The organism is Streptomyces scopuliridis, assembly GCF_042790125.1.
GTDB classification, from domain to species: Bacteria; Actinomycetota; Actinomycetes; order Streptomycetales; family Streptomycetaceae; genus Streptomyces; species Streptomyces scopuliridis_A.
Genome location: NZ_JBHTZS010000009.1, coordinates 1 through 115343 on the forward strand (window position 1 = coordinate 1; position 115343 = coordinate 115343).

A 115343-nucleotide genomic window follows, 5' to 3' on the forward strand; every position below is an offset into this window, starting at 1 on the left:
CGGCCTCTTCGAGACCGGTGCGGTACGGCGTACGCGCCAGCCGGCGGGCCGCGCGGTAGACGGTCAGCGGGACGAACAGCGAGGCGGGCGTGGGGGCGTCGGCCCAGGCGAGCGCGCTGACCGGGTGCAGCAGATGGCGTCTGCGCCGGTCGAGCAGCAGATCGGCCAGCCGCGCCGGATGCGCGTCGAGCACTTCGCGGGCGCCGGCGCCGGTGAAGTGGTCGGCGCTGCCCGCGGCGAGTCTGCGGCGGTGCCGCTCGGCGGTGACGAGGGACGGCCCCGGCTCGTCGGTGAGCGGGCCCTCCAACTCGGCGTAGGGCAGGGCCTCTTCACCGGCCGCGACGACGACATGGTGCAGCCGCGGGTTGGCGGCGATGGCGCGGGCCCGTTCCAGTTCGGCCTCGTCGCGCCCGCCGGTGGACAGATCGTTGAAGGTGACGGCGAGCAGCCGCTCCCCCGCGCCGGTGCCGTGCCCCAGGATCGTGCCCGGCGCCCCGGGCAGCCCGGCGGCGAGCAGCGCGAGGGTGCCGGAGGCGCTGCCGCCGGACAGATCGGCGCCGATGCCGGGGACGGGCCCGCCCCGGGCCGCGCGCCGGTCGGCCGGCCCCATGCCGGGGACCGGTCCGGGGTCGGGCGGCAGGGTCTCGGGGGCGTGGCGCGGCGCCAGCAGCCTGGCGCGTACGGCTTCGACGAGCGCGTCCCGTACGCCCTCGACGGCGCGGTCCGGATCGCGCTGGGGCCCGGCGACGGCGAGGGAGGCCACCGGCTCGTATCCGGTGATCTCGCGCGAGCCCTCGCGCAGGACGAGCGCGTGCCCCGGCGGGATGCGCTTGACGCCGTCGTACGGGGTGCTGTCGCGCAGCGCTTCCGGGGTCTCGGGGCAGGCGAGGAGCGCGGCCAGATGTCCGATGTCGAGCTGAGCCTCGATGAGGTCGGCGAGCGGCAGGGCGGCGGTGGCGTACGCCGTACCGTTCGCCCACGGCGTGTAGAAGACGGGCCGCGCCCCGGCCAGATCGCCGGCGATGGTGATGCGGCGGCCGATCTGGGCGACGGCCGTGTAACTGCCCGGCCAGGCGGTGAGATGGCGCAGGGCCCCGCCGCGCGCGGCGAACAGCCCGACCCGCAGCTCCTCGTCGGTGGCCCCGCAGCAGCCGAGTACGGCAAGCCGGGTGAAGGGATCGACGGTGACGACCCTGACCTCGTCAGGACGCCAGTCGCCCACCGCCCACAGCGGATCCGGGTCGCCCCACAGGAGTTGGGAGCCGACGGGATGCACGTTGCCGGTCTCGGAGCCGTCACCGACCGGGCCGACGGCCCCTGCCGTACCGAAACGCGCGGCGATACTGCTCCATCCCACCAACCAGCGCATCGCCGCCTCCACAGCCTGTGGACAAGTCCAGACCAAGCTGGAAACGCTTGAGCTGAAGCCGTTCGGGAACATGCTGCCATGACAACAGCGCACAGGAGGGCCTACGGAAGCGCGGGTGGGAATGCGAATGCGCCCCTGGCATTGGCCATTTGGCGGAGATGTGGCCTTCCGCGGACAGACAGCATTCAGCCAATCTCCGGGCCCGGCACGTGAGTTCAGCACCGGTATACGTTCAGTCCGGGAGGCGCATCCCGCCTCCCGGACTGATCCACCGCCCGCGGGGATTGGGGCGGCGGGATCCCCCAGCCCACTGGTTCCAGTACGCAGTGGGCCGACCCACGCAGGACTCATGGAAGCGCTCTCGCTCCACCGGGGCCAAGAGCGCACGGCCGGGCGCACGCTACACAGCCGGAGCACGGCGTGCCGCTCGGGGACCTGCGGCGCGATCACCGCACGGACAACAATCCCGCCATCCGGAACTCCGCCCCTTAACGGTCGGGATGTGGCGAACTACGCTGGGTTTACGAATGCCGCGCGCCTATGCCGCGAAGCGGCGGGCGTCTGTGTGCCGAGGGGTGACGCATGTCCAGGGAGCAACGCGGGCCGAACGAAAAGCTCGGAACCGTTCTCGCCCTCGCGGGAATCAGCAACGCCGGCCTGGCCCGGCGGGTCAACGACCTCGGGGCCCAACGCGGTCTGACACTCCGCTACGACAAGACCTCCGTGGCGCGATGGGTGTCCAAGGGGATGGTTCCGCAGGGTGCGGCGCCCCATCTCATCGCCGCCGCCATCGGAGCGAAGCTGGGACGTCCCGTCCCGCTCCATGAGATCGGTCTCGCGGACGCGGATCCGGCCCCCGAGGTCGGGCTCGCCTTCCCGCGCGATGTGGGCGAGGCGGTGCGCGCCGCCACGGAGCTGTACCGGCTGGACCTCGCGGGCCGCCGCGCGGGCAGCGGCGGCATCTGGCAGTCGCTGGCCGGATCCTTCGCAGTGAGCGCTTACGCCACACCCGCTTCGCGGTGGCTGATAACACCCGCCGACTCCTCGGTCGCCCGGGACGCGGCGGTCGCGGAGGCGGCGCAGGGAGCGCATGGCGGGAGCGGGGGGGCCGTCGATGCCCCAGGACCGGGCGAGGTCACGCCACTGCGGGTGGGCCACAGCGATGTGGCCAAGCTGCGGGAGGCGGCCTCGGACGCCCGGCGCTGGGACTCCAAATACGGTGGCGGGGACTGGCGTTCCTCGATGGTGCCCGAGTGTCTGCGGGCCGACGCGGCGCCGCTGCTGCTCGGCGCGTACAGCGACGAGGTGGGCCGGGGCCTCTTCGGCGCCACCGCCGAACTGACCAGGCTGGCCGGCTGGATGGCCTTCGACACCGGCCAGCAGGAGGCCGCGCAGCGCTACTACATCCAGGCGCTGCGGCTGGCCCGCGCCGCCGCCGACGTACCGCTCGGCGGTTATGTACTGGCCTCCATGTCGCTCCAGGCGACCTACCGCGGTTTCGCGGACGAGGGCGTGGATCTCGCCCAGGCGGCGCTGGAACGCAATCGCGGTCTCGCCACCGCCCGCACGATGAGCTTCTTCCGGCTGGTGGAGGCGCGCGCGCACGCGAAGGCGGGCGACGCGGTCGCGGCAGGAGCCGCGCTGAAGGCCGCCGAGGGCTGGCTGGAGCGCTCCCGGGAGGGCGACGCCGATCCCTCCTGGCTGGGTTTCTACTCGTACGACCGGTTCGCGGCCGACGCCGCCGAGTGCTACCGCGATCTGAAGGCACCGCGCCAGGTACGGCAGTTCACGGAGCAGGCGCTGTCCCGGCCGACGGAGGAGTTCGTACGCTCGCACGGACTGCGCCTGGTGGTGAGCGCCGTCGCGGAGCTGGAGTCGGGCAATCTGGACGCGGCCTGCGCGGCGGGCACCCGGGCCGTGGAGGTGGCGGGCCGGATCTCCTCCGCGCGTACGACGGAGTACGTACGGGATCTGCTGCACCGCCTGGAGCCGTACGGCGACGAGCCGCGGGTGGCGGAGCTGCGGGAGCGCGCGCGCCCCCTGCTGGTGGCGCCCGCCTGATCCCGGCGACACCGCGGGGCCGCGGACCACGGCCCCCGGCACCCGGCCCCGTGGCACCCTCCTGGCACCCGGCCGGCACCTGTCCGTGAGGCATGGCGCACATGTCCGCCGGTCAACGGTTCGAACGCGGTGGTTTAAGCGCGTCTCCGGCGGGCCAGTGCACTATCGGGGTGGGAGGTGGCGCGCATGAGCGGACGCGGACGCGTGGGATTCGACTGCGAGGTGCTGGTGATCGGCGGCGGGATCGTCGGTCTCTCGACGGCGTACGCGATCACGCGCGCCGCTCCGGGCACCAGGGTCGTGGTGCTGGAGAAGGAGCCGGGCCCCGCCCGCCATCAGACGGGCCACAACAGCGGGGTGATCCACAGCGGCGTCTACTACCGTCCGGGCTCGCTCAAGGCGCGGTACGCGGTGCGCGGCTCCGCCGAGCTGGTCAAGTTCTGCGCGGAGTACGGCATCGCCCACGAGGTCACGGGCAAGCTGATCGTCGCGACGCGGCGCGACGAGCTGCCCCGGCTGCACGCCCTGGTCCAGCGCGGCAGGGAGAACGGCATTCCGGTGCGCGAGCTGGGCCCGGCGCAGATCACGGAGTACGAGCCCCAGGTGCGCGGCCTCGCGGCGATCCAGGTCGGGACGACCGGGGTCTGCGACTTCGTGGCGGTCGCCGAGCAGCTCGCGGAGTCGGCCGGGGCGACGGGCGCGTCCGTACGGTACGGATCCGAGGTCACGGTCATCGACCGGCGCCCCTGGGGCGTCGCGGTCCGTACGGCCGCCGGCGCGGTGGTCAGGGCGCGGGCCCTGGTGAACTGCGCGGGGCTCCAGTGCGATCAGGTGGCGCGGCTGGCGGGCGACGACCCGGGGATGCGGATCGTGCCGTTCCGGGGCGAGTACTACGAGCTGGCCAGGCCGGAGCTCGTACGGGGGCTGGTCTATCCGGTGCCGGACCCGGCGTTCCCGTTCCTGGGCGTGCATCTGACCCGCTCCATCGACGGCGGGGTCCACGTCGGGCCGAACGCGGTCCCGGCGCTGGCCCGCGAGGGCTACACCTGGTCGGACGTACGCCCCGCCGAGCTGGCGTCCACCCTCAGCTGGCCCGGCTCCTGGCGCACGGCCCGCAGACACTGGCGGTACGGCGCCGGTGAGCTGCACCGTTCGCTCTCGAAGCGCGCCTTCGCGACGGCCGTACGGCGGCTGCTCCCGGCGGTCACGGACGCCGACCTGCGCCCGGCGGCGGCCGGGGTACGGGCCCAGGCGGTGCTGCGGGACGGCACGCTCGCGGACGACTTCCTGATCCAGGAGACCCCGCGCACGGTCCATGTCCTGAACGCCCCCTCCCCGGCGGCGACCGCCTCGCTGCCCATCGGCCGGGAGGTCGCGCGGCGGGCGCTGGCGGTGCTGGCGGAGGACTGAACCTCCGGGCCCCGGCGAGGGCCCGGAGGGATTCCCCGGCTTCCGTAGAATCGGAGGCACTGTGAGCGAGACGAACGAGATGGCCGAGAGCCGCACCATGAGCCGGATGTTTCCCGAGGGCACGGGCCCCTCGGCCGACCCCGCCGGGTCCCACTTCGAGCGGCGCATCCGCAGCTTCCAGCCACGCCGGAGCCGGGTCACCACCGGCCAGGCCGACGCGCTGCGGCGGATGTGGGCCGACTGGGGCATGGAGATCGACGGGCAGCGGATGCTCGACCCGGACGCGATGTTCGACGGGCTGCCGGTCGTCCTGGAGATCGGGTTCGGGATGGGCGAGGCCACGGCGCGCATGGCCGCGGACGACCCGGGCACCGGCATCCTCGCCGTCGATGTGCACACCCCCGGCCAGGGAAATCTGCTCCGGCTCGCGGAGGAGAAGGGGCTGACCAATATCCGGGTGGCCAACGGCGACGCGATCATCCTGCTCAGGGAGATGCTGCCGGCCGAGTCCCTCGCCGGGCTGCGGATCTACTTCCCCGACCCCTGGCCCAAGAAGCGGCATCACAAGCGGCGGCTGATCCAGCCGGAGTTCCTCACGCTGGCCGCGGGACGGCTGAAGCCGGGGGCCGTACTGCACTGCGCGACCGACTGGGAGCCGTACGCGGAGCAGATGCTGGCGGAGCTGACCGCGCACCCGGGCTTCGAGAACACCCAGTGGGACGGCGGTTACGCGGCACGGCCGGCCTTCCGTCCGCTGACCCGGTTCGAGGGCCAGGGGCTCGACAAGGGCCATGTCGTGCGCGACCTGCTGTTCCGCCGCGCGCCGGAGTTCAGCGCGCCAGAACACCACGTACCGGAACACCACGTACCGGAACACCGAGTACCGGAACACCACGCACCGGGACACCACGCACCGGAACGTCCTTCCGCCGCCGGACCCGCGTAGCCCGGCGCCCGTAAGCCCGGCCCCCGTAACCCGCGGTAGGGACTCGGGCACCGTGGCCGGCTGTCAGTGCCCCTCGTTAGGGTCATCGGGTGTCAGAACCGTCCCCGCAGCCACTCGCTCCGCGTCCGGCGATCCCCGTCTACGAGCATCAGCAGCAGCTCGGTGAGTTGTGGGCCGCCGTGCCGGAGCCCGCCCGCAGGCGCTACCGGCCGCGCCTCGCTTTCTGGCGCCGCCGTGCGGTGCGGGTGGCGGCCGTGATCACGGTGCTCGCCCTCTGCGCGCTGGTGATCCTCGCGCTCGTCCGGGACGAGACCGGCACGCAGGGCTTCCTGGTGGGCCTCGGGCTGGCCGTCCTGCCCGTACCGCTGCTCACCACGGCCTTCCGCTGGCTGGACCGGGTGGAGCCGGGCCCCTGGCGGAATCAGCTCTTCGCCCTGGCCTGGGGCGCCTTCGCCGCCGCCCTCGTCGCGATCATCGCGAACTCGTTCGCGACCGAGTGGATAGCCATCGCCACCGCCGACCCGGCGGGCGCGGAATCCCTCGGTGCCACGGTGATAGCCCCCGTCGTGGAGGAGAGTGCCAAGGCCGCGGCCATCCTGCTGATCTTCCTGTTCCGCGGAAGGGCCTTCACCGGGCTCGTCGACGGTGTCGTGATCGCGGGGTTCACCGCCACCGGCTTCGCCTTCACCGAGAACATCCTCTATCTCGGCAGCGCCTTCGGCGAGGACCAGCACCTGGGCAACTCCGGCCTGGCCTCCGTCACGGCCGCGACCTTCTTCGTACGGATCGTCATGTCGCCGTTCGCCCATCCGCTCTTCACCGTGCTCACCGGCATCGGCTTCGGACTGGCGGCGATGGCGGCCCGCCGGCAGCGAATCCGCCGGTTCGCCCTCCCCCTGCTCGGTCTGGCCCTGGCGATGGGCATGCACGCGCTGTGGAACGGATCGGGGGCGCTCTTCGGGCCGTACGGCTTCTATCTGGTGTACGGGGTGTTCATGGTTCCGGTCTTCGCCCTGCTGACCTGGCTGGTGATCTGGAGCCGCCAGCGCGAGCTGCGCACGGTCGGGTCCGAACTGCCCGCGTACGCCGCCGCCGGCTGGCTGTCCCCGTCCGCGCCCCCCGCGCTCTCCTCCATGCGGGCGCGCACCATGGCGCGTAACTTCGCGGGCCGTACGTACGGTCCGCAGGCGGCCCGCTCGGTCGCGGAGTACGAGGCGTTCGCCACGTCCCTGGCATTTCTGCGCCACCGGGCCCAGCGCGGCGCGGTGGGCCCGGACTTCATCGAGCGCGAGCAGGAGCTGCTGCACCATCTGTGGCAGCGCCGGGAGATAGCCGGGCCCGCGCTGACGTACGCGGCGCGGGCCACGGGCCGGGTACGGGTGCCGCCGCCGTATATCGACTACGACGGCTACAACCCGTACCGCCAATGATCAACGCGTCCGGCGACGGCCTCAGGCCGAGGCCGTCGTGAGTTCCGCCAGCTCCTCCGCCGACAGCCTCAGCTCGGCGCCCGCCAGCAGCGCGGGCAGCTGCTCGGTCGTACGCGCGGACGCGAGCGGCGCGACCACGGTCGGCTGCGCGGCCAGCCACGCCAGCGCGACGGACGCGATCTCGGCGCCCCGCGCCCCGGCGATCCGGTCCAGCGCGGTCAGGACCTTGATGCCCCGCTCGGACTCCAGATACGTGGTCGCGCGGCCGGCCCGCGCGCTGTCGACCGTGGTGCCAGGACGGTACTTGCCGGTCAGGAAGCCCGAGGCGAGCGCGGAGTACGGCACGGCCGAGAGCCCATGAGCGGCCACGGTGTCCTGGAGCGCGCCCTCGTAGGTGTCCCGGGAGACCAGGTTGTAGTGCGGCTGGAGCGCCGCGTAGCGGGCCAGCCCCTCGCGCTCCGAGAAGGCGAGCGAGTCGGCCAGCCGCTCCGCACTGATGTTGGAGGCGCCGATCGCGCGGACCTTGCCCGCCTTCACCAGCTGGTCGAGGGCGGTGATGATCTCCTCGACGGGGACCTCGGGGTCGTCGAAGTGCGTGTAGTAGAGGTCGATGTGGTCCGTACGGAGCCGGCGCAGCGACTCCTCGGCACCGGCCTTGATGGTGGCCGCCCGGAGCCCCTTGAACTGCGGGTGCCCGCCGACCTTGGTCGCGACCAGCACGTCGGAGCGATTGCCACGCGAGGCGAACCAGTTGCCGATGACGGTCTCGGATTCACCGCCCTGGTGGCCCGGCACCCACGCGGAGTACAGGTCGGCGGTGTCGATGAAGTTCCCGCCCACGGCGGCGTACGCGTCGAGGACGGCGAAGGAGGCCGTCTCGTCGGCGGTCCAGCCGAAGACATTGCCGCCGAGGGCGAGCGGGAAGACGTTCAGGTCGGAGGAGCCCAGTGGGCGCAGAGCGGTCATAGGCGGCTGCAACCCCGGGGAGGGGACGGCCTATTCCGGCTCCGCGCCCTCGATGGGCCGAACGGGCGAGGGCTACGGGTTGAGACCCTTGCCGCGCAGCCAGCTCATCGGGTCGACGCCCGAACCGCCCGGCGTGTGGACTTCGAGGTGCAGATGGGCGCCGGTGACATTGCCGGTCGCACCGACCCGGCCGATGACCTGGCCGGTGGTCACCTTCTCTCCGGCGCTCACGCTGAGCGAGGACTGGTGGGCGTACCAGATCTCCGTGCCGTCTTCGAGCTCAAGGACCGTGCGGTAGCCGTACGAGCCCGACCAGCCGGCCGACTTGACCGTGCCGCTGTGCACGGCCTTGAGCGGCGTGCCCGTCGGCGCGGCGAAGTCCAGACCGGTGTGGGAGCCGGAGGACCACAGGGAGCCGGACTGACCGTACGTCGAGGTGATCGTGTACGAGGAGGTGGGCATCGCGTAGCTGGCGGCCAGCTTGGCCAGCCGCTCCTTCTCCGCCTTGGCCCTGGCCTCCGCCTCGGCCTTCTTCTTCGCCTCTTCGATCTTCTTCTCGGCTTCGGTCTGCTGCTTCCTGGCCTCGGCCGCGGCCTTCTCGGCCGCCGCCGCCTCCGCGGCGGCCTTCTGCGCCGCGTCGGCCCCGGTCTGCTGCGCCTCGGCCTGCTGGAGGATACGGGCGCGCAGCGCCTCTCCCGCGTCGGTGGCGCCCTGTTCGGCGTCGGCGGTCGTGAGCCCGGCAGTGGTGAGCGGGGCGGCGAGCGTTTCGGTCTCGCTGTCGTCCGAGGCGAGGGAGCCCATTCCCGGCAGCGACTTGGCGTCCGGGAGATTGTCCGTGATCGCGTCGGGCAGGGATATGGAGACCGCGGGCTTGTCCTGCGCGGTGGCGATGCCGCCCGCGCCGACGGCGGCGATGACGCCCACGCCGAGGACGGTGGAGCTACGGGCCAGTCCGCGCTGCTTGGCGACGCGGTGCCGGCCGCGTACGGGCCGTATGGACTCCTCGGTGGGATTCCATTCCCCCCATGCCCTGTCCGGCTCGTTGCCGAGGGTGCGCGTTTCGAAGAGGGCTTCGGGGGCAGGCTTGTTGGACGCCACTGAGGCGTGCTCCTTTCCTTCCTTCTCGCCTACCGGGTTAGCTGACGGGTTCGGAGCAGGAAGGTCTCCTACGGGCGCTCCTGCCGCACAGGGCAGCAAAAGACACCCGATTCACCCCAATTGGTGGTTCCCCGGTTCCCTCGCGGGATTCGGCGCGTGCGCACGGTGCCATCTCTTACGACGGCTGGGACGACCGCGCTGCGTTATCGAACGTTAATAGAGACCCGGGCCTTATTCCAAGCTGTTCCGGATGATCGTTAACGACTTCGCATCGGACGTACCGGGACGCAAGGGAACACAACCGGGCGAGTTGAGGGCCCGTCAGGGCAGCTCGCCTTTCTGACGGTGTGTCAAATGTTATGCGGAGGGATACCTCTCGATTACACACGGTGGCGAGGGCTCCGTGCCGGGCGGTTCAGGTGACGACGGTCACGCCGACGAGGGCCGTCTCATGGCACGACGGGCATGGTCCTGCGCCGCTCCGGCTCGCCCTCCAGGGGCCGGCTGACCGCCAGCAGCGCCATGTCGTCCTGGCTCCCGCCGCCCGTATGCCGCCGTACGTCGTCGATGAGCGCCTGGAGCATCTCGTCGGGCCCCTGGAAGACCCGTCCGCTGAGCCGCTCGCGCGGGACGTAGAAGACCCCATGGGCATCACGCGCCTCGGTGAGCCCGTCCGTGTAGAAGAGCAGCGTCGCGCCGTCCGGATACAGGGCCTGCTCCGCGCGGTCCGGCCAGGCACCCAGTTCGCTCATCCCCAGCGGCAGCGCGTGATCGCCGGGGACGAGCATCCGCACCTCGCCGTCACCGCACATCAGCAGCGGCTCGGGGTGGCCGCGGTTGACCAGCCGCACCACACCGTCGTCGTGCGGGATCTCCGCCAGCACGGCCGTGGTGAACCCCTCGAAGACATCGAGCCCGTCCCGCCGCGTCCCCTCGCGTCTGAGCGCGCGCTCCAGCCGCTGCGCGACCCCCTCCAGCGAACTCTCCTGCTCGGCGGCCTCCCGGAAGGACCCGATGACCACCGCCACCGCTTCGACCGCGTCAAGACCCTTCCCCCGTACGTCCCCGACCACCAGTCGCACCCCGTACGGCGTGTCCTGTACGGCGAAGAGGTCCCCGCCGATGAACGCGCCCTCCTGCGCCGCCTCGTACCGCGCGGCGATCCGCAGCCCGCCGATCCGCTCGGCGGGTCTGGGCAGCACCGCGCGCTGGGCGGTCTCGGCGATGACGCGGGCGGAGGCGAGCCGCTCGCCGCTGCGCCGTACGACTCCGTTGATGTACAGCGCGAGCAGGGAGACGACCAGCACCGTCAGCACCTCGCTGATCGACTCCACCTCGTACTCCGTGCCCGTGCTGATATGCAGCCCCACCTCGGCGGCCAGCGAGGCGACGGCGATGACGAGCGTGCCGAGCATCGGGTAGAACGGGGCGGCGACCAGCGGGGCGGCGGCGAAGAGCGGGGACGCGGTGATGCGCGTCGGGGTCAGGATGTCGAAGATCACCCCGGCGATGATCACCAGCACGGGCAGTACCCGCACCAGCCTGCGGCCGGTACGGCCACGTCCGCCCGGGTACCGGCCGCCGCCGCGGACGTTGTCGCCGGCCGCCCAGAAACCCGTTCCGTCACCCGGCCAGATACCGGCGTCCTCAGCCGTCCGCCGGCCCCTGCCGCCGATGCTCTTTCCGAGCGTCCTCAGTTTCCACACCAGTGGTCTCCTGCCCGGTCCGCCGACTGCTGCGGACGGTGCCGCGCTCCACCAGGCTGGCCGCTGCCCTCCCGGGCGGCGACTCGCCGACGGCCGAGTGGGCTACGCCCGAGAGGACCCGTCGGCCGGCCGGAACTCCGGGGAGCCGGGGGCCGACGGACCCGGTCAGTCGGTCAGGTGGCGCTCGGCGTACACCTTCATGGCGTCCCGCACGAGCACAGCCGTACCTTCACCGTACTGGTCATACGTGGCGGTGAACCGCGCGTCATCGACATACATCGCCGTCACGCCGATGACGTAGGACCTGGTGGGCTCGACCGTGACGGACAGCCAGTCGCAGTGACGCCGGGCGACGGCCTGCGCCTCGTCGCTGTCCGGGGCGAGCCCCGCGGCGGCGAGGCGCCCCCAGTCCCGGGCGATGCTCTCGTGCCGGTCCTTGAAGCCCTGCCGCTCCTCCTCGCTCAGCGACCGCCACCAGCGGTCGCCCTTCTCGTAGGCGTCCCGGCCCCAGCGCTGGGTCACCTCTTCCTCGTACCGCGTGTGATCGAAGCCGTCGAGTACGTCCTCGGCCATGAGTTCCTCTCCCGTCGCCGTCTTGTGGAGAGTGGTCCGCACCGAGACGATCAGCCGCCCGATGCGCTCGCGCTCCTGCTCCAGCAGCTTCAGATGGCCGCGCAGTGCGGCGGCCGTGTCCTGCTGGCCGTCGAGGACCCGCGCGATGTCCGGCAGCCCGAGCCCCAGCTCCCGCAGCAGCAGAATCCGCTGGAGCCGGACCAGGGCGTCCTGCCCGTAGTAGCGATAGCCATTGCTGCCGGTTCGGCTGGGCTCAAGCAGCCCCAGCTCGCCGTAGTGCCTGAGCGTGCGGCTCGTCGTGCCCGCTTTCTTCGCGATTTCCTGGATCGACCACTCCATGACTTTGACGGTAGAACTTGACGTTACGTAAAGGTCAAGCCCTGCCGGGCCATGGGTCGGGCGGACACGACGAAGGCCCGGATTCACCAGGAATCCGGGCCTTCGTTTTCTTCCAGTAGCGGGGACAGGATTTGAACCTGCGACCTCTGGGTTATGAGCCCAGCGAGCTACCGAGCTGCTCCACCCCGCGCCGTTGACTGCAACTCTACGCCATCCGGAGCAAGATCATCACCACTCGGCGGCCGGACAGGGCCTACGCGGCCTCGACGACATCCGCGCGGACCGCGGCGGCCCACTCCACCAGAAGCCGCTGGTAGCGCTCCTGCTCGGCGGGCGGCAGCGCGCCACCGGCGCGCGCCCACAGGGCACGGATCTCCGCGTTGACGACAGCGGCGGACCTGACGGCGGCGGATCCGGCGGCGGCGGACTCGGGAGCGGCGGGCCCGGCGGCGTCTAACGAGTCGCCGTCACCGGAAGCGGGCGAAGAAGTGGACGAGGAAGCGAACATAGGAGCAAGGCTACGGCCAGCCACTGACAATCGGCAGAGCGTGTCCCCCTACGCTTACACCGGTGATCGAAACCATCGTGTTCGACGTCGGCGAGACCCTCGTCCGCGACGACCGCTACTGGGCGTCCTGGGCCGACTGGCTGGGCGTTCCCCGGCACACCATCTCGGCGCTCGTCGGCGCCGCCACCGTCCAGAACCGGTCCAGCGCCGACGCCCTCCGCCTCATCAGGCCCGGCATGGACGTCGGCGAGGCGTACCGCGCCAGGGAGGCCGCCGGCCGCGGCGACCATCTCGACGAGTCCGACCTCTATCCCGATGTACGGCCCGCCCTGGCCGGCATCCGGGCCCTCGGCGTCCGCGTCGTCCTCGCGGGCAACCAGACCGCCAGGACCGGGGAGCTGCTGCGCGGCCTCGATCTGCCCGTCGATCTCATCGCCACCTCGGACGAGTGGGGGGTGGAGAAGCCGTCGCCGGAGTTCTTCGCGCGCGTCGTCGAGGCGTCCGGGGCGGCGCCCGACAGGACGGTGTACGTGGGCGACCACCCCGCGTACGACCTGTTCCCTGCCCGGGAGGCAAGCCTGCGCGCCGCCCATCTGCGGCGCGGTCCGTGGGGCTATCTGTGGGCGGACGACCCGGAGGTGATCGAGGCGGCGGACTGGCGGATCGACAACCTGACACAGCTCGCCACGATCGCGGCGGAGCAGCGGGACCGGGCGGACCAGCAGGGCTGACGGGGCTCACCGGGCGGGCGGGCCGACCGGGCGCGGGGCGCGGGGCGGGCGCGGGGGCGGGCGCGGGGCGCGGGGGCGGGCGCGGGACGGGCCCGCGTACGCGCCTCATCGCGGCGGCTCACCTCACCGCGCCGGCTCACACCACGCTGTACTCGTGCGCGGGGCCGCCCTGCCACTCCACCCACGTCGGGTCGTCCAGCAGTTCCCAGGCGTCCGGCAGCCCCGCCAGCCGCAGGAATTCGATCAGATGGTCGTCGGAGTGGGCGAGCCCCATGATCCGCCCACGGACCGTGACCCGCCGCCCGCCTGTCCCTGACGCCCGGTGGACGACGATCGGTGCATCACTCATAGGCCCAAGAGTGCGTCGGTCTCGCCCCATCCGCAGCCTCTGGGACCCGGATCTTTTCCACACGGTCCGGCGGCCGTGGTGCGCGGGGGCGAGGCATTGCGGCATATGCCCGATTACACCTCGGCGAGCCGGATGGCGTACCGGATGCCCTGCAATTCCCTCCGCGCCCGCGCCGACAGGTCCCGGTCGTCCAGCAGCGCCGGCAGACACGCGCTCAGCGCGCTCCCCGCCCGGCCCCCGGACCGCAGCAGATTCGGCCGGGCGGCCAGCAGCGCCCACAGGGTGTGGACATTGAGGTCGAAGAACCCGTGACGCGGCGTCAGCCCCCGTACGAGGTGATGCATCAGCCTGTCGCCCGGCCAGCGGCCCGGGGTGCGGGCCGCGATGAAGTCGTCGGAGAGCTGGATGTGCGGTGCCTCGCCGATCCAGTACGCCCAGTAGTTCAGATTGGCGGCCTCGCCCGCGTCGTCGTCGACGAGGGCGCTGTCGATGAAGTGGCGCATCCGGTCCCGGTCGCCCTGCCGGGCGGCGACGGCCGCCACCGAACGGGAGTTGAGCCAGCCCGACAGCCAGTCGTCGGGCCGCTCGGTGCGCTGCTGGCGGGCCAGCCAGCCCGGAGTGTCGGCCCGGTCGTCGTAGCCGGCCAGATACAGGGCCTGGCGCCGCAGCAGAAAGCTCTCCGCCCCCCGGGCCCGCTCGGCCGTGTGCCGCATCTCCGTGAAGAAGCGGCGCCGGTCCGCGACCGCCAGCTCGGGCCCGTGCGGCACCGGCCCGCGCCGGGGACGCGGGCGCTCGGGCAGCGCGCTGAGACACGTCGGAGCGACCCCGCTGAGGGGCCAGGCGAGCACCTCGACCAGATCCCGCCGCATGACACACGCGCCCAGCGGGCTGGCCTCGTACCAGGAACCGCCGTCCAGCGCACCGGCGAGCAGGACATCCGCCTCCATGGCGCGCTCCAGGGACAGCAGCAGCGCGGGGACGGTGCCCAGCCGCATCAGCCGGTGGCTGTACACGAACAGCTGCCCGACGGGTACGGCGGTCAGCGCCCGCCGCCCCGACTCCCACCCGGCGACGGTGTCGGCCGACACCCGGAACTGCTCCGCCAGGGCCTCCTGGGTGAGCCCCAGCTGCTCACGGATGATCCGGAAGACATAGCCGGACACGATCCCCGCTCGGGCCCGCGGCCCGCTTTCCCGACCGCCGGTCAGGGTGAACCGCGGAACGTTCGGCACGGGGCCCCCAATCGCACGCGGACCGCGGCCGGCTACCCGTACCCGTGGTCACTTCAGGCGGTGATCTCCGCGTCCTTACTGTCATGAGCCCAGTAATGGACGGGCAACTCAGCGTAAGGGGAAGGGTGTCATGGTGATTGCCGTGGCATCGCCCCGGCCCCGTGGGCACGGCGCGGAAGCCACACCTACGGATGACGCGGCAGCCCGAGCGACGACGGACGGACACGAAGTGGAAGCGGCCCAGTGACGCCGAAGGCGCCCGCGTACACGGCACCGGCGTGCCGTATCGACGAGCACGCGGAGTGCCACGGCCCGTGCGAGACCCGGCTCCCCTGGCAGTCGCGCACGGGCCCGGCGATCGAAACGCTGCGCTGCGACTGCCCCTGCCACACCGCCCCCCAACCCCAGGCGCGCGCGGCCCCGGCCGGAGGACTCCTCACCTGGGCGACCAAGGACTGAACGACCGTCAGGGGCGCGGCGGGACGCCGACCGGGCTGTGCCCCGTTTCCGCTTCGGCGGCACGGAACCCTCACGGCGTGGAGAGATCATTCCACGCTGTGGCGAAGCGAGGGAGACCATCACGGAGGGCGGGGAGCGTGCGACAGAGTGTGACATGTCCATGCCGTCCGCTCACCGGAGGAGCTTTCCGTGAACAGATCCTCAGCCCGGCGCGCCAGTCGCCTGTGCGTCCTGGCCGTCACAGCCGCAGCCCTCTGCGCGGGGGCACTCGCGCCCACGGCCGCCGCCCAGGACACCGCGGCACGTGAACTCGGCGTGGCCGTCTCCCAGGAGACCTCCACCCGGGCGGAGCGACTCGCCTTCTGGACACCGGAGCGCATGCGGGAAGCGATCGACAACCCGCTGACCGGACCCGAGTCCGCGCCCGGTTCCGTCGCCTCCCCGACTCGCCCCACCGGCACGCCCGGTGAAGCCGAACAGAAGGTCGTCGCCTCAGCACCCGCGACGGCACCCGCCTCCGCGCCGCCGTCCACGTCCGGTAGCACCCCGCCGTCGGTGGCCGGCGCGGCCGCCGCGGACATCGCGATATCCCAGCGCGTTCCGCTCACCACCACGTATCCCATGAACCTGGTGGGCAAGCTGTTCTCCTACGACGACCAGGGCAACGAGGCCGGAACCTGTTCCGCGTCCGTCATCACCACCCAGACCAAGAGCACCATCTGGACCGCCGCACACTGTGTCCACCGGGGCGACAAGAGCGGCGACGCCGGGTTCTACAAGGACCTGATGTTCATCCCGGCCTACAGTAACGGCGCTTCGCCGTGGGGCATTTGGATGGCGACAACGAAGTACGCCCCCGTGGGATACACAGAGGAAAGCGACAACCTCGAATCGGACTTCGCCGCCGTGGAGCTCGCCCCGGAGCCGGACTACGGCAAGATCCAGGACGCCATGGGCGCCTTCGGATACTCCTTCGGCTCGGCCGACCACGCTGACGCGGTCACCGCCGGCTACCCCGGCGAGGGCTACCAGCGGACCGATCTGGACGGCGAGTACATGATGGCGTGCTACGGCAACGCCGAGGACTACGCGAACTTCAACCCGTTCGACAACCGCATCAAGATGGACTGCGACATGGGCAAGGGCGCGTCGGGCGGACCGATGCTCATCGCCTCCGAGGCAAGCGGCATCCAGATCATCGGCGCCAATTCGCACTACCTGGCCGACAGCTCCACGAAGGAGCGGATCAACGACGACCTCCTCTCCTCCGAACACGGAGTACGGGCCGCGAACGTGATCGACGCGGTGAACAGCGGATCCTGAACACCTCGCCCACACCCGGCTGTGGAGTTGAGAACATAGGCGCATGAGCCCGGAAACGCGCACATACGGATATCCGTAGGAGGTGACCGTGGTCCCCGCGCAGGCGGGGGTGTTCCGGTATCACACAGGAACGTTCCTAGGTGGTCACGGAGGTCCCCGCGCAGCGGAGGGCGTTCTCGTTGCGGCCGGCACCCGCCGCTCAGGGGTCAGAACCCTGACCGGGGCCTGGTTCAGGGACGCCAGCAACGCTGCCGCGTGGCTGGACCGTGGCCGGTCGGTGCTGGGTGGCGTGGAGAAGAAGGCGTCGGCCAGGGCGGCTTCAGAGTGACCCTCCATTCGGACGCCTCTTCGCACTTGTGGGCACAGAGCCCACCGTGCCGTGCTCCTGCGTCCTCCACCGTCCCGACCTCGAAGGTCCGTCCGCCCACGCATCACTCACGCACAGGCCCTGAAACGCCGGAACGCCCCGACCGGTCCGAACCGGGCGGGGCGCTCCGTAGCAGGTCAGAGGGAGGTATCCCCTGTCTGCGGGCGGTAGGCCGTGTGGGACTCGAACCCACAACCAACGGATTAAAAGTCCGCTGCTCTGCCAATTGAGCTAACGGCCCTCGGCACAACACACACGAGCATAGCCCGCCGTCGGCCCTGCGCCGATCGGGTATGCCGTCGTGGGTATGTCGCGCGTCGGCGCGGGTGTCTGCGCGGTTCGTGGGGGAGGTGTCGGCAGGGTGGCCCAGGGCGGTTTTCGCGGGCGGAGTCGGACGGGGTGTCCGTCCCCCTCGGGCCCTCGGAGCCTCGGACACGGGCAAGGCCACGGACGCGGGCAAGCCCGTGGTGCCCCTGGCCCGGAGCCCCGGACGCGGGCAGGGCCCGTGTCCCACCTCGGGGGTGGGGCACGGGCCCTGGTGACGCGTCAGGGACCGGGTCCGGTCCCGCCTCCGGTCAGCCGTTGCGCTTCCAGCGCGGCTTGTCGTCGCGGCGGCCGAAGGAGCCGGTGCCGGTGCCCGTCGTGCCGCCGCGGTGGTCGTCACGGCGGGTGGACGGACGGTCGTGGCCGCCGGAGCGGAAGCCGCTCGACGGGCGGTCGTCGCGGCGGTCGCGGTTGAACGGGCGGTCGCTGCCCCGGTGGTCACGGCGCTCGAAGGAACGGCCACCGCGGTCGTCACGGCGCTCGCCACCGCGGTCGTCACGACGGTCACGGCCGAAGCCGCCCCGCTCGCCACCACGGTCGTCCCTGCGCTGGAAACCGCCACGGTCCGAGCCCCGGTCGTCCCGGCGGAAGCCGCCACGGTCGTCACGACGGTCACGGCTGAAACCACCACGGTCACCACCACGGTCGTCACGGCGCTCGTCCCGGCGCTCGTCCCTGCGGAAGCCACCGCGGTCGTCACGGCGCTGGAACCCGCCGCGCTCACCGCCACGGTCACCGCCGCGCTCCGCGCCGCGCTCGGCACCGCGGTCGTCACGCGGCGTGTAGCCCCGCGCGCCGCCCCGGCCACTGCGCTCGCCGCGGTCGTCGCGGCGTCCGAAGTTGCCCCGGTCGTCCCTGCGCTCCTCGCGCTGCGCCGGAACGGCGGCGGCAGCGGCGGCCGCCTCCTCCACCGCGCGCTCGGCCTCGGCGGCCACCTCGGCCACCGCCGCCTCCGGGTCGTCGCCCCGCTCGCGCGCCGCACGGGCGACCAGGCGCTCGGCCTCCTCGCGCAGTTCGGCGGCGCGGCGCTGGACGCGCTCCAGCTGCTTGGCCAGCTCCGCGGCCTCGCGCTCGGCCTGCTTGGCCGCGTTGTTCGCCGAGTCGGCCTGGACCTCGGTGAGCGAACGCGCGCCGGTGATCTCGGCGACCTCCGGGTCGAACGCGCCGGCTCCGCCGACCATGTGGCGCGAGGCGTCCACGCCCGCGTCCTCCATCAGCCGGAAGATCTGACGGCGCTGGTGCGGCAGCGCCAGCGAGACGACGACACCGGACTTGCCGGCCCGCGCCGTACGGCCCGAGCGGTGCAGATAGTCCTTGTGGTCCCCGGCCGGGTCCACGTTCAGCACCAGGTCGATGCCGTCCACGTGGATACCGCGCGCGGCGACGTCGGTGGCGACCAGCGCGTTGACGTAACCGTCCTTGAAGTCGGCCAGCGTCCGGGTCCGCGCGCCCTGCGTCATACCGCCGTGCAGCGCGTCGGCCTTCACGCCCGAGTCGCGCAGCTGCTCGGCGATACGGTCGGCGCCCAGCTGCGTACGTACGAAGATGATCGTGCGGCCCTTGCGGGCGGCGATCGCCGCGGTGACCGGGGCCTTGTCCTTCGGCTTCACGACGAGCACGTGGTGCGTCATGGTGGAGACATTGCCCTGGGCGCTGTCGACCTCGTGGCTGACGGGGTTGGTGAGGTACCGCTTGACCAGCGTGCTGATCTCGTTCTCCATCGTGGCGGAGAAGAGCATCCGCTGACCGCCCGCGGGCACCAGGTCGAGCAGTTCGGTGACCTCGGGCAGGAAGCCCAGGTCCGACATCTGGTCGGCCTCGTCCAGGATCGCGATCTGGACCTGCTCCAGGGAGCAGGCACCGCGGTTGATGATGTCGCGCAGCCGGCCCGGGGTGGCCACGAGGATGTCGACGCCGCGCTCCAGCGCGTAGATCTGGTTGCCCATCGACGTACCGCCGCAGACGACCTTCATCTTCAGGCCGAGCACGTCGCCGTACGGCTGGAGGGCGTCCGCGACCTGCATCGCCAGCTCGCGGGTCGGGGTGAGGATGACGCCGCGGGGCTTCTTCTTCTCGGTGTGACCGCCGGCGAGCGTGGCCAGCAGCGGCAGACCGAAGGAGAGGGTCTTGCCGGAGCCGGTACGGCCACGGCCCAGGATGTCCTTGCCGGCCAGCGCGTCCGGGATGGTCGCGGCCTGGATCGGGAAGGGGGCGGTGACGCCGTTCTGGGTGAGCTTGCGGACGATGCCGTCCGGGAGGCCCAGGTCGGCGAAGGTGAGACCGGGAGCCTCGTCGGCGTCCGACGCCTCGTCACCCCGGGAGGTCTCGGCGGTCTCGGGGGCCGTCTCGGGGGCCACGACGGCCTCCGTGCTCTCGACGATCTCAACGATCTCGGCGGTCACATCGGTGACCGTCTCGGGGGACTCGTTCTCGGGCATGACGGCGCGGTCAGTACTGGAAATGGACATGCGAAATGCGAAACCTTCCGGAGTCTCGGCACGCGCCCAAACTCCGTGATTCGCAAATCGACCGCCTCAATGCGGTCAGCCACGGCAAGGGAGAGTACGCGCCACGCGGCGCTCTTCTGTGTCGGCGCCGGGCAATGATCAAACGATCTACTACCATACGCACCCTCCCCCCTCTTAGGCAAACCAGCGGGTAGACCGGCCGGCGGGCCCGACAAAGAACCGGCACAGACCCGGCACAGACCCGGCACAGGCCGGGCCCGGACCGGCGCGGATCGACTCCGCGACCGCCGCCGCGACCGCCTCCGCGGCCCGCCCCCGCGAACACCCTCGGCGACCGCCTCAGCCACCGCCTCAGCGAGCGCCTCCGCCGTGACTCCCGTCACACCGGCCCGAGCTGCGGCGACGCCGTCGGCTCCTTCCGCATCCCCATCCCGTCGGCGACCGGCATCGCGCTCGTACGGACGTCCGCCGCCGGTGACGCGGACGGCTGCTCCGGCGGCGGCGTCGGCTCCGGCTCGGGCTGCGGTTCCGGATCCTGAGGCCCCGGCGGCGGCGAGGCCGGCGGCGCGGGGCGCGTGGGCTCCTTGGGCGGTACGGGCCCGCCCCCCGGCGGGACCGGCTTCCCGGGCTGCGGACGCGTGCCGTTCGGGGGTTGGGGCGAGGGCGTGACGGCGGAACTCGCGCTCGGCGAAGCGCCGTTGCCGGCCGTGTCGCCCGTATCGCCCGTGTCACCCGCCTCGTCCGTGTCCTTGCCGCCGCTCTTCGCGCCCCGGCCCTCCTTCTCCCGGTCGTCCGTGGCGGGCCCCTCCGCGCCACCGTCTTCCGTACGGCCCTGCCAGGCATGGGGCTCACCGGCCCCGGCGCCCTCGCCCGTGACGCCGTCGGGCTCGGCCGCGGCGCCCCGGCCCTCCGCCGACCGCGAGGGCGCCGGCTTCCCTTCGTCCTCGCCGACGCTCATGCAGCCGGTGGAGGCCGCGACCGCCAGTGACGTGACGATCCAGACGGCGAAACGGCCAGAGGGGGACAACTGGCGCACGAGTGGCACCTCCGGGGGCGCGGTACGGGTCTCCCCGCCGGTGGCGAGGGGAGGGTTTCCCTGCTCAACTCCCTTTTCCCCGCTGGGGACACGCCCGGGACACATCCCGCACCCGCGCACGCGGAAGGCAGGGGCCGTTCCGCCGGACTCTGCTGGACAATGGCCATGTGCTGGAGATGACACGCGAGACCTTCGAAGAGCTGGTGAGCCAGGCCCTCGATCAGATCCCCCCGGAGCTGACCAAGGTCATGGACAACGTCGCCGTCTTCGTCGAGGACGAACCCGACGCGTCCGACCCCGAGCTGCTCGGGCTCTACGAAGGGACTCCGCTCACGGACCGCGGCGAGTGGTACGCCGGGGTGCTGCCCGACCGCATCTCCATCTACATGGGGCCGACCCTGCGCTACTGCGAGACCCCCGAGGACGTGGTCCACGAGGTCTCCGTGACCGTCGTCCATGAGATCGCCCACCACTTCGGCATCGCGGACGACCGGCTGCACGAACTGGGCTGGGGATGACGAACCGGGCTGGGGATCACGAGCCGGGCGGGCGCGACGAACCGGGCCGGCTCGACGAACCGGGCCGGCTCAACAAACCGGGCCCGGGGTAACCGGAACCCCCCGCCCATTACTCCTGATGGCGGCGTCCAGGCATGGCCGCCCGCCGTCGTGGGCATACGCGAGCAATGGCCCGTGATGTACCGCGCTTCCCGTTCCGTACCTCGCTCACCCGCATCCAGGGCCATCTCAGTTCCCGGCGCGATGCCCCCACCAGCGCCCTGGTCCACTCCCCGCACCCCTACAGCCGCGCTGTCGGGCTGCTCTCCGTCGTCCTGCTGGGCGCCTGGCTCGGGCTGCTGATCGTCGGCAGCGTACGGACCCCGGTCGGGCCGATGGACACGAAGATGACGCTGCGCCCGTCCCTGACCGGCGGCACCAAGATCAATGTCTCGCCGCTGGGCGCGCTGGAGCTGAGTACGCACACCGCCCCCATCCGCCTCGACGTCGATGTGGACCAGCTGGACCCGGTACGTTCCCAGGCGCTCGTCGAGCACCCCGAGCGGCTCTCCGGCCTCCAGGGCGAGGTCAGCCACGACGTCATGAACGGCACCACGGACCTGGCCGTACGGTCCGTCGTCGCCGTCGTCTCCGGAGCCACCGCCCTCGGGCTCGCCGTCTACCGCCGCCCGCGCCGCGCCCTCGCCGCCGGCGGGCTGGCGCTCGCGCTGCTGGCCGCCTCGGGCGTCGGCGCGTACGCCACCTGGAACCCGAAGTCGGTGCTGGAGCCGCGGTTCTCCGGACTGCTCTCCTCCGCTCCGCAGGTGGTGGGCAGCGCGCGCTCGATCGTGAACGATTTCGACGTCTACCAGAAGGAGTTGGCGCGGCTGGTCACCAACGTGACCAAGCTGTACGACGCCGCCTCGACGCTCCCCACCTACCAGCCGGACCCGGCCACCCTCCGGGTGCTGCATGTCTCGGACATCCATCTCAACCCGGCGGCCTGGCACATCATCGGCTCGCTCGTGGAGCAGTACGGGATCAACCTGATCATCGACTCCGGCGACACCATGGACCACGGCGCCTCCGCCGAGAACACCTTCCTCGACCCGATCGCCGATCTGGACGTCCCGTACATCTGGGTGCGCGGCAACCACGACTCCCGGGGCACCCAGGAGTATCTGGGGCGCATGAAGAACGTCCGGGTCCTGGACGAGGGCCGGGCCGTCACCGTCAGCGGACTACGGGTGGCGGGCAGCGGCGACCCGCAGTTCACCCCCGACCGCTCGGTGGAGGCCCAGGGCGACCCCGCCGAACGCATGACGGGCATCCGGCTCGCCTCGGCCCTCCGCGACCAGCAGCGGGCGGGCAGGCCCGTGGACATCGCGGTCGCCCACAACCCGGTGGCGGCGCGGGAGACCGACGGCCTCGTCCCGCTGGCCCTCTCGGGCCATATCCACCAGCGCGTGACCGAGACGCTGCCGCGCGGCACCCGGCTGAAGATCGAGGGCTCGACGGGCGGCGGCGGGCTGCGCGCCGTACAGAACGAGAGCCCGGAGAAGGTGCAGATGTCCGTGCTCTATCTGGACCGGACGACCAAGCGGCTCCAGGCCTGGGACGAGATCACGCTCGGCGGGCTGGGTCTGACGACGGCCGAGGTCAGCCGCCATCTTCCGCAGGAGGTGGTCACCCCGGGGGCCGGCGCCTCGCCCGGCGCGGATCCGTCGGGGACGGGCAGCCCGGGACCGTCGCCGGGCACCGGCTCCCCGTCCGCGCCCCCCGGATCGCCCTCGCGTACGCCCGGCGCCGCCGTACCCTCACGGACCTCGCCGGGCGTCCCCGTACCCGCTGACTAAACCGTTTTGGCGATAGCTCTGCCCATCCCATATGCTTCTCACGTCCCCGACGCGCTGCAAAGCGCCCAGGCGGGCCCTTAGCCCTCATCGTCTAGTGGCCCAGGACGCCGCCCTTTCAAGGCGGTAGCACGGGTTCGAATCCCGTTGGGGGCACCACGTTGATAGTCCCTCTGACCAGCAACAACATTGGTCAGGGGGACTCTTTGTGTCTATGAACGTCAGCACCTGGTGAACGGCCACGGCCAGCAGTGGCCGCCGGGGCGGGTACGCGGGCACGGCTTCGTCGTGGACGTATGCGAACCCGGCGAACTGTTCGAGCCCTTCGCGTCGTCGACGGCAACTCAGCCCGGCGCCGGGCGTCATCCACCGTCGAGCGGGCCTTGCCGTCAGGAGGCGTCTCGATCGCGACGAATCGGTGTCGTGCTGCGGTCCGGAGCGTGGGGCCCGCGTCTTTGCCGCCGCGTGCCGTGACTCATGCCGCCGTGGTGCGGAACGTGCTGGGGCTGAGGCCCTTGTGGCGTTTGAAGGCGGCGCTGAAGCCGAAGGCGTCGGCATAGCCGACGGTCTTGGCGATCTGGGCGATGCTGAGGTCGGTGTCGACCAGGAGTGCCTCGGCGTCGTCCATGCGGCACTCGGTCAGGTAGGTGAGGGGCGGACGGCCCATCAGCTCGGTGAAGCGCCGGGCGAACAGTGCCCGGGAGACGCCGGCTTGAGCGGCCAGCGATGCGACCGTCCAGCTCTCGGCGGGCCGCCCGTGGAAGGCGTGCAGGGCTGGGGCGAGGACCGGGTCGGCGAGGCCGCGGTACCAGCCGGGCGCGTCGGCGCCCGCTCGGTCGAACCAGGTGCGCAGCGTGCAGACCAGGGTCCAGTCGAGGAGCCGGTCCATCAGCGCCTGCGAACCGGCGGAGAGCCCGGCGGCGTCGGCGGCGGAGTTCTCCAGCCAGGCGCAGACCTCGGCGTCCTCGGCGATGACCAGGACGGGCGGCAGGGCGCGCAGGAGCCGTTCGTGGCGGTGCCCCGAGGCGCGGTAGGCGCCCACGATCAGCGCGGTCGCTCCCTCCGGGCCGGTGCCCCAGTGGATGCCGTCGAGTTCCTGGCCGGTGCGCGCGGCGTCCGCGGTGAAGCAGTTGATCTCGTACGCGGTGTGGGGGCGGTGGACAGTGGCAGGCTCGTCCGCGAGGCGGAACCGTGCGGGGCCCTGGACGATGGCCGTGTCGCCCGCGCCGATCGCCCGCTCGGTGCCGTCGGACAGCAGCAGCGTGCCGCCCCCGCGCAGCACGCTGACCATGGTGAGCGGAGCGGCGTCGGCGAAGGTGATACTCCAGGGCGCCGTCAGGACGGCATGGCTGACGACCGAGCCCTCGGCCCGGATGCCGTTCAGCAGTGAGCTCAGAGGATCCACAGGGCAATCGTAGACGATCTCCTATGTCCTGGAGAGTTTCTCCCATGGATCATCTACGGTGCCGCGGTTGTACTGGACTCACTGCACAGATCGAGCCCTCGGGAGACACCGTGCCGCAGCACAGCAGTGACACCAGGACAGCCCTCGTGGTCGTCGCGCACCACCGCAACGATTCCCTCACCGCCCACACCGCCCGCCGCGCGGCTGCCCAGCTTGAGGCCGCCGGATACCGCATCGACCTGCTCGACCTGCACGCCGAGGGGTTCGACCCGCGGATGAACGTGGAGGACCAGCCGGACTGGGGCAACCGGGAGAAGCCGTACTCGGACGAGACGCACGCCCACATGCGGCGGATCCTCGACGCCGATGTCGTCGTCGCCGTCTTCCCGGTGTACTGGCAGAGCGTGCCCGCCATCCTCAAGGGATGGATCGACCGCGTATGGAACTACGGGTTCGCCTACGGCCGCAGTAAGCCCCGCCTGGCGGGCAAGCGCATGCTGTGGCTGGCCCTGGCCGGCGCCACCGTCGACGACCCCGTCGCGGAGGCGATGCAGTCCGTCCTCGAAGCCAACCTGAGCGACGGCATCGCCTACTACTGCGGCTTCTCCCGCTCCACCGTAGGCCTGCTCCTGGACGCGGAGGAGCGACCGCAGCGCATCGACGCCGAGGGCAATCTGCTGGTCGGCGAAGCGGTCGCCGGCGCCAAGCGGGAGGCGCAGTACACCGATTTCGACCGTCGGGCACGGAAGTTCGTGGAGGAGTTCCTCGCGGACGGACTCGTCGCGGCCTGACGGCCTCCGGATCCCGTGGGCTGACACTGCGGTAGTAAATGCGTGACCTGGTGCCCGGCTCGCACCGGCGGACCCCTGGGCGCAATTCCGCCACCATCGCCCGACTCCGCGAAGACGATCGACGACACACACGCCTACTGCACCGACATCGCGCACTTCATGGCCAGGCCTGCCCCTACCCGGCCCCTCGCCAGCAAGGTGGCTCGATGGCGAAGATGGCGTGAGCCCCGCGCTCGTCCGCTCCCCGGCTCCGGCCGCAGGGCCCGGCCGGGCGGAAGTCCGTCCGCCCGGCCGGTACGTCGTCACTCGATGGGGGCTTTGCGGTCGAAGAAATACGACTCGACCAGATCGGCGGTCGGCGCAGTGCTCTTCCACTGCTCGGACCGGCTGTAAAAGCGCCCTCCCTGCGTCACGACCGCAGCGGTCACCCGCAGAACCTCGGCCACCGGCAACCGGAGATCAGCGGGAACGCCGCCTTCGCCGCCGTCCCAATCGGAATCCTTCAGCGTGCCGAACCTCCACAGGGCCTCAAGGCCCTCGATCGACAGACCTGTGTACGGCTCGACGCACGTCGTGCCGAGGCAGAGGCCACCTTTCGCCCCGGCCAGCACCCGACGAACTCGTGGTTCGAGAAGGCGAAGACGCGAGAGATGGCCGCAGCGAACACGCTGACCGCGCGCGATGCTGCGGTGAAGGCGGCTCAGGCGAAGGAGGAGGCCGACGTCACGGCGCGGGAAACAGCTGCTGTAGTCCTGCGGCTGTTCGACAACGACGCCAAGTTGGTCTCGGAACTGCTGGACGTCCCGGCGGAGGAGCTAGAACGCGAGGCGAAGCCTGTTACCGCCGCTCGGGCAAAGGAGGTCATCGAAGCGCTGCGGGCCTCATCCCGCTCACGGCGGTGAACGGGTCCGGGCCCGTTCCCGTTGACGAGCAACTTGCCCTCATGGGTGAGCCAACGCCCGTACGCATACGGGGGCATCTCCAGCACCGGGCACGCCAGTTTCCGGGCGACATCACGGCCCGGCCCGACGCGCCGCCGGCGCCCGTCGGCAGCCCAGGCTACCGCCGTGAGCTGCCGATGGAATGGGCGCCGCTTGCCGCACCTGAGCGTCAGGGAGGTGATCATCCGTTGGTGCGCGCCAGTGCACGGAGGAATTCGATGGTCTGCATCTCGCGGCTGACGCTCTCGCCAGGAGACGTGCCGTAGCGGCGATTTGCGGAGAGCTTCACGATGGTCGTGGAGGCCGCTGGGTCGACGTATACGAACTGGTTGTAGACCCCGATGGCCATGAACTCGCCGCGATCGCCTTCAGGAATCCACCACTGATAGCCGTAGCCGACGCCGACGGGGTGGCCGGCCACAAGGACACGTCCCGCCTCCAGGTGGGGTGCCGCGACGGTGACGGAGTCACGCACCCACTTCTCGGGCAGAACGCGGACGCCGTTGACGACACCATCGGCACGGTAGAGCTCGCCGAGCCTCGCGTAGTCGCGGGCAGTGAGATTGAGTCCGTTGAAGGACAGTTCGGTACCGGAGGAGTCGATCAGCCAGTGTCCGGGAGAGGTCATGCCGAGCGGTTCGACGAGCTTCTCGGTCATGTAGTCGGCGAGAGTGCGCCCCGTCGCTCGTGACACAAGGGCGCCGAGCACCTGCGTGTCGGCGGAGTTGTAGTGGGAGATGGTGCCGGGTTCGTGCTCCCGCTCCATCGACGCGACGAAGGCGTCGATGGACCCGCCTGGCGAAAGAGCCCGCCCCAGACGGTGGACCTCGGAGTTGGGGTCGCTGTAGTCCTCGTTCCAGCGCGCACCCGAGGACATGTGCAGGACATCGCGCACGGACACGCCGTCATAGGCGGAGCCGGAGTCCACGGGAATGATGTCGCTGACCGGCGTGTCGATCGAGGGGATGTGCCCTTCGTCCAAAGCGATGCCGACGAGCGCGGAGACGAAGCTCTTGGCCACGGACATCGAGAGCCAGGGAACTTCCGGTCCTCCCGTGAGCCAATACCCCTCGAACCGGATCTCACCGTCCTTGAGCACGAGCAGGGCGGCGGTATCCGTCTCGGTGAGAAGCGCCTCGACGGAGTGGTGCGCACCGTTGAAACCGAAGGTGTCAGGGAGCGTGAGGGGTGCTCCCGAGGGCCACTGGCGAGGGCTCGCAGACGCGGGCATGGCACGCGTGGGCACGAGCTCGGCCATGCGGGAGAAGTTTCCGTGCTGCGGGGTTCCGGTGAACAACTGGAGATCGCCCAGGTGCTTGTGCTCGATGGTCATGGCTGTCCTGTGTGATGAGTGATGACCACTGCGTGGGTTGGCAGGGTCCGGTCGCGGCCGGCAGAGACGGGGGATACGCAGACCGCGCGGAGACAGAAAGCCGTGTGGAACGCACCGCCGGCACCATCGGCACACTAGACACGCTAAGCCAACCTGGCAGTCAATGCCAAATAGCGTGCAGCTGCCAAACTGGCAGTGAGAGTAGAATGTGAGACATGACGCAAGCGGGAGAAAGCCCATCCGTGTGGCAGCGATCCAGGCGGCTGGCCACGCAAGAGATCATGGACACGGCGATTCGCCTTTTCGCTGCGCAGGGCTACGAAGAGACCACAACTGCTCAGATCGCCCAGGAAGCGGGGGTGTCCCAGCGGACCCTGTTCCGCTATTTCGGAACCAAGGAAGACCTTGTCTGCGGAGAGCAGGACGAATTGGGCGAGCGATTCCTTGAGACCGTTCACACCCAGCCGGCGAGCGTCGGCATCTGGGATGCCCTGCAACATGGCTTCGCGTCGCTGTTCACCGACACCACCAGCCATCGGGCGCTGGCACTCGTCACGCTGATCTTCCACACCCCAGCCCTGCGGGCGAGATACACGGAGAAGCGTCTGCGCTGGCAGTCCGAGTTGCTGCCCATCGTCGTCCGCCGCCTCACAGCCTCCGGGACAACGAAGGACAGAGCGGATCTGGAGGCCCGTGCGATCATCGCCGTCACCTTCGCCTGTGCCGACGCCGCTGTGGGGAACTGGGTTGCTCTGAACGGCAAGACGGACCTCTCCGACCTGTATGACCAGGCTCTCGCTCTTGCCCGCACCGCACCCTGCGAGTTCGCCGCCGGCGAGGCGTAGGCGTCCGCCGGGAACCGCGCCCGCCCCCGCGGACGCGGCACCCTCCCGGTCAGTGACCGACGCTTCCGGTGATCAGTACGGCCGGGCCCGCTTCGCGAAGGCCGGCGCCACCTGGTCCTGCAAGGCGCGCGGGAAAGCGACCGTGTTCGGGTCGCCGTCCGAGACGTACCAGTTCTTCGCGGCGGCGATCTTGTCGAGCCACCGCGAAGAACCGAACTCGGCGTCCGCGTCCTTGGGCCCCGCCGAACGGATCCGCGGGATCCCGCCGGGTGTGAAGGACTTGGCGAACGGCGAGACCGAGGGGTTGGCGCCCACGAGGTACACCCCGTCGTTGCGGTAACCCGTCCCCCGCGCGGCGACCTCGGCCGGCTTGGGCATGGCCCCGAAGGGCAGGGCGAGGGACGTGACCTGGGTCCCGGGGGCGGCCTTCACGATCGCCTGCACCCCGCCGGCGATGGCCTTCGCGGCGCCCGCCTGGTCCAGCGAACTCAGATTCTGGTGGCGGTCGGTGTGGTTGCCGACCTCGTTCCCGTGCTGCTTCAGCCAGGCCAGCGCCTTGGCGGAACCGGTGGTCGAGAAGGCGTCCGCGTTGACGAAGAAGGTCCCCACCGGCTTGAACGCGGGGTACTTCTTCGCCGTCTCCGCCATGATGGCGATGGCCGTGTCCCGCGCCGGGTTGCCGTCCGCGCCGAGGGCCACCTGGCTGTTGGTCGAGTCGTCGAACGTGAGGACCACCGGGTGCATTCCGGCCGGGATGTCGATGTGTCCCGTCTGGAAGTCCCGGGCGGTGACCGGCACGTACTTCTCCCGGGCGAGGCGCTCCAGCTCGGCCCGGAAATCGGCCGGGGTGCGGTCGTAGACGCTGGCCGGTTTCGCGGTGAGCTGGTGGTACATCAGCACCGGCACCTGGCCGAGCTCGTCGGCGCCGACCTCCGCCGGGTCTTTCGCGGCGACCTGGCCGGCCGCCGCCGCTGAGGCGGCCGCCTGCCCTTCCCCCGCGGCCGGTGACGACCCCGAGGAGCAGCCCGAGGCGAGCAGGGCGGCGCCCGCCAGGGCGCAGAGCGGGACGAGCGGGTGGCGCATGAGGGACCTCCAAGTCGAATGTGTCGCGCCATCCCTACCGGCGGCGGGAGCCCCCGTACCGCACCATCGCCTGGATGGCGCAGTCACCACGCCGGGGCCGAACGCGGCCGTTCGTATGAAATCCGGTACGAAACAGGAGGACTGACGCACCGGCACGGCAATCAATGGAGGTACCACCCGGCCACAGCACAAAGGACGCCATGATGCCCACATACATATCGCCCTCCGCCTCCTCCTACCGTCCCCCCCGTCCGACCCGACGGCGCACCCTGATAGCGACGGCCGTGGCGCTCGCACTGGCCGGAGCGGGTGTCGGAGCGTGGACCTTCCTCACGCCGGGACCGGGCGTGCATGGTCTCGCCGACGGCTCCTACCTCGACGGGCGCAAGGCCGCGCAGGTCAGCGCCTACCTCGACGCCGGGGCGGCCGGCAGCAAGGAAAAGGTGCGCGCCACCCTCGACGGCAAGGTCGTCCCCATCACGGCTGAGGGCGCCCGTCTGAAACTCGGCCTCCCGCGCCTGACCGAGGGCCGGCACACCCTGGTGGTGGAGGGCGACAGCAAGCTCCCCCTCGCCTCGTACCGGAAGGTCGTCGGCTTCACCGTCGACACCAGCGCTCCCGATCTGACGGTGGCCGACCCCGAGGTGAAGAACGCCTCCGAGCCCGTGACCATCACCGGCAAGGCCTCCACCGATGCCAAGGTGACCGTCGACGGCAAGGAGGTTCCCGTCGACAAGGGCGGATCCTTCAAGATCACAGTGCCCAAGGGCACACCGAGCGTGACGGTCGCCGCCGTGGACCGCGCCGGAAACACCACCTCCAAGGCCGTATCGACCCGGGGCCGTCGCCCCATGATCCGTGCCGCGCACATCACCGCCATCGGCTGGGGCAACGACGCCCTGCGCGGCGGCGTCCTCGCCCTGATCCGCAGCGGCAAGCTCAACGCCGTGGAACTGGACGTCAAGGACGAGGACGGCGAGGTCGGGTACGCCTCCCAGGTGCCGCTGGCCCGTCAGATCGGCGCGGCCAAGGGCTACTACGACGCCCGCAAGGCGATAGCCGAGATCCACGCCGCCGGCGCCCAGGTCATCGGCCGTATCGTCGCCTTCCGTGACCCTAAGCTCGGCGCGGCGGCCTGGAAGTCCGGCAAGCGCAGCCAGGTCGTCCAGACGCCCGCCGGAGAGCCCTACAACGGCGGCCACTACGGAAACCTGTCCTTCACCAACTTCGCCGACCCCGCGGTCCGCAAGTACAACCAGGACCTCGCCGTCGAAGCGGCCAAGCTCGGCTTCGACGACATCCTCTACGACTACGTGCGCCGCCCCGACGGCCCGCTGTCGAAGATGCGGTTCCCGGGCATCGGGTCCGCCACCCCCGAGCAGGCCATCACCTCGTTCGTCGCCGACACCCGGGTCGCGCTGCGCCCGCACGCCAAGTACCTCGGCGTCTCGGTCTTCGGCATAGCCGCCACCCGGCCCCTTGAGATCGCCCAGGACATCCCGGCCCTGGTCAAGGTCAGCGACTACATCGCGCCGATGGTCTACCCGTCCCACTGGGGTCCCGGGGAGTACGGCGTCGCCAACCCCGACACCGCCCCGTACGCGATCGTGCAGCGCTCGCTCGCCGACTTCGCCCGCCTGGCGAAGGGCACCCAGACCGAGATCGTCCCGTGGCTCCAGGACTTCTCGATGGGCAGCAAGTACGGGCCGGCCCAGGTGGCCGAACAGATCAAGGCCGCGGCGGCCAACAAGATGAACTCCTTCATCCTCTGGAACGCCGGTGCCCGCTACCAGGGCGCGGCACTCCAGCAGATCTCCGCACACTGACGCGGCAGGCGAGACCAGTCCCTGGTCTCGCCTCCGCCCAATGGGCCGCGGCGAGGGCCCGTGGATCACGCGGACAGGGCATGACCTGCGTTCTGATACGCTCATCTAGCGACATCGGGCGACCACAGCGTGTCTGATCGGTCACCTGGGGACACCCCCGGGCGGCGAAGCTGAAGCTCGACTGTCGTGGCGATTGTGAGCTCTCCGCAGGTTCGGTTTCGTGCGGAAGCCGACGGAATTCCGTTGGGGGCACGCAACGCCGTGTGCGAGACTGGTGCTCGCACATCGCTTGGTCCTGTGGAGCAGTTTGGAGTGCTCGCCACCCTGTCAAGGTGGAGGCCGCGGGTTCAAATCCCGTCAGGACCGCTGCAGCCGTTGAGGTTGCGTGGCTGGGTAGCTCAGTTGGTACGAGCGATCGCCTGAAAAGCGATAGGTCGCCGGTTCGATCCCGGCCCCAGCCACTTCGGCCCGTAAGGGCGAGAGCCCCCCACCGAGATCCTCGGCGGGGGGCTTTTCTCATGTCCCCGTTTCGGTACGGACCGGCTCGGCCCGCTCGTCACGCCTCTCGCGGCCCCTACGGTCACGCTCGTCGCGGTCCTCGCTGTGGTCGCGGCCCTGGAGCCACCGCAGCAGTGTGATCAGCGCCACCACCAATACCACCCCGCCCAGCAGCGCCCAGTCCGGGATCGCCGCCCCTACCCCGCGCGCCCACTGTTCGGTCGCGAAGGAGTCGTCGACCGAGAGCAGCCCCGGCAGCGCCGTCGTCCCGTCGAAGACGAGGAAGACCGTGCCCAGGACGATGAAGAAGAACCCCGACAGCAGCGAGGTCGTGTGCAGCTCGAAGCGTCCGAGCCGGAAGGCCCGGCCGCGCAGCCACCGCCGGCCGCCGAGATCGAACCGCTCCCAGAGCAGGGCCAGCAGGAAGAGCGGTACGGCCATGCCGAGCGCGTACACCGCGAGCAGCAGCCCGCCGTAGACCGGGCTGCCGCTCAGCGCGGCCACGGTCAGCACGCTGCCGAGGATCGGTCCCGCGCAGAAGCCCGCGAGCCCGTAGACCATGCCGAGCGCGTACACGGACAGCGCGGTCGTCGGCCGGATCCGGCCCGACAGCGCGGCCATACGGCGCGAGGCGAAGCCCATGCCGAGGATCTGGGCGGCCCCGAGCGCGATGATCAGCCAGCCGCCGACGGCGACCAGCAGATCGCGGTGCCCGTAGAACAGCCGGCCGGCGAAGGAACCGGCGGCGCCCAGCGGGACGAGCGTGGTCGCCAGGCCGAGATAGAAGATGCCCGTACGGGCCAGGAGCCGGCCGGCCGAGTCGATGGAGTACGCGAAGAACGCGGGCAGGAGCAGGGCGCTGCACGGGCTGAGCAGCGCGAGGAGGCCGCCGATGAGGGCGACCGGATACCCGATGTCGGTCACTGGTCCGCCTTGCCGCTCTTCTCGGCTTCCGGGGCGGGCTCGGGGGCGGACCCGGGGGTGGACTCCGCCGCGGCCTTCGCCGACTCGATGGCCTCGGTGAAGATCCTCTCCGGCTGAGCACCGGCGATGGGGCGGCCGTTGATGAGGAAGGACGGGGTGGACGTGGCACCGAGGCCGTACGCCTCCTCCTGGTCCTTCTGTACGGCCGCCGCGGCGGCGTCCCCGGCACGGTCGCGGCGGAACCGGTCCAGATCCTTCACCCCGGCCTCCCGGGCGAGCGCGTCGAGCCGGCCGGGGCCGAAGCCCTTCTCCTTCGAGCCCTGGGCGTACGCGGCCGAGTGGAACTGCCAGAAGCGGCCCTGCTGTCCGGCGGCCCAGCCGGCACGGGCGGCGGCCTCCGACTCCGCGCCGAAGATCGGGTAGTTGCGCCACTCGATGCGCAGGGTGCCGTTCTTGACGTACTTCTCGATGAGGCCGGGCTCGGTGTCGCGGGCGAACTTGCCGCAGAAGGCGCACTTGAAGTCGGCGTACTCGACCATGACGACCGGCGCGTCCGCGCGGCCGACGGCGAGCGGGTCCGCCCCGTCGCGGCGGGCGAGCTTCGCCAGCTCGGGATAGACCCCGGCCTGCGGATCGGCGGAGACCTCGGCGACCGGGCTGTCCCCGGTCGCGACGCGGGCGGAGGTGTCGGGCTTGGTGGCGGTGTACGAGACGACGCCGAGCAGGGCGGCGGCGGCCACGACCCCGGCGCCGATGGCGACGGCGCGGCGGGAGGACATGCGGGAAGGCTGTGCGGACATGAGGGTTCGACTCTCCGTGGCAATCCGTGAGAAAAGTGGGCGAAAAGGGCGGATGACTCCGAGCCCTATACGCGCAGTACGGAGAGATCGACCGGAGAGGGCGCGGCGACCGGCGGCGGCCCGCGGTCGGGCGTCACGGCGAGCACGGCCTGAGCGGCGCCCCACGCGCCGGCGGTGTCGCGGGCGTCGTGCAGCGCGGGCAGCAGTTCATGGACGGAGCTGCCGCGTGTGGGTGTGAGGGGCGGGGTGCCGGTGTCGTCCCGGTCGCCGCGCCCACAGCCCGGGGTCTGGCCGCCGTACCCGCCACCGGCCGTAAGGGCCTCGGCCGTGACAGTCCCGGCAGTCGCTGTGCTCCCGACGGCCACGGCGGCCGACGGAAGACAGAACACCAGCGCCACCAGCATCCCCACCAGCGCCCCGCCGACGCCCACACCCACGAAGCGGCGGCGCCGGCTTCCGGTGCGGGTCATCAGGTGCGCCTTTCCGGGGGGACGGAAGTACGGGGACGAGGGGGCGGGGACGGGGGGCGGGGGTACGTGCCTCGCATCGTAAGGGCTGCTCCTCCCGATCGGGCAATACGGCCCCCCGACCCGCCGCGCCGCCGCACCGGGTCCGCCGACAAATGGGTTCGCCACTCCCGAGCCGCGGGTGAGATCCTGGGCCAGGTATGTCTACTTCCTTCGCCGACCTCCAGACCCTGCTGGCCGACGTCTCGCTGCGCGACGCGCAGCGGCTCGGCCGCCGTCTCGAAGGCGCACGGCGCATCCGTAAGCCCGACGCGCGGCAGGCCGTGCTGGACGAGATCGCCGGCGAGGCCGGGAAGGCCGCCGAGCGCACGCGGCTGCGCAGGGCGCGGACGCCCCTCGTCTCGTACCCCGAGGAGCTGCCCGTCAGCCAGAAGAAGGACCTGATCCTGGAGGCGATACGCGACCATCAGGTCGTGATCGTCGCCGGTGAGACCGGCTCGGGCAAGACGACCCAGATCCCCAAGATCTGTCTGGAGCTGGGCCGCGGGGTCCGCGGCATGATCGGGCACACGCAGCCGCGCAGGATCGCCGCCCGTACCGTCGCCGAGCGGGTCGCGGAGGAACTGGACACGCCGCTGGGCGAGGCCGTCGGCTGGAAGGTCCGCTTCACCGACCAGGTCAACCCGGACGCGACGTTCGTCAAGCTGATGACCGACGGCATCCTGCTCGCCGAGATCCAGACGGACCGCGAGCTGCTGGCGTACGACACGATCATCATCGACGAGGCCCATGAGCGGAGCCTCAACATCGACTTCCTGCTGGGCTATCTCGCCCAGCTGCTCCCCAGACGCCCGGACCTGAAGGTCGTCATCACCTCCGCGACGATCGACCCGGAGCGCTTCTCCCGCCACTTCGGCGACTCCCCCATCGTGGAGGTCTCGGGGCGTACGTACCCGGTCGAGGTCCGCTACCGGCCGCTGCTGGAGGAGGACGGCGAGGAGGGCGACCGCGACCAGATCACCGCGATCTCCGAGGCCGTGGACGAACTCCACGCGGAGGGCCCCGGCGACATCCTGGTCTTCCTCTCCGGCGAGCGTGAGATCCGTGACACCGCCGACGCGCTGGAGAAGCGCAAGCTCCGGGGCACCGAGGTCCTCCCCCTCTATGCCCGGCTCTCGCACGCCGAGCAGCACCGCGTGTTCCAGCGCCACAGCGGTCGCAGGATCGTTCTGGCGACGAATGTCGCCGAGACGTCGCTGACCGTCCCCGGCATCAAGTACGTGATCGACCCGGGCACCGCCCGTATCTCCCGCTACAGCCACCGCACCAAGGTCCAGCGGCTGCCGATCGAGCGGATCTCCCAGGCCAGCGCCAACCAGCGCAAGGGCCGCTGCGGCCGTACGTCGGACGGGATCTGCGTACGGCTCTACTCCGAGGACGACTTCGAGGCGCGCCCGGAGTTCACCGACGCCGAGATCCTCCGTACGAACCTGGCGTCCGTCATCCTCCAGATGACCGCGGCCGGCCTGGGCGACATCGAGAAGTTCCCGTTCATCGATCCGCCGGACCACCGTAATATCCGCGACGGTGTGCAGCTGCTCCAGGAGCTGGGCGCGTTCGACCCGTCGCAGGCCGCGCAGAAGGATCCGAAGAAGCGGCTCACCCCGCTCGGCCGCAAGCTCTCCCAGCTCCCCGTGGACCCGCGGCTGGCCCGGATGGTCATCGAGGCCGACCGCAACGGCTGCGTGCGCGAGGTGATGGTGATCGCCGCCGCGCTCTCCATCCAGGACCCGCGCGAGCGGCCCGCCGACAAGCAGGCCCAGGCCGACCAGCAGCATGCCCGGTTCAAGGACGAGACCTCCGACTTTCTCGCCTTCATCAATCTCTGGCGCTACATCAGGGAGCAGCAGAAGACGCTGTCCTCCTCGGCCTTCCGCCGGATGTGCAAGTCGGAGTATCTGAACTTCCTGCGGATCCGCGAGTGGCAGGACATCTACTCGCAGCTGCGTACGGTCGCCAAGCAGATGGGCATCCACCTCAACGAGGAGGACGCGGCGGACCAGCCGATCCATGTCTCGCTGCTGGCGGGGCTGCTGTCGCACATCGGGATGAAGGATGTGAAGGACGGCCAGAAGAACGAGTATCTGGGCGCCCGCAGCGCGAAGTTCGCGGTGTTCCCCGGCTCGGCCCTCTTCAAGAAGCCGCCGCGCTTCCTCATGTCCGCCGAGCTGGTGGAGACCTCCCGGCTCTGGGCGCGCGTCAACGCGAAGATCGAGCCCGAGTGGATCGAGCCGCTGGCCGGCCATCTCCTCAAGCGCACCCATAGCGAGCCGCATTGGGAGAAGGACATGGCGGCCGTGATGGCGTACGAGAAGGTGACGCTGTACGGGGTCCCGATCGTCGCCCAGCGCAAGGTGAATTTCGGCCGAATCGATCCCGAGGCGTCCCGGGAGCTGTTCATCCGTCACGCGCTGGTCGAGGGCGACTGGCGCACGCACCACCAGTTCTTCCATGACAATCGCAAACTCCTGGGCGAGGTCGAGGAGTTGGAGCACCGCGCCCGGCGCCGCGACATCCTCGTGGACGACGAGACGCTCTACGACTTCTACGACCAGCGGGTGCCGGACGAGGTGGTCTCGGGCGCGCACTTCGACTCCTGGTGGAAGAAGAGACGCCGCGAGGAGCCGGAGCTGCTCGACTTCGAGCGGTCGATGCTCATCAACGAGAAGGCCGGCTCCGTCACCAAGGACGACTACCCGGACTCCTGGCGGCAGGGACCGCTCAAGTTCCGCGTGACGTACCAGTTCGAGCCGGGTACGGACGCGGACGGCGTGACCGTCCATGTCCCGCTCCAGGTGCTCAACCAGGTCACCTCCGAGGGCTTCGACTGGCAGATCCCGGGGCTGCGCGAGGACGTGGTCATGGAGCTGATCCGCTCGCTGCCCAAGCCGGTCCGCCGCCATTACGTGCCCGCGCCGAACTACGCGAAGGCGTTCCTGGAGCGTGCCGTGCCCCTCCAGGAGCCGCTGCCGGTGACGCTGGCCCGCGAGCTCCAGCGGATGGTCGGAGTGCCCGTCACGTCCGACGACTTCGATCCGGCCCGGATGCCCGACCATCTCAGGATCACGTTCCGCATCGTCGACGAGCGGCGCCGCAAGATCGCCGAGGACAAGGATCTGGAGGCGCTCAAGCTCCAGCTGCGCCCCAAGGCCCGTCAGGCGCTCTCCAAGGCCGCCGCGGCCACCGCCGAGCGCGCGGGCGGCGAGTCGATCGAACGCACCGGGCTGACGGAGTGGACGATCGGCACGCTCTCCCGGGTCTTCGAGACCCGGCGGGCCGGCCAGCCCGTCAAGGCGTACCCGGCGCTGGTCGACCAGGGCGCGACCGTGGCCGTACGGCTCTTCGACACCGAGGCCGAGCAGCGGGAGGCGATGTGGGCGGGCACGCGCCGGCTGATCCTGCTGAACATCCCGGTGAACCCGGCGAAGTTCGCCTCCGACAAGCTCACCAACCAGCAGAAGCTGGCGCTCTCCCGCAATCCGCACGGCTCCATCCAGGCGCTCTTCGACGACTGCGCCATGGCCGCGGCCGACAAGCTGATCGCGGACCACGGGGGTCCGGCGTGGGACGAGGAATCGTTCCGGAAGCTGTACGACAGGGTGCGCGCCGATCTCGTCGACGCGACCGTGCGGACCATCGGGCAGGTCCAGCAGATCCTGGCCGCCTGGCAGGCCTGTGAGCGCCGTTTGAAGGCCACGGGCAGTCTGACCCTGGTCAACAACGTCCAGGACGTCAGGGACCAGCTGGCGGCCCTCGTACCGGCCGGCTTCGTCACCCGCACCGGGCTGCGCAGGCTGCCCGACCTGATGCGCTATCTCGTCGCGGCGGACCGCCGGCTCCAGCAGATGCCGACGAGCGTCCAGCGCGACACCACGCGCATGGAGAAGGTCCACGAGATGCAGGACGAGTACGCCTGGCTGCTCGAACAGCTGCCGCGGGGACGGCCGGTGCCGCAGCAGGTGCTGGATATCCGCTGGATGATCGAGGAGCTGCGGGTGAGCTACTTCGCGCACGCGCTGGGCACCGCGCAGCCCGTCTCGGACAAGCGCATCATCAAGGCGATCGACGCGGCGGCGCCGTAACGCGTTCATGGTGGAGGGTGCGCGGGGAGTGAGTTCGACCGGACCCTCCGAGCTGCTGTAGAGTCTCGTTTCGCAGCCGCCACTACGGGGCCGCGAAACCTGGTCCTGTGGAGCAGTTTGGAGTGCTCGCCACCCTGTCAAGGTGGAGGCCGCGGGTTCAAATCCCGTCAGGACCGCAGTAGAGCGAGAGCCCGCATCCCCTCGGATGCGGGCTCTCGTGTTGTGCCGTGTCACGGGTGACCCCCTTGCGTACGGCAAGCGCCGTCGACGCGGTGGTCACGCGGCAGTAATGCCGTACCCAAATCCGCCGGGCCGCGCCCGCATCTCCTTGACGCCGCCAACGGCCGGGGGTACCTAAGCAGAAGGGCCCCACGCTCATCGCATCCACGGGCCCGCCCCGGGGGTGGTGTGCATGACGGCATCGTCGACGAAGCATGAGACCCGCGCGCTGCTGCGCGCCCATCTGGCGGCCGCGTCCGGCCACCCGCATCGCACCGGGTACTGCCCGATCTGTCATCGGCTCCAGCGGCTCGCCATGGAGCCCTCGGCCGGCGACGACCTCTTCCTCGAAGAGTGCTTCCTGGACGAGGAGTTAGCCGAGGGTCAGGCCACCTCCGCCACATGACCGCCGCGCGGCCGTCATCCTTCCCGTAGCGCGCCCGCCGTTGGCAAGACCTTCGCGGTGTGATGCTAGTCACCGAATGAGTTTCTGGAATGAAGGCGCTTACACCCCACATACAATCCACCAATTTAATATGTGCAATTGCACCCTCTTCCGACCCTCTCCGGAAGCACCTCCGAAAGCGCTCACACAGCGCCCCAGCAGGGCCGGGACACCCGTCTCCCCGGCACACAAAAAAGATCGCGCTGGACCCGGCGGAGTCCAGCGCGATCGACGACTTACCCGTGTTGCGAGGGCATGGGACCTGTTGGGGCAGGCGCCCGTCGTGTGGAGCTATGGGTCGGGACGACCGAGTTTGGGGGACCCGGCTGTGCCCTGCTTGTAGTTACGCCCTAATGAGCCTTACTGGGTTGTTCAGGCCTCGCTGCGCTGCTGCGGAATACCCGCAAGCAGTGCGCGGACCTCTGCCTCGCGATACCGGCGATGCCCACCGAGCGTGCGGATGGACGTGAGCTTGCCGGCCTTTGCCCAGCGCGTGACCGTCTTCGGGTCCACACGGAACATCGTGGCAACCTCAGCCGGGGTCAGCAGCGGCTCGGCATCAGGGGTGCGAGCGGTCATGAGCGGCCTCCTCGGGAGAACCGAACCATCTCGGTTCTTTCCTCTAAATTCTGCACCTTGACCCGCGTTGCCCGAAATGGCGGACGCGGGCCGAGTCGGTTATAGGACGAACGGCTTGTCCTCGGCACTACAACTACACCATCCGTCCAGCCACGTCGGCCAAACCGATGGAATTGCCCTCTGAGGTGCTCATCAGTGGCGGAAGCCGATGGACCATGCCATAGCGGACAGTCACGTCACAGATACGATCAGTCACAGAGCGATCAGGAGTCAACAGATCCCCCGCATAGAGTGCAATGCTGAGCGTTCCGCCCACACTTGGACGGAAGGAACCCTCCCCGGACTCCTTGTCCTATTTTGACACGAGGGTGGGTGATGGGCGCAAGAGCCCCGTTAGTGCGGTCCGTCACGCTTGAGACAAAGGCCCGGATCGGGACCTCCGCCCCAGGGCCGGTTCACGGTCCGTAAAGGACCGCGCACCGCCCGTTTCGGTGCCCGTTTCGTGCGCCGCCGCCCGCAACTCTCCGCCCCGTGGGAGTCGGGGAGTGAGACAGAGTATGAACTCAGTTCGCGAACTGGCGGTCCCGGACCGCCCGCCACCGCTCCGTGAGCCGCCCGTAGGCCTCCCCGGCACCCTCGTCGTCCCCCTCGCGCAGCGCCGCGATGGCCTCCGCCACGTCGGCCGCCGAGTGGTCCTCGGCAAGCTGAGCGCAGGACAGTACGTGCACCAGACCTCCGTAGTCCAGTTCGACCAGTGAGCGCGGGTGGAACTCCTCCAGCCAGCGCCCCACGTCCACCAGGCCCTCGATCAGCGGACCGTCGTCCACGGTGTCCCGCAGGGTCTTCAGCGAGCGGGCCAGCCGGCGCCGGGCCTGCACCATCGGGGTCCGGTAGCGCAGCACCCGCGCTTTGGCCCCGCCGTCCCCGCCGTCCTCACCGGCCCCGGCGCCCCCGGCCGCACCTGGCTCAAAAGTGCGCTCGTCGTCGGCGAAGAGCGTGAACCAGCGCACCGGCACCTGCCAGACCGCCGTCCGGATCCACGGCCGCGCGTCCGGGTTGCGGTCCCGCCAGCGCTCGTAGTCCTTCGCCGCCTGCCCGCGCACCACCGGCGGCAGCACCGCGTCCAGCAGCGGTACGGGCAGCACCTCCCCCAGCTCCTCCAGCGCCAGCCAGCCGCGCAGCCGGGTCCGCCACGGACAGACGCACACCACACCGTCCACCTCGGCGATGAAGGCGTCCGCGCTCTCGTGCACGGGTACCGGCACCGGCGGGGTGGGCAGCAAGTCGGCCAGGGAGCGCCGCAGTTCGTCCTGCGCGGTCGGCGTGCCGTCCCGTGCGGCGTAGCGGCGCCAATGGCCGCGCTCGGGCTCCGCGAAGGCCGCCAGCGGCTCGTAGACCCGCAGGTAGGACGCGTATGGGACGAGAACTGAAGACACCGCCGGCATGCGGCGCATCGTCCCATGCCTGTACCCCACAAGGGGGTGATCCTTGGCAGTGCGGCTGATCTGCGCCCCCGCAGGACTTACTCTCTTGCTTGCTCGACCGACCTACCCGCACAACCAGCACCATGAGGGCCCTCCCCCAACCCATGGGAGGGGCCTTCCCACCGCCGCTTCGTACTTGGGAGTCACCACAGTGACCGATGTGACCGGCGCTCCTGTCGATGTACTGCACACCCTGTTCCGTTCGGAGCAGGGAGGCCACGAGCAAGTCGTGCTGTGCCAGGACCGTGCCAGCGGCCTCAAGGCCGTGATCGCCCTTCATTCGACCGCCCTGGGCCCCGCCCTGGGCGGCACCCGTTTCTACCCCTATGCCTCCGAGGAAGAGGCCGTCGCCGACGCGCTGAACCTCTCCCGGGGCATGTCGTACAAGAACGCCCTGGCCGGGCTCGACCACGGCGGCGGCAAGGCCGTGATCATCGGTGACTCCGCGCAGACCGAGGGCAGCCGGCGGACCGAGCTGCTGCTCGCCTACGGCCGGTTCGTGGCCTCGCTCGGCGGCCGGTACGTCACCGCCTGCGACGTCGGCACCTATGTCGCGGACATGGACGTCGTGGCGCGCGAGTGCCGGTGGACCACGGGCCGCTCCCCGGAGAACGGGGGCGCGGGCGACTCGTCGGTCCTGACGGCCTTCGGGGTCTTCCAGGGCATGCGGGCGAGCGCGCGGCACCAGTGGGGCGACCCGTCACTGAGCGGCCGTACGGTCGGGGTCGCGGGCGTCGGCAAGGTCGGGCAGCACCTGGTGGAGCATCTGCTCCAGGACGGCGCACAGGTCGTCATCACGGACGTACGGGAAGAGTCGGTCACGCGTATCACCGACCGCCATCCGCAGGTCGCGGTCGTCGCCGACAACGACGCGCTGATCCGCACCCCGGGCCTGGACATCTACGCCCCGTGCGCGCTCGGCGGCGCGCTCAACGACGAGTCCGTACCCGTCCTCACCGCGGCCGTGGTGTGCGGAGCGGCCAACAACCAGCTCGCCCACCCCGGCGTCGAGAAGGACCTCTCGGACCGCGGGATCCTCTACGCGCCCGACTACGTGGTGAACGCCGGCGGAGTGATCCAGGTCGCCGACGAACTGAACGGGTTCGACTTCGAGCGGTGCCGCGCGAAGGCCGCGAAGATCTTCGACACCACGCTGGCAATATTCGCACGTGCGAAGGAAGACGGGATTCCGCCGGCCGCGGCGGCGGACAGGATCGCCGAGCACAGGATGGCGGAAGCCCGCCATAGCTGACCGCACGTGAGGCCGGCGTGACGCCCGGGGACCGCGCGGGGGACCGTTCGGGAGACCAGACTCACGCCGGTCGGCGGGTCGCCCCTCAGGAAGAGGTTAAAATCGCAGCTGACCAGCGAGGACGGGGCGTCTCGTTGGTCCCGCGCCGAGGCGCGTCATGCGGGCGGCGTACCGTATGGCCGCGGAAGCAGGTACCGTTGAAGCCCTACGGACGGGTCTCTCCGCGGAGAGCTCGTTCTGATTCATGAACGCGTGTCAAGACTCTGGGGCCGTCGAGCCCCGTCACCGAGGGGGTCGAGCCATGGGGCGCGGCCGGGCCAAGGCCAAGCAGACGAAGGTCGCCCGCCAGCTGAAGTACAACAGCGGCGGGACTGACCTGTCGCGTCTGGCCAACGAGCTGGGCGCATCGCCTTCAAGTCAACCACCGAACGCGGAGCCGTTCGAGGATGACGACGAGGAAGATGACCCGTACGCACAGTACGCGGATCGGTACAACGACGACGAGGACGAGGACGACGAGTCCGGACCCTCGACGCGGCGCCGCGGCGCTTGACGTCCTTATACGTCGATATACCCCGAGCAGTAGCTCATTGCCCGGTCCTGGGCGGTAGTCCGGGACCGGGTTCTGTGCTGTCCGCTGCTCCCCTGGACGGGTGTCCCGGCACTCACCCCGCGTAGTCGATCAGCCCGCGTAGTCGCCGGTCAGCGTGGCGCCGGTGGTGTGATCGGCCCGCTCCGTGATCTCGCCGGCGATCCAGGCGTCCACCCCCCGGTCGGCCAGCGTGGTGAGTGCGGCGTCGGCCGACTCCGCCGGGACGACGGCCATCATGCCCACGCCCATGTTCAGCGTCTTCTCCAGCTCCAGGCGCTCCACCCGGCCCGCCGTGCCGACGACATCGAAGACCGCGCCGGGGGTCCAGGTCGAGCGGTCCACCGTGGCGTGCAGTCCGTCCGGGATCACCCGGGCCAGATTGGCGGCCAGGCCGCCGCCGGTGATGTGGCTGAAGGCGTGCACCTCGGTGGTCCTGGCGAGCGCCAGGCAGTCCAGCGAATAGATCTTGGTGGGTTCGAGCAGCTCCTCACCCAGCGTGCGGCCGAACTCCGCGACCTCGCGGTCCAGCGACCAGCCGGCCCGGTCGAAGACCACGTGCCGGACCAGCGAGTACCCGTTGGAGTGAAGACCGGAGGACGCCATGGCGATCACCGCGTCACCCGTACGGATACGATCCGCGCCCAGCAGCCGGTCCGCCTCGACCACGCCCGTACCCGCGCCGGCGACATCGAAGTCGTCCTCGCCGAGCAGCCCGGGGTGCTCGGCGGTCTCGCCGCCGACCAGGGCGCAGCCGGCCAGCACACAGCCCTCGGCGATGCCCTTGACGATGGCGGCGACCCGCTCGGGGTGGACCTTGCCGACACAGATGTAGTCGGTCATGAAGAGGGGCTCGGCGCCGCAGACCACCAGGTCGTCGACGACCATGCCGACCAGATCGTGACCGATCGTGTCGTACACGCCCATCTTGCGGGCGAGGTCGACCTTCGTACCGACGCCGTCGGTGGCGGAGGCGAGCAGCGGGCGTTCGTAGCGCTTGAGGGCGGAGGCGTCGAAGAGGCCGGCGAAGCCGCCGAGGCCGCCGAGGACCTCGGGGCGCCGGGTCTTCTTGACCCACTCCTTCATCAGCTCGACCGCGCGGTCACCGGCTTCGATGTCGACGCCCGCGGCGGCATAGCTGGCACCAGTAGTCGTTTCGGACATGGCTGGATACTTTCCTGTCGTCTTGCGGTCGTCGGAGGGACGGACGGTCACGGGCGGGGAGGGAAGCGGACGGCTACGGGCGCCGGAGCGCGTCCGTGGCGGCGGTGTTGGCCGGGCCCGCCGCCAGCTCGCTCTCCAGCAGCCGCTTGCCGAGCAGCTCGGGGTCGGGAAGATCCATCGGGTACTCGCCGTCGAAGCAGGCGCGGCAGAGATTCGGCTTGGCGATGGTCGTCGCCTCGATCATCCCGTCGAGGGAGATGTACGCGAGGGAGTCGGCCCCCATGGAGACGCCGATCTCCTCGACCGTCATGCCATTGGCGATCAGCTCGGCGCGGGTGGCGAAATCTATCCCGAAGAAGCACGGCCACTTCACCGGCGGCGACGAGATCCGGATGTGGACCTCGGCGGCGCCCGCCTCGCGGAGCATCTTGACCAGGGCGCGCTGGGTGTTGCCGCGGACGATCGAGTCGTCGACGACGACCAGGCGCTTGCCCCGGATGACTTCCTTCAGCGGGTTCAGCTTGAGGCGGATGCCCAGCTGGCGGATGGTCTGGGACGGCTGGATGAAGGTCCGGCCGACATAGGCGTTCTTGACGAGGCCCGAACCGTACGGGATGCCACTGGCCTCCGCGTAGCCGATCGCGGCCGGGGTGCCGGACTCCGGGGTCGCTATGACGAGATCCGCCTCGACCGGAGCTTCCTTGGCGAGTTTCCGCCCCATTTCGACCCGGGACAGATAGACGTTCCGCCCGGCGATGTCCGTATCGGGACGAGCCAGATAGACATACTCGAAGACACAGCCCTTGGGCTTCGCTTCCGCGAATCGCTGCGAACGGAGACCGTTCTCGTCGATGGCGATCAGCTCGCCGGGCTCGATCTCCCGGACGTACGAGGCGCCGCAGATGTCGAGCGCAGCGCCCTCGGAGGCGACGACCCAGCCGCGTTCGAGCCGGCCGAGGACCAGCGGGCGGATGCCCTGGGGGTCGCGGGCGGCGTAGAGCGTGTGCTCGTCCATGAAGACGAACGAGAAGGCGCCCTTGACGTCGGGCAGCACCTTGGCGGCGGCGTCCTCGACCGTGAGGGGCTTGCCGTCCTCGTCGACCTGGCTGGCGAGCAGCGCCGTGACCAGGTCGGTGTCGTTGGTGGCGGCGACGCGGGTCGTCCGGCCGTTCTCCTTGGGCAGATCGGCGACCATCTCGGCGAGCTGGGCGGTATTGACCAGATTGCCGTTGTGGCCGAGCGCGATGGAGCCATGGCCCGTGGCCCGGAAGGTCGGCTGCGCGTTCTCCCACACCGAGGCTCCGGTGGTGGAGTAGCGGGCATGGCCCACCGCGATATGCCCGAGGAGTGAGCTGAGGGAGGTTTCGTCGAAGACCTGTGAGACCAGGCCCATGTCCTTGAAGACCAGGATCTGGGACCCGTTGCTCACTGCGATGCCCGCGGACTCCTGTCCACGGTGCTGCAGGGCATACAGTCCGAAATAGGTGAGCTTGGCGACCTCTTCGCCCGGGGCCCAGACTCCGAAGACGCCACAAGCGTCCTGGGGGCCTTTCTCTCCGGGGAGCAGGTCGTGGTTGAGTCGTCCATCACCACGAGGCACGCCACCGAGTGTAGGCGAGATCGACCACTGGTCCGAATTGGGGATACGGACGGGCCCCCCGGCCGCCCCCGGACTACTTCCCGGGAGCGGCCGCGGTGGCGCTCAGTCCCTGGCCGCCGGCGGACGTGAGGGTCAGCCCGCGGTGACCCAACTCATAGGCGACCTTGCCCTCCAGCACCTTCTGTACCTGGCGTTCCAGGGTCATTTCGGGCCCCGGGCAGAGCTTGCGGGTGGAGCTGACCCGGCCGATGGTGAGGATGCCCGGGGCACCGGGCTCGGGCTCGGTGAGCCGGGCGGGCGCGCTGAAGGAGTTGCAGCCGAGGCTGCCCTCCAGGGACAGCTCCTCGCCGTCCTCACGGAACGTGAAACGCGCCTTGCCGTCCGTCCCCTTGGGCAGGGAGGTGGCGGTGGCTCCCCGGCCCAGCGCGCCGACGGTCCACTCCGTGCCCACGAGGGGCGCGGGAGGCTCGGAGGTCAGGGCGATCGCGTCGCCGTCGGCGGTGGTGAGCGTGAGCCGTTTGTCCTGGACGGTGGCCTTGAGCGTGCCGGAGAACGCGCCGCTGAGCGCCCTCTCGAAGGTCTCCAGCTCCTTGGGACAGCCGATCAGCGTGGACTGCTTCTTGCCCACGGTGACGGTGTCGCCCTCGACGGTGACGTCCGCGCCGATGGAGTTGCAGCCCGTCTTCGCGCTGGCCCGGCCCTGGGAGTCGATCTCCACGCTGGCGCCGTTGGGGGCGGCGGTCTTCTTGCCGCCGACGGTCACGCTGTCGACGTGCCAGCGCACATCGGTGAGGGCGGTCTCGGTCCGTACCTCCCCGCCGGAGCCCGCGCCGGCGCCCGATCCCGAGCCCTTGCCGGACTCCGTACCGCAGGCGGTCAGTGTGAGCAGAGCGACGGTAGTGACGGCTGTGACAGTGGTGATGGGGATGATCCGCTGCTTCGGCATACCCGTGGGACGGGGCCGGCGGGGCTCCGGTTCCGCGGTTCTTCCGGTGTCGCCCGGCTGGCGGCGGTCCTTCACCCCATGAGCGGGAGCAGCCCGGCCAGATCCGCGCGCTCGCCACTGGCGCTGACCTGCGCCGCGTCGAGCGCCGCGCGCCAGGTCGTACGTCCGGTGGCGAGCCTGACCCAGGTCAGCGGATCGGTCTCCACGACGTTCGGCGGCGTACCGCGGGTGTGCCGGGGACCCGCCACGCACTGCACCACGGCGTACGGCGGGATCCGCACCTCGGTCGAGGCCCCGGGCGCCTTCAGCGCGAGGGCGTCGGCGAGCAGCCGCGTACAGGCGGCGAGCGCCTGCCGCTCGTAGGGAATGCTCAGCCCGGCCGCCCGGTTCAGGTCGTCGGTGTGCACGATCAGCTCGACGGTCCGGGTGACCAGATAGTCCCCGAGGCGCATGGCGCCGATCCGGGTCGCCAGCAGCCGGTCGTCGGGGGCGCCGGGCAGCAGCGCGGCGACGCGCGTCCCGGCCCGCTCGAACAGCTCGTCGGGGGTGGCGGACGCGGCGAGCGCGTGAACGTCCTCGGAGACGGCCGTGCCGTGAGCGGCGGTCGTGAACGGCCACTCGGGCAGGACGACCACGGGACCGGGCGGCGGTCCGGGGTACTCGGGCTGTTCGAGACAGCGGTTGACGGACTCGACGGCCATGCTCAGATGCGCGGCCAGCTCGCGGACGGTCCAGTCGCCGAGCCCTGCGGGCAGCGCGAGCTGCTCGGGGGTGAGCCGGGCGACTGCCTCGCGTACGGTCCCGAACTGGGTCAGGACGGCGGTCCGGATCTTGGCGGAGTCATAGCTGCGCAGACGCTTCTTGGCCGGTGGCATGGCGCGAGCATATGCGCGGCCCTGGACAAGGTCCGTACGGATCTCCGCGTACGACGGGCGCGCAGCGATCGCGCGGGCGGCGCGCTCACGACGGAGCCCCCGCCCGGTGGAGACCGGGCGGGGGCTCGTCGCGTGCGGACTTACTCGTTCAGGCCAGCAGCGCGGGGATCGTGCCCTCGTGGGCGTCCTTCAGCTCGGCCAGCGTGACGCTGAACTCGCCCTGGATCTCGATCGCGTCGCCGTCCACGACCCCGATCCGGGTCACGGGCAGCCCACGCGCACCGCACATGTCGGTGAAGCGGAGCTCCTCGCTGCGCGGTACGGAGACGACCGCGCGCCCCGCGGACTCGCTGAGCAGGAACGTGAACGCGTCCAGGCTGTCCGGCACGACCAGCCGGGCGCCGTTCCCGCCGCGCAGGCAGGACTCGGTGACCGCCTGGATCAGACCGCCGTCGCTCAGATCGTGCGCCGCGTCGATCATGCCGTCACGGGACGCCGAGATCAGGATCTCGCCGAGCAGCTTCTCCCGGTCCAGGTCCACGGCCGGCGGCAGCCCGCCGAGGTGGTCGTGGACGACCTGCGACCAGGCCGAGCCGCCGAACTCCTCGCGCGTCTCGCCCAGCAGATAGAGGAGCTGGCCCTCTTCCTCGAAGGCGATCGGCGTACGGCGGTTGACGTCGTCGATCACACCGAGCACCGCGACGACCGGCGTCGGGTGGATCGCCGTCTCACCGGTCTGGTTGTAGAGCGAGACATTGCCGCCGGTGACCGGGGTGCCCAGCTGGAGGCAGCCGTCCGCCAGACCGCGCGTGGCTTCGGCGAACTGCCACATGACCGCCGGGTCCTCGGGCGAGCCGAAGTTCAGGCAGTCGGAGATCGCGAGCGGCTTGGCGCCGGAGGCGGCGACATTGCGGTACGCCTCGGCCAGCGCGAGCTGCGCGCCCGTGTACGGGTCGAGCTTCGCGTACCGGCCGTTGCCGTCGGTCGCCATCGCCACGCCGAGGTTCGACTCCTCGTCGATCCGGACCATTCCGGCGTCCTCCGGCTGCGCGAGGACGGTGTTGCCCTGCACGAACCGGTCGTACTGATCGGTGATCCACGCCTTGGACGCCTGGTTCGGCGACGCGATCAGCCGCAGGACCTGCTCCCTCAGCTCGGCGGAGGTCGCCGGGCGTGCCAGCTTGTTGGCGTCGTCCGCCTGGAGGGCGTCCTGCCAGCCGGGGCGCGCGTACGGCCGGTGGTAGACCGGGCCGTCGTGGGCCACCGAGCGCGGCGGTACGTCGACGATCTGCTCGCCGTGCCAGAAGATCTCCAGGCGCTCGCCCTCGGTCACCTCACCGATGACGGTGGCGATGACGTCCCACTTCTCGCAGATCTCCATGAAGCGGCCGACCTTGTCCGGCTCGACCACCGCGCACATGCGCTCCTGCGACTCGCTCATGAGGATCTCCTCGGGCGAGAGGGTCGCGTCACGCAGCGGTACGGTGTCCAGCTCGACCCGCATCCCGCCCGAACCGGCGGACGCCAGCTCGCTGGTGGCACAGGAGAGCCCGGCGCCGCCGAGATCCTGGATACCGGCGACGAGCTTCTCGCGGAAGATCTCCAGGGTGCACTCGATGAGGAGCTTCTCCTGGAACGGGTCGCCGACCTGGACGGCGGGCCGCTTGGCCGGGCCGGTGCTCTCAAAGGTCTCGCTCGCCAGCACCGATACCCCGCCGATGCCGTCGCCGCCGGTGCGGGCGCCGTACAGGATCACCTTGTTGCCGGGACCCGACGCCTTCGCGAGATGGATGTCCTCGTGCTTCATCACGCCGATACAGCCGGCGTTGACCAGCGGGTTGCCCTGGTAGCAGGCGTCGAAGACGACCTCGCCGCCGATGTTCGGCAGGCCCAGGCAGTTGCCGTAGCCGCCGATGCCCGCGACGACGCCCGGCAGGACGCGCTTGGTGTCGGGGTGGTCGGCCGCGCCGAAGCGGAGCGGGTCCACGACGGCGACCGGGCGGGCGCCCATGGCGAGGATGTCGCGCACGATGCCGCCGACGCCGGTGGCCGCGCCCTGGTAGGGCTCGATGTACGACGGGTGGTTGTGGGACTCGACCTTGAACGTGACCGCGTATCCCTGGCCGACGTCCACGACGCCCGCGTTCTCGCCGATGCCGACGAGCATGGCGTCGTTGGCCGGGGCCTTCTCGCCGAACTGCTTGAGGTGCACCTTGCTGCTCTTGTACGAGCAGTGCTCGGACCACATGACGGAGTACATGGCCAGCTCGGCGCCGGTGGGACGGCGCTCCAGGATCTCGCGGATCCGGGCGTACTCGTCCTCCTTGAGACCGAGCTCCTTCCAGGGCTGCTCGGCCTCGGGCGTACCGCTCGCGTGCTTGACCGTGTCGAGGGTCTTGATGGTCATCAGGCGCTTACCAGCTTCTTCAGGATCGAGGTGAAGAATCCCAGGCCGTCGGTACGGCCCGTACCGATCAGCGGCTCCACGGCGTGCTCGGGGTGCGGCATCAGGCCGACGACATTGCCCGCCGCGTTGGTGATACCGGCGATGTCGCGCAGCGAACCGTTGGGGTTGCCGTCCAGATAGCGGAAGGCGACCCTGCCCTCGGCCTCCAGCTCGTCGAGCGTGCGCTCGTCGGCGACGTACCGGCCGTCGATGTTCTTGAGGGGTACGGAGATCTCCTGGCCAACCTCGTAATCGGCGGTCCAGGCGGTGTCCGTGGTCTCGACCCGCAGCTTCTGGTCGCGGCAGATGAAGTGCAGGTGGTTGTTCCTGAGCATCGCCCCGGGCAGCAGATGGGACTCGGTGAGGATCTGGAAGCCGTTGCAGATACCGAGGACCGGCAGACCGGCCTTCGCCTGCTCGATGACCGTCTCCATCACCGGGGAGAACCGGGAGATGGCGCCGGCCCGCAGATAGTCGCCGTAGCTGAAGCCGCCGGCCAGCACGACGGCGTCGACCTGCTTGAGGTCCTTGTCGCGGTGCCAGAGGGAGACGGGCTCTGCCCCGGCGATCCGGACGGCGCGCAGACTGTCCCGGTCGTCCAGGGTGCCGGGGAAGGTGACGACTCCGATACGAGACGTCACTTCGACTCCTCGGCCTTCTCCGCCTTCTCCGACTCGACCTTCACGATGAAGTCCTCGATGACGGTGTTGGCGAGGAACGTCTCGGCCATTTCATGGATACGGGCGAGGGCGGCGGCGTCGACCGGCCCTGCCACCTCAAGCTCGAAGCGCTTTCCCTGGCGGACGTCGGCGATCCCCTCGAATCCCAGGCGGGGCAGTGCGCGCTGCACCGCCTGGCCCTGCGGGTCGAGGATCTCCGGCTTGAGCATGACGTCGACTACGACGCGTGCCACTGGCACTCCCGGTGGTGTGGTGCGGCTGGTTCTCGCTGCTGTCTTCTCCGGGGAATCCCCCAGACCCCCCGAGCTCCTTCAGCGTACCCGGCCGCAAAATCTACGCGGGTAGATATACCGGTTCACAGATCACGCCGTGATTTCGGCCCCGGCGACGCCGGGAAAAATCCAGGGAAAAAGTCACTCCCCACCATTGCCTCGGGACACGCTGATGCAATTGGCTGGGCTTCACAATGCGATGCCTGCCGCTGTACAAAGGAATGCAGAAGAAAGCAGCACTGCCCCATAACAGCCGGAAGGCCGGTATCGCCGCACGTCAGCCGCGTTTCTCGCAGGTGACGGGCGTGGCCGGTACCGCAGGAAAGGACCGATATCCGTGGCGCAGCGCGTAGTGGTCACGCTCTCCGACGACATCGACGGAGGAGAAGCGGCGGAAACGGTCACGTTCGGCCTGGACGGGAAGTCGTACGAGATCGACCTCAATCCCGCCAATGCAAAGAAACTGCGCAAGGCCCTGGCACCGTTCATGGCCGCAGGCCGAAAGCAGACAAACGCCAGCAAGCACGGCAAGTCTCGCACCACCTATCGGCACACCGCCCTCGCACCCGACCCGGCGGCGGTCCGCGCGTGGGCGCAGTCCCACAAGATGGAGGTGCCGGCCAGGGGCCGGATCCCCAAGCGGGTGTACGAGGCGTTCCGCGAGGCGAGTTGAGCCCGTGGCACCCGGCTCCGCGGGCCCGGCGCGGCCCGGCCCCGCGGGCAGTACGCCCCGCGGGGCACGGAGTTGCACAGCACCCCCATTGATCGGCTAGAGTTTGGACCACGCCGAGGGGCAAGGCCGAAAGGCCAAACCCCAAGCAGCGTGCGGGTGTAGTTCAGTAGTAGAACGCCCCCTTTCCAAGGGGGAGGCGCAGTGTGCAATTCCTGTCACCCGCTCTGCATCGCTCTCCGGACCTCCGGTCCGATGGTTCAGCACTCCAGTTGGATCAGGTAGAGTGGTGTTCGCGCCGGTCTTCCGACGCACTGCGGACGTAGCTCAGTTGGTAGAGCGCAACCTTGCCAAGGTTGAGGTCGCCAGTTCGAACCTGGTCGTCCGCTCAGAGATGAAGGCCCCGGTCACTTCGACCGGGGCCTTCTTCGTATATCCCGGCGGTCGAATCCGGCGGCTGATTCCTGCGGCCGATTCCGGCGGCCGATGACAAATGTCATCCGCCGCGATGACACCGCGCACTGCCGACCGCACCGGTCGGGCGGAAACCTCGAAGACATGATGAACGACGCGGTAATCGAGGTGGAAGAGCTGAGGCGGGCCTACTCCGGCGGCTTCACGGCGGTGGACGGTGTCTCCTTCTCCGTGGCGCGCGGCGAGCTGTTCGCGCTGCTCGGGACGAACGGAGCGGGAAAGACCTCCACCGTCGAAATGCTGGAGGGACTCGCCAGACCCAGCGGCGGCACGGTCCGGGTGTTCGGCCGTGATCCGTACACCGAGCGGGCATCCGTCCGGCCCCGGATGGGCGTGATGCTCCAGGAGGGCGGCTTCCCGTCCGATCTGACGGTCGCCGAGACCGTACGGATGTGCGCCGGCTGCACCAGCGGGGCGCGGGCGACCCAGGAGGCGCTGGATCTGGTGGGGCTCACCGAGCGCTCCGGCGTACGGGTCAAGCAGCTCTCCGGCGGGGAGAAGCGGCGCCTGGACCTGGCGCTCGCGCTGCTCGGCCGGCCCGAGGTGCTCTTCCTCGACGAGCCGACGACCGGGCTGGACGCCGAAGGCCGGCGCGACACCTGGGAATTGGTCAGGGAGCTGCGGGACGGCGGCACCACCGTGCTGCTGACCACGCACTACCTGGAGGAGGCCGAGACCCTCGCCGACCGGCTGGCGATCATGCACCGCGGCCGGATCGACATCACCGGCACCCCGGCCGAGGTGACCGCCACCCGGCCGGCCCGGATCCGCTTCGTCCTGCCCGGGGACGTCCCCGCCGGGCGGCTCCCGCTGTCCCTGCGGGCGGCGGCGGACGGACAGGCGGTGGAGATCCGTACGCAGCGGCTCCAGCGGGATCTGAGCGAACTCCTCCGGTGGGCCGAGGAGTCGAACGTGGAGCTGGAGGCGCTGGACGCGCGGTCCGCCTCCCTCGAAGAGGCGTTTCTCGACATCGCGGCGCGGGGCGCGGAAACGGTGGAAGCGGTGGAGACGGTGGAAACGGTGGACGCACGATGAGCGCGATGAGTGCGGGGAAGACGAGCCCGGGGAAGACGGAGAGCCCGCGGAGCGAGGAGACCGGCGTACGGACGACCACGACCGGGGACCGCCTCAAGGCACTCGGCCGGGCCGAGTTCGCGCTGCTCGTACGGAACAGGACGGCACTGTTCACCGCCCTGTTCGTGCCGCTGGGGATGATCGTGGCGATCAGGGAGTCGCTCGGCAGGATCGACCTCGGCGACACCGGGTTCAGCGTCATCGAGGCGTCGATGACCGGCGGCGTCGGCATGGTGCTGGTGATGGCCGTCTACGGCAGCCTCACCTCCGCGTACACCGCGCGGCGCGAGGAACTGGTGCTCAAGCGGCTCCGCACGATGGAGGCGTCCGACCGGGAGATCCTGATCGGCACCGCGCTGCCGGCGGCCGGGCTGGCGTTCGCACAGTCCGCCGTGATGATCGCCGCCGGGGTCGCGTTCCTCGACGTACGGGCGCCGCAGCAGCCGGTGGTGCTGGCCGGCGGGCTGCTGATCGGTCTTGTGCTGCTCAGCGCGCTGGCGGCGGCGACCTCCGCTGTCACCCGTACCGTCGAGAGCGCCCAGATCACCATCATGCCGCTGTTCATGGTCTCGGTGGTCGGCTCGGGGCTGTTCGTACCGCTGGAGGCACTGCCCGAGCGGGTGGCCTCCGTGTGCGAACTGCTGCCGGTGACCGGGGTCATGACGCTGATCCGCGCCGGCTGGCTCGGCGGGGCGGAAGGGAACGACCTGCTGGGCGCGGCGCTGAGCGCCTTGGTTTGGACCATCCTCTCAGTGTTTGCTGTACAGCGATGGTTCCGCTGGGAGCCTCGTCGCTGAGACACGGACACAGGCACCAGGACACCGAGGAAGGGCGCGATGTCCAGACTGACGGGCTGGTGGCACGGCAGGGGCGGGCCGGCCAGGAGCAACATGGCCAAGGTCGAGCTCTACACCCGCTGGACGTTCCATGCCTTCACGGGCATCGAGGTCGGCGTGATCGGCATTCCGCTGCTCGTCGACGGGGGCGGAGTACAGCTCGGAGGCTGGCTGTTTCTGCTGGTCATCGTGCATGCCGCGCTGTCGGGCGTGCTGCTGTCGCTGGCCATGGACTGGCGTCGGGGGCGGCGTGAGCAGCCTGTACGGCTGATTCTGGGCGTTTCCGCGCTGACAAGCGGAGGCATCATCCTCGTGCTCGCGCTGCGGAGTACCGGCTCGATCCCCTCGGACACGGGGTACGCGACTCTGCTGGTGGGGTTCGCCGGCTTCGGTCTGGCGGCGATCATTCTGGGACTGCGCACGACGGCGCACGGGGTGTACGCCGTGCTCGGTATGACGGTCGGTACGGCGGCCATGAGTCTGGTGCTCGGGCTGGGGTGGATCAGCGCCGCCGCGAACGCGTTCGCGGTCTTCGCCACGGGTTCGGCTCTCGGCTTCTCCTGTGTTTTCTCGGCCTGGCTGGTCGATGTCGTATGGGAGCTGGACGAGGCGCGGGAGCTGCATACGCGGCTCGCGATCGCGGAGGAGCGGCTGCGTTTCGGGCGCGATCTGCACGATGTCATGGGCCGCAACCTCGCGGTGATCGCGCTGAAGAGCGAGCTGGCGGTCCAGCTGGCGGAGCGCGACCGGCCGGGGGCGGCGGCCCAGATGACCGAGGTGCAGCGGATAGCGCAGGAGTCGCAGCGGGAGGTACGGGAGGTCGTACGCGGCTACCGGGAAGCGGATCTGCACACCGAACTGGAAGGAGCCCGGGGCGTGTTGAAGGCGGCGGGCATCGACTGCCGGATCACGGGGGGCGATGTCGGCGGACTGTCCGCCGAGGTCCAGTCGGCTCTGGGGTGGGTGGTACGGGAGGCGACGACGAATGTGCTGCGGCACGGGGACGCCCGGCGGTGCACGGTACGGCTGTCGCAGACCGGGGGGCCGGGGGCCGACGAGGGGCCGGACGGCGGGTCCGGCCGGTTCGCCGGTGGGTCCGGCGGCCGGGAGGCGGTGCTGACCGTGGAGAACGACGGGGTGCCGGATGCCGGTACGGGTGCCGGTACGCGGGCCGGGAAGGGCCCCGGGCTCGCGCGACGCGGATCCGGGCTTGCGGGGAAGGACTCCGGACTGGCCGGGAAGGGTTCGGGGCCGGCCGGGAAGGGCTCCGGGCTGGCCGGGAAGGGTTCCGGACTGGTCGGGAAGGGCTCCGGACTGGTCGGGAAGGGCTCCGGGCTCGCGGGGCTGCGGGAGCGACTGGCCGCGCTGGACGGGACCCTCGACGCGGGAAGTACGGCGGACGGCTGCTTCGTCCTGACGGCGCGGGTGCCGCTGCCGGGGACGGCCGCCGAGGACGTCCGCCCGGTGTCCGATGAGGCCGACGAGGCCGGCGAGGAGGTGGCGGTATGAGTCCTGTTCGCGTCCTGCTCGCCGACGACGAGCATCTGATCCGGGGCGCGCTCGCCGCGCTGCTCGCGCTCGAAGACGATCTGGTCGTGGTCGCCGAGGCGGCCTCCGGGCCGGAAGCCCTGGCGATGGCCCGTGCCCACCGGCCCGATGTGGCCGTCCTGGATCTCCAGATGCCGGGCGCGGACGGTGTGAAAGTCGCCACATCGCTCCGTACCGAACTGCCCGGCTGCCGGACGATGATCGTGACCAGCCACGGCCGGCCCGGCCATCTCAAGCGGGCGCTGGCCGCGGGCGTACGGGGCTTCGTACCGAAGACGGTGAGCGCGCGGCAGCTCGCCGAGATCATCCGTACCGTCCACGCCGGTAACCGTTTCGTCGACCCCGAGTTGGCGGCGGACGCCATCTCGGCCGGGGACTCGCCGCTGACCGCGCGGGAGGCCGAGGTCCTGGAGCTGGCGGCGGACGGGGCGCCGATCGCGGAGGTCGCGGAGCGGGCGTCGCTGTCGCAGGGGACCGTACGGAACTATCTGTCGTCGGCGGCCTCCAAACTGGGGGCGGAGAACCGTCATACGGCGGTGCGTCTCGCACGCGAGCGAGGTTGGGTATAGTGGGCTTCGCGCCACGGCGCACGCGGACGTAGCTCAGTTGGTAGAGCGCAACCTTGCCAAGGTTGAGGTCGCCAGTTCGAACCTGGTCGTCCGCTCAGTACAGAAGCCCCCCGGCCGGATCGGTCGGGGGGCTTCTTCGTGTTCCGGCGGCCTTTCCGGCCGCGTGCTCCGGCGGCGTCCTTCGGCGGTGTACTTCGGCGGCGTGTGTATCCGGCGGCTGCTCGCTCGTGCCGGGCCTACCGCCAGCTGAGGCCGGTGAGGCGCTCGTACGCCTCCAGGTACTTCGCGCGGGTCGCGTCGACGATCTCCTGCGGCAGCGGGGGCGGCGGCTGCTCGCTCGCGCGGTCCCAGCCGGAGGCCGGGGAGGTCAGCCAATCGCGTACGTACTGCTTGTCGTACGACGGCTGCGCGCGGCCCGGCTCCCAGGTGTCGGCCGGCCAGAAACGCGAGGAGTCGGGGGTCAGCACCTCATCGGCGATCACCAGCCCCTCGCCGTCGAACCCGAACTCGAACTTGGTGTCGGCGAGGATGATCCCCCGGTCACGGGCGATGTCCCGGGCCCGGCCGTAGACGTCGAGGGTCGTCCGGCGCAGCAGGGCCGCGGTCTCCGCGCCGACCTGGCGGGCCACTTCCTCGTACGGGACGTTCTCGTCGTGGTCACCGACGGCCGCCTTGGTGGCGGGCGTGAAGATCGGGGCGGGCAGCTCGGAGCCGTCCATGAGGCCCTCGGGGAGCGTGAGCCCGCAGACGGTGCGGGACTGCTTGTACTCCGTGAGACCCGAGCCGGTCAGATAGCCGCGGGCGACGCACTCCACCGGGACCATCCGGAGCGACCGGCAGACGAGGGTACGGCCGGCCCAGTCGGCGGGGGCGCCCGCGGGGAGGTCGGTGGAGATCACATGGTGGGGCACGAGATCGATGAGCTTCTCGAACCACCAGAGCGAGAGCTGGGTGAGCACCCGGCCCTTGTCGGGGATTTCGGTGGGCAGCACCCAGTCGTACGCGGACATTCGGTCACTGGCGACCATCACGAGGTCGCCCGCCTCGTTCCGGTACAGATCCCGCACCTTGCCGGTGTGGATATGCACCAGACCCGGCACCTCTACGGGCTCGGGCTTTTCTACGAATCCGGACACGGTTCCTCCCCGTGGTTCTGTCCGATCTGAGAGATCGCCTCGATTCTCCCGTATGCCGGAAGTCCCAGCTCGCAGGGGTGCCGCGCGCCGTCCAGTGCCCCGTCGGTCCCGTCCGTCCCGTCGGTCACTTCCGCCCCGCCGGTCGCGTCCGTCCCGCCGGTCACTTCCGCCCCGCCGGTCACTTCCGCCCCGCCGGTGCCGTCCGTCCTGTCGGTCCCGTCAGTCGCGTCGGTCCCATCGGTCCCTCAGTCCCGCTTGCAGATCCGGTCCAGGAGGTTGGCGGTCGCGCGCTGGATACGGGGGTCCACATGGCCCGGCCGGTCCAGCGCCGGGGACCAGGCGAAGGTCCCCGACGCGAAGACGAGCGCGCCGGACGGAGCGCGGTAGAGCGAGGTCTCCTGGTGGCGTCGGCTGTTGTCGAGATCGCGGTACGGGGAGTGCGCGAGCAGGATGCGGTCCTGGTGGTCGGGGAGTGCGGTGCGCGGGAAGTAACGGTCCGCCTCACCCGCGACGAGCCCCTCGATCTCGTCACCCTCGGTCGCGCCGGTGGCTTCCCAGAGCCAGTGGTCGGCGTTCCGTACGACCAGGGGGCGCGGCTCGGGGACGCGGCCCGCGTACTGGATTCCGAGCAGCTGCTGCTCCGGCTTGTCCACTTCTCGCCAGAGCGTGGGACGGCCCGGACCTCGGCGCTTGCGGCAGGTGAGCAGGCGGTCGGGGACGCCGGAGGCCGACGGCCCCAACTCCACCTGCCAGTACATGGTGTTGGCGGAGAGGAAGACGAGTGAGGTGCCGCCGTCGCGCGCGGCCTCGACGGTCCGGCGCATGGGGACGGACCAGTACTCGTCATGGCCGGGGAAGACCAGGCCCCGGTAGCGGCTGGGGTCGACGCGGCCCGCGTGCAGATCGCGGGTGTCGGCGTAGGCGAGGTCGTAGCCGTACCGCTCGGCCCAGCGGATGAAGTCGTAGGCGTGGCCGACATGGAGGGGCAGCCCCGCGCCCGCGTAGGGGCGGTCGAAGGAGACGGTCGTGGCGGCGTCCTGCTCGCCGAGGAGCCGGCCCTCTTCGTCCCAGGCGTGGTAGAGGCTGGCGCCGGTGTGGCCGTCCTCGGGATAGAGGTTGTACGCCTGCCAGGTGATGTCGGGGAGGAGCAGAAGCAGATCGGCGGGGTGGCTGTCGCGGACCGTGAAGGGGATGTGGGAGCGGTAGCCGTCGACCGTCGTGAGGACGGCGACATAGGCGCCGAGCGCCCAGAACTCGGGGATCTGGAGCCGCCAGGAGAGCCACCAGTGATGGCAGGAGACGGTCCGGTCGGCGGCGAGCGGGGGCGGCTGGACGATCCCGGAGAGCCGGGGGCTGGTGATGATCTTGCGGGCGCCGTCGCCGCCGTAGTGCCCGATCCGGTAGATGTCGACCGAGAACTGCTGGGGCGGGTCGACGGTGACATGGAAGTCGATCGCCTCACCGGGGGCGACGGCGCCGGTGGACGCGAAGCCCTTGATCTGGCGTCGTACGTCGTCGGCGGTACGGGTGCCACCGCTGCCGGCGCTGCCGCCGTGGTGGCCGTAACCGGCGTGGTTGCCCTGGCTGTCGCTGCCCAGGTGGGGATCGGCGTACCAGGGGACGACATGGCCGGTGTCGTCGAAGTAGTTCTCGCTGCCGCGCAGCCAGGGCAGCGGGCCCTGGCCGAAGGGATCGCTGACCGCGTGGGCGAGCGCGCCCGATTCCCACCGCCGGATCTGGTCCGCCCCCATGGTGCGCCCCTCCTCCGAGCCCCCGCGCCATCAGGTGGCACGACCGTTGACAGATGCGCCGACGCGAGCACCGACGCGCCGGTGATACGACCGTTTATCCGGCCGGTGAAGCGGTCGGGTGTAAGCGGCGACCCCCAGCACATCACATTACGCACGCACTCCGTCACCGTTCGTTGCGAATTAACCTTAACGGAACGCGACAATGGTGATTCACGGTGTGATAAGGGATGGTCCGCGATCGTGAGCCGCGCTCAAAAAGGTGGTGTGTGGAGGGGGCTCACACGAGGCGCACGGGCTTCTCGGCCCGTACGCCGAGCGATGTCAGCCAGGAACGGAGCGGCTCGGCGTCGCCGCCCTCGACCAGGCTGAGGACGCGCCCGCCCAGATCCGCGCGGCGCTCGCCGTCGATCAGGAGGGCCGGGCCGTCGAGCCAGTCGAGGCCGGGCGTGGCGCCCGCCGTATCGACGGCGGAGCAGCAGACCATCGCCGTGACATGGTCGGCGAGCAGCTCACGGCCGCTGCGGGGCGGCTGGAGGGGGAAGAGGGGCAGCGGGTCGGTACCCCAGAGCGCGAGGGCGTCGCTCGCGGCCTCGGCCGGGGCGGCCGGAACCGCCGCGGCCTCTTCGCGGGCCAGCTCCGCGCTGATGCCGGCGGCCAGGGCATCGCCGGCCTCACTGACCTCGCCGGTCCTGGCGGCTCCGGGGGCTCCGGGGGCTCCGGGGGCTCCGGGGGCTCCGGGGGCTCCGGGGGCTCCGGGGGCTCCGGGGGCTCCGGGGGGCCCGTAGCTTCCGGGGGTGCCGGGGGTGTGGCCGGGCATGGCGGTACCGCTCGCCTTGCCGCCGGCCGTGGTGGAGCCGCTGGTCCCGGTGGGACCGCCCGTACCGGTGGGACCGCCCGTACCTGTGGGGACGCCCGTACCTGTGGGGACGCCCGTACCTGTGGGGACGCCCGTACCTGTAGGAGTGCCCATCCCTGTTGGAGTGCCTGGCCTTGTCGAGCCGTCCGTTCCGGTGGGGCCGTCCGTTCCGGCGTCATGTCGGGAGAGGTGGTCGATGACCCGTTCCAGGGTCGGGCCGGGGCTCAGGGCTGAGCCCGCGGGGTCGGCGGAGCGCCGCACGCCCATGGTGTCGAGGACGCGGTGCAGCCTCGCCGCTTCCGTACGCCACTTACGGTCGACCACCTCCTCCGGATACTGCTGCCAGTCCACCGGCGACCAGTCCGGGCCCGCCTCGGCCGGTCCGCCGTGGAAGAGGCGGGCGGCCAGCAGGGAGGCCGCCTCGTCGACCACGCCCGGTTCTTCGAGCAGATCGCAGGCGGGACGCTCGCCGAGCCGGGAGGCGAAGCCCTCGGCGAGGCGGTCACGACGGGACAGCTCGGTGAGCGCGGACACCACGCCGGCGTCCAGCCGGGAGGGCCAGCGGCCCATGCGCCACGCGGGCAGCGCGACCCTGGTCAGCAGCCGGTCCCAGCCCGCGTACGCGAGGCCCACCTGCTCCTGGGCGACGATGCGCAGACCGTAGTCCACCGCCTGTGCGCGCTCGGACGCCGCCGCCGCGACGCCGCGCTCCATCAGCGCGGCATGCTCGCCGCAGCCGCGCAGCAGCAGCTTGGCGACCCGGCCGACAAAGCCCAGCGCCACGCGTTGTATCGGCCCCAGGCCCGGCCGGGTCGCGACCGCCACCGCCGCGTCCAGCCCCCGGACGAACCGGCGGGCCGCGGCTATGTCCGGATGCGCCGAGGGACCCGTACCGGCCACGACGGGGGCGAGCACGGCGCGCAGCTCCGCGACCCGCATCCACCACAGGAAGGGCGAACCGATCACGAGGACGGGGGCGGCCGGGATCCGCCGGGCGGCGCGCCGACGGCCACCGCCGAAGCCGGACAGCGCGCGCGGGTGTGGCTGCGTATATGCGTCCGAATGCGTACCCGAGAGCGCCTCGGCGTGGGCCGGATGCGTACGGTCCTCCAGCCAGCTGTCGCAGTCCGGGGTCAGCGCTATGGCCGAGGGCGCGGGCACGTCGAGCCGCTCCGCGAGGTCCCGTACCAGCCGGTAGAGATCGGGGGCGGCCTTCTCGGTGACCGGGACGGTCGGGCTGAGCGCGGGCCTGGCGCGGTCGACCACGGCGGCGACGGCGCCCGCGAGCAGCAGCACGACGAGCGCGAAGCCCGTCACGGCCCAGCGCGCGATGTCCCAGCCTCCGCCGCTGAGGCGTCCCGTGGCCCCGCCGACGAGCAGTACGACGGCGACCGCGGCGGGGAGCAGCGCCACGGCCAGCGCCCGGCTGCGGATGCGCAGCACGGCGAGAGCCCGTACCCGGGCGCCCTGAGCACCCATCTCCTCACCGATACCGATACCGGAACCGGACATGGTCGGAACTCACCCCCTCTGCCCTGCGGCCTGCGTTGCTCACTCCCCCACTGTGGCACCCGCCACTGACATCGCAATGCCGGTGGGCCAAGTGCCGGAACGCCTGCGCCGCACCCTAGTTGGACCCTGGAGACCCGTCATCCGGATGGACCAACGGTCACTCGATGGAATGGCTTTGGGTAAAGCTGCTGACGGGAGCCGCAGCCGAGGGAAGAGCGGGAGAAGCAGAGAAACGGAGAAGCGGAGAAGCGGGAAAGACGAACGGGCGCCCGCCGTCCCCAGGACAGCGAGCGCCCGCCCGCCCGAGATCCGGCCAGGCGAGGCGAGGCCGAGTCGGATCAGCTCGGATCGGATCGGATCAGCTCGGATCGGATCGGATCGGATCGGATCAGGCTCCCGCGGCCTCCGTGGCTTCCGCGGTCCTGACGGCCTCCGCGGCCTCCGCGGCCTCACGGGCGATGTCCGTACGGTGCTGGGACCCGTCCAGACGGATACGGCGCAGCGCCGTGTACGCGCGCTCCCGCGCCTGCGTCAGGTTCTTGCCCGTCGCCGTCACCGACAGCACGCGACCGCCGGCGCTCACGACCCTGTCACCGTCGCGCCGGGTGCCGGCGTGCAGGACGTACGCGTCGGGGGCGTCCTGCTCCGCGATCTCCCCCAGACCCTCGATCGGATCGCCGGTACGCGGCGTGTCCGGGTAGTTGTGCGAGGCGACGACCACCGTGACCGCCGCGTCGTCGCGCCAGGTCAGCGGGGGCAGCATGGCGAGGTCACCCTCCGCCGCCGCCAGCAGGACGCGGGCCAGCGGCGTCTTGAGCCTGGCCAGGACCACCTGTGTCTCGGGGTCACCGAAGCGCGCGTTGAACTCGATGACCCGCACGCCGCGTCCGGTGATCGCGAGGCCCGCGTACAGCAGCCCGGAGAAGGGGGTACCGCGGCGGTGCAGTTCGTTGACCGTCGGCTGGAGAACGGTCTCCAGGACCTCGTCCACCAGCCCGGGGTCGGCCCACGGCAGCGGGGAGTACGCGCCCATGCCGCCCGTGTTGGGGCCCTCGTCGTTGTCGAGAGCGCGCTTGAAGTCCTGCGCGGGCTGGAGCGGAAGGACCGTCTCGCCGTCGGTGATGGCGAAGAGCGAGACCTCGGGGCCGTCGAGGAACTCCTCGATGACGACGCGGTCGCAGCCGAGCGCGTGCTCGCGCGCCACGGCGAGATCCGCGGTCACGACGACGCCCTTCCCGGCGGCCAGTCCGTCGTCCTTGACGACGTAGGGCGGGCCGAAGGCGTCGAGCGCTTCGTCGATCTGCTCGGGGGTGGCGCAGACGTAACTACGGGCCGTCGGAACGTTCGCGGCGGCCATCACATCCTTGGCGAAAGCCTTGGAGCCCTCCAGCTCGGCCGCCTCCCGGGACGGGCCGAAGCATGGGATGCCCGCGGCCCGTACGGCGTCGGCGACCCCGGCCACCAGCGGCGCCTCGGGCCCGACGACGACGAGCCCGGCCCCCAGCTCGGTGGCGAGGCGGGCCACGGCCGTACCGTCCAGCGCGTCCACCGGGTGCAGCTCGGCCACCTCGGCGATGCCGGCGTTGCCGGGCGCGCAGTGCAGAGCGGTGACCTCGGGGTCGAGGGAGAGAGAGCGGCACAGGGCGTGTTCGCGGGCGCCGCCGCCGATGACAAGGACCTTCACGAGGGGCAGCCTAGCCGGGACAGGGCGCCGCTCCGTGTGCGGGCCTTGGACGGGCCGCCGAAAGACGGACCGCTATTCGTTTGTGTATTCCTCCACAACCGTGGCTCCCAGCTCGCGCACGATCAGTTCATGGCCGGAGAGCGCGGAGTCGACGAGGTCCGGATCGTCCTCCTCCGGAATGTCGTCCTCCGGTGCCACCGGCGGCTTCGCGGGCGCGCCGGGTCTGTTGTCGGGCCGGTCCGAGCGGTCGGGTCCGTTCTGGCGCTGCGGCTCGGGTCGCGCCGTACCGGCACCGGTCGGGCCCTGGGATACGGGGGCGGCCGACGACTGCGACGCGTGCGCGGGCTGGGCGGGACGCTGTGCCTGCGGGGCGGCCGGGGTGGCGTTCGAGGCGGAGGGGGCGCCTCCGTAACCGCCACCGCCGCCGTACCCCCCGCCGCCTCCGTAGCCACCGCCTCCGTAGCCACCGCCGGAGCCGGGCGCGCCCGCGCCGCCGGGGCCACCGTAACCGCCTCCTCCGCCGCCGCCTCCTCCCGACGGGGGCGCGGCGGTGCCGCCCGACGGGTCGACGATCGCCTCGATCTTCCACTGCACATGGAACTGCTCGGAGAGCGCCTGCTTGAGCACGTCCTCGCTGCCGCTGCTCGTGAAGTTGTCCCGGGCGCCCGCGTTGATGAAGCCGACCTGGAGCGTCGTCCCGTCGAACCCCGCGACCTGCGCGTTCTGGCTGAGCAGGATCCAGGTGAAACGCCGGCGGTTCTTCACTGCCTCCAGGATGTCCGGCCACATGTTCCGTACCTGGCCGGCGCCCTGCGTCATACCGGGGGCCGGCGCGGCGGCACCGGGCTGGGGAGCGGCGGGTGCGGGCGCCGCCGGTCCCGGCGTCGGTGCGGCCCCCTGTCCTTGCCCTTGTCCCTGTCCCTGTCCCGGAGTGGAGGCGGTGGGCCAGCCACCGGGACGGCGCCCCGGAGCCTCCGGCGCCGCGGCGGAGGGCCAGGCGCCGGGCCGCTGCGGCTCGGCGGCGGGGGCCGGGGCGGGAGCGGGGGCCGACGGGGGCGCGGCAGACGGCGGAGCGGTGGGCTCCGCCGCGGCATGCGGCACGGCCGGTGGTACGGCCGGTGGTACGGCCGGTGGTACGGACGCGGGCGCGGCCGGTCCGGGCATCGCGGGCGGTACGGGCGCGTGCGCCGCGGGCCCGGGGACGTACCTCGTCGCGGGACCGGGCCCCCCGGCCGAGAACGCGGCCCCCGCAGTCGACGCGGCGGCGGCCGCCCCTCGCTCCAGCCGGTCGAGCCGGGCCTGCACCGACCGCTCGTCGTCGAAGGCCGCGGGCAGCAGCACCCGCGCGCAGATCAGCTCCAGCTGAAGCCGGGGCGAGGTGGCCCCGCGCATTTCCGTCAGCCCGGTATTGACGAGATCGGCCGCCCGGCTCAGCTCGGCCGCGCCGAAGACCGACGCCTGGGCCCGCATCCGCTCGACGACATCGGCGGGCGCGTCGATCAGCCCCTTCTCCCCGGCATCCGGCACGGCGGCCAAGATGACCAGGTCCCGCAGCCGCTCCAGCAGATCGGCGACAAAGCGCCGCGGGTCGTTGCCGCCCTCGATGACCTGCTCCACGACCTCGAACGCCGCGGCGCCGTCCCCCGCCGCGAACGCGTCCATCACCGCGTCGAGCAGCGACCCGTCCGTATAACCGAGGAGGGCCGTCGCCATGGCGTACGTCACACCGTCCTCGGCCGCGCCCGCGAGCAACTGGTCCATGACGGACATCGAGTCACGCACGGACCCGCCACCGGCCCGTACGACCAGCGGCAGCACCCCGTCCTCGACCGGGATCCGCTCCTTCCCGCACACCTCACCGAGATAGTCGCGCAGCGTCCCCGGCGGGACCAGCCGGAACGGATAGTGGTGCGTACGCGACCGGATCGTGCCGATGACCTTCTCGGGCTCCGTGGTCGCGAAGATGAACTTGAGATGCTCCGGCGGCTCCTCGACCACCTTCAGCAGCGCGTTGAACCCCGCCGACGTGACCATGTGCGCCTCGTCGATGATGTAGATCTTGTAACGACTGCTCGCGGGCCCGAAGAACGCCTTCTCCCGAAGATCACGGGCATCGTCCACACCACCGTGCGACGCGGCGTCGATCTCGATCACATCGATGGACCCCGGCCCGTTCCTGGCCAGGTCCTTGCAGGACTGGCACTCACCGCACGGCGTCGGCGTCGGCCCCTGCTCGCAGTTCAGACAGCGCGCGAGGATGCGCGCACTGGTCGTCTTCCCACAGCCACGCGGCCCACTGAACAGGTACGCGTGATTGACCCGGTTGTTCCGCAGGGCCTGCTGCAGCGGGTCAGTGACATGCTCCTGCCCGATGACCTCGGCGAATGACTCGGGGCGATAACGGCGGTACAGCGCAAGGGACGACACACCTACGACGATATCGGCCCGCTACGACAACGCCCCCCTACCACCACCCCCAACGCAAGCGCCCCCCACGCACCCGCCAGAGCCGACCTACCCTTGCTGCCTTCCGGCCCTGGGGGAGTTCAGTCAGATAGCGCCACGTGAGGGGCTCCGCCCACAGTACCTGATCCCGGAGGCCCGGATCGAGTTCGCGAGCACTCCCCGGCGTCTTGTATTGTTTGCCGCGGAGGATTCGCCTAGTGGCCTAGGGCGCACGCTTGGAAAGCGTGTTGGGGGCAACCCCTCACGAGTTCGAATCTCGTATCCTCCGCCAGTGCCTCACCGGGCACGATGTCGAAGGGCCCCACCGTTCGCGGTGGGGCCCTTCGACGTTCTTCGTCTCGGCCGTCGCCGCCGTGTGGTGCGCGGTGGGGGCTGGATGCGCCATTCTTGATGGCCGTACGGCGCTGGTCGGCCGGTGGTGTTGTTCCTCGTACGGGATGAGGTGTCCTCATCGGTAAGTCAGGTGGATCATCGCTGGCGGCATGGTTGCGGGGCCTTGATGTCCCGCGCCTGGAACGGGTGATGGCGGCGCGTTCGGACGCCGTGGCTCTGCCGGAGCCGCGGTCGGTGGGCGAGTTGGCGGACCGGTTGCAGCGTCCGGGGTCGGTGGCGCTGGTACTGCCCCGGCTCGCGCTGCCGTATCTGCAGGTGGCTGAGGCGCTGGCCGCGTTGGGGGCGCCCGCGACGCGTGACGCGCTCGGGAACCTGCTCGGAGTGGTGGACGAGGAAGACGCCCCAAGGCTGGACGCGGCGCTGGAAGTGCTGGCCGATCACGCGCTGGTCTGGTCCGACGGCAGCGGGGCGCTCCACATGACGGCACCCTTGAGGCAGGCATGGGACGCGCCTTTGGGACTGGACCCGCCGGTCTCGGAGTTGTTGGCGGGCCTGAACTCGGACGAACTGCGCGGCATGCTGGCGGCGCTGGGCCTCAAGCCGCCCGGCACCAAGCAGCGGCGGCTCACGGACCTGGTGGACCACCACAGCGATCCTGACCGCGTCACCGCCGTGGTCGCCCAGGCACCCGCGGCGACCCGCACGCTGCTTGAACGTCTGGCCGAGCCCGAGTTCCGACGGCGGCAGTTCGTCATGTTCGGGGGCCCGGAGCCGCGCGCCGAGCCGGGTGCCCGGTGGGCGCTGGACAGAGGACTGTTGGTCCAGGAACGGCACCGGTACGGGAACGGAGCCGCGCTGATGCCCGCCCAGGTGGCGATGGCGCTGCGCGGCCCGGACTGGCGCGCACCGTTCGATCCCGTACCGCCTCTCGCCCGGCTGCTGCCGGTCACCACGGAGGATGTGGAGCGGGAGGCGGCGGCCGCGGTCACCGCGTTCGCCGCTCATGCCGCCTCCGTGTTGTCGGTGTGTGCGGCCAGGCCGCCGGGCAGGCTGCGGTCCGGCGGGGTCGGGGTCCGTGAGCTGGTACGTATCGGCAAGGCGGCGCGGTGCGACGGGACCGTGGTGCGCGTCGTGCTGGAGGCGGCGTACGCGGCCGGGCTGCTGGCCAGGGAGGGCGATCTCGTTCCGGTTACCGAGGAGTACGACTCCTGGGCGGCGCTTGAGCCAGGGGAACGGGTCCCGTTGCTGCTCCGGACATGGTGGGCGCTGCCGCTCACCCCTGCCCAGGCCCGCGACGAGGAGGGCAAGTCCCTTCCCGCGATCACCGGGACACCGCCCTGCAACGGCTGCGTACAGGCCCGGCACGGGCTGCTCGCCGCCGCGGCGAACCTCCCGGCCGGCCAGGGTGTGCGGCAGGCGTCCGAGGATCTGGGACCGCTGGTCGCCTGGCACCGTCCCCTCGCCGACCAACTGCCACAGGACACAACGCCGTTCGCCACCGTCATCCGGGAAGCGGAACTGCTCGGCGTCCTCGCCCGTGGTGCCTTGTCCCGCATCGGCGCCGCCCTGCTCGCCGACGACGCGGAAGAACTCCTCGCCGGTACACGACAGCTGCTGCCCGCTGCCACCGAGACGGCCCTCATCGGCGCCGATCTCACGGCCGTCACCGCCGGGACTCCCTCCGCCCGGCTCACCGCGCTTCTGGACTCCGTCGCGGACCGGGAGGCCGGCGGCACGGCATCGGTCTGGCGGTTCAGTCCCGGCAGCGTTCGCCGTGCACTGGACACCGGGTGCGCGCCCGACGGCATCACGGCCGACCTGACCGCTGTCGCGGCCGGGCCGCTGCCGCAGCCGCTGACGTATCTGATCGCCGATATCGCGCGCCGCCACGGACACGTTCGCCTCGCGCCCGCCGCCTGCGTGATCCACGGTGCGGAACCCGCGCTTCTGGCCGAGCTCACCGTCCACCGCAAGCTCGCGCGGCTGGGCCTGCGGCAATTGGCACCGACCGTGCTGGTCAGCCGTACGCCACTCGACGAGACCCTCGCGGCACTCCGGGCCGAGGGCTACGCGCCCGTCGCCGAGACCCTCGACGGGACCGTCCGTATCGAAAAGGCCGAGCAGCACCGTGCCACCGCGCCGGTCCCATCTCCTCGCGTCGCCCGGGGCACCGCCGGCGCACGGCGACCGGCCGTGCGGATGAAGCGGGTTGGGGAGTCGGCCGACGGCCTGCGGGCGCTGGCGGTCAGGCTGCGGGAGTCCCCGGCGAGCGGCCCGGCGCCGGACCCGGACCCGGGCAACGGGATCCCCTTCGGCACCGGCACCGAGGAGATCATCGCTGGGTGCGCAAGCACGCTGTCCCTCACCGACGTACGTCAGCTGGCCCATGCCGTCGACGCCGGCCAGGCGATCACCGTCGAGTACGTCGCCGCCTCGGGAAGCCGCACCGTACGAAGCCTCAGCGATCTGTACCTGGACCCGCCCTATCTGCGGGCCTGGTGCCACCTGCGGAACGATGAACGTGTCTTCACGCTCTCCCGTATCCAAGGCGTCATGCCCGCCTAGCCGCCGGTCCGGTGCACGGATCAGCCTCACGCCGGGCCGTGTCGAACAGTCCGGGGGTGTCCTCCCTACGCCTCGGCGAGCAGCGGGTCGAAAGCGGTCGAGCGCTCACGACCCGACATGAAGGAGAGGAAGTCCTTCACGAACGCGCTGCGGGAGTACGTTGCCTCGGCGCCGGCCACGGTGCGGTGGAACCCCGTCCGGAACAGGGCCCGGTACTCGTCCGCGTCGATGAGCTGGTTGCCGTCCGCATCGGTGGCGCTGAAGAGCACCTCGGCGACCCTGATCAGCGCGGGCCCGGCGAGGGAGGGGACACCGGCGGCGTACTCCTCCTTGCTGACGCGGCCGTCGCCGTCGGTGTCGAGCGCCGCCTGGAGTTCCTTCCACCACTCGGCGTACGCGCGGTAGAGCTCGGTCTCGGCCGGTTCGTCCAGATCGATGCGAGTGGACAACTCCCGTGCCATGGCGGCGAGATCGGGCCAGTCCAGGTAGCCGTCGCCGGTCTGGTCGAGCACCGCCGTGAAGAATTCGTCGGCATCCCGCCGCGGCCCGGTCCCCTCTGTTGCGTCGTGCTCCGCCGGAAAGGGCGTGACCAGCCGGAACAGGGCGCCGGCCCGTTTCATCCGGCCGCGCAGCGCGTTGAGCGTCGCCGCGCGGGGGTCGTCGCCGTCCGGGGACAGGTAGAGCAGGCTGGTGACGTTCTCGGTCCGGAGCCAGCCGTCGGGCAGGAAGCGCGCCAGGCCGGCGGCCACGTAGGCGCTCTGCATCAGCGCCTGGGCGCCGGGGATTTCGGGCAGACCGGCCCGCCGGCGGAAGGGTTCGGGGAGGGACGCCACGGTGACCGTGCCGATGACCGGGCCCGCGAGCGCGCGGCCGGCCGCCCACACGGTGGGCAGGCCGTCCAGCAGCGGCGGCGCCGGGAGATGGTCGAAGAGCTTGTAGAGGATGATGCGCAGCGCCTCCGTGTTCTCCAGCTCCTCCTGGACCATGTGGTCGTAGTACTGCCAGAACTCCCTTAACGTGGGCGGCAGATGGCCGCCCTCATCCCCGAAGGCGGCGAGGAACGCCTGGAATTCGGCGTAGAGCTGTTTCATGGTGGCCTGGTCGAGCGGCTGCCCGCCCAGCCGGCACATGGTGACGGAGCTCTCGAACAGCGTCGCGACCACCCAGGCACGGACCTGCGGGTCCATCGCGTCGTACGGCCGGTTCTGCGCGTCCGTACCGCTCAGCCGCGCGTGCAGACGGTTGAGCCGGGCCGCCTCCCTCCGCCGCGTGTCCTCGTCGGGGCCGAACATGCGCTGCAGGCTCACGAGGGTGTTGCGCAGCCGTCGCCACGGGTGCGCCACGAACGTCGAGTTGTCGATCAGGGCGGCGCCGATCTGCGGGTGAGCGGCTTCCAGCACCGTGGCTCTGAGTATGGCCAGTCCCCAGCGCGGATCGTTGAAGAACCGCTGGAACTGCGAGTCGGGGCCGAACAGGGGGCCGGGCGGTGTTTCGGGTGGTGCGCCGTGTGGTGCGCCAGGTGGTGCTTCGGACGGTGCGCCGGGTGGTGTTTCGGGTGACGTGCCGTGTGGTGTTTCGGGTGGCGTGCCGGGTGGCGTTTCGGGCTGCGTTTCGGGGGTCGGCCGTGTGTCCGTCACGGGTGAGGTTCTCCGTTCGCCTTCGGCGTGACGCCGCCGAAGCGGCGATCGCGTTGCTGGTAGGTGTGCAGGCACTCCAGGAAGTGCGGCGCGCGGAAGTCGGGCCAGAGCACCGGCGGGAAGATCATTTCGGCGTAGGCCACGTGCCAGAGCATGAAGTTGGAGATGCGCTGTTCGCCGGAGGTCCGGATGACGAGATCCACATCGGGTGTGTCGGGGAAGGGCAGATGAGCGGCGAAGCGCCGCTCGTCGACGGCATCGGCCGCCACCCCGCTGCGGATGAGCGACCGTGCCGCCTCGACGATGTCCCTGCGTCCGCCGTGATCGAACGCCACGGTCAGGGTCATGCCCCGGTTCCTGCCGGTCAGCGTCATCAGATCGGCGAAGTCCCGGGCCAGCGGTACGGGGATCCGCGGGTCCGCCACGCCGAGGAACCGGCAGCGGATGCCGCGCGCGTGCAGCAGCGGTGCGTGTTTGCGTACGACGCGGCGCACCAGCCGCATGAGGAAGTCGACCTCGCTGCCCGGACGTTGCCAGTTCTCGGTGGAGAACGCGTACAGGCTCAGCCACTCCACCCCCGCCGTCCGCGCCGCCTCGATGACGTCGATCACCGTCGCCTCGGCCGCGCGATGACCCGACGTACGCGGTAACGACCGCTGCGCTGCCCACCGTCCGTTCCCGTCCATGACGCAGGCGACGTGCCGCGGCACGCCTCGCTGCCCGACCCCGTCGGCCGGACGACGCGCGGGCGCGGAGGCCGACGACGCGGCGGAAGCGCCGCGGTCTCCTTCAGCCGTCACATGTGCTCCCCCCGGCTGTCACCACACGGTCCCCCGCCGCGGGCGCCGCTGAGATCAACCCCCAGCAGAGTGCCGGTACCTCGGCCCGGACGTATCGCACTCTCCGCACATTCACCCGCAGTACGTGCGTCCGATTTAGCGACCATGTGACCCTCGATCGTGATCCGGGGGCCCGCGGGGGCTCTACCTCTGTCCGCTGTTCACGTCCGACGCAGTGCCGAGCGGCCCGCGAAGCGCGCCGCGTCGCCCAGCTCCTCTTCGATCCGGATCAACTGGTTGTACTTCGCCGTGCGGTCGGAGCGGGAGAGCGAACCGGTCTTGATCTGACCGCAGCCGGTCGCCACCGCCAGATCCGCGATGGTGGTGTCCTCCGTCTCGCCCGAACGGTGCGACATGACAGCCGTCCAGCCCGCTTGGTGGGCCGTGGCCACCGCGGCCAGCGCCTGGGTCAGGGTCCCGATCTGATTCACCTTGACCAGGACCGAGTTGCCGACGCCGGTGCGGATACCCTCGCGCAACAGCGTCTCGTTGGTGCAGAACACGTCGTCGCCGGTGAGCTGACAGCGGTCGCCGACGCGGGCGGTCAGCTCGCGCCAGCCGTCCAGGTCGTTCTCCGCCATCGGGTCCTCGATGGAGACGACCGGGTAGGCGTCGATGAGCCCGGCCAGGTAGTCGGCGTTCTCGGAGGGGGTACGGCGCACCCCCTCGCCCGCGTAGTCGTACACCCCGTCGCGGAAGAACTCCGACGACGCCGGGTCCATGACCAGGCCGATGTCCGTGCCGGGGCGGTAGCCGGTGCGTTCGATGGCGGTCATCACGAAGTCGAGCGCCTCCTCAGCGGTACGCAGCGCGGGCGCGAAGCCACCCTCGTCGCCGACGGCCGTGGAATGCCCGGCGGCCAGCAGATCGCGGCGCAGGGTGTGGAAGACCTCGCTGCCCATGCGGACGGCTTCGGCGAAGGTGTCCGCGCCCACCGGCGCGATCATGAACTCCTGGAAATCCAGCGGATTGTCGGCGTGGGCGCCGCCGTTGACGATGTTCATCATCGGCAGCGGCAGGAGGTGGGCGTCGGCGCCGCCGAGGTAGCGGTAGAGGGGCCGGCGGTGGGCCGCCGCGGCAGCCTTGGCGGTGGCGAGGGACACGCCGAGGATCGCGTTGGCGCCGAGCCGGGACTTCGTGGTGGTGCCGTCGAGGGCGATCAGCGCGGCGTCGAGACCCGCCTGGTCCGCCGCGTCCAGGCCGCACACCGACGCCGCGATCTCCCCGTTGACATGGGCCACCGCGCGGTCGACGCCCTTGCCGTGCCAGCGCGCGGAGTCCCCGTCGCGCAGTTCCACGGCCTCCCGGGCACCGGTGGAGGCACCGGAGGGGACAGCCGCGCGCCCCAGGGACCCGTCCGCCAGGACGACGTCGACCTCGACCGTCGGGTTGCCCCGGCTGTCGATGATCCGGCGGGCGGTGGCGGTCTCGATGGCAGCGTTGACGGTTCCGACTGCCTTTGCGGACATGGGAGGTCCTTCCCGTTGTCGTGTGCCGTGGCCCCGGCTGCGACAACGCTGGCGCTGAGCCCGACAACCAAACCCTACAGCAATGCTGTTCAGTTTGGCTGTACAGCATTGCTGTACAGGTCAGGTGCACAGCTTTGCTGACCAACGGGGTAAAGTGCCCTATGCCCACCCCGGAAGCCGCCGCCATCGCCGCCGAACTGCGCACCGCGATGGGCAAGCTCACCCGACGCGTCAAACACGAGGACCGCATCCCGCTGGGCCAGGTCGCCGTACTCGGTGCACTCGACCGCAATGGCGCCATGACCACCAGCGACCTCGCCGCCGATCAGCGCGTACGCCCCCAGTCGATGGCGCGGGCGGTGGGGCTGCTCATGGAGCAGAACCTGATCACGCGCCGGGCGCACCCCACGGACGGCCGCAAGTCGCTGGTCGAACTGTCCGACGCGGGCCGGGCCGCACTCGAAGCGGAGCGCGGCCGCAGGGCCGGCTGGCTCGCGCAGGCCATCGAGGCCGAACTCACGGACGAGGAGCGGGTGTTGCTGGCACGGAGCGCTGCCCTGCTGGAACGGCTCGCCACACGCTAGACGAGTAAGTCCGAAGTCCCGTCCGCCCCCGGGCCCGCCCCCGGGGCGGACGACGCCCGACGCGGCCACCAAGCTCGGTCCGGCCCTCGGCCGGCGGCCGGCCGGCTGAATCGGTTCCGGACCGCGGCGGACGCCACCCGGGTCCGGCCTCGGCTGGGCGAAACCTGAGTTTCCGCCAAGTCCGTTTTTGCCGCCCGGTTTGTCCCGTCGGTGCGTCCGGTTCGCTCGTGTGGGGGGCCTGACCTCCGGGTCGTCGGCGGGATCGGAGGGCGGGGCGGCGGGAGTGGACGGGGTGGTGCATGGTTCGAGGGGTGGCGGGGTGACCGGGGTTCGGGGCGCTTGGGCCCTCTAGCTGGCAGTTCGGTGATTACCGGCCAGTATGGGCAAGTTGGCGCGTTCCGCTCCCACCAGAACGTCACTCTGGGACCATCAACGCCACACGAAAAACAGCGTCCTGACTGCCGTGGGGGGAGTGGCCATGGGGCTGCTCGGCGATGAGTTGGCGTTCGCGCGTGCGCTGACCGACCGGGAGAACGAGAGCGTAATGGCTCTCGGGAACCGGAAGCGCTACGCGGCCGACGCCCATCTCCTGGCGGAGGGCGACCGGTCCACTCACGTCATGATCATACTTCAGGGCTGGGTGACCGTTTCCGTGGCCACGGACCGGGGCGCCACCCGGCTGATTCTGGGGCTGCGCGGCCCCGGTGAACTGCTCGGTGAGATGGCCGCGCTGGACAGCCATCCCCGCAGCGCCACCGTGCGCGCGCTCGGGCCCGTCGAGGCGCAGGTCATCTCCGGGGACGCGTTCCGGCGCTTTCTCGCACTGCACCCGCGGGTCAGCGGTCTGGTCATACGTCAGCTCACCTTCCGGCTCCGCAGCGCCGATCAGGAGCGGTCGGCGCTCGCCTCTCTCACGGTTCTGCAGCGCCTGGCCAGCCGGCTCACCGAGCTGTCACAGGCCGAACCTTCCGGGCCGTACGCGCCCTCCGTGCCGACGCCCTCCGTACCGACGCCCTCCGTGCCGGCCCCCGCAGCGGCGCGCCCCTCCGTGCCAAGGCCCTCCGTGACGAGCGCCTCCGTCACGGGGACATCACCCGCGGGCACCGTCGTACATCTGGCCCAGGACGAGCTGGCCGCCACCGTCGGAGCCACCCGGGAAGCCGTCGCCAAGGCCCTGCGGCTGCTGCGCGGCCAGCAGATCGTGCGCACGGGCAACCGAAGAGTGGAGATCCTCGACCCCGCTCTGCTCGCCCTCCTCGCCGACGGCCATCAGGAGGGGAGACCGGAGGGGAGACCGGAGTAGAGGACGGGGCGGAGGACCGGGCCGGTGTGTGTAAACGGCTACAGACGGCCTTCGTCCCGGGCGCGAGGCTGAGGGGGGACGGCAAGCGAACAGGACAGGGGGCACGGGGTGGACCACGACGGGATGGATGTCGCCGAGGCGCGCTACGAGTTGGTGATCAGCGTCGACGCGCGGCGCTCCGGGGAGTACGACGACGTGGACAAGCCACGTATGCGGGCCCGGATCTACCGGGTGCTGGAGGCGGCGTTCACCCACGCCAGAGTGGCCCGCGACGCCGTCCACATGGAGGACCGAGGCGACGGTGTGCTGCTGGCGGTGGCCGGCCGGATCGCGGTGACCCGGCTGCTCGGGCTGTGGCTGGTCGAGGTGCACGAGAATCTGCGGGACGAGAACCGCGCCCTGCGCGTACCGCTGGGGCTGCGGGTGGGCATGCATGTCGGCCCCGTCCGGCACGACGACCGGGGCATCAGCGGGCGCGCGGTCGATCTCGCCTGCCGCCTCGCCGACTCCCCCGTGGCGCGGCGGCTGTTGGACGCCGCGCGCGCCGATCTCGTGCTGGTGGTCTCGGACGCGCTGTACGAGGACGTGGTCAGCAGCGGCGGCAAGTTCATCGAGCCCGCGCACTACGCCCCGGCCCGCCTGAAGCTCAAGGAAGGCGATGTCAGCGCCTGGTTCCACCTTCCCGGGCGGACCGCTCCGGTGATCCCGGCCGGTGATCCGCCGACTGCGACGGCGGATGCGCATGCGGCACCCGTCGATGGTCCGCCGCCCGTCAGTGATCCCCCGCCCGCCGGCGATCAGCCTCTCGCCTCGGATACGCCGCCCGCCGCTGATCCGCCATCCGTCGCGGATCCCCGTACCCCCGGCGCCCACTACACCGTCCACGGCGACATGTCCCAGCACTCCGACAACGTCTACCAGCAGCCCGTGCACATCGGACGGATCACTCCCCGGCAGGAGGGCTGAGCCTCATGTCCGACGAACAGCGGGCGGCCGGAGCCCCCGAGCGCGCACCCCGGCCCGACGAGCGCCCCAGGGACGACAGGCCCCGCGCGGAAGAGGGCCGCGCCGGTGGTGACGGCGGCTCCGCCGACAGCAAGGCCGCCGAAAAGGGCAAGAACGAGCGGGACAAGAACGGGAGTGACAGGGACGGGAAGGACAGGGACGGGAGGGACAAGGACGAGCGCGACAAGGACGAGCAGGGGAAGGAGGAACGCGAGAAGGAAGAACGCGAGCGGGAAGAACGGGAGCGCGAACGGGAGCGTGTCACCGGGCGGTTCAAGGAGCACACCCGCGACCCCCTCGCCGAGGAGCAGGGCGACGACGGCCCCACCGATCTGGCCGCCGCCTCGCGGGCCCGGCACGCCACCCGGATGCTGTTCGACACCGGTCGGGATCTGAACAGCTTCGACCGTTCCTTTATCCAGAGCGCCCATATCGGCGATATCCATCTGCGGCTGGACTCCCGCCCGTCCGGTGCGGGGATGCGCAGCGGGCCCGTACCCGAGGACGAACTGCGCGGCCTGCGCCGGGTCCATGTCGAACCGCAGGGGTACGTACGGCTGCGCAACGCGCTCACCGCCCGCCGACTCCTCGTCCTCGGCGCCGCGCCCGGCACCGGACGTACGAGCACCGCGCTCTCCCTCCTCGACGAGGTCACGGCCGGCGCGGGCGCGGAGCCCGGGTCAGGACCGCGGGTGTCGCGGGTCGGTCCGGACGGTGGCGTGCGGCGGCTGGCCGACCTACTGAGCGGCGAGGGCGCGGAGGACCGGCACGGCACCGGATATCTGCTGGAACTCGCCCTGACCAAGCCCGGTTCGCTGCCGCCGGACGCGATGGACCTGGACGGGCTCGCCGCGGCGCTGGACGGGTGCGCGGCCTTCGCGGTGATCGTCGTGACGCTCGGGTCGGCGGCGAACCCGCTGCTCACCGGGCGGTACGGGATGATCTGCCCGCCCGCGCCCACCCAGGAACTCCTCACGACCCGGCTGCGGGAGAAGCTGGAGGAGCGCCGGGAAGGGCGGGAGGACCTCGCCGCCGGAGCCCCGGACCTCGCCGCCGGAGCCCCGGACCACGGCCCCCGCCCGGAAGACCTGCTCACCGCCGCCGAGGAACTGGCCGAGCGCGAGGAGGTCCGCGACGCCGTCGGGCTGAAGGATCTGCGCCCCGCCGAGGCCGAGTTGCTCGCGTCGCTGCTGGCCGGGCATCTGCTCGGGGACCTCTCCTACGACGAGTTGCTGTCCGGCTGCCGGAGCCTCGCCGCCGGCCAGGCCCAGGAGTGGTTCGTCGGCGTGGACCGCGCGCTGACCGCGCTCCCCGCCGCCGACGGGGGCACGGGGCAGTCCGGCACGGGGCAGTCGGGTCCGGGACGGTCGGGTACGGCGGCCCTCTTCCACCCCGTGGCGTTCCGTATCGCGCTCGCCGTACTCGGCGGCGCCCCGCACAGCGCCGTGGCCGCCGCCGCCCATCTGCTCACCTGGGAACTGTCCGTACAGAGCGATCCGGACAACACCCCGGCCCGCCCGCTGTTCTGCGACGACCCGGAATCCGATCGGGCGCTCTCGCGCGCCGAACTGACCGACGGCCGGGTCGAGGTGGCCGGCGCCGAGGTGGACGCGCGGCTGATCTGGTACCGGGGCTCGGCCCTGCCCGCCGCGGTGCTGGCCGAGCTGTGGGAGCGGCACTTCCCGGTACGCGCGCCGGTCGTGCGCTGGCTGCGGCTGCTGTCGGACGATCCGCGCCCCCATGTGTGGATGCGCGCCGCGGTGGCCGCCGGGGAGCTGTGCGTACGGGACTTCGACCACGGTTACGCGGAGTTGATCCGGCCGCTCGCCGAGGCGGCCACCCCGCGCCGGAGGATCTTCGCGGCCACCGCGATGGACCAGGCGGCCGGCCACGCCTCGCACCGTAAGGCGGTGCGCAAGCTGGTCGACGACTGGAGCAGGTACGGGACGAAGCCGCTGCGCTGGACGGCGGCGATGGCGCTCGGTTACGGGAACGCCGCGGCCTCGACCGACGACGCGCTGGACGCCCTGGCCCGGATCGGGGTCCGTGACGACGGGGACCAGCTGGCGGTCGCCTCGTTCAATGTCGTCCGGCTGCTGGCGCTGCCGGATGTCGCGAAGGTGCTGCGGCGGATGTCCGACTGGACCCACCACCGGCACGAGGCGTACCAGGACCTCGGGCTGGTGACCACCGTCCGGCTGGCGGTGACCGGGGTGGACGAGGTGCCGGCCGCCGAGCCCGGCTCCCCGCTGGGCGACCGCGGCGACTGGCCGCTGCCGCTCGCCCTCGCCGCCACCCGCCCCGAACTCGTCCGCCCGATGGCCGACTTGCTGTGGACGGCGCTGAACACCGCGCGGTCGAAGGACGTGGCCATGGACGCGCTGGAGACCCTGCTGCGCTCGGCCGTGCGCAAGGACGGCAGCGAGTGGGCCAGGCCGGGGCTGGCGGCGCTGCTGCCCGCGCTGGCGGCCGAGGAGCACGACCAGCGGCGGCTGGACTGGCTGCTGCGCCGAATGATGAACGATCCGGAGAATCCGCTCCCCGACGCGCAGGCGCGCTCCTTGTGGTGGCTCGCCGTCCCGTCGCCGGACCGGACGGGCGAGGAGGAGAGGCATGGCTGAGGACGAGGGCGTGGCGCCGGACCGGGGCGCGGCGGACCGGGACGCGGCCGACCGGGGCGCGGCCGACGGCCCGGGACCCGCGGGCCCGTTCCTGCGGGAGTACGCGCCGACGGGTTCGTTCCGGCAGACGGGCGCCCGTACCGCCTCGGTGCTGTTCTACCGGAACGGCGGCTACAGCGTGGCCACCGTCTCCGGCGTCCAGCACTACGACAAGCCGGCGCTGGCCAGGGCGCGGACCGTCTGCGAGATCGCGCTCGGCACGTTCGTGACGACGCTTCAGTTGGAGCTGCCGGCCGCGGGCGGCACCACCTTCTTCAAGGCCGAGGTGGACATCCACTGGACGGTGACCGATCCCCATCTGGTCGCCACCGAGGTGGTGACCGATGTCGCGCAGCGGCTCACCGCCCCGACGCTGGAGCGGCTGCGTGAGGTCTCCTCGGAGTTCCCGGTGGCCCAGGCCGAACAGGCCGACCGTGCCATCACCCGGCACTGCGCCGGTGGGCGCTGGGACGACCTGGGTTCCGAATTCGGCCTGCGGGTACGACTGTACGTACGGCTGCGGGTGGACGACAGAACGATCCATCACATGGACGACATCCGGGACGCGCACGCCTCGGCCGAGGTGACGCGGGTCCACCAGAACAGGTTCCGGGCCATGCTCCAGGGCGGGGAGCTGGACCAGCTCAGTTACATGCTGGCGGCCGAACCCCAGGCGGCCAAGGACTTCCTGGAGAAGATCCGTCAGGAGGGCAGACAGGACGAAAGGGAACGCGTCGACCGGCTCTTCGACATGGTCGCCAGCGGCCAGATCCAGTCCACCGACGTGGAGACGCAGGCGCTTGAGCTGCTCAACCGGGGCCGCCACCGCGTCCAGGGACCCATCGGCTCCCTGCCCGCGCGCCGTGAGAACCCGCGGCTCGAACAGCCACCGGCCGAGGGGTTCACGCCGGACTGGGTGGCCGACGAACCACCCTCCCGGGCCCGGCGCAGGACCTACCCGCCGGAGGACGAGGACGCCGTACCGGAGCCGCCGCGCCGCCGGAGCCGGGACCGGGACGACGGCTGGTCCTGGGCGGAGGAGGACTGATGACCGCCGACAGCGGCGCACGCACATCCCCCGACCCGGTCGGGCCCGTGCCGGACGGGGGTCTGCACGGGAACGGCCGGGCGGGGGAACGGATCGCGGAACGGTTGCTGAACACGGTCAGGGAGGATCTCGGCCGGGCCGACTCGAAGGCCGGCGTCCTGCTCTCCGGGGCGCTGGCGCTGCCCGCGTTCCTGATCAGCCGGCACGGCGCGCCCGACTGGCACGGGGCGGCCGACGCCATGCTCGTCGTCGCGGGCGTGCTCTGGGTGATCGCGGTGACCGCGCTGGTCCGGGCGCTGATGCCGCGTACGGGCACGATCCGCGGCCGGACCGGGGTGACGTACTTCGGCGATCTGCTGCCTCCGCACGACGTGGCGCGGCTGTCCGCCGAGGTCACCGAGGCCGGGCGGGACCTGACCGGGTGGCTGCTCGTCCAGGCCGTGGACGTCAGCTCGATCCTGTCCGCCAAGTACCGGGCCATCCGCTGGGGAGTGAGCGCGCTGGCCCCCGCGGCGGCGCTCGCACTGATCTGGAGTCTGACCGCGCGCTGACCGGCGCACGCGACGTCGCCACACACCACGCACGCACACCACGCAGAGACGAAATAAGGGGACGGCCGTGGGAACACTCAGGGGAAGAGAGCGGACGAGAAGGGGCTGGGCGCGCCGCGGCGCGGTCTCCGCGCTGGGCGGCGCCGCGGTGCTCGTGTCCCTGCTGGCGCCCGCCGGTCCCGGGCCGGTGCCGGCGGCGGCGTCCGAGCCGGCCTTCACGTCCGTCAACTACGCGGTCGCCGTGGACGAGTCCGCCAGTCTCGCGCCCGAGGACATGAAGGCCGAGAAGGCCGCCGCCGCCCGGATCGCGCTGGGCGATGTCTCCTCGTCCTCGAATGTCACGGTCTTCGGTTTCGCCGCCGCGGAGTCCGGCGACCAGCGCGCGGTGGACCCGGTGTGCCCGCGCACCACGCTGGACGCGGCGGGACGCGAGTCGGTCGGCGCGTGCGTCGGCAAGCTGCGCAGCCGTAAGAAGAGCGAGGGCACGGGCACCGACTTCCCGAGCGCGATACGCCAGGGCGTGCACGACCTCAGCAGCGGCACCGACCCGTCGGTGCCGCGTGTGCTGTTCCTGCTCACCGACGGGAAGATGGACGTCAGCGGCAGCCCCAAGTACGGCGATCCCGCGCACCGCGCGGCCGAGGGCGAACGCCAGCTGGAGCTGGAGCTGAAGAACGCGGCCGAGCAGCGGGTGCAGATCTGGCCGCTCGGATTCGGTGCCGCCCCGGACAAGAAGCAGCTCGACCGGATCGCCGCGGGCGGCTTCCAGCAGGGCTGCGTCGAGCTGCCCTCCGCCCGTCCGAAGGCGAGCAAGGTCTCCGGCGCGAAGGACATCGGCCCGACGCTGGAGAAGATCTTCGCCGCCGCACACTGTCTGCGCTACCAGCGGGGGCCGAGCAACCGGCCGCCCGCCACCCTGGAGATCGCGATCTCGCCGCTGGCGACCGTGGGCAGCATCGTGGTCGACAAGGGCGACCCCGAGGTGACGGTCACCTATCTCGACCCGAGCGGCCACGAGGTGCCCACCTCCGGGACGTACCGCGACTCCCGGTTCGAACTGGCGGGCGCCGGCGGCACGGTCGAGGCGCTGAAGATCGTCGACCCCGTGCCCGGCGTCTGGAAGGTGAAGGCGGAGGCGCCCGAGGGACACCGCTCGCTGCCCGTCGGCGTCAGCGTGCTGTGGCAGGGCGAGCTGCGCGGCTCCATCACCATGGACCCGCCGTCGCCGCGGGCCGGCGAGAAGACCACGGTGACCATGCGGTTGCAGACCCGCGAGGGGTACGAGATCAAGGACCCGCGCGACTACGAGGGGCTGCGGGTCCGCGGTGAGCTGACCGGGGACGGCTTCGCCCCGCTGGAGCTGCGCCTCACCGACGACGGGAAGGGGAGCGACCCCAAGGGGAGCGACGGCTCCTTCACCGGTTCCGTGGAGATCCCGGAGAGCGCGGACGGCGCGCTGAAGGTGAGCGGCACGCTGACGGCCTCGGGGCTGAGCGCCGACACCCGCAGCGAGGCCGGCCAGATCGCGCCCGGCGTACTGCCCGTCACCACCGCGCTGACCCTGCCCGCCGCGACCACCCACCCCGGCTCCTCGGTCACCGGCACGCTGGCCGTCCACAACACCAGCGACACCCCGCACACCCTGCGGCTGTCCGTCGCCGACCTCCAGGACGGGCTGCTCTCGGTCACCCCGGCCGAGATCGAGGTGAAGCCGGGCGAGTCGGGGACCCGGAAGGTGACGGTCGAGGTCGCCCCCGAAGACGTCTTCGGCGACCGCCTCGGCGACGGCGGGCTGCGGCTCGGCGGCACCGTCACGGTGGTCGACACCACCGACGACGACCGGACGCTGGTGCGCTCCCCGCTCTCCGTACAGGTGACGCCGGAGCCCGGGATCTGGGAGAAGTACTGGTGGGCGTTCCTCTCCGCCGTCGTCGTGGCCGCGCTCGTCGTCGTGGCGGTCCTCGCCTGGCTGCGCCAGCGCCGCACCCGCAGGGACCCGTTCGGCCTGGTGCTGCGGCTGGTCTCCGAAGGGGGCGACATCCTCGGCGACCACCCGGCGGGACACGGCCACAAGCAGTGGTACGAGTTCGCCGTCGTGGAACCCCACCGCAGCCCGCGCATCGAGCGGCGCAACCACGGCCCGTACGCCGTCCAGCGCAGCCCGGAGGGCGGGGCGGTACTGCGCACGCGCGGCGGCGGCCGGGCCAGGCTGACCGCCAACGGCCAGGTCCCGCTGACCGACGCGCTGAGCCTCGCGCTCGGCGAGGAGACCCGTACCCGTACCCGTACCCGCAGTCCCCGCCGGCCGTGGCTCTCGCGGTCGCGTCCCACCACGCCCACGCCCACCACCACCCCCGCGACCGGTGAGGGCGGGAGTTCGAGCACCTACGACTCGTACCTGTGACACGGGCAACGCGTCGCGGCAGCGGCGCCGCGACGCGTGAGGAGTCCACAGACGTGAATCCACCGACGTACCGAGGACGGACCGGCCGCAGGTACGGCCATGAGCGGGAGGAAACCCCATGAAGATCTTCCAGCCGATGCTCTTCGTCGGCCTGGGCGGCACCGGTGGCCTGGTCGGCGCCGAGCTGGAACGCAAGCTGCGCGCCGAACTGTGCGGTCCTGACGGGGTCGCGCTCAGCCATCTGAGCGGCCACGCCCCCTACCAGCTGCCCGACTGCCTCCAGTTCGTGTACGCGGACTACAGCGAGTCCGACCTCCAGCGGCTGCCGCAGTTCAATGTGGACCCGTCGCTGCGGGCCGCGTACGCCCGTACCTCCCGGGCCACCCACAACCTGCTGCCGAACTTCGACAGTTCACCGGAAGTGACCAAGATGCTGCGGGCGAGCCTGCGCGACGAGGTCGCCGACTGGCTGCCACCGCGTATCGACGAGCCCAAGGTCACCCCGCTGCACAACGGCGCGGGGCAGCTGCCCACCGTCGGGCGCGCCGCCCTGTTCGCCACGCTCAGGCACAGCCTCGCGCCGGTCCTCGAACCGCTGCTCCAGGCGATCGACGCGATCGCCAGGTCGGCCGGTGAGCTGAGTGAACTCGGCGGCGGCAAGGTCAACGGCTGCGATGTGTTCGTCGCCTTCTCGGTGGCGGGCGGCACCGGCGCCGGGATCTTCCTGGACTATCTGCATCTGATCAACCACGCGTTCCAGCTGCGCCGTTTCGACGGGGTGAAGATCTACCCGCTGGTCGTGATGCCGTCGTCGTTCTCCTCGTCCGCGGGCGGCGGCCGGGAGGCGGAGCTGAACGCGGCCCGCGCGCTGGTCGATCTCTTCCGGCTGGTGGACGGGCAGAACGCGCCGACGGAGGGCGCGGAGATCGGCGACCTGGACCATGAGTCCGGGCTCGGCATCCGCTACCCGGGCACGACACCGATCCGGCTGCGGACGGGCATTCTGCCCACGGCGTTCCTGTTCAGCCCGACCGCGGGCATCCGCCAGGACGATCTGCGCCGCTCCATCGTCTCCCTGGTGATGTCGCTGATCGGCACCGAACTGGGCGACGGCCGCTCCCCGGGCCGCAGGAGCGCCGGCGACGACGACTTCCAGACGTTCGCCGCGAGTTTCATCAACCGGGGCGTGCACCGCAGCGCGCTGTCGCCCACCGGCATCGGCCGGCAGGGCGTCTCCACCAGCCTCGTGGCGTCCATGACCGCGCCGATGGACCAGCTGGCCGATCTGGTGGCCGGCCGGCTGCTGCGGGAGGCGGTCACGGATCTCGTGGAGCGGCCACGCGCCGCGCTGCGGGAGCAGGCGGTGCCGCTGATCCGTCAGCTCTTCACCGACTCGTACCTCGAAGAGCTGTGGGAACGCAAGCAGTTGACCGTGCCGGAGCCCGATCCGCTGCCGCGCGGCAGCCGGGCCATCGAGCAGGCGCTGGGCGAGCGGGTCGCGGACATGCAGCGGCTGCTCTCCGACCTCCAGTCCATCGCCGACCGCCAGGCCGCCTCGATGGCCGACCGGTTCGCCCCGCGCCCCGCCATCGACAAGCTCCTCCAGAGCGTGGACCCCTTCCTGGCCGAACGCGTCGTCAGGGGCGTACCCGGCAGCGAGGAACCGATCGCCCGGCTCGGCTTCCTGGGCATGCTCAACAGCCGCGCCACCGCCCCCCAGCGTCCGCCGGGCGTGACCGAACAGCCGCCCAAGAACCCGCGCATCAAAGGCCGGCTGGCCGGCATGTCCCCGGCGCGCTGGGGCGACGACGAGGTACAGGCGGCCCTCCGCGACCAGGACACCTGGTACCAGTGGCGCAGCCGGACCGTATGGCACGAGGCATGGCGGGAGCAGCAGCAGCGCTGGCAGTCCCAGGCGGACGTGGCGGGCACCGACCTCGGGCGGCTGGTGAACTCCTTCCGCAAACACTCCGACCTGGAACGCAAGGTGTCCGCGCAGAAGGGCCTCGAACTGTACGAGGACCGCACCGGCATCTCGTATCTGCTGCCGCCGCAGCGCACCCTCAACCACTTCTACGAGGACCTGGTCGCCCGGATGATCCACCGGGAGGGGCTGCGCGAGAACGACGACGAGGCCACGCTCCTGCTGAAGATGATCGACGGGGACACCTGGCGCCGGGTCCACTCGCTCAGCCGCCGCAGCCCGGACGGCGCGGTGGCGGTGGTCAAGGCGCAGCTGGAGGGCCGGATCACCCGGCTGTTCGCGGAGAGCGGCGCACAGCTGGAGGAGCGCCCGCTGCTGCCGTCCATGAGCACCCTGCTGGCCGCCGCCGCGGGTGACGCGGACGCCACCGACCAGGTCAGCAAGGAGGCGCTGGACCTGTTCGGCCGGAAGCTGACCGGACTGCTGCCGGTCGGCTTCACCCCGGAGGGCACCGGCCCGCTCCGGGCCCTCGTCACGTACCCGCGTGTGCAGGCCGTGGAGGAGGTGCAGGAGTACCTCGGCAAGGCGCTGCGGCTGCCCTCGGACGCCAAGAACTCCGTGGAGTACCGGGGGGTGGAGAGCGATTCGATCACCGTGGTGCTCTTCCGCAGCGAGATGAGCCTCACGCAGGTGCCCGAGGCCCGCAAGGTGCTCAGGCAGTGGGCCAGGGCGAAGGACTCCGAGCAGGCCCAGGACGTGCTGCGGTGGCGGCAGCGGGTCGGCTTCCGGGACAGCTGGATGGTGTGCGGCGAGGACGACCGCCGCACCATCCTGCACCGGCTGCTGTGCTGCATGTGGAACGGCCAGGTGGACGTGGTCGACGGCGACTCCGCGTCGCCGGCCCGGGTACGGCTGCGGCTGTTCCCCGAGACCGGCGAGAACGTGCCCGGTGTACGGCTGCGGCTGGGGGACTTCCCCGGCGGCGTGTCGAGCTGGGCGGAGCTGCTGCGCTCGTACGAACGGTGGACCGTGCTGGACGACGAACGGACCGTCGAGGACTACTGCCGCGAGCTGATGGGGACCCAGCCGCTGGGGCTCGCCAGGAGCGGCAGCGATCCGCATCCGCTCTTCGTCGAGCTGGTCGAGAAGATCGCCCCGCGCCAGCTGGAGCTGCTGGAGGACCGCCGGGAGCGCGGCGGCGAGCGGGTCGAGGGGTGGGTACGGCCGCTGTGGGAGTTCTGGGCGGAGACGCTTCCGGCCGCGCTGGACATGGAGTTCGGGGACCAGCGCGCCATCCAGCCGACGCTGCGGACGCTGCTGGAGCACGTACGCGGCGGGACGCCGAAGCCGCGCCCGCGCAAGGAACTGCCGGAACCCCGGCGGGTGGTGGACGATGACGAGGACTGGGGCACCGCGCCGCGCGCTTCGGCCGACACGTATCGGGCCGGGGGCGACCGTGAGACATACGGCGACCGGGAGCGACACGACAGCCGGCCCGGGTACGGCGACCGCGACGCGTACAGCGAGCGCGACGGTCACGGCGACCGCGACGGTCACGGCGATCGCGACGCGTACGGCGAGCGCGACGCGTACGGCGACCGGCCCCGGCGCGCCTCCGGGGACGGTGTCAACGGCCGTTCCAGCGGCGCCGACCGGCCCTCCGTGCCCTGGGACGACCCCGGCGGCCCCCGCCCGTACGCCGACGAGGACCCCGATGCCCGCGACGGCTCCCGCCGCAACCCCTGGGACGGTGATGCGGAGTGATCACGTCCGAGGAGATCGCCACCGTCATCCATCTCGATCTGCGCGCCGGGGCGGCGGAGCTCGACGCCGCCCCGGTCCTGCGGGCCAAGGTCGCCAGGCAGCTGGGCCTGGCCGGACTGCCGGAGCCCGACCACCCGCTGTTCCTGGTGGTCGACACCCCGGCCGGGCTGACCGACCATCAGCGGCAGTACGAACTGATCACCGCCTACCGGGCCATCGGCGAGGTCCGGGTCCTCATCCTGCTGGTGGGCAGCGCGCCCGGTTCGTACGCCGGTGAGAACGAAGCGTTCCAGCCGGACCGGCGGCTGCTGCGGCCCGCGCTGCTGCGGGGCTCGGGGATCGCCCTGCTGTGGGCGGGCGATCTGCGCTCCGCCCGTACGGCGCTCGAACAGCCCGCGCCCGACGACCCGGAGGCGCTGGCGGTCCTGGTCGACCTGCTGTCGGTGCCGGATGTCTTCCTGCGGGTGCTCGACGACGTCGGGTCGCTGCCCGACGCCGTCGCCGCGCCCGGGGTGCGGCTGCTGGAGCAGGATCTGCCGCCGGAGGTGCGCGACCGGGCCTGGCGTGACGCGCTCACCCGGTTCGCGGGCGAGGACGGCATCGCGGGCGAGAACGGCGCGGGCGTACCGGACCTGCCGGTGACCGCCTGGTCGGGAGTCGATCTGCCGGAGCCGCTGCGGGGGCTGGTGGCGGGCCGGGGCGGCCATGACCAGCGGCACCGCGTGACGGGCGGGGTCGCGGACGACGCGTACCGCGCGTGTGCGGACGCCCTCGCCGACGCCGAGGACGCGCAGGCGGGGCTGCGTTCCCTCCCCGGGCTGCTGAGCGGCGCCCGCAGGGAGGCGTTCGAGGCGGACCTCGACCAGGCGCGCCGGGGGCTCGACGGCTACCGCGACCTCGTCGGCACGGCCCTGCGCGGTGCCGGTTCCGGCGGCGCGCCGTCCGCCGCCGAGGCGGCGGCCCGGCTCGCGTCGCTCGGTCTGCGGGTGCCGACGGCCGACGGCGTGGGCGAGCGGATCGGCGAGGGCCTGCGGGAGTTCGCCGGGAAGCTGCTGGGGCAGGGGCTGCCGCTGCGCGCGGTGGCCAGGCGCTTCACGGGGCTGGCCGGGCGGGTGGAGCCGGTGCCCGGTTCCGCGCTGCTGCCGAAGCTCGCCGACCACTCCGCCGACGCGGTGGCCCTGCGCACGGCGGCGGGCGCCGTTCCGGTGCCGGGCCCGCTGGTCGCTCCGGTGGCGGCCGTGGCGGGGCTGCTCGGGGCGCTGTGGCAGGGGCCGTTGGCGGTGCTCGCGGTCGTCGTACCGCTGGTGTTCATCGCCGTGGCGGTGCTCGGCGCGGCCCGGCTGCGGGGCGCGGGGCGGCCGGGAAGCTGGGCCATGGGGCCCCGGGTCGCGGCGGTCGGCGGCGCCGTGGCCGGGGTGGTGCTGGCGTACGTCACCGCGCCCCCGCTCTGGCTGAGCACCGCCGCACTGCTGGTGGGCCTCGGTCTCGCGGTGGAGACGACGCGCCGGCTCTGGGGCGAGGCGGCCGACTTCTGGGCCGCCGGCCATGGAACCGCCGTACTGCGCGGGGCCCTGGAAGGGCTCGACGGCCTGCTGGCCAAGGCGGTCCGTGAGCACTGGGCCGCCGAGGAACGCCTGTACTGCGCCGACGCGGCCCGGTCCGTCGCCGGCATGCTGCGGGCGACGGCCGCCGCCGCGGACGCCGAGGCGGTGCCCGAGCCGGAGCGGCCCGCGGTTCCGGATCCGGCCGGCGCCGAACCGGCCGCCGAGGACGACTGGCTGACCAGCGCCTCGGCCCTGGAGCCGGACGCCTTCGGCACCGCCGCCGACGAGGACACCGACTGGGCGAGCGCGTACGCCTGGGACGACGGGCCCGCCTGGGACGAGCCGGCCGGGACACGGGGCGGCGCCCGGCCCGCCGACCCGCCGGCGGACCGCACCGCCGGGGTCCCGCGCTGGCTGGACCGCGAGAGCGGCGAGGGCGGCCCTGAGCTGGTCGCCACCCTGGCCGGCGATCTGACGGACGCGGCCCTGGTCGCGATGGCGCCGTACTGGGGCGCCGTCGAACGCGGCCAGGCCGGCACGCTCGCCGTAGGACGCACCGAGGCCCGGGTCCGCGAGCTGCTGTCGACGGCACGTCATCACCTCCAGCGCAACGGGGTGCTGGCCCCGCCCCCGTTCGCCGCCGCGCACCGCACCCGCACGACGTCGGCGAATCTGCTCGGCACCGACCCGCACCGGGTGGCCGAACTGGTCGGCGCGGAGGCCGACCGGCGGATCGTGGTGCAACTCTCCTCACCCGAGCAGGGCGCCCTGCTCAGCCGCGACCCGGCGGCGGCGGTCTGGATCAGATTCGCCCCGGAGGCCGTACGCGGCGAGGTCGAGAACGCCTGGCGTACGAGCGGTTCGGGTGGGCCGGAGGAGGCGCTGTGGACCTCGTCGGGGCGGTACGCCGGACTGATCCGGCTCACCCCGCTGCGGATGGGGGTGGTGGACACGGTCCGGTCGCGCCAGAGCCCCGAATCCGACCGGCTGGAGGCGCTGGACGCGGTGGACGCGTACGAGCGGGGGGACGGCGAGCACTGGTGACCGGCACCCCGTACCGAGGCCGCCCGGTACCCACGTACCGAGGCCCGGCGCAGACGTTTCGACGAAAGGACGGCGACCGCCGGTGACCAGCACCCCGCACTCCCCTCCGGCGCACACCCCCCTGGCGGAGCCGGCCGGTCCGCGGCGGACCACCCTCTCCTTCACCACCCCTTCGGGGCGCCGCCGCACCGCCCCGGTCCGGTTCGGCCGCGAATCCCGCCGCGATCCGCTGCTGCCCCAGTGGATCCGCAAGGGCCTGCTCGACGACGAGGGACAGCAGTGCCTCCAGGTGCGGCTGACCGGCTCCGCCGCGGCGAACCCGGCCGCCCGCGCGCTGCTGCACGCGGAGGCGGGCACCGCCCTGCATCTGCACCGGGTGCTCGCCACTACGGAGTACGCCACGCTCTTCCCGGAGGTCATCGGCTACGAGCTGGACACGGCCGAGCCGTTCCTGCTGTACGCCCCGCCGCGCGGCAAGCCCGCCGTACGTACGCATGTGATGTCCGCGACCGACCAGCCGCACTTCGCCAACGACCTGATGCGGGCGCTGTGTCTGCTGGACGGCCAGGGCCTGGTGTTACGCGGGATCTCGCCCGCCAATGTGCTCTGGGACGGCATGTCGGTCCAGCTCTGGGGGCTGGAGGGGGTGGCCCGCAGCGGACGGCCGAGGACCCGGTGGGGCCGGGCCCCCTACTGCTCGCCGGAGCAGCGCGCGGCCGAGGGCTTCGTCGACTCCCGGGACGCGGTGTGGAGCGCGGCCCAGGTGCTCTACCAGCTGGCGACCGGCCGGGCCGGGCCGCCCGACCGGGCGCCCGCCGATCTCGGCGACCACCGGGTGCTCGCCGAGACGCTGCGGGGCGCCTTCGCCCCGCTGGCGGCCGACCGGCCGACGCCCGGCCATCTGCTCGACCTGCTGGAGCCGGGCGCGGCCCGGCGTATCGCGCTCACCGTGCCCGCCGACGAGACGCGCCCGCACCAGGAGGCGTTCGAGCAGGCGCTGCACCTCAAGCGGCTGGCGCCCGCGGCCGAGCCGCACGACGGGCCAGGGGCGGCGGCCGAGCGGGCGGCCGGTGAGGTGCTCTGCCCGTACTGCCTGGAGACCATCCAGCTCGACCTCACCTCGCTGTACGTCACCGACAGCAGGATGCAGTACGAGCGGCTCGACCCCGCCGGCCTCGGCAACTCCCTGCGCCGCCAGGACGTCATGCGCGGCGCCGTCCAGAAGTGCACGGCGGACCCGGACTTCCCCGAGCACTTCATCCCGGTGCCCTATCTCAGCTACGGCAGGCCGCTGACGGTCGCGATGGTCGGCCAGTCCTCCACCGGCAAGAGCCATCTGCTGACCCAGATGATCGCGGAGATCACCGACGGCGGTCTGGAGCCGTTCGGCCTGAAGTGGCAGTCCGTCAACCCGGAGCAGCACGCCCGGTTCGTACGGGAGCGGGTGCAGCCGCTGCGCAACGGCAGGGTCCTCGACCACACCGGCGCCCTCGGCCTGGACGGCTTCGCCCGCTTCGTGGAGTCCCTGCTGATCACCGACGCCCACGGGCAGGTCCGTCCGGTCGCCTTCTTCGATCTCGGCGGCGAGGATCTCGTACGGACCGACGCGGCGCTCCGCTTCCTGCTCGGGGTCGACGCCATGGTCTTCGTCGTCGATCCGGCGCTGGCGCTCCCGCTGCCGCATCTGGACCACGCCAGGGAACGCTGGGGACTTGAAGTGAACCGGGACGGCGATCTGGCCTTCGGCACCGTCCTGGACCGCCTGCCGAAGAGCGGTCCGTATCTGGACGTGGCGGCGGCGATGGTGCTCGGCAAGGCCGATCTGCTGCGCTTCCAGCCGCCCGTGGACCGGTGGCTGGACGAGGCGCCGGCCACCTCGCTCGACCCCGCGCGGATGCGCGAGGAGAGCCAGGACGTGTACGGGCTGCTGCGCCGGCACGCGGGCCAGGCGTGGCTGCGGCCCTTCGACGCGATCCGCCGGTGCACCCTGCATGTCGCGTCGGCCACCGGCGGCCAGGAGGAGCACGGCCGCTATCCGGCGGGGACGGGGCCCCGGCGGGTGCTGGAGCCGCTGCTGTCGCTGCTGGCGATGCACGGACTGATCGATGTGCCGGGCGGCGCGGAGGAGTTCGCCGTGGGGACGGCGACCGCGGTGGAGGCGGCGCCGCCGTCGCCGGAGACCTGGGGTCCCGGGGGATCCGACGGGTCTGAGGGGTCTATGCGGTCTATGGGATCCGCTGGATCCGCTGGATCTGCGGGATCTGCGGGATCTGCGGGATCTGCGGGATCTGCGGGATCTGCGGGAGAGGAAGCGAAGTGAACGACTTCCAGGATCGGGGAGCATCCCAACGGGCAGCCGGCGCCGCGGGCCCGGTGCACCAGGTGGTCTTCCGGTGGGACGGCAACCAGGGCCGCCAGGGCACCGGCATGACGGCCGTCGCCCACTCCTGCCCGGCCGAGCGCGCGGAGGAACTGGGCCGGGAACTGGGCCCGTTGCTGTGGGTGTCCGGTACGGCGGCCCCGCGGCAGAGCGTCGTACGGATGCTGTCCCGCGACGGTGACGTCATGCTCGTACAGCGCTGGCCCACCACCGACCGGGGCGGCCGGCCCAGCACGGTCAGCCATGTCCTGATCGGTGATCCGCGGACCCTGAAGACCCGTCAGTGTCTCGGACTGGCGTACGGCGGCTGGGGCAGCCGGGAGTCCGCCGAGAAGGCCGCCGGGCGGCTGCGCGCGGTGGAGAGCGCGGAGCTGGACTCGGTGGCGCGCAAACGGCTGCCCGGGATGCGGCAGCAGCTGCCGACGGTCCGCAACGCGCTGATCCTGGTGACCGCGGAGTGGCTGCGCGATCCGGCGCGGCGGGTGTCGCTGCTCGTCGACGGGTCGCTCACGGACGAGGAGAAACCGCTCGGCTGGCCGGACCAGGACGCGGTGCCGCTGGTGTATCTGGGGCTGTTCATGCTGTTCGGTTCCTGGCTGGGGCAGGAGTGGACGTTCGCCACGTACGACACGGTCGACACCCACCAGCTGCGGCTGACCTGCGTCCCGCGCTGGGAGCCGGACGCGGGCGGGTCGGGTCCGCTGGCCCGGGTCATGGGCCGGTCGCCGGCCAAGCCCCAGTTCGAGCACATGGCGGCGGCGCGGCTGGTGGACCATCTCCTGGCGCACCCGGCGGACAGCCCGGGTGTGCCGCAGCTGGTCGACGGGCTCAGGGACGGAGCGCGGCTTGAGTGGGCGCGGCGGCGCCTCCTGCTCAAGGAGATCCTGTACGCGGACCGCCGGGAACCGCCGGCCCGCGCCGCGTCCGCGGCGCCGACGGCGCCCGAGCCGGAGCCGGAGCCGGAACCCGCGCCCGTCTCCGTACCGCCGCCGACCCTGCCGCCGCCGACCCCGACTCCGACCCTGCCGCCGCCGACCCCGGCCCCGGCATCCGGACCCGAGCCGACACCAGCACCGACACCAACGCCCGCGCCACCAGCGACTCCGGCGCCCGCGCCCACCACCGGCTATCCACAGGCCGCCACCGCCCACGAAGCGCGCTCACTCCACGCGGAGCTGCGTGTCCACCGGCGCGGGAACGCCCTGCAACGCGGCCTGCTGGCCGAGCGATTGCGGACGCTGACCGACGATCTGCTCCTGGACGAGCTGCGCTCCGCCGATCTGCCGCAGGACTCCGTGGAACTGCTCCTGGACGAGCTGGGAAGCGACCCCCGCGTCCGGGTGCGCCGGACGGGCATGCGGCACGACCTGTGTGCGGAAGTGCTCCGCAACGGCCTGTATTACACGCCGAACAGGCAGGAGTCGGAGCCGCTTTCGAGAACAGCCCTGGCCAACCGGGCATCCGATCTCTTCACCTGGGCCGTCGCCCCCCTGGCCCGCGACGAGCGCTATCTGCGCGATCTCCAGGAACTGCTGCACCGCATGGGCCGGGACCGCCACCCCACAGCGGGCAACTGGCTCTGGCAGAGCATCATCACGCCCAGGAATGGCGAGGTCCCGGACCTGCCGCCCGTCGTGTGGCAGCAGATCCTGCGCGACGTGATCACCCAGAACTCCGCCCCACCGTCCCCACCTGCCGTACCCACCACACCCACCGCACCCACCGCACCCCGGGCGCCGCACACACCACACGCACCCCAGACACCCCAGACACCGCACGTACCTCAGCCGTCCCAGCTGCCTCAGCTGCCCCGAATGCCGCAAGCGGTCCCGGTTCCCCCCACACCCCAACAACCGTCCCCCACCCGCCCGTCACCTCCCACCCTCGCGACGCGCCTCTCCGAACTGGCGACCAGTCCGGGCTGTGTCGTCGGCACCGGAGTCGGCGTGATCGCCGTGCTCATCGCGGTCCTGCTGTTCCTGCTGTGACGGGCGGCCGGCCGGATCGGAGCGCCTACAACCATCCGGCACCTCCGGGAGTCTGCCTGGTCGTCCGGCCGCCCTACGGTCCGTACGTGCGCCGTCAGGGCGGCAGAGGCTCTCCGACCGTAAAGGAACGCGAACCGATGCAGACAAGGCACCTGCTGCGGGCCGCCGCCGTCTCACTGACCCTCGCCGCCACCCTGTTCACCACCGGAACCGCCAACGCCGCGGTCGCCGACCCCGCCGGCCCCGCCGGTACGACGCCCGGCTGGGAGGTCTCCCTCTCCGGGAACAGCCCCGTGGAGTCCGTGATGTCGGTCTCCTCCGTCAGCGAGGATCTCGCCTGGGCGGTCGGCAGAAAGGCCCAGCACGGCGTCATCATGCGCTGGGACGGGGAGAGATGGAGCGAGGACACCGCCCCGGGGCTGCCCGCCGTCTGGCAGTGGTCGTCGGTCAGCGCCGTCGCCGCCGACGACGTCTGGGCCTACGGCACGCTGGTCAGAAGCCAGGTTCTCGTCCACTTCGACGGCGAGCGCTGGAGCACCGTTCCCACCACCGGCCCCTCCGACGAGGCCTGGCCCGAGGTCCCGATCGCGGCCGTGCCGGGGCGGCTCTTCAAGGGCGGCAACGCTCTCTACACCTATGCCGACGGCGCGTGGCAGACGTTCGCGCTGCCGCGCCTCGTCGACATCCGGGACATCGAGGCCCTGTCGGCGGACGACGCCTACGCGACCGGCATGCGCTACCCCGTGGACGGCGGCCACCCGGTGACCTACCACTGGGACGGGACGACCTGGACCCTGATGGAGGAGCCCCCCGTACGGGCCGGTACGGACACGGCCAAGATCGCCGCGGACGCCCCGGACAGCGTCTACGTCGCCGGATGGGCCGACGGTCCCAGCGCCGGCCCGCCCGTCCCGAGCGTCACGCACTGGAACGGGACCGCCTGGGAGGACGTCACCGGTTCGCTCTCCGGCCTCTACCTCCACGCGATCGCCCCGGACGGCCGCGGCGGTCTGTGGGTCACCGGCAACGACCAGTCCGAATCGCCCAGCTCGTGGCCGGTGTTCTGGCACTACGACGGCACGAGCTGGACCAAGCGGCCCGGCGCCACGGCCCCCGACGGCGACACCCGGTATCCGTCGTACACCTTCTACGATCTGGCCCCGGCCGGTGACTCCGGAGCCTTCTGGGCCGTCGGCGACTACTCCACGCCCATGGACGCGAACGGCGATCAGACGATCAACGGCCTGATCGAGCGCTCCGCCACGCTCCCCCTCACGGCGGACCCGCGCTGACGGATCGGCACTGACGGATCAGCGCTGACGGACCCGCCAGGCCCGACCCGGGGCCGTTCGCTGTCAGTGGGCAGCGGGCGTCCCGGGACGGGCCCGCGACTACCGGCCGGAGCAGTGGGCGCCCGCGCGCACGCCCAGCGGCGGACCGATCCGCCGCGGCCCGGCCGTCACGCATATGCAGGAGGCGCTCACGCTCGTCGCCGGCGGCAAGGGCGCTCTGCTGTCGGCCGCGCACACCGCCGCGTACTACGCGCGGCCCGGCGTCACCTACCTCCCGTTCGAGGACGCCGACCCCATCGGATACGGCCTGGTGTGGCGGGCCGCGGACGACACCGGCGCCGTCCAGGTCTTCGCGCGAGCGGCGCTCGATGTGACGGGGAACGCCCAGCTCGCCCTCTGAGCAGCTCACGGTCGGCCCGCCCCGGCGGGCCTGTTCACTCGTTGTGCAGCACCTTCGCGATCGTCAGCCGGGCCGCCGAGCGGGCCGGGAACAGCGCGCCGAGTGCCGCGATCACGATGCCCGTCAGGGCGAGCAGGGCGAGTACGGGGGCGTGCCAGACGTCCGTCATGAAGGCGGGCAGCGAGACGCCTGCCGCGTCGGTCATGGCGGGCATGATCAGGCGATACGCGCCGATGCCGGCCGGGATGCCGAGCAGGCCGCCGACCGCGCCGAGCGCCGCCATCGAGGTCACCACCATCACGACGACCTGTCGTGGTGTCATACCGAGGGACTTCAGCGTGCCCAGATCCCTGCGCCGTTCACGGGTGTTGAGGAGGACGGTGTTGAAGACACCCAGCGCCGCGACCGTCGCGAGAAGCACGGTCAGCGCCAGGGCGGAGCCGGTGATGATGACGGCGTCGCGGTTCGTCGCCGAGAGGGCCTGGGGGTTGAGCCCGGGATCCGCCGCCCTGACCGCCGCGTTGTAGGCGCCGACGGCGGTGCCCGGGGCGAGCCGGACCTCGTACTGATTGGCCTTGCTGTCCGGCGCGAACGCCGTCAGCGTCTCCCAGTTGGACTGGAGCCGGTCGGGCATGCCGTCCATGGACTCGCCGACGATCGTGGCGGTCGCCGTCTCGCCGTCCAGGGTGAAGGTGACCCGGTCACCGACCTCCAGACCGCGCTTCTTCAGGAACGCCGGCGGCGCCACCGCCTCCCCCGGTCCCTCCAGCCAGCGGCCCTTGGCGATCGTCTCACCCAGGGTGTCGGAGTCGCCGCGGAAGAACTGGCAGCCGACGGTCTCCGGGTACCCGGCGAGGCCGACCTCGATCCACGCGTCGGCGGTCACGTGGACCGCTCCGGGCAGCGAGCGCAGCAGGGCCTCCGTCTCGGCGTCGCCCTGCTTCGGCGCGGGCTCGCCGAACTGGGGCTTGCCCACGTGGACCACGGTGTGTACGTATCCGACCCGCTGCACGGCCTCGCCGTACGCGGACATCGTGCGGGACAGTCCGGTCGCCAGCGTCACCGTGGTCACGCCGAGGACGACGGCCGCCAGCGTCAGGGCGGTACGGCCCGGCCGTGCGAACGGCAGGCCCAGGCCCAGGCTGACCGGGCGCGGCAGCCGGGTGCCGGCGAGCGCGTGCTGTACGCGCCGCCCGCGTCCGGCGCGCGGCGCGCTGCCCGCGCTGATCGCCCCGGCCGCGGGGAGCCGGTGCGCGCGCAGCGCGGGTACGAGCGCGGCGAGGACGACGAGGACGGGCATCCCGAGCAGCGTCACGCCGTACACCCAGGGGCTGATGCCCACGGCGAGGTCCTGGGTCCCGATCCCCATGAAGACGCTCTTCAGGAGGGGTTGTGCCGCGATGCCGCCGAGGACGGTGCCGGTGACACAGCCGACGGCCCCCGGGACGAGCACCATCACCAGATAGACGGAGACGACCTGGTTCGGGGTGAAGCCCAGAGCCTTGAGGACCCCGATGTGCCGGAGGCCCGCGATGACCGCGCCGCTCACCACATTGGCGACGATCAGGACCGCCACCACCAGGCCGAGGATCCCGAAGGCCAGCAGGAAGGGCACATAGGCCGAGGCCGCGCGGCCGACGTCCCGCTTGATGCTGAGATACGACTGCGAGGCGAGCAGGGACGCGGGCGGCAGGTCCGCCGTGACCGAGGCCATCGCCTTCTCGATCCGGCCGTCCGTGGCGGAGGCCGATCCGGTGAGGCGATAGAGCATCTGCGCCCCGGTCGGGTGCAGCGCCCCGATCTGGTCGGGGGAGACCCAGGCCTGGGCGGACCGGCTCAGACTGCTGGCCCAGCCCACCACGGTGAGTTCCGGGCCTCCGGGGACGCTGATCACCGTACCCAGCTCCCGTTCGGCGCCCCGCGCGTGCAGGACGATCTCCCCGGGGCGGGTGGCCCAGCGGCCAGCCAGGAGACGCACCCGGTCCACCGGGCCGGCCGGATCGGCGCGTCCGACGACCGTGAGGGGGCCGGTGATCGTGCGCGGACCGGCCGGGGTCTTGGATTCCGTACCGGCCCCGGCCCCGGCCTCGGCACCGGCTTCGGCACCGGCTTCGGCACCGGCTTCGGGGAGGGTGATGACGGCCTGTTCGAACGGACCTGCCGCGGCCGCCACCCCCGGCCGCCGTGCCGTCGCCCCCAGTTGCCCGTCCGAGACCCCGGCCCGGTCGAACGAGGCGACGACATGGGCGCCGCGCTGCTGCGCGAACGCACGGTCGAAGGGCACCGAGGCGGCTTCGAGCAGTCCGAGTGCCACCACGATCGCCACCGTGGAGGAGAAGACGACGAGACCGATGACGATGGTCTGGAGCCTGCGGCGCCGTACGGCCGCGCGCGAGGCCCGCCACACGGCGCTCATACGGACCGCCCCGGAGTACCCGCGATACCCGGAGTACCCGGAGCACCCATGGGCGCCGCGACGGTCTCCGTACGCTCCAGGCCACGCTCACCCGCCACCCGGCCGTCCGCGACCTGGATCACCCGGCTCGCGCACCGCGTCGCCATCCGCTCGTCGTGCGTCACCAGCAGCAGCGTCTGGCCTATCTGGTTGAGATCGAGCAGCAGATCCATCACCTGCTCCCCGGCACGGCTGTCCAGGGCGCCGGTCGGCTCGTCGGCCAGCAGCAGGGCCGGCCGGTTCATCAGGGCGCGGGCGGCGGCGACCCGCTGGCGCTCACCGCCGCTCAGCACCGCCGGATAGGCGTTGCGCCGGTCGGCGACGCCGAGTTCGTCGAGGAGTTCCAGCGCGCGCTCGCGCGCCCGTGTGGCCGGTACGCCGGTGAGCTGCGCCGCCAGCGCGACATTGTCCAGCGCCGGCAAATCGTCGAGCAGGTTGAAGAACTGGAAGATCATGCCGATCCGGCGGCGCCGGAACAGCGCGAGCCCCTTCTCGCTCAGCCGCCCCAGGTCCTCGCCGTGCACGGTGACGGTCCCGGACGTCGGACGGTCCAGCCCCGCGACCATGTTGAGCAGCGTGGACTTGCCGCAGCCCGACGGTCCCATCACCGCGACCGCCTCCCCGGCACGGATCTCCAGCGATACGCCGTCCAGCGCCGTGGCGTCGCCGTACTCCTTGCGCACGTCCGTGAGCCGGACGACGGCCTCCCCGGCGGCCGGTCCACTGTCCTCTTCGGTTTCGGTAGTCATGGCAAGAAGCTTGGAGGAGCGGTACGGGCCGGACGTCCCTCCCCGGAGGTAACCTCCCGGCCGCGTCATCCCACGGATGTACGGCGCTGCACCTGGCGATTGATGCGCGCCGTGGGGCCGTCTGCGAAGGTGAGTTCCGTGGGGATACCCGGGACGGGCTGGCTGACCGCCGCCCTCGTGGCGGCCTGTGCGGTCGTCGGCTGGCTGAGCGTGGCGCTCGTACGGGCGCGGCGTCTGCACCGCACGGCACTGGCGGAACGGCGCTGGCTCCTCGAACGCGAACGCGAGAGCGCGGCCCGTACCGCCGTCGACACCGAACGGGCCAGGATCGCCGAGGAGTTGCACGACATCGTCAGCCACAACGTGAGCCTCATGGTCGTCCAGGCCGGGGCCGCCCGCGAGGTGCTGGCGACGCTGCCGGACGAGGCCGCGGCGGCGCTGCTGGCCGTCGAGGGCGCGGGCCGTGACGCGATGACCGAACTGCGCCATCTGCTGGGGCTGCTGGCACCGTCGCAGAGCGGCGAGAACGGCGAGAACGGACACGACGGCGCCGACGGCATGGCCGCCCTGTCGCCGCAGCCGAGCCTGAGCCGGCTCAGTCCGCTGATCGACCGGATCGCGTTCGCCGGGCTGCCCGTCGAGGTGCGGGTCTCCGGGGAGCCGCGCGCGCTCCCGGCCGGCATCGATCTCACCGCGTACCGCATCATCCAGGAGGCCCTGACCAACGCGCTCAAGCACGGCGGTGGCGAGAAGGCCGAGGTGACGGTGCGGTACGCGGACCACTATCTGCGGGTGGAGGTGCTGAACAGCGGGCCGAGCGTGCTGTCCGGGCACCGGCCCGTGCCGGGGGCACCGGCCCCGGAGGCGCGGGGCGGAACAGGGCGCGGCCTGCTCGGGCTGCGGGAACGGGTCGCCGTCTACGGTGGCGATCTGGACGCCCGGCGGCGCCTCGGCGGCGGATACCGCGTCCGTGCGCGGATACCGTTGGACCGGCCATGAGCACCGCGCCCGACACCCCGCCCGAGCCGACGCACATGCCCACGTCCACGCCCACGGCTACGCCCCCGCCCGAGCCGACGCACATGCCCACGTCCACGCCCACGGCTACGCCCCCGCCCGAGCCGGCCCCCCGCGTCCTCATCGCCGACGACCAGGCCCTGGTCCGTACCGGCTTCCGGCTGATCCTCACCATGCGCGGCATCGAGGTGGTCGGCGAGGCCGCCGACGGAGCCGAGGCGGTCGCGGCGGCGCGCGGGCTGCGCCCGGACGTCGTCCTCATGGACATCCGTATGCCGAACATGGACGGCCTGGAGGCCGCCCGGCGCGTCCTGGAGCAGAACCCGGAGTGCCGGGTGCTCATGCTGACCACCTTCGACCTGGACCGTTACGTCTACGCCGCCCTGGCCCTCGGCGCGAGCGGCTTCCTGCTGAAGGACGTCACCCCGCAGCACCTCGCCGCCGCAGTACGCCTCATCAACACCGGTGACGCGCTGCTGTCCCCCTCGATCACCCGGCGCCTCGTCGAACGCTTCGCCTCGGGTGACCACCGTTCCGGCCGGCCGCCCGGCCACCGACCCGCCCACGCGCCCCGACTCCCCGCCGTCCACCGCGATCTCACGGCCCTGACACCCCGCGAACTGGAGGTCCTGACCCTCATGGGCGGCGGCCTGTCGAACGCCGAACTCGCCCGGCGACTGACCCTCAGCGAGGCCACCGTGAAGACGCATGTCGCCCGTATCTTCGCCAAGCTCGCCCTGCGCGACCGCGCCCAGGCCGTCGTCCTCGCCTACGAGACGGGACTGGTCTCGCCCGGCGGCCCCGCCGCGTAACCGCACACGGCGCCTCACCTGCCCGCACGCTGTACGTGCACCCGTACGCCGTGCGCGCGCTGGGCTATCCTGTGCGGCCGGAGCCACTGACGAGTGCGCTGACGAGCGCACTGGGGTGTGCGGGACACGAGGAGAGTGCGCATGCCGGCCGACGAGCAGCCGTTCCCGTCCGTCTGGACCCGTCCACGCCGGCAGCGGCGGGAACAGCCGGCGCTGAGCCGGGAGCAGATCGTCTCCACGGCCCTCCAGTTGCTGGACGCCGAGGGCATCGACGCCCTGAGCATGCGCAAGCTCGGTACCCGGCTGAACGCGGGCGCCACCTCCATGTACTCGCACGTGGCCAACAAGGACGAGCTGATCGAGCTGGTCGTGGACGAGGTCTACGGCGAGATCGAGCTGCCCGGCGCCGGAGACCCGGCGCGGTGGCGCGCGGCCACCACCCAGTGCGCCCACAGCCTGCGCTCGGCGTTCCTGCGGCACCCCTGGATCGTCTCCGTGCTCGGTGAGGCGGGGATGGCCCACCTGGGCCCGAACATGATGCGGCTGTTCGAGGGCCTGCTCACCGTCTTCGAGGAGGCGGGCTTCTCGCTGACGGAGGCCGACCGGGCCGTGAACACCGTCGTCTCGTTCGTCATCGGGGTGTCCACCAGCGAGGCCGCGTGGCTGACGATGCTCGCGCGCAGCGGCCGGAGCGAGCAGGAGTGGACGGAGCGGCTGTGGCCGGCCGCGGAACAGGCCGTGGCGCCGTACCCCCGGCTGCGCAGGCTGTACGCCGCTCAGCGCGGCCAGGACATGGGCGGCGCCCGCGAGGACCACTTCGACGGCGGACTGGCCTGTGTCCTGGACGGCCTGGAGGCCCGGCGCGCCCGCTGAGCGCCGCGCGCCGGGCCACGGCGCCCATGGCGCCCGCGGCTCAGCGGCCCCCCGAGTCGCCCGAACTCCCGTAGGCGCCCCCCGCCATCCGTCGCAGCCTGCGCGCCTCGTCCTCGATCCGCTGCGCGACGCTCCCGGCCCCCGTGGTGTCGTCCAGCCCGCTGGCCCGCAACTGGGCGGCGAGGGTGGTGAAGTAGTGCGCGGTGGTGAGGAGACGGCTCGCCGTGTCGTACCCGCCGCCGCCCTGGGGCCGGGTGGCGCTCGCGTCGGTCAGTACGCGGCCGATCTGCTGCGTGAGCTCGTCCCGCGCGTCCTGGGCCATCCCGACCGCCCGCCCGACCTGGGAGAGGATGGAGTGGCAGGAGCGCGTCAGCTCCGCCAGCAGCCGGTACTCGCGGCTCACCCCCGTATTGCCCGCCCCGCCGAAGCCGGTGTTGCCGGACGCGATCCGGTCGCCCGCCACCACCGGCTCGAAGCGCCGGAGGTCGATCGCGCTGGTGGCGCCCAACGCCTCACGGAAGCACGGATGGACATGGAACTCCGTCTCGTGCGGCTGGACGGCCAGCTCACCGCCGCCCGCGAACACCACGTCATTGCCGCGCCGCACCCCGAGGAAGCCCACGCTGTACAGGATGTCGATCGCGCCGGACGGGGTCAGCGCCTCGGCGTACGCGGGGAAGAGCCGGTGCAGCGTCTGAGCCGCCTCCCCGAAGCGGCTGCCGAGCGCGGCGCGCGACACCACGTACCCCGTGTTCTGGAAGAGCGGGAAGAGCCGTTCGAGGAACGGATGGGCGATCAGATACTCCTGCGCCAGGTCCTTCAGCTTCCACGCGGAGAACTGCCGGCTCGCCTGGAGAACATCGGTGTCCGTGATCCGGTCGCGGCCATGGGTCAGCCAGGCCGTCTCCTGGCAGAGGTTGAGGAACTGGATGGCGTCGCGCGGCCGGGGCAGACAGCGGCTGAATATGAACGCCGCGATGTCCTCCCCCCGCACGATCTCCGGGAAGATCTCCCGCCACAGCCGCTCCGCCGACAGACCCGCGTCCCCGGTCGAGGCCCGCGCGCGGGCCAGGGCGAGCTCCCGCAGGGCGTGCTCCGTCCAGACGATCCGCAGCTCGTCCCCGTGGAACTTGTCCCCCTCGCCGAACGACAGCGAGTCGTAGATGTCCGCGCGCAGGAACAGCAGACACCGCACCGCCTGTCCGTACAGCCCCGCCGCGTGCTTCGCCGCCAGCAGCAGCCCGATCACCATCGAGTTGCTCTCCGGCTCCACCGACCAGACCTGCTCCAGCTGGTCGACCAGGAGCAGTAACGGCTCGTGCGCGGCGGCGCAGTCCAGCTCGGCGAAGGCGTCCGCCACCCCCCTCTCCACCACGTCGAGCTGCCGGGCGGCCCGCGCGCCCTCCGAGGGCGCGTGCGCCAGCTCCACCCCGGCCTTGAACCCGAACGCCTCCAGCGACAGCGCCGTCTGCAACCCCCGCGCGCCCTGGGCCAGTCGGTCACCGAGGCGGTCACCCGGATAGTCGGACGGCAGCTCGTCGTTCTGCTTGAGGAAGCGGCGCAGCGCCTTCACCGAAGCGGCCTTCCGGCCGTGCTCTTCCGCGGCGTGCGCCACCAGATGGCGCGCGGCGTTGACGGCGAACACATAGCGCCAGATGAGCGACTTGGCCGAGTCTCCGGGCAGTCCCTGGAGCTCGAAACGGCGGATCTCGTCCCCCGCGGCGTCGTCGGGCGTGATCAGCACCTTCCCGCCGCCGTGCACCCCGTCCGCCATCAGACGCATACAGATCGCGCTCTTGCCCGACCCCTTGCGCCCGATGATCAGCATCTTCCGGCCGGACACCGCCGCGCGCGTCGCGTTCGTCGACAGGAACCCGCCGCGCAGCAGCAGCCCGTCGGTCACGTCCCGCTCGGCGTCCTCCCGTCCGAAGTGGAGGTTCGCGAGTACGGACTCTCCGGCCATCCCATCCCCCTGGTCGGTCCCAAATCGATCACTCCGTACTTTTTGCCAGATCGGGTGACGATGCGGTGTGTCGTTTTACGAAGTCTTGGTCTTCTGTAAATGTGTGCCCGTCAGCACGTCGCCTGAACTCGTGACCGGGCGGGTTCTGGAATGAGGGAGAACCATGCGCTACGGCAACGCCTTGCGAGAAGCGGTCGAATCACCTCGTACGACACCTCTCATCGGCATCTACGACATGTATTCGGCCTCGATCGCGGCCCAGCACTACAACGGATTCTTCGTCTCCGGCTTCGGCTTCGCCGCTTCCCATTACGGGCTGCCGGACATCGGTTTCATCGCCTGGCCCGACATGGTGGCCTTCGCGGAGCGGCTCCGTCTGGCGTTTCCCCGCCATCACATGCTCGTCGACATCGACGACGGGTACGTGGACCCCGAGGTCGCGTGCCATGTCGTCCAGCGGCTGGAGCGCGCCGGGGCCTCGGGGGTGATCCTGGAGGACCAGAAGCGGCCCCGCAGGTGCGGGCACGCGGACGGGAAGCTGATCCTGCCGCTGGAGGAGTATCTGGCCAAGCTCGAACTGGTCCTGAGCAGCAGGGAGGAGATGCTCGTGGTGGCCCGTACGGACGCCACGGAGGAGTCGGAGATCGTACGGCGCGCCGCCGCGCTGGCGGAGACGGACGCGGATGTCGTCCTCGTCGACGGTGTGCGGAGCGTGGAGTGGATTCGTAAGATCCGCTCGGTCGTCGGCGACAAGCCGCTGCTGTTCAACCAGATCGCGGGCGGAAAGTCGCCGCGGCTCTCCCTCTCCGAACTCTCCGACCTGGGCGTCAATCTCGCCATCTACAGCACCCCGTGCCTTTTCGCCGCGCACGGCGCGATCGACGGCGCGCTGTCCGATCTGAAAATGGCCGACGGACGGCTGCCGGACACCAGGGAGACGGGGGCAATCGGGGTCAAGGGGTCGACGGAATTGCTGGAAAAGAACATCAGCAGACACCACGACAGCCGCGTATCGGTATCGGTGTGATCGCGGGAATTTCCTCTTGTCCTCTCATTTCCTCCGGTCCGGCACCGGCCGGCACCGGCTTCCGAAGAAAGCGCCCCTCCTGAGGGGTGTCTCCGCGACGAGCGTCCTCGTCGCCGCGACCACGGGCGTCCTGTGCGGTGCCGGCACCGCACAGGCCGACGACGACGATTCCGAGCGGTCGGGGCCCGTCGCCGGACGCAACGTCGGGCTGGTGGTGATCGACAACTCTCATGCCGACTCCTGGCTGGAGGTCGACCGGACGCTCAACATGCTGTTCAGGAGCAAGGGCACGGCGGGCAGCGACCACGACGGGGGTGGTGGCGCCATCGACGTACAGACCGGGGATGTCTCCGAACGCGGAAACGGATCCGGGAACGGGTCCGGAAACGGAGCCGCGAACGGAGCCGGGAACGGGAGCGGCTCCGGCCCGGCCTCCGGCACCGGCTCCGGCCCGGGTGGTGTGATCGAGCAGATCGGGCAGATCGGGCATCCGCCGTACCAAGGCGAGAACGGTGAATGACGTGACCTCCAAGTCCTGGCTGATGTCCTGGCCGGGCCGGCTGGGAAGGGCGGTCGACCTCTATGTCGTCGCCCTTCTCGGCACGGTCGTGCTCGCGGCGCTGCTGCCCGCGAGCGGCCGGGCGGCCGTGGCCGTCGGCGGCGCCGCCGACCTCGCCATCGCGCTGCTCTTCTTCCTCTATGGCGCGCGCCTCTCCACCCGCGAGGCGGTCGACGGACTGCGGCAGTGGAAACTCCATCTCGTGGTGGGGGCCAGTACGTTCGCGCTCTTCCCGCTGCTCGGGCTGGCCGCGGGCGGACTCGTACCGTTCCTCCTCACCGACCAGCTCTACACCGGCCTCCTCTTCCTCTGCGTCGTCCCCTCGACCGTCCAGTCGTCGATCGCGCTGACCTCCACCGCCCGGGGCAATGTCCCGGCCGCCATCTGCGCCGGCACGTACTCCAGCCTGTTCGGCATGGTCGCGACCCCACTGCTCGCGGCCTGGCTGATCGGCTCCACCGTCAGCTTCTCGGCGCACGGGGCGGTGGCCATCGCCACCCAGCTCCTGCTTCCCTTCGTCGCCGGGCAGTTGCTGCGCCGCTGGATCGGCGGGTTCATCGGCCGCCACAAGAAGCGGATCGGTCTGCTGGACCGGTTCTCCATCCTTCTCGTCGTCTATACGGCCTTCAGCCAGGGCATGGCGGAGGGCATCTGGCAGCGGATCACTCCGGTGCGGCTGGCCGCTCTGCTGGCGCTGGCCGCGCTTCTGCTGACGCTGGCCCTCGCGGTGACCTCGTTCACCGCGCGGCGCCTGGGGTTCAGCCAGGAGGACCGGATCACCATCGTCTTCTGCGGCTCCAACAAGAGCCTGGCGACGGGGCTGCCCATGGCGGCGGTGCTGTTCGGCGCCTCGGCGGGCCCGGTGATCCTCCCTCTCATGCTCTACCACCAGGTGCAGCTGATGGTGTGCGCGGTCATCGCGGGCCGCTGGTCCCGCCGGCCCCTGGAAGCCGCGTCCGAACGGACCCCCGCGCAGGCGTCCCGCGCCGTTCCCGTACGGGAGACGGCCCGCTGACCAACCCGTCCCGGGGCTGGAGATTGTCATCCCATGGCATCTCCATGAAAGATCTGATCCAACTGGCCTTTATTCTATCTTTAGGCCCTTTGGGTGCAATTGAACACATAGTCCATTCCTGTGAGCGCCATGAACGTTGTTACGCACGTGGATCCACGTGAACTCTGGGAGCGGAACACCGTCCTGGCCGAAGCGTTCTGCGCCAGCGATGAGCGTGTGCGCCAGGCGCAGTCGGTACTGGACGAGGCGCAGGCCGAGCGGAGCAGGACGCTCGCGGCCTTCTCCGTGACGGTCGGGAACGACGGCGCGGTGGCCGACCTGATGGGCCTGAACGAACGGGAAGTGCGGGTGGCACGGCGCACGGTGGGCAGAGAGGACGCCCGGTCCGTCGCCGAGGAACTCCTGATCCGCGGAACGCAGCCACCACCGCCACCACTCACACCGCATGTCCCGCAGGGGCCACCACAGACACCGCCCGCCCCGCCCCCGGGGACCCCCACGGCGCAGCCACCGACCACCCAGATGCCGGTGCACGATCCGGGCGTCGACACCTTCCCGGTGTCGGAGGTCCAGCTGCCGCAGCCCCGGGGCGAGATGCCCCCGCAGCCGGACGCGATGCCGCAGGACGCGCAGACGGTCGCCGCGCCCACGGTCTTCCATCCCCCCGCCGTGGAGGAGACCGTGGTCTGGTCGGCCAGCATGGACTCCGTCCTGCTGTGGAGCTGGAAGTCCGGCCTCGACCTCCAGACGGTCGCCGCCGAACTGGGCCTGGACCTGCGGGCGCTGCTGCTCCGCGTACAGACCCTGGCCAACGACGGGCTGCTCACACCCCGTACCCCGCCCTCCGACAGTGGCCAGTCCGGCCGTCATCGGCGGCACGAGGACCCGTACGCGGCCCTCATCAGCCCGGCGACCACGCCGTTCCCCGTCTACCACTGAGGGCCGGGGCCCGCACGGCCGGCGGGCGCGGCGGTCGCGCTCAGCGGTGTTCCCGGGTGCCGTCCAGCCGGCGCGGCAGGTCGCGGGGGTTGCTGTCGGAGACATCGGCGGGGAGGAAGTCGGCCGGGACGTCCTGGTAGCAGACCGGGCGCAGGAAGCGGCGGACGGACAGGGTGCCGACCGAGGTCGTGCGTACGTCGGAGGTGGCGGGGTACGGGCCGCCGTGCACCATGGCGTGGCTGACCTCGACCGCCGTGGGCCAGCCGTCGTAGAGGACGCGGCCCGCCCTGGTCTCCAGCAGCGGCAGCAGGGCGGCGGCGGTGTCCCGGTCTCCCGGGCCGTGGTGGACCGTGGCGGTCAGCTGGCCCCGCAAGGCGCGGGCCACCTCGGTGAGTTGGGCCGTATCACGGCAGGTCACCACGGTCGCGGCGGCGCCGGACGGCTGATCCTGGAGCTCCGGCCGGCTCAGGAACGCCTCGGCCGGGACCGTGAACAGCCGGGGCACGCAAATGTTGGCGCCCTCGCCCGGCTGTCCGGCGGCGATCTCCCGTACGTCCTCGACCGCCGCCAGCGCCGCCGCGGCGTGCTCGTACGCGTCGTGGAAGGCCCGGGTCTGCACCGTCTGCCCGGCCTGCGCGGACACCGCACGGCCGGCCGCCGCCAGGAACTCCGCCAGCTCGGGTCCGTTGACGGCGGCCAGCAGCCCCGGCCGGGTACGGAACTGCCCCGCGCCCGCCGTCAGCGCGCCGATGAACCCCTCGACCAGCGCGGCGGACCGGTCGCGGAGGGCGCCGGGCAGCAGGAAGACCGGGTTGACGCTGCTCATCTCGGCGTACACCGGAACCGGTTCGGGGCGGGCGGCGGCCGTACGCGTCAGCGCCTCGCCGCCCGCCCGTGTTCCGGTGAAGCCGACCGCCCGGATCCGGGGGTCGGCGACCAGGGCCCGGCCCAGTTCCGCTTCGGAGCCGAAGAGCAGCGAGAACACGCCCTCCGGCAGCTCGCTCTCGCGTACGGCGGCGGCCACGGCCGAGCCGACCAGTTCCGAGGTGCCCAGATGGGCGCTGTGCGCCTTGAGCACGACGGGGCAGCCGGCGGCGAGCGCGGCGGTGCTGTCACCGCCCGCCACCGAGAAGCCGAGCGGGAAGTCGCTCGCGCCGAACACCGCCACAGGACCGATGCCGATATGACGCTCCCGCAGATCGGGCCGCGGCTCGGGGACGCGGTCCGGCAGCGCCCGGTCGATCCGTACCTCCGCCCAGCCGCCGTACCGCACCTCTGCGGCGAGGAACCGCAACTGCCCCGTCGTACGGTCCCGTTCGCCGGTGACCAGGCCCGCGGGGAGGCCGCTCTCCGCGACGGCCCGGACGATCAGCTCCTCGCCGAGCGCCTCGATACGGTCCGCGATCCGCTCCAGGAAGGTCGCCCGCCGCTCGGGGGAGGTGGCGCGGTACCCGGGGGCGGCCCGCTCGGCCAGTTCGCAGGCGCGCGCCACGTCCTCGGGGGTGCCGGAGCCGTAGCCGGGCTCCAGCGGGGTGTCCGTACGGGGATCGACCGAGGCGACCGCCGGGCCGCGGCCGGTCCGCCGCTCGGCGCCGAGAAACATCGCTCCTGTCAGGGGCATGGTGCGCTTCCTCACCTCTCTGGGCTTCGTCGGGCGCTCGGCGTGGGGCGTCTTCGGGCGTCGGGCCTCATGTGGCATGCGGTCGCGGGGCGGGACGGGGCGATACGGGCCGACGGGGAATCAGCCGCCCCCGGGGCTCTTCCCCGGGTTCTTCCCGGGCTTCTTCCCGCGGTCCGGACGCGGGGTGTTCCCGCGGTCCGGCCGCCACCGCTTCGGCGACTCCGCCGGGCTGAGGTGCGCCACCAGTTCCGCCAGCTCCACGCACGCCTGCTCGACCTTCAGCCGGATGTTCCGCTGCTCGGTGACGATCGCCGCCAGCAGCAGCGAGGTCAGCGCGACGGAACCGTTGAGGGCCTGGAGCGCGATCATCCGCTGGATGAGGGTGTGGTGGGCGAAGGCCCCGACGAGGTCGGTCGCCTCGGAGATCGCCAGCACGGAGACGAACAGCGCGTACGGCGCGCTCCCCGCGAGCTGGAAGCGCAGCGCGGCCCAGATGAGCACCGGGAAGACGAGGAAGAGCAGGGAGAGGGTGCTCATGGTGGCCAGCGGCGTCACGACGACGGCGACGATCAGCAGGGCCAGCGCCTCCGGCCAGCGGCGGAAGTCCGCTGCCCGGGGGCGCCGGACCCCGCGCAGCATCAGCAGCACCGGGGTGACCACGAGCACCCCCATGGCGTCGCCCACCCACCACGCCGACCAGGCCGGCCAGAATCCGTCGTGACCCGTGTTCCCGAGCTTGCCGCCGATCCCCAGCATCGCCGTGCCCAGGGTCGCGCTGATCAGCATCCCCGCCAGCGCCCCCAGGAACACCAGGGCGATCCCGTCCCGCAGCCGGTCCAGCTCCGTACGGAAACCCACGCGCCGGAGCATCAGATACGCGAAGACCGGCGCGATGGTGCTCGCGGCGATGATCCCGATGTCGAAGAGGTGGATGGGACCGAGCGTCACGATGGTGAAGAGGGCACCGAGCGAGATCCCCGGCCACACCCCGAGGCCCAGGAAGAGCAGGGCGGCCAGCGCGATGCCCGAGGACGGCCAGAGAGGCGTCACGACCGCGCCCCCGATCACCAGCTGCTTCAGCAGACCGAGCTGCGCGGTCCCGTAGTAGGCGACGGCGACGCCGAGAATCCGCAGACCGGCCAGGGACAGACGTCGGACTTCCTCGGTACGCACCACATCAGCCATCAGACAACGCCCGCCGCCCGTGTACGCCGTGACACGCACTGCCGAAGGGCGCGCGTCACCCCGTACCGACAGGGCCTACGCGCCGACCGGACCCTCCGGTACGGAGTCATGGCAGAGGACGAGCACGGCGGCGTCGTCCGAGTGACCGGTCAGCTCGGCCACCTTCAGCACTTCGGCGGCCAGCTCGCCGGGATCCGCACCGTCACGGGCGGCCTCGCCGGCCAGGACCGCCGCGGAGGCCAGCCGGGCCACCTGCCCGAGGCCGTCCTCGACCCGGAACGAGGGGCCTTCCACCACACCGTCCGTGACCAGCACGAACGCCCCGGTCTCCGTCAGCCGGCGACGGATCACCGGGTAGGTCTCCCCCGGCAGGATGCCCAGTGGCAGACCGCCCGGGTCCTCGGCGACCCCCGAGCTGCCGTCCGCCGCGGCCCACACCGACGCCACATGGCCGGCGCGGGCGCTCTCCAGCACGCGCGTGACCGGGTCGAAGCGGAGGAACGTACAGGTCGCGAAGAGGGTGGAGTCCACCGACAGCATCAGATCGTTGGCCCGGCTCAGCACCTGCCCGGGATCACCGGCCGCCGCCGCGACCGCCCGCAGGCCGATCCGTACCTGCCCCATGATCACGGCCGCCTCGACATCGTGGCCCTGGACATCGCCGACACAGAACGCGAGCGCGCCGTCGGGCAGCAGAAAACCGTCGTACCAGTCGCCGCCGATGTCCAGACCGTCCCGCGCGGGCGCGTATCGGGCGGCGGTCCGCAGCCCCGGTACGGCGGGCAGGAAGGGCGGGAGCATCGCGCGCTGGAGGGCCTCCGCCAGCTCCACCCGGGCGTGCTGAAGCTCCACCCGCCGCCTCGCCTGGGCGGTGAGCCGGCCGAGTGTGGTCAGCAGGTCGTCGGCGCTCGCCGACCGGCTGGGACGACGCCGGGTCATGCACCGCTCCGAGGTACGTCCATTGGTGGACCGCTGTGAGTTGTTCCTCGCAACGGAGTACAGAAGGGGCCTCTCGCTCAAGCCTCACCTTCATCATATTTCCGCCGCGCGGCTTCCGCCGGATGAGCCGGGAGTTCCCAGCGTACGCACGGTGCACGCAACGTGCGGCGGCAGCCGCGGGACGGCGCCCGGCCTCGCTCCTGGCCGGGCTGCCGGGCCTCTCACCAGGCCGGACTACGTCGGGCCCGCGCCGCCGACCTCGTTCGCGGCTCCGCCCGCGCCCAGCAGGGTGGTGGGGGTCGTGGCCGACGCGGGTTCCAGGGCGGGCAGGGCGCGGCGGGCCCGGCGGGCGGCGGCGGGCGGGAGGGCCGCGCGTACGAGCTGGGCCGCGCGGAGCCAGGGCTGGGCGTAGACCTGGCGGGCCCGGCGTTCGATGCCGGTGGTGAGCCGGTCCACGGCCGGTGCCAGCGGATAGGTGCGGTTGGCGGGCCAGCGCATACGGGAGCGCAGCTCGCGGAGCGTGGCGTCCTGCTCGGCGCTCCGGACCATGTCGGTGTCGGTCCAGGTGAGATAACCGACGCCGATCTCCACCCCGTGGTGCGCCACCTCGGTGCGCAGGGTGTGCGCGAAGGACTCGGCCCCGGCCTTCGAGGCGCAGTAGGCCGACATCATCGGCGCGGGGGCGAGGGCCGCGAGCGAGGCGATCTGGAGGTAGTAGCCGCGCGAGTCCAGCAGCGCGGGCAGGAAGGCGCGGGCGGTGTTGGCGCTGCCGATCAGATTGACCTCGATGACGCGGCGCCACGCGTCGGGCTCGGAGTGACGGAAGAGCCCGCCCGCCGCGACCCCGGCGTTGGCGACGACGATGTCGACCGTACCGAAGCGCTCCTCGACGAGCCGTGCCGTACGCAGCATGGCCGCCGCGTCGGTGACATCCGCGTGCCAGTGGTCCGCCTCGCCCGCCAATGACGCGGTGACACGGGCGAGTTCGGACTTCTCCAGGCCGACGAGCGCCAGCCGGGCGCCGCGCTCGGAGAGGGACCGGGCGAGCTGTTCGCCGACGCCGCGCGCGGCGCCGGTGATGACGGCGGTACGTCCTCGGAGCGGCGGGTGCCTGCTCATGGTGGGGCCTCCGGGGGTGGGAGTGAGGGGAGGCCGCCCCCCGGCGCGTGGCTGGAGGACGGCATTCCGTACGCCGGCGCATTGTGTGCACCGGCGCATCGCACGCACTGACGCATGACGAGCACGCGCTGAACGCGGTACGAGCGCGCTGACGCGGTACGAGCCCGCGCTGACGTGGGACCGAGCGCGCGCTGACGCGGGACGTACGGCGGTGAGCGCTGCGGTACGTACGACGGCGTGCGGGACAGCGTACGACCGCGTGCGGAACGGCATGCGGCGGCGCGGATCAGGCGCGTTGCAGCGCCAGCACCGCGTTGTGTCCGCCGAAGCCGAACGAGTGGCTGACCGCGCGGTCGATCCGCCGGCGCAGCGGCTGCTTGGTCACACAGTCGATGTCGAACTCGACGGCAGGCGCGTCCAGGTTGGCGATCGGCGGTACGACGCCGTGCTGGAGCGTCAGCACGGTCAGGCCCGCCTCGATCGCGCCCGCCGCCCCCATGCAGTGCCCCAGCACGCCCTTGGGCGCCGTGACCGGCGGGCGGTGCGGATAGACCCGGCTGATCAGCGCCGCCTCGGTCGCGTCGTTGAGCGGCGTCGACGTGCCGTGCGCGTTGACATGCCCGACGTCGTACGGACTCCACCCCGCGTCCCGCAGCGCCACCTCCACCGCGCGCTGGGCGACGGCGCCCGAGGGGTGCGGGCTCGTCGGGTGGTGCGCGTCGGTCGTGGCACCGGCGCCCGCCAGCAGCGCGCGTGGCTCCGCGCCGCGCGCCCGCGCGTCCCGCTCGCGCTCCAGCACCATGATCGCCGCGCCCTCCCCCAGGACCAGCCCCGCGCGGTCCGAGGCGAAGGGCCGGCACAGCCGCGCCGGGTCGTCGCCGGGACCCGCCAGCGCGGCGGCGCCCGAGCGCACGAACCCGGTTATGGCGACCGGGAAGACGATGGACTCCGTCGCCCCCGCCACGGCGATGTCGCACTGCCCGGTGGAGAGCAGATCCCGCGCCACGGACAGCGCCGTGACCCCTGAAGAACACGCCGTGCACGGCGCCATGCTGGGCCCGGTGGCCCGCATCTTGATGGCGATCTCGGCCGCCGGCATGTTGGGGATCGTGAGCAGGATCCCGGACGGGGAGGTCGCCTCGGGCCCGCGTCGGTCGAGCGCGACGGACTGTTCCGTCAGGCTGGCGGAGCCTCCGCTGCTGGTCCCGACCACGACGGCGACCCGGGTGCCGTCCCAGCGCGCCGGGTCGAGTCCGGCGTCGGCAACCGCTTCGCGCGCGGCGAGGAGCGCGAACTTCACGTACCGGCCCATCCGGAAGGCCGTACGCCCGCCGATCGCCGCGTCGAGGTCGATGCCTTCGACCGTACAGGCGAAGTCGACCGCGCAGCCGCTCAGTTCGGGCACCCGGTGGGCGGGGGAGACTCCCTCGCACACGCCGCGCCAGGTGGAGTCGGTGTCGTTCCCGGCCGGGGTGATCATCCCCAGACCGGTGATGGCGATGGCGGGTCCGGTCATCGGCCGACGCCCACCGGGGCCTCGTTCGTCTCGCTGACGCCGCTCGCCGTGCCCGCCCCGTGAGCGGTGTTCGCCCCGTGAGCCGTGTTCGCCCCGTGAGCGGTGTTCGCCGCGTGAGCCGAGCCCGCCGCGTGAGCCGTGGCCTTCACGTGAACCGTGTGCACCGCGCGGAGCGTGTGCACCGCGTGCGTGGTGCGCGCCGTACGCGCCGTGCGCGCCCCGTCGAGAAACGCGGTGATCTGCGCCAGCGTGGCGCCCTTGAGCAGCGAGTCCGAGTCGGCGTCGATCCCCAGCGTCTCCTTGATGATGACGGCGAACTCGGCGACGGCGAGGGAGTCCATCTCCAGACTGTCCATCGTGGCCTCGGGGATGATCTCCGCGGCGGGCACCTTGAACGTCGCCGTCAGCACCTCGGTGATCTTCGGGTGGATCTCGCTCATGGGATGTCCTTTCCAGGGGTTGGGTCGGTCGAAGGGGTCGGTGGTTTCAAGCGGGTGCGGCGGGTGCGGCGAGTACGGCGTGCCACGCGCCCTCCGCGTCGTCGTAGGCGTCCGCGTAACCCGCCCCGGAAATGGGCCAGTCGGCGAACATCTCCTCCGGCAGCGCGAAGGAATCGACGAGGGCGGGGGCATGGCCGGCCAGCCGTGAGATGAGCTGTTCGACGGCCTCGGGCAGTTCGTCGAGATGACGGGGGGCCAGCCGGCCGGCGGCCAGCAGATCGCCGCTGTTCCGGTCGATCCACTGGAGCGCGAAGAGCCGGTGCAGCGAACGCAGCAGGTCATGGGCCGAGGACGGCGACATGGCGGCGACGGACGAGGGCGAGGGCGAGGGCGACGAGAGCGACGAGGGTGACGAGCCGGGCTCCAGTCCTGCCACCGCCACCGCGTACGCCTCCGACGCGCGCCGGTACGCGTACGCCTCCACGGCGCGCAGCGCGGCCCCGGACGCCGCGTTCCACCGCGCCAGCGGATCGCCGTGCGGCACCTCGCTCATCCGGCGGCGTGCCCGCGCCAGCCATACGGCCTCGATGGCGACGAGGAGACCGTCCAGGAACATCGGTTCGGTCAGCCCGCGGCGCGAGGGATCGTACGGTCCGTCCCCCGGCTCCGGACCCGACACCGCGACCGGCCCGGGAGCCGCCGAGAACAGCATCTCGGCCGCCGCCTTCGCGTAGATCGCGACATTGTCGCCCTCGGCCGTGATGACGCCCTCGATACCCGCCAGCAGCTCGGTCATGCCGTTGTTCTCCAACAGCGCCTGCGCGCCGCACCGTTCCCGCGACTCCACGATGACCTCACGCGCCCGCCAGCTGATCCAGCCCTTGGCGACGGCCACCAGCCGCTCGGCCTCGGCCGTGTCCGCTTCGGTACGCGACTCCCACGCGTCCAGCGCCGTACGGTGCAGCAAGGACATCGCGAAGACCGTGGCCAGGGCCCCGACCAGCGGGCCGTGGTGGCTGCGGTGCGCGAACACCGGTACCCGCTTCCCGCCCCTGGAACCGGAGATCAGCCGGTGCCCGCCGTACCGCACGGCGAGCGCCAGCGTGACCCGCGCCGAACCGACCGCGCACGCGCTCATCGAGAGCTTGCCCGCCGTGACCCGGCCGATCGAGGTCAGAAAGCGCCGTCGGCGGTTGCTCTGCTCGCTCCGGAACACACCGTCCTCACCGATCCACCCCTGCGCACCGCCCAACAGCGCGTCGCGTCCCACGAAGACCCGGTCGAACGAGGTCAGACAGTGGTCCACCGGGCTGCCCAGCCGGGCGGGCAGCCTGCGCACCCGGACGCCGGGGAGCGCCCCAAAGGCGTCGGTCAGCGGGGTCAGAAACAGAAAAACGCCCTGATCGGCACCGTCCACCAGCAACCGGGCAGCCACCACACCGGACTTGGGGCCGCCCACCGGGCTGGTGTTGGGCATGAACTTCTGCGCCCCCGCGTGCGGCGTGCACAGGACGAAGCCGTCCCGCTCCCGGTCGTAGGCCGCCGTCGTCTCCACGGCGACCGCGTCGTTTCCGTGCGCCACCTCCGTACAGAGGAACGTGCCCACCCGGCGCAGCGCGAGGAAGTCGGCCAGTTCCGCCATACCCGCCGCATCCGCAGAGCCCGCCGCATCCGCAGAGCCCGCCACATCCGCAGAGCCCGCCGCGTTCGCCATGTCCGCCGCATCCGCCGTGTCCCGCGCCGTGCCGCGCGCCACGCCCTTCCCGCTCTCCGCGTGGTCGAGGAGACTGCCGAGGAACAGGTTGTAGTGAATGCCCGCGACCGTCGTGAACGCCGGATCGACCGGGCCCAGCCACTCATGCAGCGCGGCGAGCCCACGCGGGTCGGCCACCAGCTCCGCCGGGCTGTCGAGCGTGTCGTTGACGGTACGCAGCCGCTCGTACGCCATCGCCAGCCGCTCCGTGGACGAGGCACCGGGCCGGCGGCGGAACGGCGCCGCGGCGGCGAGCCGACGCCATGGCGCGTGCTCCCGGTCGAAGTCCTCCCCGAAGAGCACGCGCGTCAGCGAATCCACCGCATTCACGGCAACGCTATTGATATTTATACTCATGCCGGTATAACGATCAATCAATGGCGAAGAAACGACTCTCCCACCCGCAGAACCATGGGACATTCGTACGATCAGCTCCCTGATATGACGGGTCGTCAGGCCCGCCGAAACGCCAGCGCCACGTTGTGCCCGCCGAACCCGAATGAGTGGCTGACCGCCGTCTCCACCCACTGCCGCCGGGGTTCCTTCGTCACACAGTCGAGGTCGAACTCGACAGCGGGCGCGTCCACGTTGGCGATCGGCGGAATCACGCCATGTTCGAGGGTGAGCACCGTCGCCACCGCCTCGATCGCCCCCGCCGCCGCCAGCGTGTGCCCCACCACGCCCTTCGGCGCCGTGACCGACGGACGGTGCGGATAGACCCGGTCGATCAGTGTCGCCTCCATCGCGTCGTTGAGCGGCGTCGACGTGCCGTGCGCGTTGACATGCCCGACGTCGTACGGACTCCACCCCGCGTCCCGCAGCGCAACCTCCACCGCCACCTGGGCCCACCGGCCGTCCGGCGCGGGCGCCGTCGGGTGGTGCGCGTCCGTACTGGCGCCCGCGCCGGCCAGCAGCGCGCGCGGCGCCCGGCCCCGGGCCCGTGCGTCCGCCTCCCGTTCCAGGACGACCATGGCGGCGCCCTCGCCGATCACGAACCCGTCCCGGTCCGACGCGAACGGCCGTGACGCCCCGCCCGGATCGCCGGTACGCGTCGACAGCGCGCCCATCCGCGCGAAGGCCGTCACCACCAGCGGAGTCAGTACGGACTCGGCGCCCCCGGCCACCACCACATCGCACTGCCCGCTCGTCAGCAGATCCCGGGCCACGGCGATCGCGGTGGCCCCCGAGGCACAGGCGGTCGCCGGGGCCAGGCTCGGCCCCCGGGCCTTGAGCGCGATGGCGACCTCTCCCGCCGCCGCGTTGGGGATCATCATCGGCACCAGTACGGGGGAGACCGCCTGCGGGCCGTCCGCCTGGAGCTTCAGCGCGTTGTCGACGAGTACGGAGACACCCCCGACGCCCACGCCGAGCACCACACCCACCCGGCCGCCGTCCCAGCT

General features: G+C 71.6%; 84 protein-coding genes, 10 tRNA genes, 1 other RNA gene, 4 pseudogenes and 1 riboswitch (1 of these 100 running past the window's edge). Of the genes and pseudogenes, 51 read left to right on the forward strand and 48 right to left on the reverse strand.

Annotated features, from left to right (window positions below):
* Positions 1 to 1369, reverse strand: a pseudogene (locus ACFRKB_RS15990) (asparagine synthase-related protein); the annotation flags it as partial.
* Positions 1370 to 1951: 582 nt separating this feature from the next.
* On the opposite strand from ACFRKB_RS15990, the gene ACFRKB_RS15995 reads away from it, so the two are divergent.
* The 4 genes and pseudogenes from ACFRKB_RS15995 (at position 1952) to ACFRKB_RS16010 (ending at position 7216) form a co-directional block, all read left to right on the forward strand.
* Positions 1952 to 3430, forward strand: coding sequence for an MFS transporter (locus ACFRKB_RS15995; RefSeq protein WP_383106403.1), 1479 nt, complete (start codon positions 1952 to 1954; stop codon positions 3428 to 3430).
* 186 nt (positions 3431 to 3616) lie between these two features.
* Complete coding sequence (gene lhgO, locus ACFRKB_RS16000) at positions 3617 to 4840, forward strand: L-2-hydroxyglutarate oxidase (protein ID WP_383106404.1); 1224 nt, start codon at positions 3617 to 3619, stop codon at positions 4838 to 4840.
* Between the two features lie 79 nt (positions 4841 to 4919).
* Positions 4920 to 5669: pseudogene (trmB, locus tag ACFRKB_RS16005) on the forward strand (tRNA (guanosine(46)-N7)-methyltransferase TrmB); the annotation flags it as partial.
* A gap of 206 nt (positions 5670 to 5875) precedes the next feature.
* Entirely contained in the window at positions 5876 to 7216 is a 1341-nt protein-coding gene (locus tag ACFRKB_RS16010; RefSeq protein ID WP_383106405.1) for a PrsW family intramembrane metalloprotease, read from the forward strand.
* A 21-nt stretch (positions 7217 to 7237) separates the two neighbouring features.
* On the opposite strand, the gene ACFRKB_RS16015 is transcribed toward ACFRKB_RS16010, so the two are convergent.
* The 6 genes from ACFRKB_RS16015 to ACFRKB_RS16040 form a co-directional block, all read right to left on the reverse strand.
* Complete coding sequence (locus ACFRKB_RS16015; RefSeq protein ID WP_383106407.1) at positions 7238 to 8182, reverse strand: aldo/keto reductase; 945 nt, start codon at positions 8180 to 8182, stop codon at positions 7238 to 7240.
* 72 nt (positions 8183 to 8254) lie between these two features.
* On the reverse strand, positions 8255 to 9280 hold the full coding sequence (locus tag ACFRKB_RS16020; protein WP_383106408.1) for a M23 family metallopeptidase: 1026 nt from the start codon (positions 9278 to 9280) through the stop codon (positions 8255 to 8257).
* An 11-nt stretch (positions 9281 to 9291) separates the two neighbouring features.
* Positions 9292 to 9445: riboswitch (cyclic di-AMP (ydaO/yuaA leader) on the reverse strand.
* Between the two features lie 284 nt (positions 9446 to 9729).
* A complete protein-coding gene (locus tag ACFRKB_RS16025) occupies positions 9730 to 10917 on the reverse strand; it encodes a PP2C family protein-serine/threonine phosphatase (RefSeq protein WP_383106692.1) in 1188 nt (395 codons plus the stop codon).
* Positions 10918 to 11151: 234 nt separating this feature from the next.
* Positions 11152 to 11898, reverse strand: a complete 747-nt coding sequence (locus ACFRKB_RS16030; RefSeq protein WP_383106409.1) for a MerR family transcriptional regulator — start codon at positions 11896 to 11898, stop codon at positions 11152 to 11154.
* Positions 11899 to 12014: 116 nt separating this feature from the next.
* Positions 12015 to 12088, reverse strand: a tRNA-Met gene (locus tag ACFRKB_RS16035).
* A 63-nt stretch (positions 12089 to 12151) separates the two neighbouring features.
* A complete protein-coding gene (locus ACFRKB_RS16040; protein WP_383106410.1) occupies positions 12152 to 12406 on the reverse strand; it encodes a hypothetical protein in 255 nt (84 codons plus the stop codon).
* A gap of 65 nt (positions 12407 to 12471) precedes the next feature.
* Between ACFRKB_RS16040 and ACFRKB_RS16045 the strand changes: the two genes are divergently transcribed.
* Entirely contained in the window at positions 12472 to 13137 is a 666-nt protein-coding gene (locus ACFRKB_RS16045; RefSeq protein ID WP_383106693.1) for an HAD family hydrolase, read from the forward strand.
* Positions 13138 to 13273: 136 nt separating this feature from the next.
* Here the strand turns inward: ACFRKB_RS16045 and ACFRKB_RS16050 are convergent, their stop codons facing one another.
* Together ACFRKB_RS16050 and ACFRKB_RS16055 are read right to left on the reverse strand one after the other, a co-directional pair.
* Entirely contained in the window at positions 13274 to 13486 is a 213-nt protein-coding gene (locus tag ACFRKB_RS16050; RefSeq protein WP_030350051.1) for a hypothetical protein, read from the reverse strand.
* 113 nt (positions 13487 to 13599) lie between these two features.
* Positions 13600 to 14718 carry a helix-turn-helix domain-containing protein gene (locus ACFRKB_RS16055; RefSeq protein ID WP_383106411.1) on the reverse strand — a complete coding sequence of 373 codons (1119 nt, stop codon included), beginning with the start codon at positions 14716 to 14718 and terminating at the stop codon, positions 13600 to 13602.
* 243 nt (positions 14719 to 14961) lie between these two features.
* Here ACFRKB_RS16055 and ACFRKB_RS16060 point away from each other — a divergent pair, with 243 nt between their 5' ends.
* Both ACFRKB_RS16060 and ACFRKB_RS16065 read left to right on the forward strand, forming a co-directional pair.
* A complete protein-coding gene (locus tag ACFRKB_RS16060) occupies positions 14962 to 15177 on the forward strand; it encodes a hypothetical protein (RefSeq protein ID WP_383106413.1) in 216 nt (71 codons plus the stop codon).
* Between the two features lie 189 nt (positions 15178 to 15366).
* On the forward strand, positions 15367 to 16500 hold the full coding sequence (locus tag ACFRKB_RS16065) for a trypsin-like serine peptidase (protein ID WP_383106414.1): 1134 nt from the start codon (positions 15367 to 15369) through the stop codon (positions 16498 to 16500).
* Positions 16501 to 17035: 535 nt separating this feature from the next.
* On the opposite strand, the gene ACFRKB_RS16070 is transcribed toward ACFRKB_RS16065, so the two are convergent.
* From ACFRKB_RS16070 to ACFRKB_RS16080, 3 genes are all read right to left on the reverse strand, one after another.
* Positions 17036 to 17108 (reverse strand) — tRNA-Lys (locus ACFRKB_RS16070).
* 334 nt (positions 17109 to 17442) lie between these two features.
* Positions 17443 to 19659 carry a DEAD/DEAH box helicase gene (locus ACFRKB_RS16075; protein WP_383106415.1) on the reverse strand — a complete coding sequence of 739 codons (2217 nt, stop codon included), beginning with the start codon at positions 19657 to 19659 and terminating at the stop codon, positions 17443 to 17445.
* Between the two features lie 379 nt (positions 19660 to 20038).
* Positions 20039 to 20695, reverse strand: coding sequence for a hypothetical protein (locus ACFRKB_RS16080; RefSeq protein ID WP_383106416.1), 657 nt, complete (start codon positions 20693 to 20695; stop codon positions 20039 to 20041).
* A gap of 167 nt (positions 20696 to 20862) precedes the next feature.
* Here ACFRKB_RS16080 and ACFRKB_RS16085 point away from each other — a divergent pair, with 167 nt between their 5' ends.
* From ACFRKB_RS16085 to ACFRKB_RS16095, 3 genes are all read left to right on the forward strand, one after another.
* Complete coding sequence (locus tag ACFRKB_RS16085; RefSeq protein ID WP_030350046.1) at positions 20863 to 21213, forward strand: metallopeptidase family protein; 351 nt, start codon at positions 20863 to 20865, stop codon at positions 21211 to 21213.
* Positions 21214 to 21380: 167 nt separating this feature from the next.
* A complete protein-coding gene (locus ACFRKB_RS16090) occupies positions 21381 to 23048 on the forward strand; it encodes a metallophosphoesterase family protein (RefSeq protein WP_383106417.1) in 1668 nt (555 codons plus the stop codon).
* Between the two features lie 80 nt (positions 23049 to 23128).
* A tRNA-Glu gene (locus ACFRKB_RS16095) sits at positions 23129 to 23204 on the forward strand.
* A 316-nt stretch (positions 23205 to 23520) separates the two neighbouring features.
* Here the strand turns inward: ACFRKB_RS16095 and ACFRKB_RS16100 are convergent.
* Entirely contained in the window at positions 23521 to 24450 is a 930-nt protein-coding gene (locus tag ACFRKB_RS16100; protein WP_383106418.1) for an AraC family transcriptional regulator, read from the reverse strand.
* Positions 24451 to 24560: 110 nt separating this feature from the next.
* On the opposite strand from ACFRKB_RS16100, the gene ACFRKB_RS16105 reads away from it, so the two are divergent.
* A complete protein-coding gene (locus ACFRKB_RS16105) occupies positions 24561 to 25241 on the forward strand; it encodes an NAD(P)H oxidoreductase (protein ID WP_383106420.1) in 681 nt (226 codons plus the stop codon).
* Between the two features lie 302 nt (positions 25242 to 25543).
* On the opposite strand, the gene ACFRKB_RS16110 is transcribed toward ACFRKB_RS16105, so the two are convergent.
* A complete protein-coding gene (locus ACFRKB_RS16110) occupies positions 25544 to 25852 on the reverse strand; it encodes a hypothetical protein (RefSeq protein ID WP_383106421.1) in 309 nt (102 codons plus the stop codon).
* A gap of 39 nt (positions 25853 to 25891) precedes the next feature.
* Here ACFRKB_RS16110 and ACFRKB_RS16115 point away from each other — a divergent pair, with 39 nt between their 5' ends.
* Entirely contained in the window at positions 25892 to 26143 is a 252-nt protein-coding gene (locus ACFRKB_RS16115) for a hypothetical protein (protein WP_383106422.1), read from the forward strand.
* A 220-nt stretch (positions 26144 to 26363) separates the two neighbouring features.
* On the opposite strand, the gene ACFRKB_RS16120 is transcribed toward ACFRKB_RS16115, so the two are convergent.
* Complete coding sequence (locus ACFRKB_RS16120) at positions 26364 to 27515, reverse strand: serine hydrolase domain-containing protein (RefSeq protein WP_383106423.1); 1152 nt, start codon at positions 27513 to 27515, stop codon at positions 26364 to 26366.
* Between the two features lie 215 nt (positions 27516 to 27730).
* On the opposite strand from ACFRKB_RS16120, the gene ACFRKB_RS16125 reads away from it, so the two are divergent.
* The gene (locus ACFRKB_RS16125) at positions 27731 to 28360 is read left to right on the forward strand and encodes a TetR/AcrR family transcriptional regulator (RefSeq protein ID WP_383106424.1); all 630 of its coding nucleotides are present in this window, start codon (positions 27731 to 27733) and stop codon (positions 28358 to 28360) included.
* Between the two features lie 72 nt (positions 28361 to 28432).
* Here ACFRKB_RS16125 and ACFRKB_RS16130 read toward each other — a convergent pair whose 3' ends face one another.
* Positions 28433 to 29443, reverse strand: coding sequence for a polysaccharide deacetylase family protein (locus tag ACFRKB_RS16130; protein WP_383106425.1), 1011 nt, complete (start codon positions 29441 to 29443; stop codon positions 28433 to 28435).
* A 284-nt stretch (positions 29444 to 29727) separates the two neighbouring features.
* On the opposite strand from ACFRKB_RS16130, the gene ACFRKB_RS16135 reads away from it, so the two are divergent.
* The 3 genes from ACFRKB_RS16135 (at position 29728) to ACFRKB_RS16145 (ending at position 31730) form a co-directional block, all read left to right on the forward strand.
* Entirely contained in the window at positions 29728 to 31269 is a 1542-nt protein-coding gene (locus ACFRKB_RS16135) for a putative glycoside hydrolase (RefSeq protein WP_383106426.1), read from the forward strand.
* A 291-nt stretch (positions 31270 to 31560) separates the two neighbouring features.
* A tRNA-Asp gene (locus tag ACFRKB_RS16140) sits at positions 31561 to 31635 on the forward strand.
* 21 nt (positions 31636 to 31656) lie between these two features.
* Positions 31657 to 31730, forward strand: a tRNA-Phe gene (locus ACFRKB_RS16145).
* A gap of 55 nt (positions 31731 to 31785) precedes the next feature.
* On the opposite strand, the gene ACFRKB_RS16150 is transcribed toward ACFRKB_RS16145, so the two are convergent.
* The 3 genes from ACFRKB_RS16150 to ACFRKB_RS16160 form a co-directional block, all read right to left on the reverse strand.
* The gene (locus ACFRKB_RS16150) at positions 31786 to 32691 is read right to left on the reverse strand and encodes a cytochrome c biogenesis CcdA family protein (RefSeq protein WP_383106428.1); all 906 of its coding nucleotides are present in this window, start codon (positions 32689 to 32691) and stop codon (positions 31786 to 31788) included.
* Entirely contained in the window at positions 32688 to 33470 is a 783-nt protein-coding gene (locus tag ACFRKB_RS16155; protein WP_383106429.1) for a DsbA family protein, read from the reverse strand. The genes ACFRKB_RS16150 and ACFRKB_RS16155 overlap by 4 nt, the downstream gene beginning before the upstream one ends.
* A gap of 86 nt (positions 33471 to 33556) precedes the next feature.
* The gene (locus ACFRKB_RS16160; protein ID WP_383106430.1) at positions 33557 to 33961 is read right to left on the reverse strand and encodes a hypothetical protein; all 405 of its coding nucleotides are present in this window, start codon (positions 33959 to 33961) and stop codon (positions 33557 to 33559) included.
* A gap of 197 nt (positions 33962 to 34158) precedes the next feature.
* On the opposite strand from ACFRKB_RS16160, the gene hrpA reads away from it, so the two are divergent.
* From hrpA to ACFRKB_RS16175, 3 genes are all read left to right on the forward strand, one after another.
* Positions 34159 to 38100, forward strand: a complete 3942-nt coding sequence (gene hrpA / locus ACFRKB_RS16165) for an ATP-dependent RNA helicase HrpA (protein ID WP_383106431.1) — start codon at positions 34159 to 34161, stop codon at positions 38098 to 38100.
* Positions 38101 to 38201: 101 nt separating this feature from the next.
* Positions 38202 to 38276: transfer RNA gene (locus tag ACFRKB_RS16170), tRNA-Asp, on the forward strand.
* A gap of 236 nt (positions 38277 to 38512) precedes the next feature.
* Complete coding sequence (locus ACFRKB_RS16175) at positions 38513 to 38725, forward strand: DUF6274 family protein (protein ID WP_383106433.1); 213 nt, start codon at positions 38513 to 38515, stop codon at positions 38723 to 38725.
* Positions 38726 to 39136: 411 nt separating this feature from the next.
* Here the strand turns inward: ACFRKB_RS16175 and bldC are convergent, their stop codons facing one another.
* Entirely contained in the window at positions 39137 to 39343 is a 207-nt protein-coding gene (gene bldC, locus ACFRKB_RS16180; RefSeq protein WP_003949541.1) for a developmental transcriptional regulator BldC, read from the reverse strand.
* Positions 39344 to 39906: 563 nt separating this feature from the next.
* Complete coding sequence (locus ACFRKB_RS16185) at positions 39907 to 40788, reverse strand: hypothetical protein (RefSeq protein WP_383106434.1); 882 nt, start codon at positions 40786 to 40788, stop codon at positions 39907 to 39909.
* 190 nt (positions 40789 to 40978) lie between these two features.
* On the opposite strand from ACFRKB_RS16185, the gene ACFRKB_RS16190 reads away from it, so the two are divergent.
* Positions 40979 to 42079, forward strand: a complete 1101-nt coding sequence (locus ACFRKB_RS16190; protein ID WP_383106436.1) for a Leu/Phe/Val dehydrogenase — start codon at positions 40979 to 40981, stop codon at positions 42077 to 42079.
* Positions 42080 to 42380: 301 nt separating this feature from the next.
* Positions 42381 to 42632 carry a DUF3073 domain-containing protein gene (locus tag ACFRKB_RS16195; protein WP_030350036.1) on the forward strand — a complete coding sequence of 84 codons (252 nt, stop codon included), beginning with the start codon at positions 42381 to 42383 and terminating at the stop codon, positions 42630 to 42632.
* A 129-nt stretch (positions 42633 to 42761) separates the two neighbouring features.
* Here ACFRKB_RS16195 and purM read toward each other — a convergent pair whose 3' ends face one another.
* The 7 genes from purM to purS form a co-directional block, all read right to left on the reverse strand.
* Positions 42762 to 43832 carry a phosphoribosylformylglycinamidine cyclo-ligase gene (gene purM, locus ACFRKB_RS16200; RefSeq protein ID WP_383106437.1) on the reverse strand — a complete coding sequence of 357 codons (1071 nt, stop codon included), beginning with the start codon at positions 43830 to 43832 and terminating at the stop codon, positions 42762 to 42764.
* Between the two features lie 73 nt (positions 43833 to 43905).
* Positions 43906 to 45432: an amidophosphoribosyltransferase gene (gene purF / locus ACFRKB_RS16205; protein ID WP_365974345.1), complete on the reverse strand. Its 1527-nt coding sequence runs from the start codon at positions 45430 to 45432 to the stop codon at positions 43906 to 43908.
* 73 nt (positions 45433 to 45505) lie between these two features.
* Positions 45506 to 46378 carry an META domain-containing protein gene (locus ACFRKB_RS16210; RefSeq protein ID WP_383106439.1) on the reverse strand — a complete coding sequence of 291 codons (873 nt, stop codon included), beginning with the start codon at positions 46376 to 46378 and terminating at the stop codon, positions 45506 to 45508.
* Between the two features lie 71 nt (positions 46379 to 46449).
* Positions 46450 to 47253 (reverse strand): maleylpyruvate isomerase family mycothiol-dependent enzyme, encoded by an 804-nt coding sequence (locus ACFRKB_RS16215; RefSeq protein ID WP_383106441.1) that lies wholly within the window; start codon positions 47251 to 47253, stop codon positions 46450 to 46452.
* Between the two features lie 148 nt (positions 47254 to 47401).
* Positions 47402 to 49660: a phosphoribosylformylglycinamidine synthase subunit PurL gene (purL, locus tag ACFRKB_RS16220; protein ID WP_383106442.1), complete on the reverse strand. Its 2259-nt coding sequence runs from the start codon at positions 49658 to 49660 to the stop codon at positions 47402 to 47404.
* On the reverse strand, positions 49660 to 50340 hold the full coding sequence (purQ, locus tag ACFRKB_RS16225) for a phosphoribosylformylglycinamidine synthase subunit PurQ (protein WP_383106443.1): 681 nt from the start codon (positions 50338 to 50340) through the stop codon (positions 49660 to 49662). Before purQ ends, purL begins: the two co-directional genes overlap by 1 nt.
* On the reverse strand, positions 50337 to 50612 hold the full coding sequence (gene purS, locus ACFRKB_RS16230) for a phosphoribosylformylglycinamidine synthase subunit PurS (RefSeq protein WP_383106444.1): 276 nt from the start codon (positions 50610 to 50612) through the stop codon (positions 50337 to 50339). The genes purQ and purS overlap by 4 nt, the downstream gene beginning before the upstream one ends.
* A gap of 376 nt (positions 50613 to 50988) precedes the next feature.
* Between purS and ACFRKB_RS16235 the strand changes: the two genes are divergently transcribed.
* From ACFRKB_RS16235 to ACFRKB_RS16270, 8 genes are all read left to right on the forward strand, one after another.
* Positions 50989 to 51324 carry a histone-like nucleoid-structuring protein Lsr2 gene (locus ACFRKB_RS16235; protein ID WP_030350028.1) on the forward strand — a complete coding sequence of 112 codons (336 nt, stop codon included), beginning with the start codon at positions 50989 to 50991 and terminating at the stop codon, positions 51322 to 51324.
* Positions 51325 to 51476: 152 nt separating this feature from the next.
* Positions 51477 to 51548 (forward strand) — tRNA-Gly (locus ACFRKB_RS16240).
* Positions 51549 to 51637: 89 nt separating this feature from the next.
* Positions 51638 to 51710 (forward strand) — tRNA-Gly (locus ACFRKB_RS16245).
* A 169-nt stretch (positions 51711 to 51879) separates the two neighbouring features.
* On the forward strand, positions 51880 to 52830 hold the full coding sequence (locus tag ACFRKB_RS16250; RefSeq protein ID WP_383106446.1) for an ABC transporter ATP-binding protein: 951 nt from the start codon (positions 51880 to 51882) through the stop codon (positions 52828 to 52830).
* A gap of 5 nt (positions 52831 to 52835) precedes the next feature.
* Complete coding sequence (locus tag ACFRKB_RS16255) at positions 52836 to 53666, forward strand: ABC transporter permease (RefSeq protein ID WP_383106447.1); 831 nt, start codon at positions 52836 to 52838, stop codon at positions 53664 to 53666.
* A 39-nt stretch (positions 53667 to 53705) separates the two neighbouring features.
* Entirely contained in the window at positions 53706 to 55214 is a 1509-nt protein-coding gene (locus ACFRKB_RS16260; protein WP_383106449.1) for a sensor histidine kinase, read from the forward strand.
* Positions 55211 to 55822, forward strand: a complete 612-nt coding sequence (locus ACFRKB_RS16265) for a response regulator transcription factor (protein WP_326611550.1) — start codon at positions 55211 to 55213, stop codon at positions 55820 to 55822. Before ACFRKB_RS16260 ends, ACFRKB_RS16265 begins: the two co-directional genes overlap by 4 nt.
* 22 nt (positions 55823 to 55844) lie before the next feature.
* A tRNA-Gly gene (locus tag ACFRKB_RS16270) sits at positions 55845 to 55917 on the forward strand.
* Between the two features lie 141 nt (positions 55918 to 56058).
* Here the strand turns inward: ACFRKB_RS16270 and ACFRKB_RS16275 are convergent.
* The 6 genes from ACFRKB_RS16275 to ffs form a co-directional block, all read right to left on the reverse strand.
* Complete coding sequence (locus tag ACFRKB_RS16275; protein WP_383106450.1) at positions 56059 to 56958, reverse strand: phosphoribosylaminoimidazolesuccinocarboxamide synthase; 900 nt, start codon at positions 56956 to 56958, stop codon at positions 56059 to 56061.
* 245 nt (positions 56959 to 57203) lie between these two features.
* Positions 57204 to 58709, reverse strand: a complete 1506-nt coding sequence (locus tag ACFRKB_RS16280) for a N,N-dimethylformamidase beta subunit family domain-containing protein (protein ID WP_383106452.1) — start codon at positions 58707 to 58709, stop codon at positions 57204 to 57206.
* Positions 58710 to 58986: 277 nt separating this feature from the next.
* Positions 58987 to 61077 (reverse strand): hypothetical protein, encoded by a 2091-nt coding sequence (locus tag ACFRKB_RS16285; protein WP_383106453.1) that lies wholly within the window; start codon positions 61075 to 61077, stop codon positions 58987 to 58989.
* 388 nt (positions 61078 to 61465) lie between these two features.
* Positions 61466 to 62761, reverse strand: a complete 1296-nt coding sequence (purD, locus tag ACFRKB_RS16290) for a phosphoribosylamine--glycine ligase (protein WP_383106455.1) — start codon at positions 62759 to 62761, stop codon at positions 61466 to 61468.
* A gap of 72 nt (positions 62762 to 62833) precedes the next feature.
* Complete coding sequence (locus tag ACFRKB_RS16295) at positions 62834 to 65188, reverse strand: DNA polymerase III subunit gamma and tau (RefSeq protein ID WP_383106456.1); 2355 nt, start codon at positions 65186 to 65188, stop codon at positions 62834 to 62836.
* Between the two features lie 51 nt (positions 65189 to 65239).
* Positions 65240 to 65338, reverse strand: an RNA gene (ffs, locus tag ACFRKB_RS16300) — signal recognition particle sRNA small type.
* Between the two features lie 72 nt (positions 65339 to 65410).
* Here ffs and ACFRKB_RS16305 point away from each other — a divergent pair.
* Positions 65411 to 65498 (forward strand) — tRNA-Ser (locus tag ACFRKB_RS16305).
* 251 nt (positions 65499 to 65749) lie between these two features.
* Positions 65750 to 68125, forward strand: a complete 2376-nt coding sequence (locus ACFRKB_RS16310) for a helicase-associated domain-containing protein (RefSeq protein WP_383106457.1) — start codon at positions 65750 to 65752, stop codon at positions 68123 to 68125.
* Between the two features lie 65 nt (positions 68126 to 68190).
* On the opposite strand, the gene ACFRKB_RS16315 is transcribed toward ACFRKB_RS16310, so the two are convergent.
* From ACFRKB_RS16315 to eno, 3 genes are all read right to left on the reverse strand, one after another.
* On the reverse strand, positions 68191 to 69600 hold the full coding sequence (locus ACFRKB_RS16315; protein ID WP_383106694.1) for an oxygenase MpaB family protein: 1410 nt from the start codon (positions 69598 to 69600) through the stop codon (positions 68191 to 68193).
* Between the two features lie 158 nt (positions 69601 to 69758).
* On the reverse strand, positions 69759 to 70472 hold the full coding sequence (gene uppS, locus ACFRKB_RS16320; protein ID WP_383106695.1) for a polyprenyl diphosphate synthase: 714 nt from the start codon (positions 70470 to 70472) through the stop codon (positions 69759 to 69761).
* A gap of 290 nt (positions 70473 to 70762) precedes the next feature.
* Positions 70763 to 72070 carry a phosphopyruvate hydratase gene (eno, locus tag ACFRKB_RS16325; RefSeq protein ID WP_383106458.1) on the reverse strand — a complete coding sequence of 436 codons (1308 nt, stop codon included), beginning with the start codon at positions 72068 to 72070 and terminating at the stop codon, positions 70763 to 70765.
* Between the two features lie 161 nt (positions 72071 to 72231).
* On the opposite strand from eno, the gene ACFRKB_RS16330 reads away from it, so the two are divergent.
* From ACFRKB_RS16330 to ACFRKB_RS16390, 13 genes and pseudogenes are all read left to right on the forward strand, one after another.
* A complete protein-coding gene (locus ACFRKB_RS16330) occupies positions 72232 to 72654 on the forward strand; it encodes a MarR family winged helix-turn-helix transcriptional regulator (protein ID WP_383106460.1) in 423 nt (140 codons plus the stop codon).
* Between the two features lie 478 nt (positions 72655 to 73132).
* Positions 73133 to 73957 carry a cyclic nucleotide-binding domain-containing protein gene (locus ACFRKB_RS16335; protein ID WP_383106461.1) on the forward strand — a complete coding sequence of 275 codons (825 nt, stop codon included), beginning with the start codon at positions 73133 to 73135 and terminating at the stop codon, positions 73955 to 73957.
* A gap of 108 nt (positions 73958 to 74065) precedes the next feature.
* The gene (locus ACFRKB_RS16340) at positions 74066 to 74923 is read left to right on the forward strand and encodes a nucleotidyl cyclase domain-containing protein (RefSeq protein WP_383106463.1); all 858 of its coding nucleotides are present in this window, start codon (positions 74066 to 74068) and stop codon (positions 74921 to 74923) included.
* A gap of 5 nt (positions 74924 to 74928) precedes the next feature.
* Positions 74929 to 77583 carry a hypothetical protein gene (locus tag ACFRKB_RS16345; protein ID WP_383106465.1) on the forward strand — a complete coding sequence of 885 codons (2655 nt, stop codon included), beginning with the start codon at positions 74929 to 74931 and terminating at the stop codon, positions 77581 to 77583.
* Positions 77576 to 78670 carry a hypothetical protein gene (locus ACFRKB_RS16350; RefSeq protein ID WP_383106466.1) on the forward strand — a complete coding sequence of 365 codons (1095 nt, stop codon included), beginning with the start codon at positions 77576 to 77578 and terminating at the stop codon, positions 78668 to 78670. The genes ACFRKB_RS16345 and ACFRKB_RS16350 overlap by 8 nt, the downstream gene beginning before the upstream one ends.
* The gene (locus tag ACFRKB_RS16355; protein WP_383106468.1) at positions 78670 to 79221 is read left to right on the forward strand and encodes a Pycsar system effector family protein; all 552 of its coding nucleotides are present in this window, start codon (positions 78670 to 78672) and stop codon (positions 79219 to 79221) included. Before ACFRKB_RS16350 ends, ACFRKB_RS16355 begins: the two co-directional genes overlap by 1 nt.
* Before the next feature lie 67 nt (positions 79222 to 79288).
* A complete protein-coding gene (locus ACFRKB_RS16360) occupies positions 79289 to 81625 on the forward strand; it encodes a VWA domain-containing protein (RefSeq protein WP_383106469.1) in 2337 nt (778 codons plus the stop codon).
* A gap of 118 nt (positions 81626 to 81743) precedes the next feature.
* The gene (locus ACFRKB_RS16365) at positions 81744 to 85313 is read left to right on the forward strand and encodes a tubulin-like doman-containing protein (RefSeq protein WP_383106470.1); all 3570 of its coding nucleotides are present in this window, start codon (positions 81744 to 81746) and stop codon (positions 85311 to 85313) included.
* Positions 85310 to 87901 (forward strand): hypothetical protein, encoded by a 2592-nt coding sequence (locus tag ACFRKB_RS16370; protein ID WP_383106471.1) that lies wholly within the window; start codon positions 85310 to 85312, stop codon positions 87899 to 87901. Before ACFRKB_RS16365 ends, ACFRKB_RS16370 begins: the two co-directional genes overlap by 4 nt.
* A gap of 82 nt (positions 87902 to 87983) precedes the next feature.
* Entirely contained in the window at positions 87984 to 90221 is a 2238-nt protein-coding gene (locus ACFRKB_RS16375; protein WP_383106473.1) for a protein kinase family protein, read from the forward strand.
* Entirely contained in the window at positions 90218 to 92269 is a 2052-nt protein-coding gene (locus ACFRKB_RS16380) for a hypothetical protein (RefSeq protein WP_383106474.1), read from the forward strand. The genes ACFRKB_RS16375 and ACFRKB_RS16380 overlap by 4 nt, the downstream gene beginning before the upstream one ends.
* A gap of 137 nt (positions 92270 to 92406) precedes the next feature.
* On the forward strand, positions 92407 to 93561 hold the full coding sequence (locus ACFRKB_RS16385; RefSeq protein ID WP_383106476.1) for a hypothetical protein: 1155 nt from the start codon (positions 92407 to 92409) through the stop codon (positions 93559 to 93561).
* A gap of 124 nt (positions 93562 to 93685) precedes the next feature.
* Positions 93686 to 93961: pseudogene (locus ACFRKB_RS16390) on the forward strand (LysR substrate-binding domain-containing protein); the annotation flags it as partial.
* Between the two features lie 34 nt (positions 93962 to 93995).
* Here the strand turns inward: ACFRKB_RS16390 and ACFRKB_RS16395 are convergent.
* Positions 93996 to 96377, reverse strand: a complete 2382-nt coding sequence (locus ACFRKB_RS16395; RefSeq protein ID WP_383106478.1) for an ABC transporter permease — start codon at positions 96375 to 96377, stop codon at positions 93996 to 93998.
* Positions 96374 to 97165 (reverse strand): ABC transporter ATP-binding protein, encoded by a 792-nt coding sequence (locus tag ACFRKB_RS16400; RefSeq protein ID WP_383106479.1) that lies wholly within the window; start codon positions 97163 to 97165, stop codon positions 96374 to 96376. Before ACFRKB_RS16400 ends, ACFRKB_RS16395 begins: the two co-directional genes overlap by 4 nt.
* A gap of 138 nt (positions 97166 to 97303) precedes the next feature.
* Between ACFRKB_RS16400 and ACFRKB_RS16405 the strand changes: the two genes are divergently transcribed.
* The 3 genes from ACFRKB_RS16405 (at position 97304) to ACFRKB_RS16415 (ending at position 99867) form a co-directional block, all read left to right on the forward strand.
* Complete coding sequence (locus ACFRKB_RS16405; RefSeq protein WP_383106480.1) at positions 97304 to 98164, forward strand: sensor histidine kinase; 861 nt, start codon at positions 97304 to 97306, stop codon at positions 98162 to 98164.
* 83 nt (positions 98165 to 98247) lie between these two features.
* Complete coding sequence (locus tag ACFRKB_RS16410) at positions 98248 to 98994, forward strand: response regulator (RefSeq protein ID WP_383106697.1); 747 nt, start codon at positions 98248 to 98250, stop codon at positions 98992 to 98994.
* A 141-nt stretch (positions 98995 to 99135) separates the two neighbouring features.
* Complete coding sequence (locus ACFRKB_RS16415; protein WP_383106482.1) at positions 99136 to 99867, forward strand: TetR/AcrR family transcriptional regulator; 732 nt, start codon at positions 99136 to 99138, stop codon at positions 99865 to 99867.
* Between the two features lie 40 nt (positions 99868 to 99907).
* Here ACFRKB_RS16415 and ACFRKB_RS16420 read toward each other — a convergent pair whose 3' ends face one another.
* Positions 99908 to 101830 carry a P-loop ATPase, Sll1717 family gene (locus ACFRKB_RS16420; protein ID WP_383106483.1) on the reverse strand — a complete coding sequence of 641 codons (1923 nt, stop codon included), beginning with the start codon at positions 101828 to 101830 and terminating at the stop codon, positions 99908 to 99910.
* 163 nt (positions 101831 to 101993) lie between these two features.
* Between ACFRKB_RS16420 and ACFRKB_RS16425 the strand changes: the two genes are divergently transcribed.
* The 4 genes from ACFRKB_RS16425 (at position 101994) to ACFRKB_RS16440 (ending at position 105370) form a co-directional block, all read left to right on the forward strand.
* Entirely contained in the window at positions 101994 to 102857 is an 864-nt protein-coding gene (locus ACFRKB_RS16425; protein WP_383106485.1) for an isocitrate lyase/PEP mutase family protein, read from the forward strand.
* Positions 102858 to 102873: 16 nt separating this feature from the next.
* Positions 102874 to 103377, forward strand: coding sequence for a hypothetical protein (locus ACFRKB_RS16430; RefSeq protein WP_383106486.1), 504 nt, complete (start codon positions 102874 to 102876; stop codon positions 103375 to 103377).
* Positions 103378 to 103399: 22 nt separating this feature from the next.
* Positions 103400 to 104431, forward strand: coding sequence for a bile acid:sodium symporter family protein (locus ACFRKB_RS16435; protein WP_383106698.1), 1032 nt, complete (start codon positions 103400 to 103402; stop codon positions 104429 to 104431).
* A gap of 129 nt (positions 104432 to 104560) precedes the next feature.
* Complete coding sequence (locus ACFRKB_RS16440; RefSeq protein ID WP_383106488.1) at positions 104561 to 105370, forward strand: hypothetical protein; 810 nt, start codon at positions 104561 to 104563, stop codon at positions 105368 to 105370.
* A 40-nt stretch (positions 105371 to 105410) separates the two neighbouring features.
* Here the strand turns inward: ACFRKB_RS16440 and ACFRKB_RS16445 are convergent, their stop codons facing one another.
* The 8 genes and pseudogenes from ACFRKB_RS16445 to ACFRKB_RS16480 form a co-directional block, all read right to left on the reverse strand.
* Positions 105411 to 106991 (reverse strand): aldehyde dehydrogenase (NADP(+)), encoded by a 1581-nt coding sequence (locus tag ACFRKB_RS16445; protein ID WP_383106489.1) that lies wholly within the window; start codon positions 106989 to 106991, stop codon positions 105411 to 105413.
* 120 nt (positions 106992 to 107111) lie between these two features.
* Positions 107112 to 108167, reverse strand: coding sequence for an MASE1 domain-containing protein (locus ACFRKB_RS16450; RefSeq protein ID WP_383106699.1), 1056 nt, complete (start codon positions 108165 to 108167; stop codon positions 107112 to 107114).
* Positions 108168 to 108251: 84 nt separating this feature from the next.
* Positions 108252 to 109115 carry a PP2C family protein-serine/threonine phosphatase gene (locus ACFRKB_RS16455; protein ID WP_383106490.1) on the reverse strand — a complete coding sequence of 288 codons (864 nt, stop codon included), beginning with the start codon at positions 109113 to 109115 and terminating at the stop codon, positions 108252 to 108254.
* A gap of 234 nt (positions 109116 to 109349) precedes the next feature.
* Positions 109350 to 110234: an SDR family oxidoreductase gene (locus ACFRKB_RS16460; RefSeq protein WP_383106492.1), complete on the reverse strand. Its 885-nt coding sequence runs from the start codon at positions 110232 to 110234 to the stop codon at positions 109350 to 109352.
* Between the two features lie 286 nt (positions 110235 to 110520).
* Positions 110521 to 111750, reverse strand: a complete 1230-nt coding sequence (locus ACFRKB_RS16465) for a beta-ketoacyl-[acyl-carrier-protein] synthase family protein (RefSeq protein ID WP_383106494.1) — start codon at positions 111748 to 111750, stop codon at positions 110521 to 110523.
* Between the two features lie 215 nt (positions 111751 to 111965).
* Positions 111966 to 112190: pseudogene (locus tag ACFRKB_RS16470) on the reverse strand (acyl carrier protein); the annotation flags it as partial.
* A 46-nt stretch (positions 112191 to 112236) separates the two neighbouring features.
* Complete coding sequence (locus ACFRKB_RS16475) at positions 112237 to 114300, reverse strand: acyl-CoA dehydrogenase family protein (protein WP_383106495.1); 2064 nt, start codon at positions 114298 to 114300, stop codon at positions 112237 to 112239.
* Between the two features lie 95 nt (positions 114301 to 114395).
* Positions 114396 to 115343, reverse strand: the 3' portion of a protein-coding gene (locus ACFRKB_RS16480; RefSeq protein WP_383106497.1) for a beta-ketoacyl-[acyl-carrier-protein] synthase family protein. 291 nt of this gene lie beyond the right edge of the window; 948 of the gene's 1239 nt are visible here — the last part of the coding sequence; its start codon lies beyond the right edge, outside the window; its stop codon occupies positions 114396 to 114398.

Coding starts and splice junctions, on each gene's coding strand:
- ACFRKB_RS16050 (WP_030350051.1), bottom strand. CDS start 13,486: ATGAGTGATGCACCGATCGTCGTCCACCGGGCGTCAGGGACAGGCGGG.
- ACFRKB_RS16130 (WP_383106425.1), bottom strand. CDS start 29,443: ATGCGCCACCCGCTCGTCCCGCTCTGCGCCCTGGCGGGCGCCGCCCTG.
- ACFRKB_RS16030 (WP_383106409.1), bottom strand. CDS start 11,898: ATGGAGTGGTCGATCCAGGAAATCGCGAAGAAAGCGGGCACGACGAGC.
- purM (WP_383106437.1), bottom strand. CDS start 43,832: ATGTCCGAAACGACTACTGGTGCCAGCTATGCCGCCGCGGGCGTCGAC.
- ACFRKB_RS16460 (WP_383106492.1), bottom strand. CDS start 110,234: ATGAGCAGGCACCCGCCGCTCCGAGGACGTACCGCCGTCATCACCGGC.
- ACFRKB_RS16415 (WP_383106482.1), top strand. CDS start 99,136: ATGCCGGCCGACGAGCAGCCGTTCCCGTCCGTCTGGACCCGTCCACGC.
- ACFRKB_RS16160 (WP_383106430.1), bottom strand. CDS start 33,961: ATGACCCGCACCGGAAGCCGGCGCCGCCGCTTCGTGGGTGTGGGCGTC.
- ACFRKB_RS16250 (WP_383106446.1), top strand. CDS start 51,880: ATGATGAACGACGCGGTAATCGAGGTGGAAGAGCTGAGGCGGGCCTAC.
- ACFRKB_RS16265 (WP_326611550.1), top strand. CDS start 55,211: ATGAGTCCTGTTCGCGTCCTGCTCGCCGACGACGAGCATCTGATCCGG.
- ACFRKB_RS16125 (WP_383106424.1), top strand. CDS start 27,731: ATGACGCAAGCGGGAGAAAGCCCATCCGTGTGGCAGCGATCCAGGCGG.
- ACFRKB_RS16255 (WP_383106447.1), top strand. CDS start 52,836: ATGAGTGCGGGGAAGACGAGCCCGGGGAAGACGGAGAGCCCGCGGAGC.
- ACFRKB_RS16395 (WP_383106478.1), bottom strand. CDS start 96,377: ATGAGCGCCGTGTGGCGGGCCTCGCGCGCGGCCGTACGGCGCCGCAGG.
- ACFRKB_RS16410 (WP_383106697.1), top strand. CDS start 98,248: ATGCCCACGTCCACGCCCACGGCTACGCCCCCGCCCGAGCCGGCCCCC.
- ACFRKB_RS16310 (WP_383106457.1), top strand. CDS start 65,750: ATGGCGGCGCGTTCGGACGCCGTGGCTCTGCCGGAGCCGCGGTCGGTG.
- ACFRKB_RS16185 (WP_383106434.1), bottom strand. CDS start 40,788: ATGCCGGCGGTGTCTTCAGTTCTCGTCCCATACGCGTCCTACCTGCGG.
- ACFRKB_RS16280 (WP_383106452.1), bottom strand. CDS start 58,709: ATGGGGGCGGACCAGATCCGGCGGTGGGAATCGGGCGCGCTCGCCCAC.
- ACFRKB_RS16420 (WP_383106483.1), bottom strand. CDS start 101,830: ATGGCCGGAGAGTCCGTACTCGCGAACCTCCACTTCGGACGGGAGGAC.
- ACFRKB_RS16425 (WP_383106485.1), top strand. CDS start 101,994: ATGCGCTACGGCAACGCCTTGCGAGAAGCGGTCGAATCACCTCGTACG.
- ACFRKB_RS16345 (WP_383106465.1), top strand. CDS start 74,929: ATGTCCGACGAACAGCGGGCGGCCGGAGCCCCCGAGCGCGCACCCCGG.
- ACFRKB_RS16335 (WP_383106461.1), top strand. CDS start 73,133: ATGGGGCTGCTCGGCGATGAGTTGGCGTTCGCGCGTGCGCTGACCGAC.
- ACFRKB_RS16175 (WP_383106433.1), top strand. CDS start 38,513: ATGACGGCATCGTCGACGAAGCATGAGACCCGCGCGCTGCTGCGCGCC.
- ACFRKB_RS16040 (WP_383106410.1), bottom strand. CDS start 12,406: ATGTTCGCTTCCTCGTCCACTTCTTCGCCCGCTTCCGGTGACGGCGAC.
- ACFRKB_RS15995 (WP_383106403.1), top strand. CDS start 1,952: ATGTCCAGGGAGCAACGCGGGCCGAACGAAAAGCTCGGAACCGTTCTC.
- ACFRKB_RS16120 (WP_383106423.1), bottom strand. CDS start 27,515: ATGACCATCGAGCACAAGCACCTGGGCGATCTCCAGTTGTTCACCGGA.
- ACFRKB_RS16350 (WP_383106466.1), top strand. CDS start 77,576: ATGGCTGAGGACGAGGGCGTGGCGCCGGACCGGGGCGCGGCGGACCGG.
- eno (WP_383106458.1), bottom strand. CDS start 72,070: ATGTCCGCAAAGGCAGTCGGAACCGTCAACGCTGCCATCGAGACCGCC.
- ACFRKB_RS16385 (WP_383106476.1), top strand. CDS start 92,407: ATGCAGACAAGGCACCTGCTGCGGGCCGCCGCCGTCTCACTGACCCTC.
- ACFRKB_RS16440 (WP_383106488.1), top strand. CDS start 104,561: ATGAACGTTGTTACGCACGTGGATCCACGTGAACTCTGGGAGCGGAAC.
- bldC (WP_003949541.1), bottom strand. CDS start 39,343: ATGACCGCTCGCACCCCTGATGCCGAGCCGCTGCTGACCCCGGCTGAG.
- ACFRKB_RS16090 (WP_383106417.1), top strand. CDS start 21,381: ATGGCCCGTGATGTACCGCGCTTCCCGTTCCGTACCTCGCTCACCCGC.
- ACFRKB_RS16115 (WP_383106422.1), top strand. CDS start 25,892: ATGGCCGCAGCGAACACGCTGACCGCGCGCGATGCTGCGGTGAAGGCG.
- ACFRKB_RS16365 (WP_383106470.1), top strand. CDS start 81,744: ATGAAGATCTTCCAGCCGATGCTCTTCGTCGGCCTGGGCGGCACCGGT.
- ACFRKB_RS16215 (WP_383106441.1), bottom strand. CDS start 47,253: ATGCCACCGGCCAAGAAGCGTCTGCGCAGCTATGACTCCGCCAAGATC.
- ACFRKB_RS16475 (WP_383106495.1), bottom strand. CDS start 114,300: ATGAGTATAAATATCAATAGCGTTGCCGTGAATGCGGTGGATTCGCTG.
- ACFRKB_RS16195 (WP_030350036.1), top strand. CDS start 42,381: ATGGGGCGCGGCCGGGCCAAGGCCAAGCAGACGAAGGTCGCCCGCCAG.
- ACFRKB_RS16355 (WP_383106468.1), top strand. CDS start 78,670: ATGACCGCCGACAGCGGCGCACGCACATCCCCCGACCCGGTCGGGCCC.
- ACFRKB_RS16465 (WP_383106494.1), bottom strand. CDS start 111,750: ATGACCGGACCCGCCATCGCCATCACCGGTCTGGGGATGATCACCCCG.
- ACFRKB_RS16455 (WP_383106490.1), bottom strand. CDS start 109,115: ATGACCCGGCGTCGTCCCAGCCGGTCGGCGAGCGCCGACGACCTGCTG.
- ACFRKB_RS16260 (WP_383106449.1), top strand. CDS start 53,706: ATGTCCAGACTGACGGGCTGGTGGCACGGCAGGGGCGGGCCGGCCAGG.
- ACFRKB_RS16330 (WP_383106460.1), top strand. CDS start 72,232: ATGCCCACCCCGGAAGCCGCCGCCATCGCCGCCGAACTGCGCACCGCG.
- lhgO (WP_383106404.1), top strand. CDS start 3,617: ATGAGCGGACGCGGACGCGTGGGATTCGACTGCGAGGTGCTGGTGATC.
- ACFRKB_RS16075 (WP_383106415.1), bottom strand. CDS start 19,659: ATGTCCATTTCCAGTACTGACCGCGCCGTCATGCCCGAGAACGAGTCC.
- ACFRKB_RS16155 (WP_383106429.1), bottom strand. CDS start 33,470: ATGTCCTCCCGCCGCGCCGTCGCCATCGGCGCCGGGGTCGTGGCCGCC.
- ACFRKB_RS16285 (WP_383106453.1), bottom strand. CDS start 61,077: ATGTCCGGTTCCGGTATCGGTATCGGTGAGGAGATGGGTGCTCAGGGC.
- ACFRKB_RS16400 (WP_383106479.1), bottom strand. CDS start 97,165: ATGACTACCGAAACCGAAGAGGACAGTGGACCGGCCGCCGGGGAGGCC.
- hrpA (WP_383106431.1), top strand. CDS start 34,159: ATGTCTACTTCCTTCGCCGACCTCCAGACCCTGCTGGCCGACGTCTCG.
- ACFRKB_RS16210 (WP_383106439.1), bottom strand. CDS start 46,378: ATGCCGAAGCAGCGGATCATCCCCATCACCACTGTCACAGCCGTCACT.
- ACFRKB_RS16435 (WP_383106698.1), top strand. CDS start 103,400: ATGTCCTGGCCGGGCCGGCTGGGAAGGGCGGTCGACCTCTATGTCGTC.
- ACFRKB_RS16445 (WP_383106489.1), bottom strand. CDS start 106,991: ATGCCCCTGACAGGAGCGATGTTTCTCGGCGCCGAGCGGCGGACCGGC.
- purL (WP_383106442.1), bottom strand. CDS start 49,660: ATGACCATCAAGACCCTCGACACGGTCAAGCACGCGAGCGGTACGCCC.
- ACFRKB_RS16015 (WP_383106407.1), bottom strand. CDS start 8,182: ATGACCGCTCTGCGCCCACTGGGCTCCTCCGACCTGAACGTCTTCCCG.